This window comes from Variovorax sp. UC122_21, assembly GCF_044056785.1.
Taxonomy (GTDB): Bacteria; Pseudomonadota; Gammaproteobacteria; order Burkholderiales; family Burkholderiaceae_C; genus Variovorax.
In genome coordinates, this window is the sequence record NZ_CP172004.1 from 3481480 (window position 1) to 3593352 (window position 111873).

Below are 111873 nucleotides of genomic sequence, written 5' to 3' on the forward strand. Positions count from 1 at the left end.
CGCGGGCTTGCCGAGCCAGCTTGCTTCGGCGCCGCTTTCAGCCTCTTCGGTTGCCCCGGGCTTTTGCAGCACCCTGTCGAGGATGCGTTTCTCGATGGCCGCGAAGGCCGGGTCGCCCTGCGAGCGCGGACGCGCGAGGGCGATGTTCTCGTCGAGCGCGATGCGCCCGTCTTCGATCAGGATCACGCGGTCGGCCAGCGCCACCGCTTCCTGCACGTCGTGCGTGACCAGCAGCGCGGTGAAGCGGTGGCGCTGCCACAGGTTCTCGATCAGCCGGTGCATCTCGATGCGCGTGAGCGCGTCGAGCGCGCCCAGCGGCTCGTCGAGCAGCAACAGCCGCGGGTGGTGCACCAGCGCGCGCGCCAGGGCCACGCGCTGGCGCTGGCCGCCCGACAGGCGCGCCGGCCATTCGTTCTCGCGGTCGGCCAGGCCGACGTGCGCCAGCACCTCCTTGCCGCGCGCCCTGGCGTCCTTCGCGAGGCCCAGCGTCACGTTGTCGAGCACGCGGCGCCAGGGCAGCAGGCGCGCCTCCTGGAACATGATCCGGGTGTCGTCGTGCAGGCCGCTGACCGGCTTGCCGTCGGTGTAGAGCGCGCCGGACGAGGCCTCCTCGAGGCCGGCGATCAGGCGCAGCAGCGTGCTCTTGCCGCAGCCGCTGCGGCCCACGATGGCGATGAACTGGCCCGGCTCGATCGCGAGCTGCGTGTTGCGCAGCACCTCGCGTTCGCCGTAGCGCTTGTGCAGGCCGCGCACTTCCAGGCGCACGCCACCGGGGATCGCCAGCGGCGCGTCGTTCTGCGGTCGGTCGAGGACGGCACTCATCTCAGGCTCCAGGCTTGAACAGCGCCACGTCGAGCGCATTGATTTTCTTGGGCAGCAGCTTCTCGGCCAGGAAGGCGTCGGCGATGCGCTGCTGCTCGCCGAGCACCTCGGGCACCACCGGCCGCACCGCGTAGCTGCGGCGGCCGTTGGCCTGTTCGATGGTGGCGGCGTCGAGGCCCCACACCGGCGACAGCAGCGCGGCCGCCTCCCTGGGGTTCTGCTTGACCCACTTGCCGGTCTTCTCGAGCTCGGCATAGACCACGCGCAACACGTCGGGCCGCGCCTTCGCGAACTTGGTGCTCGCGAGGTAGTAGCGCTGGTAGGACGCGATGCCCGCGCCGTCGGCCAGCACGCGCACCTTCGACTGGCGCTGCGCGGCGGCGAGGAACGGGTCCCACACCACCCAGGCGTCGATCGCACCCTTCTCGAAGGCGGCACGGCCGTCGGCCGGCGTCAGGTAGGCGGGCTCGATGTCCTTGAACGAGAGGCCGGCCTTGTCGAGCGCGGCGATCAGCAGGTAGTGCGCGCCGGCCGCCTTGGCGAAGCCGATCTTCTTGCCCTTGAGGTCGGCCACGGTCCTGAGCGGCGAGTCCTCGCGCACCAGGATCGCCTGCGCCGCGGGCGACGGCGCTTCCTGCGCGATGAAGGTCAGCTCGGCTCCGGCAGCCTGCGCGAACACCGGCACGGTGTCGGCCACGTCGGCGCTGATGTCGAGGTTGTCGAGGTTCAGCGCCTCGAGCAGCGGCAGGCCGCTGGTGAACTCGTGCCAGCTCAGGGTGGCATTGAGCGGCGCGAGCTGCTTCTCGAGCACGCCCTGCGCCTTGAGCACGGCGATCAGCGTCGAAGACTTCTGGTAGCCCAGGCGCACGGTGGCGGGTCGCGCGGCCGTGCCTTGCGCGAAGGCGGCGGGCGTGCCCGCCAGGCCGAGCACGCCGGCTGCGCCGAGCGTCGCGATCGCCTGGCGGCGGGAGATGGTCGTGTGCGTCATTGCCCTGCCCTCACTTCGTCGTCTTCTTCTGGTAGCCCGGATGCCAGCGCAGCCACCATTGCTCGAGGCCGCGCGCGAACAGGTCGGCCAGCTTGCCGAGCAGCGCGTACAGCAGGATGCCCACCAGCACGATGTCGGTCTGCAGGAACTCGCGTGCGTTCATCGTCAGGTAGCCGATGCCGGCCTGGGCCGAGATGGTCTCGGCCACGATCAGGATCACCCACATCAGGCCCAGCGAGAAGCGCAGGCCGACCAGGATCGAGGACAGCGCGCCCGGCAGGATCACCGCGCGATAGAGCTGCCAGCGCGTGAGGCCGTAGGTGCGGCCCATCTCGATCAGCTGCGGATCGACGTTGCGGATGCCGTGGAAGGTGTTGAGGTAGATCGGGAAGAACACCGACACCGAGATCAGGAACAGCTTGGCCGACTCGTCGATGCCGAACCACAGGATGACCAGCGGGATCAGCGCCAGCGCGGGGATGTTGCGCACCATCTGGATGGTGGAGTCGAGCAGCGTCTCGAAGAACTTCACCGAGCCCGTGAGCAGGCCCAGCGCCAGCCCGGCGCCGCCGCCGATGGCCAGCCCCGCGAGCGCGCGGCCCGCGCTGACCTTCACGTGCGTCCACAGCTCGCCCGATACCGTGAGGTTCCATGCGGCCTTCACCACGTCGACCGGCGCCGGCAACACGCGCGTGCTGAGCCAGCCCAGCGACGACGCGATCTGCCACACCACGATCAGCCCCACGGGCACCAGCCACGGCACCAGCCGCCTGGCCACATTGAGGCCGAAGCCTCGCAGCGCGGAGCCCGCGCCCTCGGCCGGCGCGACCGCCGGCAGTTCCTGAACCTGTTCCGTCATGGCGTGTCCTTCAGCTTTGCGAGACGAGGCGCGAAGGCGCGTCGAGGTTGGCGACGACCTCGCCGAAGGGCCCGCTCAGCGAGCCACCGGCCAGCCGGTCCTTGGCCTTGCGCGAGAGCAGCGGGAACACCAGCTCGGCGAAGCGGTAGGCCTCCTCGAGGTGCGGGTAGCCCGAGAGGATGAAGCGGTCGAGCCCGAGCGCGGCGTATTCCTCGATGCGCGCGGCCACGGTCTTTGCGTCGCCGACCAGCGCCGTGCCGGCACCGCCGCGCACCAGTCCCACGCCGGCCCAGAGGTTGGGCGCGATCTCGAGTTCGGCGCGCGTGCGCTTGGCACCGCCCGCATGCAGCGCGGCCATGCGGCGCTGGCCTTCGGAGTCCATGCGCGCGAAGACGGCCTGGGCGCGGATCACGGTCTCGTCGTCGACGCGGCTGATCAGGTCCTCGGCGGCCTTCCAGGCGGCCTCCTCGGTCTCGCGCACGATCACGTGCAGGCGGATGCCGAACTGCACCTGGCGCCCCCGGCGCTCGGCGCGCGCGCGCACGTCGGCGAGCTTCTTCGCCACCTCGGCCGGCGGTTCGCCCCAGGTGAGGTAGGCATCGACCTGCTCGGCCGCGAGGTCGTGGGCCGCGGCCGACGAGCCGCCGAACCACACCGGCGGATGCGGTTTCTGTACCGGCGGATAGAGCAGCTTGGCGCCCTTCACGCTCAGGTGCTTGCCCTCGTAGTCGAAGGCCTGGCCGTCGTGGCTGCGCGCGAGGATCTCGCGCCAGATGCGGATGAACTCGGCCGACTGTTCGTAGCGCGCGGCATGGTCGAGGTAGACGCCGTCGCCCTCGAGCTCGGACTGGTCGCCGCCGGTCACGAGGTTCACCAGCAGGCGTCCGTTCGAGAGCCGGTCGAAGGTCGCGGCCATGCGCGCGGCCAGGCTGGGCTGGTGCAGGCCGGGTCGCACCGCGACCAGGAACTTGAGCTTCTTCGTCGCGCCGATCAGGCTCGAGGCGATCACCCACGGGTCCTCGCACGAGCGGCCGGTCGGGATCAACACGCCCTCGTAGCCGAGGTGGTCGGCCGCGCCCGCGATCTGCTGCAGGTAGTCGAGGTCGACCGGGCGCGCGCCTTCGCTGGTGCCGAGGTAGCGGCTGTCGCCGTGCGTGGGCAGGAACCAGAAGATCTGCATCACGCGATTCCCGTGGCGGCTTCGAGCACGTTGATCTTCTTCGGAATCAGCTTGAGGTCGAAGAAGGTGTCGGCGATCTTCTGCTGCTCGCCGAGGATGGCCTTGGTGATCGGCGTGGTGCCGTAGGCGGTGCGCGCCACCGTGAGGTCGGCCACCGGCTTGGGCAGGCCCCACAGCGCGGCCAGTTCGGTCGCGAGCTCGCCGCGGTTGGCCGAGCCCCAGGCGTCGACCTTGTTGAGTTCCTCGATCGCGATCGCCACCACGTCGGCGTTCTTCGCCGCGTAGTCGAGCGACGAGAAGTAGTAGGCGCGGTTGCCCACCACGCCGGTGGCGTCGGCCAGCACGCGCGCATCGAGCGTCTTCTCGGCCGCGGCCAGGAACGGGTCCCAGATCACCCAGGCGTCGATGGAGCCCTTCTCGAAGGCCGCGCGCGCATCGGCCGGCGGCAGGTAGACCAGGTTCAGGTCGGCATACGAGAGGCCATGCTTCTCGAACAGCTTGACGATGAAGTAGTGGACGTTCGAGCCCTTGTTGAGCGCGATCTTCTTGCCCTTGAGTTCGGCCACCGTCTTGATGGCCGAGCCCTTGGGCACCAGCACGCCTTCCGACTGCGGACGCGGCACCGTGGCGCCCACGTAGGCCAGCGGCGCGCCGGCGGCCTGCGCGAAGATCGGCGGCGCCTCGCCCACGTCGCCGAAGTCGATCGAGCCGACGTTCAGCGCCTCGAGCTGCACCGGGCCGGCCGTGAACTCGGTCCACTCGAGGCTCACGCCCAGCGGCGCGAGGCGCTTCTCGAGCGTGCCGCGGCCCTTGAGGATGTTGAGCAGGCCCTTCTGGTTGCCGATGCGGAACTGGCGCGCGGGCGCCTGCGCCAGCGCACCGAGGGCGGAAGGCAGCGCGATGGCGGCGGCGGCGCCCTGCAGCAGGCGGCGGCGCGGGAGGGAGATGGTGGTCATGGCGGGTGTGGCTTGCGAAAGATGAAGGGGACCGGTGCTCAGGGCTGGGCCGCGACGACGGCGTCGCTGACCTTGATCGGCTTCGGAATCAGCTTGAGCGCGTAGAAGGTGTCGGCGATGCGCTGCTGGTCGGCGGCGACCTCGGGCGTGATCGGCTTCACGTTGAACTCGTAGCGGCGCAGCGCGAGCTCGACCACGTCGACCGGCAGGCCCTGCAGCGGCGCGATCAGCTCGGCCGCCTGGCGCAGGTTCTTCTTGAGCCAGATGCCCTGGGCCACCGAGTCCTCGAACAGGGCCTCGATCACCTTCGGGTTGTTCTTCACGAAGCCGCGCTCGCCCAGGTAGTACTGGTAGTTGCTGACCACGCCCGGCGTGCCGTCGGCGAGCACGCGCGCGCCGGTGGCCTTCTCGGCCGCGGCCTGGAACGGATCCCAGATCACCCAGGCGTCGACGTTCTTGCTCTCGAAGGCGGCGCGGCCATCGGCCGGTGCCAGATACACCGGCTGGATGTCGCTGAACTTCAGGCCGTTCTTCTCGAGCTGCTTCACGAGCAGGTAGTGCACGTTGCTGCCCTTGTTGAGCGCGACCTTCCTGCCCTTGAGGTCGGCCACCGACTGGATCGGCGAATCCTTGGTGACCAGGATCGCCTCGGCGCGCGGCGCGGCCGGGTCGTAGCCGAAGTAGACGAACTTGGCGCCCGCGGCCTGCGCGAAGATCGGCGGCGCCTCGCCCACGTAGCCGACGTCGACAGCGCCGACGTTCAGGCCCTCGAGCAGCTGCGGGCCGGCCGGGAACTCGACCCACTTCACGCCCACGCCCAGCGGCGCGAGGCGCTTCTCGAGCGAGCCCTGCGCCTTCTGCAGCACGAAGAGACTTGCCGATTTCTGGTAGCCGATGCGCAGCTCCTTGGCGGCGCCGGCCTTGCCCTGCGCATGCGCGGAGGTGGCGGACAGGAAGCTCACGATCAATGCGATCGCGGCGACCACGACGATGCTGACGGCGAGGTCGCGCAATGCGCGCCAGAGCGAGCGCGGTGGCACGTCGAGCACGGAATCTTCGGTGGCAACGGGGTTCATGCGGGGTGGTCCTTGGACTGAATCGAAACGGGAGGCGAAGCCATCCCCCGCGCGGCGCGAATCGCCGCGTTCGGAAGGGTCGGGAATGGGATGAAGCGGTGGTGGCGGCCGGGTCGTGCGCCGGCCGGCTTCAGACGCTACATCGCACGCGCGAGAACGGCACCGGCTCGAAGCCGTGTGTCGCCGGCAGCTTCAGCCCCTCGGTGGCCAGCACCTCGACGGCCTCGTTGAGCCGCTCCGCCAGGTCGTTGTGCACTTGGTAGGCGTTTTCGGGCGTCAGCGCGATCTGCGAATCGCTCGCGTAGACGCCCGGCAGGATGTGGCGCGCCGCGAGCGACTGCAGCACGGGCCGCAGTGCGTAGTCGAGCGCGAGCATGTGGTGCGGGCTGCCGCCGGTGGCCAGCGGCAGCACCGTCTTGCCCTTGAGCGCGTTCTGCGCCAGCAGGTCGAGGAAGACCTTGAGCACGCCGCTGTAGGCGGCCTTGTAGACCGGCGTGGCCACCACGATGGCGCGGGCCCGCGTCACCTGGGCGATGGCCTGCACGATGGCCGGGATGGTTCCAGTCCGCCAGCAGCAGCGCCTGCGCCGGCAGGTCGCGGATCGCGAGCCGTTCGATCTGCGCATGGCGCCGCGCCAGGCGCTCGGCCACCGCGTCGAGCAACGCGGTGGAGCGCGAAGGCGCCGAGGGGCTGCCGGCAATCAGGAGAACGGACACGGAGGGCTTTCGGGTGGCGGTATCGGAAGGGTCGAAGCGAACCGGTCCCCGGCACCCGTCGAGACGGGCGCCATCGGGGCCGGTGGCCGCGGGGCGAATGCCGCGCTTACTTCTGCTTGGCGGTGTAGATCTGGTCGAACGAGGCGCCGTCGGCGAAGTGGTCCTTGTCGGCCTTGCTCCAGCCGCCGAAGGCCTGGTCGATGGTCACCAGCGTCAGCTTGGGGAACTGCTTCTCGTACTTGGCCTTCGCCTTGTCCGAGGTCGGGCGGTAGAAGTTGCGGCCGGCGATGTCCTGGCCTTCGTCGGAATACAGGTACTTCAGGTATTCCTCGGCCACGGCGCGCGTGCCCTTCTTGTCGACCACCTTGTCGACCACCGCCACGGTGGGCTCGGCCAGGATGGAGATCGACGGCACCACGATCTCGAACTTCTCGGGGCCGAATTCCTTCAGCGCCAGGAAGGCTTCGTTCTCCCAGGCCAGCAGCACGTCGCCCACGCCGCGCTGCACGAAGGTGATGGTCGAGCCGCGCGCGCCGGTGTCGAGCACGGGCACGTTCTTGAACAGGTTGCCCACGTATTCCTTGGCCTTGGCATCGCCGCCGTACTTGCGCTTGGCGAATTCCCAGGCCGCGAGGTAGTTCCAGCGCGCGCCGCCCGAGGTCTTGGGGTTGGGGGTGATCACCTGCACGCCGGGCTTGACCAGGTCGTCCCAGTCCTTCAGGCCCTTGGGATTGCCCTTCTTCACCAGGAACACGATGGTCGAGGTGTAGGGCGCCGAGTTGTGCGGCAGGCGCTTCTGCCAGTCGGCCTTGAGCAGGCCGCCATGGGTCACCAGCGCGTCGACGTCGCCGCCGAGGGCCAGCGTGGCCACGTCGGCGTCGATGCCGTCGATGATCGAGCGGGCCTGCTTGCCCGAGCCGCCGTGCGACTGCTTGATCGTCACGTCCTGGCCGGTCTTGCCCTTCCAGTACTTGGCGAAGGCCTGGTTGTAGTCCACGTACAGCTCGCGCGTGGGGTCGTAGGAGACGTTCAGCAGCGTCACCGGACCGGCGGCGCTGCCCTGGGCGAACGCCGGCAGCGCCGACAGGGCCATGGCGCCGGCCACGCCGGCACCGAGGGAAAGCTTGATAAAGTCGCGGCGGAGGCTCATGGTGTCGTTCTCGAATGGCATATCAATGAAGCTGCGTATTCTCAATACGACATATAGGAACTGGAACGACCAAGTTTTCAGTTCTAAATAGCTAAATCAACTAAGAGCAGCTTTTCGCGCTCCCCCACCCAAAGGCAATCGACATGGCACGCATGATTCAGTGCATCAAGCTCGGCAAGGAAGCCGAAGGGCTCGACTTCCCGCCCTACCCCGGCGAACTCGGCAAGCGCATCTGGGAGAGCGTCAGCAAGGAAGCCTGGGCCGCCTGGCTCAAGCAGCAGACCATGCTGGTGAACGAGAACCGCCTGAACCTCGCCGACCAGCGCGCCCGCCAGTACCTGGCACGCCAGATGGAGAAGCACTTCTTCGGCGAGGGCGCCGACGTCGCCCAGGGCTACGTCCCGCCGTCGGCCTGAGGCCGCGCAACTACCCGCAGTGACGGCCGAACCGGTCGCCTGGCGCACGGACGGCACACCGCACAGCGAGCGCTTCGGCGACATCTATCACACGGAGGCCGGCGCGCTCGCGCAGTCGCGCCACGTCTTCCTCGGCGGCTGCGGCCTGCCGGCCGCCTGGGCCGGCCAGCCGCGGTGGCGGATTCTCGAAACCGGCTTCGGGCTGGGTCTCAACTTCCTCGCGACCTGGGCCGCGTGGCGCGCCGATCCGGCACGCCCGCGGCTGCTTCACTTCGTCTCGATCGAGGCTTGGCCGGTGGCGGCCGAAAGCCTGCTGCGCGCCGCCGGCGCCTATGAGGAACTCGCGCCGCTCGCGCGCGAGCTGGCCGCGCGCTGGCACGGCCTGCTGCCGGGCTTCCATCGGCTGGCCTTCGACGACGGCCGGGTGCTGCTGACGCTCTGCGTGGGCGAGGTGCAGCCCATGCTGCGCGCCCAGCGCTTCGAGGCCGACAGCCTGTATCTCGACGGCTTCAGCCCGCAGTGCAATCCCGAGATGTGGTCGCCCGAGACGCTGAAGGCGCTCTCGCGCTTCGCGCGCCAGGACACCCTGCTCGGCACCTGGACCTATGCGCGCGCCGTGCGCGACGCGCTGGCGCAGAACGGCTTCCAGCTCGAACGCCGTCCCGGCCTGCCGCCCAAGCGCGACTGCCTGGGCGCGCGCTTCGCGCCGGCCTGGACCGTGCGCCGGCGCGAGCCGCTGCCCGAGACCGTCGCCGCGCCCGGCCGCTGCGCCGTGATCGGCGCCGGCCTCGCGGGCGCGGCCGTGGCGGCCAGCCTCGCGCGGCGTGGCTGGCAGGTCGAGGTGCTCGACGCCGCCGCGCGCCCGGCCGAAGGCGCCTCGGGCCTGCCCGTGGGGCTGCTCGCGCCGCATGTGTCGCCCGACGACGCCCTGCTCTCGCGGCTCACGCGTGCCGGCATCCGCGCGACCTGGAACGAACTGGCGCAGCGCCTGGAAGAACGCCGCGACTGGCGCGGCACCGGCACGCTGGAACGCCGGCCCGATGGCGATGTGCGCGTGCCCGCGGGCTGGCATGCCGACGGGCCCAACGAATCCTGGCCCGCGAGCGCCGAGCAGCTCGCGGCCGCGAGCCTGCCCTCCGACGCGCCCGCGCTCTGGCATGCGCGCGCCGCCTGGGTGCGCCCGCGTGCACTGGTCGAGGCCTGGCTGCGCGAGCCCGGCATCGCGTTCCGCGGTGGCTGCCGCGTCGAGCGGCTGGAGCGCGATCCGGCCACCGGTGGCTGGCGGCTGCTGGCCGAAGACGGTGCCGTGCTGGCCGAGGCCGACCGCGTGGTGGTCGCGATGGGCCATGGCTCGGGCCTGTTGGCGCCGCGCCTGCCGCTGCAGCCGGTGCGCGGCCAGGTGGCCTGGGGCCGCAGCGATGCGGCGGCGCTGCCCGCCGCGCCGGTGAATGGCGACGGCCACCTGATCGCCGGCGTGCCCGAGCCCGAGGGCGGCGCGCCGCTGTGGCTGGCCGGCGCCACCTTCGACCGCGACAGCCACGACCTCGCGCCGCGCGGCAGCGACGCCGAAGCCGTGCGCGAACGCGCCACCCGGCTGCATCCGGCCAGCGCCGAATCGATCGACCAGGCCTTCGCACGCGGCGAGGCCCAGGCCTGGGTTGGCGTGCGCTGCGCCTCGGGCGACCGCCGGCCGCTGGTCGGGCCGCTGGGCGATGCGCTGGAAGACAAGGGCCTGTGGGCCTGCACGGCGCTAGGCTCGCGCGGGCTCAGCTTCGCCGCGCTGTGCGCTGAGCTGTTGGCCGCGCAGTGGCATGGCGAGCCGCTGCCGCTGCCGGCGGCGCTGGCGAAGGCGCTCGATACGCGGCGTGCCGCGCGGGACTGATAAAGCACGAACAGCCAGACGCAGAGGACGCGAAGGTTCCGCGAAAGGCGCGAAAAAGAAAACCGAGATTTTTTCTGGATTCCTTTTGCGTCCTTCGCGGAACCTTCGCGTCCTCTGCGTCCGGAAGTCCGCTCCCGCTATACGGCGTCGAGTGCCGGCAGCAGATGGTCGATGCGCCCATCGCCGTAGCTGCGCACCACCTCCGAGATCACCACCCGGTAGCCGTCGAGCCAGTTCGCCTGCGCCGCCTTGGCCTGCAGATGCGAGGGATGCGTCATCAGCGCCTGCAGCGCCTCGAGCGAGCGCCAGTAGTAGACGTTCGACACCAGCCCGTTGGCACTGTTCTCCCAGCTCTCCTCGCCCAGGTAGCCGGGCAGCGCGCGGGCGGCTTCGGCGATCGCCTGGTCGAGCCGGTGGAAGGCGTCGTCGAACTGGCGGGTGGCGAAGATGAAAGTCGATGCGTACATGGTCCTCCATGGGCGAACGGTGCGGCCACGAAGGCCAAGGGGGCGCGGATTATGCGGCAGTCCTGCCGGCCCCGTCGCCACGGACATGTCCGGCGACACACGAACGCACGAGAATGCCCCATGCCCAGCACCCAGTACGACATCCGCCACACCACGATCTACCGCTACAACGAGCCGGTCAGCTTCGGGCTGCACCGCGTGATGTTCCGCCCGCGCGACAGCCACGACCTGCGCGTGCTGGCCACCGACCTGCAGGTGAGCCCGTCGGCCCACACGCGGCTGATCCAGGACCCGCATTCCAACTCGGTGGCGCTGGTGCAGCCGATGGGCGAGGCCACCGAGCTGCGCATCGTCTGCTCGTTCACCATCGAGACCGTGCCCGCGGCCGCGCAGGACCAGCTCGCGATCGACCCGGCCGCGGAGTTCCTGCCTTTCGCCTATTCGCTGCAGGACCGGCTCGACCTCGAGCACTACCTGCGCCCGCATCACGACGACCCCGACGGCACGCTGATCCGCTGGGCCCACCAGTTCCTGCACACCGACAAGCCCAACAGCACGCGCGAGGTGCTCACGCGCATGAACGCCCACATCGGCCAGAGCCTCGAGTACCTGGCGCGCGACGAGGAAGGCACGCAGACGCCGCTGGAGACGCTGGCGCTGGGCAGCGGCAGTTGCCGCGACTACGCGCTGCTGATGATGGAGGCGGTGCGCCGCCTGGGCATCGCCACGCGCTTCGTCTCGGGCTACATCTACGACGCCGCGCTCGACAGCACGGTGCAGGCCAAGGGCGAGGCCATGACCGGCGCCGGCACCACCCACGCCTGGCTGCAGGCCTACCTGCCGGGCGCGGGCTGGGTCGCGTTCGATCCGACCAACAACCTCATGGGCAGCGGCCAGTTGATCCGCGTCGGCGTGACGCGCGACCCGGCCCAGGGCGCGCCGATCTCGGGCAGCTGGTACGGCCCGGCCGAGGCCTACGAAGGCCTCGAGGCCACGGTGACGGTCACGCGCCGGCGCAACTGAGCGCGCCGCGCGCGGCGCTGCTGTCGCGCAGGCGATAGCGGCTACGGGAAAGCCCCCACCGATTGCAGGGGCGGCGCCTCTACGCTGCCCCGCCGGCCCGAAAGAAAAGCACGGTCGTGCCAGCCTCATGGGCACCTCTGGCACCTCCCGACGACGGCGGCCGGCATTCCTCGCCCCCAGAAAACGGAGACAACGAACCATGCATTCCGCGCGCCTCAAGCTCATCGTCATCGCCGCCAGCATCGCCGCCGCTTCCTGCGGCGGCGGAGGCGGCGGTGGCGCCGTCTTCCCGATCGTGCCGCCCGCGCCCGCCCCCGCGCCGCCGGCACCGCCCCCGCCGCCGCCCGCCCCCCCCGCGCCCGAGGAACGCCGCGCGCAGGACGACCGCAATTCCTTCGCGCCGGCCGATGCCGCGGCCACCACCTTCGCGGCCCTGGCCGCCGCCGGTGGCGACGCGATCGACAACGCCACCACCAGCCGCTGGGCCGGCGTGCTCGGCGGCGCCGCCTACCGCGTCGAGGTGCCGTCCAACTGGAACGGCAAGCTCGTGATGTACGCGCACGGCTATGCCGGCGAAGGCAACGTGCTCGCGGTCAGCAACCCCTCGATCCGCCGCTACCTGATCCAGAACGGCTATGCCTGGGCCGCCTCGAGCTACAGCAAGAACTTCTACGACGTGCGCGTGGGCGTGGAGGACACCAACGCGCTGGCGCTGGAGTTCAACAAGATCGCCAAGGCCAACGGCCGCGAGCTCGCCGCGCCCTCGAAGATCTACATCACCGGCCACTCGATGGGCGGCCACATCACGGCCGCGGCGATCGAGGACGAGGCCTATGCCACGGCCAACCACAAGGTGCGCTACAACGGCGCGGTGCCGATGTGCGGCGTGGTCGGCGACACCGAGCTGTTCGACTACTTCGCGGGCGCGCAGGTCACGGCGCAGGCGCTGGCGGGGCTGCCTAAGTACCCGACGGTGAACTGGTCGGACATCTCCGCGCAGGTGACCGGCACGCTCTACACCAGCTTCCCGAGCACGCCCACGGCCACCGGCCTGAAGTTCGCCTCGGTGGTCGAGAACCTCACGGGCGGCAAGCGTCCGATGTTCGACCTCGGCTTCACCGCGGGCGGCTCCTTCGCCGCGGTGTGGGGCGTGTTCGGCAGCGACGGCACGGTCAACGGCATCCTCAACAAGAACACCCTCGACACCAACCGCTTCACCTACACCATCGAGGGCGACACCGCGGGTTCGACCGCGCTCAATGCCTCGGTCATCAAGCTCACCGCCGCGGCCGATGCCAACCGGCTGCGCCGCGACGGCCTGCGCTGGATTCCCAAGGCCAACGGCGAGTTCAAGATCCCGGTGGTGAGCCTGCACACGCTCGGCGATCTCTACGTGCCCTTCAGCATGGAACAGATCTACAACAAACGCGTCGCGGCCAAGGGCAACGCCAGCTGGCTGGTGCAACGCGCGGTGCGCGGCATCTCGCACTGCGACTTCACGCTGGCCGAGCAGGTCGAGGCCTTCGACGCGATGATCAAGTGGGAGCGCGACGGCGTGAAGCCCGCGGGCGACGACGTGGTGACCGCGGCGACGGTGGCCGATCCCAAGTACGGCTGCACCTTCACGCGACCGCTCGGCGCGGTGGATGAAAGCGGCACCAGCCAGCTGACGCGGCCCGGCGCGGCCGCCGCGCGTCCCTGCTGACGTGCATCGAACGGGAACCGCCTGCGCGGCGGTTCCCGCCCGCGTTCAGCGCTTCTGCGCGCTGTAGGCCTTCACCACCGGAACCGCGGTCGCGGCGCTGTCGACGAACAGCCCGTCGATCCCGGCATCGAGGAAAGCGGTGATCTCCGCCGCCGTGTCGCCGTGCACGGTGCCGTCGGTCTTCGGCTCCTTCTTGAGGCTGTCGGGCAGGAACGCGTTCTCGGGCCGGATCGTGTAGATGTGGACGAACAGCTTTTTGTCGTGCGCATCCTTCACCAGCGTGGTGGGCGTGCCCAGCTTGCCGGCCACCACCGGGATCACGCGCGACTTGTCGGGGCCGATGCCCTGCGCATAGGTCGCGATCTCGGCCAGGCCCTCGGGCTTCACGAGGTCGGCATAGGTGCGCTTGTCGCCGAGCGCCACCAGGTCGTAGGGCGCGCCCGAGCCGCCGATCAGCTGGACGATCTTCACCGTGCTGCGCAGGCGCACGTCCTTGAGGTTGCCGGTCTCGAAGGACTGCACGAACACCGGCGCGTCGGCCTTGTTCAGGCCGTGCTTCTGCAGCGTGTCGAGCAGCTTGTTCTCGAGCGGCAGGCCGATCGAGCGGAAGTAGGTCGGATGCTTGGTCTCGGGATAGATGCCGATGGTGCGGCCCTTGGCCTGCGACTGCGCCTTCGCGAGCTCGATCACCTCGTCGAGCGTGGGCACCTGGAACAGGTCGTTGAACGACACATTGGCCGGGCGCTGCGCCGGAATGCGCTCGCGCGCGCGCAGCTCCTTGAGCTCGGCCAGCGTGAAGTCCTCGGTGAACCAGCCGATGACCGGGCGGCCGTCGATGGTCTTGGTGGTCTTGCGGCTCGCGAACTTCGGCACGTCCATCACGTTGGTGGTGGCTTCGAGCACCTTGCCGCTGGCGTCGACGATGGCGATCGCGTTCTCGTGGCGCGCCACCAGTTCGCCGTCCTTGGTCGGCACGAGGTCGGGCTCGATGAAGTCGGCGCCGTCGTCGATGGCCTGCTGGTACGAGGCCAGCGTGTGTTCGGGCCGCTGGGCCGGTTCGCCGCGGTGCCCGATCACGAGCGCGGCGGGCACGGGGGCCGGCGCCGGCGGCGGCGGTGCCGGCGGCGCGGGGGCCGGTGCGGGCGGCAGGATCGGGAAGACGGCAGAGCCGCCGCCTCCGCCGCAAGCGCTCATGAGCGCGCAGGCGCTGGCCGCCAGGGCGATCCTGGCCAGGGAAAATGACTGCATGGGAGACCCTCTCTCTCGCTGTGTGGCTGGTACGGATTCGTCGCCACCCGCCGCGCGTTGTTATGGGTTCTTGGCGGGCGTCGGATCATTGCGAGGCCATGTGTCTGCGCCGTGACATGCACGGCCCCCGCGCCTCGCTCAGGAGCGCGCGGCCAGCTTCGCCTCCAGCACCGCGATCAGCGCCCTCGCCTCGTCGCCCTCGGGGATGTCGCGCCCGCTGTCGCGCCACTGCACCGCGCTCTTGAAGCCCTCGGCCTCGGCCTGGCGGCGGAACCACATGCCCTCGGGGTTGTGGCGCGTGATGCCGTCGAACACGGTGGCGAACATCTGGCTCTGCTCGAGGCCCATCGAGTGCCAGACCTGGTTGACCACCAGCTTGTGCATCATCAGGTGCGAGCGCGGCACGCCCGCGATGCGCAGCGCGAGCTTGAGCGTGGCGGCGTCGAGTTCCTCGGCCGGCACCGCGAAGTTGGCGAGGCCCCAGTCGGCCGCCTGCGCGCCGTCGATGGTGTCGCCGGTGAACATGAGCTGCTTGGCGCGCAGCGCGCCGAGCCGGTAGGTCCACATGGCCGTGGTCGGGCAACCCCACACGCGCGTGGGCATATAGCCGATTCGCGCGTCGTCGGCCATGGCCAGCAGGTCGCAGCACAGCGCGATGTCGCTGCCGCCGGCCACGGCGTAGCCGTGCACCTTGGCGATGGTCGGCTTGGTGCAGCGCCACAGCGCCATGAAGTCGTCGGTGTTGCGCTTCATCGCGGCGTAGTCGAGCATCGGGTCCCAGGGCGTCTTCTCCTGCCGGCACGGATGCTCGCCCTGCCCCTCGCGCCCGTGGCCCTCGGCATAGTCGCCGAGGTCGTAGCCGGCACAGAAGGCGCGGCCCGCGCCCTCGACCACGATCACGTGCACCTCGTCCTCGGCCTGCGCCCACTCCACCGCGTGGCGGATGTCGGTGGGCGTGGTCTCCGCGATGGCGTTGAGCTTCTCGGGGCGGTTGAGCACGAGGCGCGCGATGCGCGGATGCTGCGGATCCTGGTCGATGACGACGGTGCGGAAGTCGGGCATGGGCGGTGTCTCCTGGGTGGATCGTCGGTCGCAGGTCGACGTGCCTGCGTCCCCGCATCCGCTTGTAGCATCGGCCGCCGCGCGCGCAACCGGCGCTTGCACCGATGCGTCCGGTGCTCAGCCGCCCGAGAGCCGGAAACGGAACACCGCGCCGCGCCCCGCCTGCGGCACCAGCCGGATGTCGCTGCCATGCAGTTGCAGGATGCGCTGCACGAACACCAGCCCCAGCCCGCCGCCGCCCGAGCCGTCGCTGCGCACGCTGCCGGTGAAGGCCGGGCGTTTGAACAGGCCGGGCTGCAACTCGCGCGGAATGCCGGGCCCGGTGTCGCTGACCTGCACTGTCACGCCCGTGCCCTCGTCCCCGGTGGCCGCGCGCAGCTGCACCACGATCTCGCCGCCGGCCGGCGTGTGGCGGATCGCGTTGTCGAGCAGGTTGGTCAGCACGCGCTCGATCATCCCGAGGTCGGCCGACACCACCGGCAGGCCCGGCGCGATGTCGGGGCGCAGCTTCTGCTGCCGCGACTCGGCCGCGAGCTCGAACTTCTGGAACACGTCCTGCACCAGGTCGGCCAGCGCGAAGCTCTCCTTCTCGGGCTTGACCACGCCGTACTCGAGCCGCGCCAGCTCGAACAGCTCCTGCGCGAGCCGCCCCACCTTGCGGCTCTGGTCGAGCGCGATGTCGAGGTAGCGGCGGCGCTCCTCTTCGTCGAGCGTGCCGGCCTTCAGCCGCAGGGTCTCGAGGTAGCCGTGCAGCGAGGTCAGCGGCGTGCGCAGGTCGTGCGAGACGTTGGCGAACAGCTCGCGCCGCTGCTGGTCCTGCAGGGTGAGCTCGCGCCACTGCTCGGCGATGCGTCGCGTCATCTGCGCGAAGGCCTGCGCCAGCAAGGCGATCTCGCCGCCGCCGCGCGCGATGCGCTCCAGCGTCGGCGCCTGGCCCTCGATCGCATCGATGCCCTCCGTCTCGAAGCGGCGCACCGCGGCCGTGAGCTCGCGCAGCGGTCGCGTGATGAGCCAGAACGCGGCCGTGCCCGCGACCAGCCCGAGCAGCGCCACCAGCCCCATCGACCACAGCGTGGTGCGCAGCGCGTTGTCGGCCGCCACGTGGGCGGCGAGCGCATCGTGGTCCTCGCCCTGCAGCACCACGTAGACATAGCCGGCGTCGCGGCCGTCCATGCGCAGCGGCGCGGCGCTGAAGACCTTGGCGGTCTGCAGGTTGCGCGGATCGTCGCCGAGGATCGGCATCGGCGCGCCGGCCAGCAGGCGCCGCACGGGCGCGAGGTCGACGCGGTCGCGCTTGAGGTGTCCCTCGGGCGCGGCCTGGGCCTCGATGCGGCCATCGAGCGCGAGCAGGTAGACCTCGACGCTGGGGTTGACGGCCATCAGCTGGTCGAACAGCCGCTTGACCGCGGCCGGGTCGAGCCCGCCCGGGCGCATCAGCTCGGCGTTCTCGGCGATGTGCGCGGCCAGTCCGCCCGACAGGCGCTGGACCACCTCCTGCTCGTGGCGCCCGTTCGCGCGCACCTGCAGCCAGGCCGAGGCACCGCAGCACACCAGCAGCAGCAGCGCGAACACCAGCGACAGGCGGCGCGAGAGCGTGGCCCAGCCCATCATGCGGCGCCCTCGTCCTTGCCATCGGCCGTGGCCGAGAGCTTGTAGCCGCGGCCCCATACGGTGAGGATGCGCCGCGGCGCGGCCGGGTCGGCCTCGACCTTGGTGCGCAGCCGGTTGATGTGGGTGTTGACGGTGTGCTCGTAGCCGTCATGCTGGTAGCCCCAGACCTGGTTGAGCAGGTCGAGCCGCGAGAACACCTTGCCCGGGTGGCGCGCGAAAAAATACAACAGGTCGAACTCGCGCGGCGTGAGCTCGATGGGCTTGCCGTCCACGCGCACCTCGCGCGCCAGCGGCTCGATCTCGAGGTTGCCGAGCGCGAGGCTGCCCGACTCCAGCCGCGCATTGCGCGCCAGCGCATCGGTGCGGCGGATCAGCGCCTTCACGCGCGCCACCAGCTCGAGCACCGAGAAGGGCTTGGCCAGATAGTCGTCGGCGCCGAGCTCGAGGCCGAGGATGCGGTGCACCTCGCTCGAGCGCGCGCTGATGATGATGATCGGGGTGTAGCGCGCCATGGCGCGTGCGCGGCGGCAGATCTCGAGCCCGTCGATGCCGGGCAGCATCAGGTCGAGCACCAGCGCGTCCCACTGGCCGCGCTCCAGTTCGCGCAGGCCCGCATGCCCATCGGCCGCATGCACCACCGCATAGCCTTCGTCGCGCAGATGCATGCGCAACAGTTCGGCGATATGGGCGTCGTCTTCGACCAGCAGCACGCGCTTGGGGGTGTCCATGGCGCCGATTGTCCCGCGATACGGATTCCCGAGTTATCACGATTCTTTGAACTTTGCGTGATGAATCGGCCAGGGGGGTGGGCTCGAGAATCCGCTCCATGAACAGCACCGCCCTCGCCGCCCCGGACACCCGTCCCATCCATCCGCTGTGGATGCGCATCACGCACTGGCTCAACGCGCTGGCGGTGCTGATGCTGGTGACGAGCGGCTGGCGCATCTACAACGCGGCGCCCTTCTTTCCCTTCACCTTTCCGTCCGGGGCAACGCTCGGCGGCTGGCTCGGCGGGGCGCTGCAGTGGCACTTCGCGGCGATGTGGCTGCTGGTGTTCAACGGCTTCGTCTACCTGGCGCTCAACATCGCGAGCGGGCGACTTGCCACCAAGTTCTTTCCGGTCACACCGGGCGGTGTGTGGCACGACGCGCTGTCGGCGCTCAAGGGCCGGCTCTCGCATGCAGATCCGCGCCGCTACAACAACGTGCAACGGCTGGCCTATCTGTTCGTGATGCTCGACATCGTCTTGATCGTGCTGTCGGGGCTGGTGCTCTGGAAGTCGGTGCAGTTCGCTGTGCTGCGTGATCTGTTGGGTGGCTACGAGTTCGCACGGCGCATTCACTTCTTCGGGATGGCTTCCTTGGTTGCCTTCGTCGTGCTTCACCTGGTGATGGTGGCGCTGGTTCCTCGCACCTTGCTTGCGATGGTTTGGGGTCGTTCTTTTCGGGGTCTGAAATGAACGCCCTGGCTCTTCATCGGGGGCGTTCGGGGTGGGCTCACGCCGACGGGGTACTCCCCTCCGCGAATGTCCCCCGCCCTTCGGGCTCCTCCTTTATTTCGCTGCGGGGAGTACCCCGCCGACGTGAGCCAGACGCGCAGCAGTTGATCGGCCGGCACCACCGCTGCGTCCACGTGCACAGGGCAGCGGGTGCTTCCCGCAGCGAAATCAAGGAGGAGCCGAAGGCGGGGGACATTCGCGGAGGGAAGTACCCGCTGTCCTGTGCACGCGCCCCGACCTCAAACAACCAAAACCAGACATGAGAATCTTCAAAGCCCCAAGAATGACCGCCGTCGATAGCGAGACCGTGGTCCAGGAAGCGCGAGCACTGATCGCGAAGAAGGTTGAGCACCCCGCACGCCGCGCCTTCCTTCAACGCTCACTGACCCTGGGTGGCCTGTCGCTGCTCACAGGCTGCAGCATCAGCGACGACAGCCACGTCGAAGCCGCGCTCTCGAAGATCTCGCGCATCAACGACCGGGTGCAGGGCCTGATCTTCAGCCCCACGCAGCTCGCCGAGACCTATCCCGCCTCGATGATCACGCGGCCGTTTCCGTTCAATGCCTACTACGGCGAGGACGAGATCCGCGAGGTCGACGAAGCGGGCTACCGGCTCGAGGTGACCGGCCTGGTCGCCGACAAGCGCCGCTGGACCCTGCCCGAGCTGCGCGCCATGCCCCAGCACGAGCAGATCACGCGCCACATCTGCGTGGAAGGCTGGAGCGCCATCGGCCGCTGGGGCGGCGTGCGCTTCGCGGATTTTCTGCGCCACGTCGGTGCCGACACCACCGCGCGCTATGTCGGCTTCAAGTGCGCCGACGACTACTACACCAGCATCGACATGGCGACCGCGCTGCATCCGCAGACCCTGCTGGCGCTGACCTACGACGGCGAGGTGCTGCCGCCGAAGTATGGCTTTCCGATGAAGCTGCGCATGCCGACCAAGCTTGGCTACAAGAACCCCAAGCATATCCAGGCGATGTTCGTCAGCAATACCTATTCAGGTGGCTACTGGGAAGACCAGGGCTACAACTGGTTCGGAGGGAGCTGAGTCGTCGCCCGCGACGATTCGACTGCCGATGAAAGCGCGAGGCCGTGTTCCTCGACGAACCGCGCCTCTCTTGAAAAGTGAAACCTCAACCCGAAAGACTTCCCAATGAACAAGCTCAGCGCAACCCTGCTCGCCACCTGCCTCGCCTTTGCCGGCGCCTCCGCCTTCGCAGCCGACGAGATGGCCAAGGATGGCATGGCCAAGGACGCGATGTCCAAGGACGCCATGAAGAAGGATTCGATGGCGAAGGACTCCATGTCGAAAGACGGCATGAAGAAGGACTCGATGGCCAAAGACTCCATGTCCAAGGACGCGATGAAGAAGGATGCCATGGGCAAGGACGCGATGAAGAAGTAAGAAAAGGCACCCGAACCCGACGCGGCATTGACGGCCGCCGGAATCGGCGGCAATGTCGCCTCCGGCGGTCGCTCCCGCGTGGCCACCTCCCCTCAAGGATCCTCCATGAAATCCCTCGCATTCACCGCCGCCACCCTCGCCGCCGCGGCCCTGGTCTGGCATGCCGTGCCCTCCTCGGCCGAGCCCGCGCGCCGCGTGCCCGCCCCCACCGCCGACCTCGTCGCGCCACCCGCCGCCAAGACTGAAACCGCCGTCTTCGCGGGCGGCTGCTTCTGGGGCGTGCAGGGCGTGTTCCAGCGCGTGCAGGGCGTGAGCAACGCCGTCTCGGGTTATGCGGGCGGCGATGCGAAGACCGCCAAGTACGACGAGGTCGGCTCGGGCCGCACCGGCCATGCCGAATCGGTGCGCATCACCTACGACCCCAAGCAGATCAGCTATGGCAAGCTGCTGCAGATCTATTTCTCGGTCGCGCACGACCCGACCGAACTCAACCGCCAGGGACCCGACACCGGCACCCAGTACCGCTCCACCGTCTTCGCCGAGAACGCCGAGCAGGCGCGCATCGCGAAGGCCTACATCGCCCAGTTGAACCAGGCCAGGACCTTCGGCAAGCCGCTCGCCACCACCATCGAAACGGGCAAGCCCTTCTACGCCGCCGAGGACTACCACCAGGACTTCCTCACGAAGCACCCGGACCACGGCTACATCGTCGTCAACGACTGGCCGAAGATCGACGACCTGAAGAAGCTCTTTCCCGAGAGCTATCGGGCGGCGCCCGCGCTGGTGAGCGCGGCGAAGGGCGTTTGATGCGCCCGTGAGCGTGCTGCTTCGCATCGCCTTCGTCCTCGCCGGCGCCTTGCTGCTCGGAATGGCCGCCAACGAAGCGTTGCGCGCGGTCGGGCACTGGTACGAGATGAACCGCGCCCAGAGCGAAAGCGACTTGTCGCAGGCCTTCGTCATCGCGCTCGCGGTGCAGGCGGTCTGCGTGCTCGTGGGCGGGTGGTTCGGCAACCTGCCGTTCAGGCACTGGCAGCGCTGGCGTACGGCAAGCCGGCACTGAGCGCCAAGGCTGGCGGAGCATCCTCTCTTCAGCGAATCAATCGCGGACCGGCCCTGCCATCGTCTTCGCCTCCGCCTCGCGCCCCATCTTCCGCAACAGTTGCGCGTACTGCTTGCGCACCACCTCCACGCGCCACCGGTCCGGCCCTTTCGACACCAGCGGCAACGCCTGCCGATAGAGCGCCTCGGCCTCGGCATTGCGCCCCACTTCAGCCAGCCCGTAGGCCGCGTTGTAGAGCACCACGCCGCGCGTCGACCCGACCGCCGGTGTCTGCTCGATCGTGTCGAGCACGGCCAATGCACGGCGGCTCAGGCGCTCGGCCTGCGGGAAATCGGGCACGGCCTGGTAGGCGACGCTGAGGTTGTCGAGGTCGATCGCGTTCAGCACCTTCGGCACGCTCGTCTCGCGCGCGGAGATCGCCTCGGCTTCGGACAGCAGCGCGATCGCTTCGGCCGCGCGGCCGCGCTCGCGCAGGAAGTTGCCGCGGTGCACCAGCGCATTGCGCAGCAGCGTCGGGTTGCCCGCGTGATAGGCGCGCGCGGCACGCAGCGCGCGGCCGTAGTTGTCGTCGGCCACGTCATGCCGGCCGGCCGCGGCGGCCACGTCGCCGAGCGCCAGGTAGGCGGTCGGCAGGCGCGGGTCGGCGGGGTTCTGGCGCTCGAGTGCCGGCACGCCGTCCACGAGACGCGGACCGGCCTGTGCCCACAGCCCGGCCTGGTGATGCCAGAGGCCGGAACTGACCTGGTCGACTGAACTCGCGCAGCCCGCCAGCAACGTCGCCGCGAGCAGCAGGCCGCCCGCCAGCGCGCGCCTCACAGCAGCCTCAGCCGCTGCGCCTGCTCTTCGAGTTCGGCGCGGAAGTCAGGATGCGCGATCGCGATCAGTTCGCGCGCGCGCTGCTTGGCCGACTTGCCGCGCAATTGCGCCACGCCATGCTCGGTCACCACGTAGTCGATGTCGTTCTTGCTCGTGCTCACGTGCGTGCCGGGCGACAGCGAGGGCACGATGCGCGAGATGGTGTCGCCCTTGGCGGTCGAGGGCAGCACGATGAAGGCCTTGCCGCCGCGCGAGCGGTTGGCCGCGCGCACGAAGTCCGATTGCCCGCCCGTGCCCGAGTACGGCGCATGGCCCAGGCTCTCGGAACCGCACTGGCCCAGCAAATCGATCTGCATGGTGGCGTTGATCGCGACCAGGTTGTCGTTGAGGCCCGCGAGCGCCGGGTCGTTGGTGAAGTTCACCGGATGCATCTCGAGCGCCGGGTTGCGGTCCATGAAGCGGTAGAGCTTGCTCGAACCGAGCGCGAAGGTCGCGATCGACTTGCCTGGCAGATGGTTCTTGCGCCGGTTGGTCACGGCGCCGCTCTCCACCAGCGTGAGGATGCCGTCGCCGATCATCTCGGTGTGAATGCCGAGGTCGCGCTTGGCCGTGAGCTGCATCACCACCGCGTCGGGAATGCCGCCATAGCCGATCTGCAAGGTCGAGCCGTCATCGATGCGCTCGGCCACGTACTTTCCGATGGCCTGCTGCACCGGGCCGATCTTCGGCAGCCCCACCTCGAGCACCGGCGCCTCGCTCTCGACCAGCGCCGCCACCTGCGACACGTGCACATGGCAGGCGCCATGCGCGAAGGGCACGTTCGGGTTGACCTCGAGCACCACCGCGCGTGCCTTGGCCACGGCGGCCATCGTGTAGTCCGCGCCCAGGCTCAGCGCGAAGTAGCCGTGCGCGTCCATCGGCGAGGCCATGCTGAAGACCACGTCGGCCGGAATCTGACCGCGCTCGATCTGCGCGGGGATCTCCGAGAAGTAGTTGGGCAGGAAATCGATCCAGCCCTCCTGCCCGCCCGCGCGCGTGGCGCCGCCGAAGAACAGCGCGACATGGCGCACGTGCGCCACCGTCTCGGGATCGATGTAGGCGTACTTGCGCATCGCGAGGATCTGCGCAACCTTGACGTCGCGGAAATCGCGCCGCTGTTCCGACAGTGCCTCGAGCAACGCGGGCGGCTCGCCCACGCCGGTGGGCACGATGATCATGTCGCCGTTGCGCACCTGGCGCACGGCATCGGCGGCGCTCGCGCGCTTGCGCCGGTACTGGTCCTGGAAGTCCATGAAGCGTCTCGTCTCCTCTTTGGGTTGCGAACAGGGGTCGTGCCTACAGCGGCGCGTCGTTGCGCGCATCGTAGGTGCCGCGCCGCGCGGCCCGGTTGCAGCGCGTGCGGAACACCAAGGCCTTCTGCGCCTCGGCCACGCGGGCCGGGTCGCCCTTCCAGAGATCGAGCGCGGGCTGCTGCACCGCGCGCGAGAACGAGAAGCTCAGCGCCCACGGCAGCCGCGCGCCGAAGCGGGCATTCATCGCATTGAGTCGCGCCGACGCGAGCTGCGCCGACTGCCCGCCCGAGAGGAAGGCCACGCCCGGCACCGCGGCGGGCACGCTGCGCAGCAGGCAATGCACCGTGGCGTCGGCCACCGCGGCTACGTCGTCCTGCACGGCCGCGTTCTGCGCCGGCAGCACCATGTTCGGCTTGAGCAGCATGCCCTCGAGCAGCACGCCCTGCGCGCGCAGCTCGGCGAAGGTGCGATGCAGCACTTCTTGCGTGACCTCGGCGCAGCGCGCGAGCGAATGGTCGCCGTCCATCAGCACCTCGGGCTCGACGATCGGCACCAGCCCGGCCTCCTGGCACAGCGCCGCATAGCGCGCGAGCGCATGGGCGTTGACGCGGATGCAGGCGCTGCTGGGCAGGCCCGCGCCGATCGCGATCACGCCGCGCCACTTGGCGAAGCGCGCGCCCAGACCCGCGTACTCGGCCAGCCGTTCGCGCAGGCCGTCGAGGCCCTCGGTCACCGTTTCGCCCGGATGGCCCGCGAGCGGCTTGGCGCCGGTGTCGACCTTGATGCCCGGCACGATGCCCGCGGCGGCCAGGGCCTGCGCGAAGGGCACGCCAGCGTTGGTGGTCTGGCGCAGCGTCTCGTCGAACAGGATCGCGCCGCCGATGCTGTCGGACAGCCCCGGCGCCGTGACGATCAGTTCGCGCCAGTCGCGCCGCGCCGCCTCGGTCTGTGGGATGCCGAGCGCGGCGAAGCGCTTGTTGCAGGTGGCGTTGCTCTCGTCCATCGCGAGCAGGCCCTTGTCGGCGGCCAGCAGCGCGGCGGCCGTGTCGGTCAATGTCTTGGCGGTCATGTCGGGACACCTTTCGGGGGCCATCCTACGCCCGCGAGGCTTGGCCCTAGATGACGTTGCGCTCCAAGAGCGGCGCGTTGCGCAAGATGCGCTCGAAGCCCACCGCCGACAGGTCGAGGCTGCGGTAGCCGCCGAAGCGGATCAGTTCGGCCACGCCGCGCCCCGCCGCCGGGCACTGCTGCAGGCCATGGCCCGAGAAGCCGTTGGCGAAGTAGAGGTTGTCGCAGTCGGGTGCAGGCCGAGGATGGCGTTGTGGTCGAACAGGTTCATCTCGTAGTAGCCGGCCCAGGCGCCGGTCATGCGGATGGCCTCGAAGGCCGGCACGCGTTCGGCCAGCGTGGGCCAGATGAAGCTGTCGAAGGCCTCGTACTCGACCTCGAGCGGCGCGTCGTCGGGGTCCTGGTCCTCGGGCGGCGCGAAGCCGCAGATGAACTGGCGGCCCTCGGGCGCAGCCAGATGCCCGAGGTGTCGATCACCAGCGGGCAGCCGGGCAATGCCTCGGGGCACGAGAAGCTGAACACGCTGCGGCGCCGGCCGCGCACCGGCAGGTCGATGCCGGCCCAGCGCGCCACGGTCGCGGCCCAGGCGCCCGCGGCATTGACGACCACGTCGGCCGGCAGGGCCTGGCCGTCGGCGAGCACGACGCCGCGCACGAGGCGCCCTTCGCATTGCAGCCCGGTCGCCTGCGCCTGCACATATCGCACGCCCTGCGACACGGCCTTCCTGCGGAAGGCCTGCAGCAGGCTGTAGCCGTCGTACCAGCCCTCGCCCGACAGGCCCAGCGATCCCAGCGCGACGCCCTCGGTGTCGAGCCACGGAAAGCGCGCCTTCAACGCCTCGGGCTCGAGCAGCGCCACATCGACCGCATGGGCCTTCTGCAGCGCATGGTTCTCGCGCAGCACGCCCTCGCCCGCCGCCGAGGCCAGGTAGAGGTAGCCGGGCTCGACCAGGCCGATGTCGGGTGCGTCGTCGCCCACGCGCAGCGTCCGGCCCAGGCCGCGGAAGAAGTCGATGCCGTAGCGCGACATCTCGATGTTGATGGCGGTCGAGAACTGCTGGCGGATCGAACTGGCCGACAGCGCCGACGAAGCCTGGCTGTACGAGAAGTCGCGCTCGACCACCGTGACCTCGAAGGGCTCCTGCGCCGGATCGCGGGTCAGGAAATAGGCGATGGCGGAGCCGATGGCCCCGCCGCCGATGATCACCACACGCCGCATGGAATGCCTTTCGCTTCGCTCGTCATCGTCACTGCCCCGCGTCATGCGCCAGCCGCGGCGCGCGCCCTCAGCGTACCCACAAACACGCGACCGCGGCGCAGCAGCGCGGCCGGCACTTCGGCCATGTCGTCGCGGCAGGGCCAACGCCGATTAGAGTGGCGCTGGCGGGCGCAAAGCGGGCCGCGCCAGAATCGGCCCACCAGGACAAGCAGGCGAGATGAGAAAAGACATACCCAACCTCGGCGCGCTGCAGGCCTTCGAGGCCTCGGCACGGCTGGGCAGCTTCACGCGCGCCGCGAGCGAACTGGCGCTCACGCAGAGCGCGGTCGGCCGCCAGGTGGCGATGCTCGAGCAGCGGCTCGGCGTGGCGCTGTTCTCGCGCGTGCGGCGCCGGCTCACCCTGACCGACGTGGGCCGCGAGTACGCGGCGCGCATCCGCCGCCACCTCGACCAGATCCGGCGCGACACGCTGGAGATCGCCGCCGGCCACGACATGGGCTTCGTGCTCGAGGTGGCGGTGGTGCCCACCTTCGCGACCCAGTGGCTGATTCCGCGCCTGCCCGATTTCAGCCGGCTGCATCCCAACATCACGGTCAACCTGTCGGCGCGCTCGCAGCCCTTCTCGTTCCAGGAGAACGCCTACGACGCCGCGATCTACTTCGGCGACCAGTTCTGGCCCGACACGCGCGGCGGGCGCATCTTCTCCGAGGGCGAGATGGTGCCGGTGTGCAGCCCGGCCTTCCGCGATGCCAACGGCCCCTGGGACGAGACCGCGTTCGCGCGCTGCCGCCACGTGCACCTGAGCACGCGCGCCCATGCCTGGCGCGACTGGTATGCGCAGCAGGGCTGGGACTACACGGTGCATGCCTCGCGCGGGCCGCGCTACGAGCTCTTCACCATGGTGACGGCCGCCACCGCGGCCGGCATGGGCGTGGGCCTGGCGCCGCGCCTGTTGATCCAGCACGAGTTGCGCACCGGCGAGCTCGTGATCCCGATCGACCGCAGCCTCGACGTGAGCCAGGGCTACTACTTCGCCTATCCCGAGGGCCGGCCGGCCTCGGGGGCGCTCGAGCATTTCGAGCGCTGGGTGCTGAGCCTGACGCCGGAAGCAGCGAAGGATCGAGCGGCCTGTCTTTTTCTTGCTCCCTCCCCCCTCTGGGGGAGGGCCGGGGTGGGGGCACCGACCCGTCGACACCGTGAAGCGATGGATGCGCCCGGTGCCCCCATCCCGACCTTCCCCCAAAGGGGGAAGGAGTCAATACCGCGTCAGACCGGCGCCGGGTTGCGCTCCGAGAAACCGCGCTGGTGCCAGTACGGATAGGCCAGCGTCGTCGTGCTCGCCACGTCGAGCTCGGCCACCTGCTCCTTCGTGAGGTTCCAGCCCACCGCGCCGAGGTTCTGGCGCAGTTGCTGCTCGTCGCGCGCGCCGATCACCACGCTCGACACGGTCGGGCGCTGCAGCAGCCAGTTCAGCGCCACCTGCGGCACCGTCTTGCCGGTCTCGCCGGCGATCTTCTCGAGCGCATCGACGACGCGGTAGAGCAGCTCGTCGGGCACCGGCGGGCCCATGTCGGCCGTCACGTGCAGGCGGCTGTTGGCGGCAGCGGCTGGCCACGGCGGATCTTGCCGGTGAGCCGGCCCCAGCCCAGCGGGCTCCACACCACCGCGCCCACGCCCTGGTCCTGCGCCAGCGGCATCAGCTCCCATTCGTAGTCGCGGCCCACCAGCGAGTAGTAGGCCTGGTGCGCCACGTAGCGCGGATAGCCATAGCGCTCGGCCACGCCCAGCGACTTCATCAGGTGCCAGCCCGAGAAGTTGGAGGCGCCCACGTAGCGCAGCTTGCCCGCGCGCACGAGGTCGTCGAGCGTCGAGAGCGTTTCTTCCACCGGCGTGGCGGCATCGAAGCCTTGCAGCTGGAACAGGTCGATGTAGTCGGTGCCCAGGCGCTTAAGCGCGGCATCGACCGCGGCGACCAGGTGGTAACGCGAGGAACCGACCTCGTTGGCGCCCTCGCCGCTGCGGAAGGTGGCCTTGGTCGAGATCAGCAGCTTGTCGCGCGGCCGGCCCTTGATCGCCTCACCGAGCACCGACTCGGCCGCGCCGCCCGAGTAGATGTCGGCGCTGTCGAACATGTTGACGCCCGCATCGAGGCAGATGTCGATCAGCTTGCGGGCCTCGGCCACATCGGTGCTGCCCCAGGCCTGGAAGAACTCGCCCTTGCCTCCGAAGGTGCCGGTGCCGAAGCTCAGGACGGGGACCTTGAGGCCCGATCGGCCCAGATGACGGTATTCCAAGATGCTGCTCCTTCGGCCCGCGGGCCAGGTGGTGCGGGCCGACGGCCCGCGGATGGCAGCCATTGTTGGCCGCGGGACTGAACCCCGGCCGGCAGTCGGGCTTCTAGGGCAGCAGCTTGGAGATCGCGTCTTCGAAGGCCAGCACGTCCGAACCCACGTGCGTGGAGTTGAACACCGTCTGCGTCAGCTTGAAGTCCTTGTAGTTGCGGGCCGCGAGCCGGTCGTACATCTCCTTGACCACCGGCCCGTTGCAGTTGGCGTCGCAGCGCGCCAGCACCATGGTCGCGGGCAGCGACTTGCCGGCCAGCGCGGTGAACATCTTCTGCTCGAGGTCGTAGTTGACGTCCTTCTGCTGCCAGAAGGCGGCTTCGGTGGACAGGAAGTACGAGAACACCAGCTGGTCGGGCGCCTCGAGGAACATCGCGGTCGCGGCCAGGTTGCCGCTGGTCGACAGGCCAGAGAGCATGCGGCGCTTCGGGTCCATGCGGTACTTCGATTCGAGGTAGGGAACCAGCTCCTTCACGAGGAAGGCGTGGTAGCCGTTGGCGCCCGGGAAGTTGTAGTCCTCCTGCCGCCGCGCGCTGCCACCGATGCCCACCAGGATGGCCTTGGTGCCACGCCGTTGCAGGATGTTCTTGAGGTTCACGAAGCGCGTGTCGGGCAGGCCGTTGGTGGCATCGCCGTCGAGCGCATAGATGGTGGCGAATGAATCGGTGCCGGCGTCGTAGCTGGCCGGGATGTAGATGTCGATGCGGTAGTCCACGCCATAGGCCTTGGCGCTGACGGTCTCGCTGACCACGCGGCCGGTGGAGGATGGCGGCGGCGGCGCGGGCTGCTCGGGTGCCGGAGCCGGCGGCAGGATCGGGAGGCCGCCGCCTCCACCGCCACCGCCGCCCCCACCGCAGGCCGCCATCGCCGCGACGAGCACGCAACCGCACACGGCCGCGAGTGCGCGGCGCCATTTTCTTGTCTCATGTGGTTCCTCTTCTTCGACCCCGGCACACGTCGTGCCGGGCGGGGATGCTGCGCCGGGGGCCGGGCAGCGTCAACCTCGCCGGTCGGATCGGCCAGGCTCTGGCGCCATGTCCACACGCCTCGCGCCGGCACGATGGCGCCTATGGCCGCATGCCGAGCGACAACGACGATGCGGTCAGGGCGCGATCTCCTTCAGGGCCTCGTCCACCGACACCGTCAGCCCCACCTTCACCCGGCTCATGGCCACCAGCGTCTTGAAGCGCTTCACGTTGTTGTTCTCGAAGAACAGCTCGCGCGTGAGCCGCGTGTAGTCGGCCATGCTGCGCACCGCGAAGATCAGCACGAAGTCGCACTCGCCCGCCACGTAGTAGCACTGCTGCACCTGCGGGCAGGCCTGGAAGCTGCGCTTCATCGCATCGAGCAGATCGACGCGCTCGCTCTCCACCTCGACCTCGACGATCACCGTGAGCTCGCATCCCACCGCGTCGGGATTGACGATCGCCGCATGGCGCTCGATCACGCCCTCGTCGGCCATGCGCTTCAGGCGCCGGTTGACCGCCGCGGCCGACAGGTGCACCTGCTGGCCCAGCTCGCCCTGCGGCAGGCGCGCGTCCTGCTGCACCAGCGCCAGCAGCTTGAGGTCGTAGGCATCGAGGGGCGTGGGCATGGGCGGGATCGGCAGGCGCGGCGGGTGGAATGGAATTGCGCCAAAGGCCCCTTCAATGCGCGCGAATTCAGGGGTCGGCGACATAGCATTGTTGCCCATGACCACCGCCATCCCTGCCCCCGACCCGATCGCCGGCGCGCCGCTCGATGCCGAACTCTCGGGCTGGCGCCGCTACCTGCACACCATTCCCGAGACCGGCTTCGCCGAGCACCGCACCTCGGCCTTCGTCGCGCGCACGCTGCGCGCACTGGGCCTCGAGGTGCACGAGGGCATCGGCGGCACCGGGCTGGTGGCGAACCTGCGCGTGGGCGAAGGCCGCGGCGCGATCGGCATCCGCGCCGAGATGGATGCGCTCGACATCGCCGAATCGGCGCCGGGCCGCGCCCATGCCTCGGCCACGCCCGGCAAGATGCACGCCTGCGGCCACGACGGCCACATGTCGATCGTGCTCGGCGCGGCGCGGCTGCTGCGCGAACGCCAGGACTTCGACGGCACCGTGCGCTTCATCTTCCAGCCCGCCGAGGAACACGGCCGCGGCGCCAAGGCGATGATGGCCGACGGCCTGTTCGAGCGCTTCCCCGTCGACGAGATCTACGGCCTGCACAACATGCCCGGCATCGCGGCCGGCACCATCGCCACCTGCGCCGGCGGCATCATGGCCAGCGAAGACAACTTCGCGATCCATGTGCGCGGCCGCGGCACCCATGCGGCACGGCCGCACATGGGCATCGACCCGATCGTGATCGGCGCCGAGATCGTGCTCGCGCTGCAGACCATCGTCTCGCGCAGCCTCGACCCGGGCGCGCAGGCCGTGGTCTCGTGCACCGAGTTCATCACCGACGGCATCCGCAACGCGATCCCCTCGAACGTCGTCATCAAGGGCGACACGCGCAGCTACGACCCCGCCGTGCAGGCCACGCTGGAGCGGCGCATGCGCGAGATCAGCGAGGGCATCTGCCGGCTGCACGGCGCCGAATGCGCGTTCTCGTACACGCACGAATTCGAGCCCACGGTGAACTGGCCCGAATGCGTGCCGCATGCGGTGGCCGCCGCGACCGCGGTGCTCGGCGCCGCTCGCGTGGACGCGAACACCGTGCCGATGATGGCCTCGGAGGACTTCGGCGCCTTCCTGCGCGTGGTGCCCGGCGCCTTCGTGTTCCTCGGCAACGGTGCCGACGGCCAGCCCGGCGGCACGCCGCTGCACAACGCCGGCTACGACTTCAACGACGAGGTGCTCGAGATCGGCGCGCGCTACTTCGCCGAACTGGTGCGCATGCGGCTGCCGCGCTGATCCCCTTCCCTTCCTTCGAAAGCTCGACATGCTGGTCCGCAATGCCCGCGCCGTGCGCGCGCCCTACCCCGAGGCGCTGCGCCGCATCCTCAGCATCGACGAAGCACGCGCCACGCGCGCGTGGCTCTCGCGCTGGTCGCTGCTCGCGCCGGAACCCACGCCGCTGCGCCGCCTGAGCGACCTGGCGCAGGCCTGCGGCATCGCCGAGGTGTTCCTCAAGGACGAATCGCTGCGCTCGCCGCTCGGCAGCTTCAAGGCGCTCGGCGCGCCGGCCGCGCTGGTGCGGCTGGTGCTGCGGCGCCATCCCGACTGGAACGCCGACGCGGTGCTGCGCGGCGAACACGCGGACGCCTTGAAGGACCTCGTCGTCATCAGCGCCACCGACGGCAACCACGGCCGCGCACTCGCCGCGGCAGCGCGCAGCGTGGGCGTGCGCTGCGTGATCGTGCTGCATCGGCACGTGAGCGCCGAGCGCGAAAGCGCGATTGCCGACTTCGGTGCGGAGATCGTGCGCATCGAGGGCAACTACGACGCCTCGGTCGCGCATGCCGCGCAGCTCGCCGAACGGCATGGCTGGCAGGTCGTGTCCGATACCGCGTACCCCGGCTACGAGGATGTGCCGCGCGACGTGATGCAGGGCTACGGCACGATGGTCGACGAGGCGCTCGAGCAGCTCGCGGCCGAGTCCGACGGTGCCTGTCCCTTCACCCACGTGATGCTGCAAGGCGGCGTCGGCGGCCTCGCGGCCGGCGTGGCGAGCTACCTCTGGGAACGCTTCGGCGAACGCCGTCCGGTGCTCGTCGTCGCCGAACCGCGCCAGGCCGACTGCCTCACGCGCAGCGCCATCGAAGGCCGGCCGGCCGTGGCCACCGGCAGCGTCGACTCGGTGATGGCCGGCCTCGCCTGCGGCGAGACCTCGACCCTGGCCTGGCGCTTCCTCGAGCCCGCGGTCGATGTCTTCCTCACGCTGGAGGATGAAGAGGCGGTGGCTGCGATGCGGCGGCTGGCCGAGGGATCGGCGCGCGACGTGCCGGTGGTGAGCGGGGAATCGGGCGCCGCGGGCGCGGCCGCGTTGCTGCAGCTTGCGCTCTCCGAGACGGCGAAGGCGCAGGCCGCGCTCGATGCTTCGTCGAAGGTGCTCCTGATCAGCACCGAGGGAGCGACCGCGCCTTCGGTCTATGCACGACTGCTGGGCCGCTCCGCGGATGAGGTACTGGCAGCGCAACGCGAATGGCTGAGCCTGGAGGCTCGGCGGTAGGCGGTCGCTCCGCGCACAGTTCTTACCGGCCGTGGAACTCTTCGCGGCACCCGAAGCTGGACTACTGCGGCACCAGCTCCACGCGCCGGTTCTTCGCGCGGCCGTCCTCGGCCGCATTGCTGGCGACCGGCGCCAGATCGGCCACGCCATACGCGGCGAGCCGGTTGGCCGCGATCGCGTACTGGCTGGCCAGGGCCGCGTTGACCGCTTCCGCGCGCCGCTTCGACAGCGCGATGTTGCTGTCCAGCGTGCCCTGGTTGTCCGTGTGGCCGACCACGCGCAGCTTGAGCGCGGGCTCGGCCTTGAGCAGCTTGGCGATCTCGTCCAGCGCGGGCTTGGAATCGGGCTTGATGTCGGCCTTGGCGGTGTCGAACAGGATGCCGTAGAGCGCCACGCGCCCGGTGGCGGCGATGGCCTTCGACATGTCGCCCGCGCTCACGGTCACCATGTTCTGTTTCATCGCCCCGACCTCGATGATGTCGACCGCCGCGTAGGCGCCCTTGACCGCCTTGTAGTCCTTGCTGTCCTTGGCCCATTGCACGGCCTCGACGACCACGTAGAGATCGCCTTGCGGCCGCGGAATCTTGAAGCTCGCCAGGCGCGCCGTCGCGACCTCGGCGGCCGAGAAGGTGTAGGTGCTGCGGCTGGTCTTGATCTCGTTCCAGCTGTAGGGGCAGAGGAAGCAGGAGCGGCTCTTGAAGTTCTCGTCGCGCCCCGAGTCGTAGAGCGTGACGCCGCCGGCCGCCTGCACCTCATTCTGGTAGTTGCGGATCAGCTCCGCCGTCGACGTGTCGCCGGCCGATTCGTACCACAGGCGGGTCAACGCGCCCTCGACCGGCACGGAACTGGTCCAGCTGCGCTTTCTCGAAGTCGTGTCGTAGCCCTTGTAGGTCCCCGTCGGCACCAGGTATTCGTCGAAGCGCTTGAAGTCGTAGCCGACGATGGTCGAGCCCGCGAAGCGCTTGAGCAGCGGGTTGTCCTTGGCGCCGGGCAGGTCCTGCGCGGACGCGAGCATCGAGAGGAACAACAGCCCGGCGAATGCCGGCGCGGCCAGCAGCCGAAGGAAGGCAAGGACAGAACGCGGACGCATCGATGACTCCGGAAATTGACGGCGCAATTGTCAGGAATTCCGATGATTTGGCTGCACGGCCGTTTGGCCTATGAAGAAGGTCTGTGGCGGTGGATGCAAGCTCGTTGTCCTGAATTCCCATGCGGCGACGCCTGCGCTACCCCCTCAGTCGATCTCCACCCTCGCCTCCTTCACCAACCTCGCATACTTCGCTGTGTCGCTGCGAATCCGCGCCGCCATCTGCGCCGGCGTATCCCCCACCGGTTCCGCACCGATCTCCTCCATGCGCTTCCTGAACTCCGGCGACTGGATGATCTTCACCATCTCGACGTTGAGCCGCTCCACGATCTCCTTCGGCGTGCCCGCCGGCGCGAGGATGCCGAACCAGGTGCCCTGGTCGAAATCCTTCAGGCCCGACTCGGCCAGGGTCGGCACATCGGGCAGGCTGCTCGAGCGTTTGGCGGTGGTCACGGCCAGCGCGCGCAGCTTGCCGGCGCGGATGTGCTGCAGCACGGGCGTCAGCGTGTCGAAGGACATGTCGACCTGGCCGCCGAGCAGGTCGGTGGTGAGCGGCGCGCTGCCCTTGTAGGGCACGTGCAGCAGTTCGATGCCCGACAGGGCCGAGAGCTGGGTGCCGATCAGGTGCTGCACGGTGCCGTTGCCGTTCGACCCATACGAAAGCTTGGCCGGCGCGGCCTTGGCCTGGGCGATCAGTGCCTGCGCATCGCGCGCGGGCGACTTGGCGTTGACGACCATCACGTTGGGCACCAGCGCCACGGTGGTGATCGGCGCGAAGCTCTTCTCGAAGTCGTAGGGCAGCTTGCGATAGACGCTGGTGGCGATGGTGTGGTGCACGGCGCCCATCAGCAGGGTGTAGCCGTCGGGCCGCGCCTTGGCCACGTAGTCGGCGCCGAGCGTGGCACCGGCGCCGGGGCGGCTCTCGACGACCACGGGCTGGCCCAGGCTCTGCGAGAGCTTGTCGCTCAATGAGCGCGCCAGCACGTCGGAGCTGCCGCCGGGCGGAAAGGGAACGACGAGGTTGATGGGCTTGGCCGGCCAGGCCTGCGCGGCCGCGGTCGTGGCGGCCAGGCCGAGGGTGAAGGCGGCGGCGAGCGCGGTCAGTGCCGCGCGGCGGCGGACGATGGGCTGGGTCACGGGTTGTCTCCTTTGTTGTCGTGGCAATGGCCGGCCGTGCGCGCACGCCCTCTCCGGCCCCGGGGGCGGAAAAACTCAGGCGGCCTGGCGCTCGGGCAACGGGGCCAGCAGCGCGCAGACGGCGCGGGTCACGTCGGCGGTGGTGGCGCTGCCGCCGAGGTCGCGCGTGTGCAGCGAGGTGTCGGCCGTGACCTGTTCGATGGCGCGCATCAGGCGCGCGGCGGCCTCGGGCTCGCCGAGGTGCTCGAGCATCATCACCACCGACCAGAAGGTGCCGACCGGGTTGGCCAGGCCCTGGCCCATGATGTCGAAGGCCGAGCCGTGGATGGGCTCGAACATCGAGGGGAAGCGGCGCTCGGGATCGATGTTGCCGGTGGGTGCGATGCCGAGGCTGCCCGCGAGCGCGGCGGCCAGGTCGCTGAGGATGTCGGCATGCAGGTTGGTCGCGACGATGGTGTCGAGCGAGGCCGGCCGGTTGACCATGCGCGCGGTGGCGGCGTCGACCAGTTCCTTGTCCCAGCGCACGTCGGGGAACTCCCTGGCCACCTGCACGGCGATCTCGTCCCACATCACCATCGCATGGCGCTGCGCATTGCTCTTGGTGATCACGGTGAGCTGGCGGCGCGGCCGCGAACGGGCCAGCGAGAAGGCGAAGCGCATGATGCGCTCGACGCCGGCACGGGTCATCATCGAGACGTCGGTGGCAGCCTCGATCGCATGGCCCTGGTGCACGCGGCCGCCGACGCCGGCGTATTCGCCCTCGGAGTTCTCGCGCACGATGACCCAGTCGAGATCGCCGGGGCCACAGCGCTTGAGCGGGCCGTCGATGCCGGGCAGGATGCGCGTGGGCCGCACGTTGGCGTACTGGTCGAAGCCCTGGCAGATCTTCAGGCGCAGGCCCCACAGGGTGACGTGATCGGGAATGTGCGGATCGCCGGCCGAGCCGAACAAAATCGCGTCCTTGCCGCGCAGCGCGTCGAGGCCGTCGGCCGGCATCATCTCGCCGTGGGCGCGGAAGTAGTCGCCGCCCCAGCCGAAGTCCTCGAACTCGAAGGCGAAGCGCTCGCCGCCGGCGGCCAGTGCCTCGAGCACCTCGCGCCCGGCCGGCACCACCTCCTTGCCGATGCCGTCGCCGGGAATGGTTGCGATCCTGTAGGTCTTCATGGTGTAGCTGCGTCGCTGCGGTGTTGGAATGGCTTCGACTGTAGGAACTCGACGCGCGATCGGATCGCCCCTAAAGTCAATCCATCGTCAACTTCAAGTCAACAGTCAGAACCGCGATGGCCCACGAGATCCAACCCGCCGACCTCGGCTTCTTCTCGGCGCTGGCGCGCGCCGGCAGCCTCAGCGCGGCGGCGCGCGAACTCGGCATCACGACGGCCGCCGTGAGCAAGCATCTCGCGCAAATGGAGGCGCGGCTCGGCGTGAGCCTGGTCAACCGCACCACGCGGCGCATGGGCCTCACGCCCGAAGGCGAGCTCTACCTCGCGCAGGCGCGGCGCATCCTGGCCGACATCGAGAGCCTGGGCGAGCAGCTCGGCGTGTCGAAGGCGGTGCCGCAGGGCCTCTTGCGCGTCAACGCCACGCTGGGCTTCGGGCGCAGCCACGTGGCGCCGCTGATCTCGAAGTTCGTGCGCCGGCATCCCGAGGTCGAAGTCCAGCTGCAGCTGTCGGTGAACCCGCCGCCGCTGACCGAGGATTCGTTCGACGTCTGCGTGCGCTTCGGCGCGCCGCCCGAGTCACGCGTGATCGCACGGCGCATCGCGGCCAACCGGCGGCTGCTGTGCGCGGCGCCGGCCTACCTCGCGAAGCACGGCACGCCCAAGGTGCCGAACGACCTCACGCGCCACAACTGCCTCGGCATCCGCCAGGGCGAGGAGGCCTACGGCCTGTGGCGGCTGTCGAGCGGGCGCGGCGCGAGCGCGAGCACGCAGGCCGTGAAGACGCGCGGCACGCTGACCACCAACGACGGCGAGATCGCGGTCAACTGGGCGCTCGAAGGCCACGGCATCCTGATGCGCGCCGAATGGGACATCGCGCGCTACCTGCGCAGCGGCCGGCTGGTGCAGGTGCTGCGCCCCTTCCATACGCCCGATGCCGACATCTACGCGGTGTATCCGCAGCGCCACCAGCTCGCGGCGCGCGTGCGGGCCTTCGTCGACTTCCTCGCGCAATCGCTCGAGCAACAGGCCTCGGCGGCCTCGAAGACCGCGTTCTGACACAACCCTAGGGAAATCCCCAAGGCCGCGCTCGCGGCCGTGCCCGCGCGCGCCCTCGTCCAGAGGGAAAAGCACCCGCGCGGCGCCCTCCCTCACCCGCCCCGATCTCCCCACGGCACTGGCCCGCAACTTGCAAACTCGGCCAAAAATGACAGAAAATTTTCTTAACTGACTTATATTTGTAAATCAGTTTTCAAATTTGCACCGTTCCGGCGCCCTTCCGAACCCATGAGCACCAACGTCGACCCTCCAGGCACCACCGTGGCCCAGCGCATCGCGCAGGCCCTGCCGCGGCTGTCCCGCTCGCACCGGCAGGTGGCCGACTATGTGCTCGAGCATCCGCTGCAGGTGGCCACGCTGCCGATCGACGAGCTGGCCACGGCCGCCGGCGTGTCGGTGGCCACGGCCAACCGCTTCGCGCGCGCGCTCGACTTCGACGGCTACCCGGCCTTCCGGGCCGAGCTGGTGCGCGGCTTCGAGCCGCTGGTGGCGCCGGTCGAGCGGCTGCGCGGCAACCTCGAGCGGCCGACCACGGTGTCGGAGGTGTTCGCCGCGGCGCTCGAGGAGAGCCGCCGCAACATCGACGCCACGCGCCAGTCGCTCGACTACGCGGCCTGCGAGGCGGCGGTGGAGCGCATCGGCAAGGCGCGCTCGATCTACATCGGCGGCTTCGGCGCCAGCGCCTGGCTCGCGGGCCTGCTGCAGCACGGGCTCGACAGCAGCTGCAGCGACGTGCGCCTGCTCTCGGGCGTGAGCGGCGTGACCCATGCCGCGCGCACGCTGATGCATGCGGGGCCGCAGGACGTGTTCATCGGCGTGACCTTCCCGCGCTACCTCACCGACACCATCGCGCTGGCGCAGATCGCGCGCGGCCAGGGTTGCGCGGTGCTCGCGCTGACCGATCGGCCGAGCTCGCCGCTGGCGCCGCTGGCCGACGTGGCGCTCTATTGCCAGACCGAGACCAGCTACCGCCCCAACTGCGAGACCAGCGTGCTCGCGCTGATCGAGGCGCTGACCAGCGCCGTGGCGCTGCGCGCGCCGGGCGCGGTGCAGTCGGCGGGCCGCATCCTGCAGGCGGTGCGGCCGTGGCTGCACGGGGGCAACGGACCTCGCACGAACGGCACGAATGGCGCGAACGGCGCGACCCAGCAGGCCACGCCGCCCGCGGACAGCACCCCGAAGAAGAAGACATCCCGATGAACAGCCCCACCCAGAACGACAACGCCCCCACCCCGCGCGTGCCCGTGATCGCCATCCATGGCGGCGCCGGCACCATCAGCGCGGGCACCACCACGCCCGAACAGGCCGCGGCCTATCACGAGGCGCTGCGCCACATCGTGGCCACCGCGCAGGCCGCGCTGCTGCAGGGCGCATCCGCGCTCGACGCCACCTGCCTCGCGGTCGAACTGCTCGAGGACTGCCCGCTGTTCAACGCCGGCCACGGCGCGGTCTTCACGCACGAAGAAACCCACGAGCTCGATGCCGCCGTGATGGACGGCGCCACGCTCGCCGCCGGCGCGGTCGCGGGCGTGTGCCATGTGCGCCGCCCGGTGCGCCTGGCGCGCGCGGTGCTCGAGGACGGCGCGCACGTGCTGCTCGCGGGCGCCGGGGCCGAGGCCTTCGCGCGCGAACGCGGGCTCGAGATGGTCGAGCCCTTTACTTCTCGACCGAGGCGCGGCGCCAGCAGCTGCACCGCGTGCGCGACACCGGCCGCGTGGTGGTCGATCACGAGGGCGCGGCCATGACCCATGCCCCGCTCGACGAGGACCGCAAGTTCGGCACCGTCGGCGCGGTCGCGCTCGACATGCACGGCCACCTGGCCGCCGCCACCTCCACCGGCGGCATGACCAACAAGCGCGTTGGCCGCATCGGCGATTCGCCGCTGATCGGCGCCGGCACCTACGCCGACGACGCCACCGCCGCGGTCTCGTGCACCGGCAGCGGCGAGATGTTCATCCGCATCGCCGCCGCGCACGACCTCTGCGCGCGCATGGCCTACGCCGGCGCCACGCTCGAAGCCGCCGCCCGCACGGTGGTGATGGAGTCGCTCTCGGCCATCGGGGGCACCGGCGGCCTGATCGCCGTCGATCGCCACGGCAACCTCGCGCTGCCCTTCAACACCGAGGGGCATGTACCGCGCCCATGCGCGCGGCCGCGAGACCCCGAAGACGGCGATCTTCGCCTGACGCCACCGCTTCCTTTCCCGACCGCCATGTCCGCTGCGACCTCCCTCCCCTCTCTGCCCAACCTGCCCGAAGGCCGCGTGCTCGCGGTCGACGACCTCAGCGTGCGCTTCACCACCTCGGAGCGCACGGTCGATGCGGTCAAGAAGTTGTCCTTCCACGTCGACCATGGCGAGACGCTCGCGGTGGTGGGCGAATCGGGCTCGGGCAAGTCCGTGACCTCGCTCGCGCTGATGCGCCTGGTGGAGCACGGCGGCGGCCGCATCCTCGACGGCCGCATGGCGTTTCGCCGCCGCAACGGCGAGGTGCTCGACCTCGCGCAGGCGCGCGACCACACGATGCGCGGCATCCGCGGCGCCGACATCGCGATGATCTTCCAGGAGCCGATGACCTCGCTGAACCCGGTGTTCACCGCGGGCGACCAGATCGCCGAGGCCATCCGCATCCACCAGGGCAAGAGCAACGCGGCCGCGCGCGCCGAGGCGCTGCGCATGCTCGAGCTGGTGCGCATCCCCGAGGCGCGCAACGTGCTCGACCGCTTCCCGCACCAGCTCTCGGGCGGCATGCGCCAGCGCGTGATGATCGCGATGGCGCTGTCGTGCAAGCCGCAGCTCCTGATCGCCGACGAACCGACCACCGCGCTCGACGTGACGATCCAGGCCCAGATCCTCCAGCTGATCCGCGAGCTGCAGCAGGAGATGCGCATGGGCGTGCTGTTCATCACCCACGACATGGGCGTGGTGGCCGAGATCGCCGACCGCGTGCTCGTGATGTACCGCGGCGACAAGGTCGAGGCGGGCCCGTCGGACACCGTGTTCGGCGCGCCGCAGCATCCCTACACCCGCGCGCTGCTGTCGGCCGTGCCCAAGCTCGGCGCCATGCAGGGCACCGAGCTGCCGGCCAAGTTCGAGCTGCTGCGCACCGAGACCGGCGCGCAGGCCGAGCCCGGCACCCACACCGAGCCGCACGACACGGTGCGCGCCGAGGCCGGCCCGATCCTGCGCGTGCGCGAGCTGGTCACGCGCTTCGACGTGCGCAGCGGCGTCTTCGGCCGCGTGAAGCGGCGCGTGCATGCGGTCGAGAAGATCAGCTTCGACCTCTACCCCGGCGAGACGCTGGCGCTGGTCGGCGAGTCGGGCTGCGGCAAGTCGACCACCGGCCGCTCGCTGCTGCGCCTGGTCGAGAGCCAGAGCGGCGCGATCGAGTTCGGCGGCCAGAACATCCGCGAGCTGCCCACGCGCGAGCTGCAGGCCCTGCGCCGCAACATCCAGTTCATCTTCCAGGACCCCTTCGCCTCGCTCGATCCGCGCGTGACGGTGGGCTTCTCGATCATGGAGCCGCTGCTGATCCACGGCATCGCCAAGGGCGCCGAGGCGCAGCAGCGCGTCGACTGGCTGCTGCAGAAGGTGGGCCTGCCGCCCGAGGCGGCGCAGCGCTATCCGCACGAGTTCTCGGGCGGCCAGCGCCAGCGCGTCGCGATCGCGCGCGCCCTGGCGCTGAACCCCAAGGTGGTGGTGGCCGACGAATCGGTGTCGGCGCTCGACGTCTCGATCCAGGCCCAGATCGTCAACCTGATGCTCGACCTGCAGCGCGAGCTCGGCGTGGCCTTCCTTTTCATCTCGCACGACATGGCGGTGGTGGAGCGCATCAGCCACCGCGTGGCCGTGATGTACCTCGGGCAGATCGTGGAGATCGGCCCGCGCCGCGCGGTGTTCGAGGCGCCGCAGCATGCCTACACGCGCAAGCTGATGGCGGCCGTGCCGGTGGCCGATCCCTCGCGCCGCCACAAGCAGCGCGCGCTGCTCGAGGGCGAGATCCCGAGCCCGATCCGCGCCGTGGGCGACGAGCCCGAGGTGCCGCCGCTGGTGCAGGTGGCGCCGGGCCATTTCGTGGCGCGGCATGCCATCGGCGGCGCTTTCTGACGCCTTCGAGTTTCTTTTTCGTTTTTCCGTCGCAGGGCCCCCTGCTTTTTTGTTCCTCCCTCTCTTTCACGAATCGACTGGAGTTCTTCCCATGAAGCCATCCTCTTCCTCCCTGCGATGGGCCTGTGCGCTGCTGGGCCTGGCCGCGCTCGCCGCCTCGGGCTCGGCCCTGGCCGCCAAAGACGTGGTGCTCGCCATCGGCTACCAGCCCGAGACGCTGGACCCGTACAACACCAACACGACGATCACCACGGCCGTGACCAAGACCTTCTACGAAGGCCTGTTCCAGTTCGACAAGGACCTGAAGGTGCAGAACGTGCTGGCCGAGGGCTACGAGGTCTCGAAGGACGGCCTGGTCTACACCATCAAGCTGCGCAGCGGCGTCAAGTTCCACGACGGCACCGACTTCAACGCCGAGGCCGTGAAGTTCACGCTCGAGCGCGTGCTGAACCAGGACAACAAGCTGCTGCGCTACAACCAGTTCAACCGCGTGGGCAAGGTCGAGGCGCTGAACCCGACCACCGTGCGCATCACGCTCAAGGAACCCTTCGGCCCCTTCATCAACTCGCTGGCCCATGCCTCGGCCGCGATGATCTCGCCGACCGCGCTCAAGAAGTGGGGCAACAAGGACATCGCCTTCCACCCCGTGGGCACCGGCCCCTTCGAGTTCGTCGAATGGAAGCAGACCGAGGCGGTCAAGGCCAAGAAGTTCGACGGCTACTGGAAGAAGGGCTTCCCGAAGGTCGACACCGTGCAATGGAAGCCGGTGCTCGAGAACAACACGCGCGCCGCGATGATGCAGACCGGCGAGGCCGACTTCGCGTTCCCGATCCCCTACGAGCAGGCCGAGCTGCTGAAGAAGAGCGACAAGCTCGAGGTCGTGGCGTCGCCCTCGATCATCACGCGCTTCCTGGCCTTCAACATGCTGCAGAAGCCCTACGACAATCAGAAGGTGCGCGAGGCCATCGGCTACGCCATCAACAAGGAAGCGCTGGCCAAGGTGGCCTTCGGCGGCTATGCGATCCCCGCGCAGGGCGTGATGCCCCAGGGCGTGAAGTACGCCGAGAAGATGGCGCCCGTGCCCTACGACGTGAAGAAGGCCAAGGAACTGCTGGCCGAGGCCGGCTACCCGAACGGCTTCGAGTCGGTGCTGTGGAGCGCCTACAACAACACGACCAGCCAGAAGACCATCCAGTTCGTGCAGCAGCAGCTCGCGCAGGTCGGCATCAAGCTGCAGGTGCAGGCGCTCTGAAGTGGGCCAGCGCACCGAGCAGGTCGATGCCTGGCCCGATCCCAAGACCGCCAAGGTGCGCCTGTACTACACCGGCTGGTCCTCGTCCACCGGCGAGGCCGACTGGGGCCTGCGCCCGCTGTTCGCCTCCGAGTCGTGGGCGCCGAAGCTCAACAACATGTCGTTCTACAAGAGCGAGGTGGTCGACAACGCGCTGGCCAAGGCGCTGGTGTCGGTCGACGAAACCGAGAAGGCCGCGCTCTACAAGACCGCGCAGGAACAGATCCGCAAGGACCTGCCGCGCCTGCCGCTGGTGACGGAGCAGAACCTGTCGGCGCATTCGAAGCGGCTGACGGGCGTGTTCGTGATGCCCGACGCCAACATCAACATCGACGCGATGTCGGTGGCGAACTGATCGCGGGTCTCTCCGTTTCCTGACTGACCGCGCGATGGCCGGCGGCACCCCGCCGCCGGCCGTTCGCGGCCCCTGCTACCCATGCTGAACTACTTCCTCAAACGACTGTTGGGCCTGATCCCCACGCTGCTCATCGTGGCGGTGCTGGTGTTCCTGTTCGTCCACATGCTGCCCGGCGACCCGGCGCGCCTTGCCGCCGGCCAGGAGGCCGACGAGCAGACCGTGGCCATGGTCCGCGCGGAGCTCGGCCTCGACAAGCCGCTGCCGCAGCAGTTCGCGAACTTCTTCACCCACATGCTGCAGGGCGACTTCGGCACCTCGATCCGCACGCGGCGGCCGGTGTCGATGGAGATCGCCGAGCGCTTCTTCCCGACGGTGATGCTGACCGTCACCAGCATGGTGTGGGCGGTGATCTTCGGCATGGGCATCGGCATCGTGTCGGCCGTGTACCGCAACCAATGGCCCGACCGCATCGGCATGACGCTGGCGGTGTCGGGCATCTCCTTTCCCGCATTTGCATTGGGCATGCTGCTGATGCAGATCTTCTCGGTGCAGCTCGGCTGGCTGCCGACCGTGGGCGCGGCCACCTGGAAGCACTACATCCTGCCCTCGATCACGCTGGGCGCGGCCGTGGCGGCCGTGATGGCGCGCTTCACGCGTGCCTCGTTCGTCGAGGTGATCCAGGAGGACTTCGTGCGCACCGCGCGCGCCAAGGGCGTGCGCGAGCGCAGCGTGATCATCAAGCACTGCCTGCGCAATGCGCTGATCCCGGTGGTCACGATGATGGGCCTGCAGTTCGGCTTCCTGCTCGGCGGCTCGATCCTGGTCGAGGCGGTGTTCAACTGGCCCGGCCTCGGCCGCCTGCTGGTCGACGCGGTGCAGATGCGCGACTACCCGGTGATCCAGACGCTGGTGCTGCTGTTCTCGCTCGAGTTCATCCTGATCAATCTCGTGGTCGATGTGCTGTACGGCTTCATCAACCCGACCATCCGCTACAAGTGAGGCCGCCGCCATGACCCAAGCCACCGGCGTGCCTGCCGAATCCACCCTTCCCGCCGCCGCGCCGGTCACGACGCTCCAGACCGCGGGAAAGGTCCGCACTCCCTGGGGCGAATGCTGGCGCCGCTTCAAGAAGCAGCCCGTGGGCATCGTCGCCGCCCTGTTCGTGCTGCTGCTGGTGTTCGTCGCCGTGTTCGCGCCGTGGATCGTGCCCTTCGATCCCGAGAACTACTTCGACTACGACATGCTCAACAGCGGGCCCTCGGCCACGCACTGGTTCGGCGTCGACCCGCTGGGCCGCGACATCTTCAGCCGCATCCTCGCGGGCGCGCGCATCTCGCTGATGGCGGGCTTCCTGTCGGTGCTGGTCGGCGGCTTCGTCGGCACCGCCTTCGGCCTGCTCGCGGGCTACTACGAAGGCTGGTGGGACCGCATCGTGATGCGCATCTCGGACGTGCTGTTCGCCTTCCCCGGCATCCTGCTGGCGCTGGGCGTGGTCGCGATCCTCGGCAGCAGCATGACCAACGTGGTGGTGGCGGTGTCGGTGTTCAGCGTGCCGGCCTTCGCGCGGCTGGTGCGCGGCAACACGCTGGTGCTCAAGCAGCAGACCTACATCGAGGCCGAGCGCAGCATCGGCGCCTCGGACTGGACCATCGTCGTGCGCCACATCCTGCCGGGCACCATCTCCTCGATCGTGGTGTATTTCTCCATGCGCGTGGGCACCTCGATCATCACCGCGGCCAGCCTGTCCTTCCTCGGCATGGGCGCGCAGCCGCCCACGCCCGAATGGGGCGCGATGCTCAGCGAGGCGCGCGCCGACATGGTGACCTCGCCGCACGTGGCGCTGTTCCCCAGCCTCGCGATCTTCTTCACCGTGCTGGCCTTCAACCTGCTGGGCGACGCCCTGCGCGACGCGCTCGATCCGAAGATCGACCGGCAATGAGCGCGAGCGCCCTGCCCCGCATCGGTGGCCTGCGCCCGGGCCCGCGCGACGCGATCAGCGACGTCGCGGGCGTGACCGTGGGCCACCGCACGCTCGCCGAAGGCCCGGTGCAGACCGGCGTGACCGTGATCCGCCCGCATACCGGCGACCCGTTCCGCGACAAGGTGCCGGCGGCCGCCGTGGTGCTCAACGGCTTCGGCAAGAGCATCGGGCTCGTGCAGCTCGAAGAGCTCGGCGTGCTCGAGACACCGATCGCGCTGACCAACACCTTCTCGGTCGGCACCGTGGCCGCCGCGCAGATCCGCGACTGCATCGCGCACAACCCCGAGACCGGGCGCTCGCTGCCGACCGTGAATCCGCTGGTGTTCGAGCGCAACGACGGCTTTCTCAACGACATCCAGCGGCTGGCCGTAAGCGAGGCCGACTACCAGCGCGCGCTGGCCGATGCCGGCGCGGATTTCGCGCAGGGTTCGGTGGGCGCGGGGCGCGGCATGTCGAGCTTCCAGCTCAAGGGCGGCATCGGCAGTGCCTCGCGGCTCGTGCCGGTGGGCGAGGCTTCGCACACGGTGGGCACGCTGGTGCTCGCGAACTATGGGCGGCAGCCCGAGCTGCGGCTGGCGGGGCATGCGGTGGGCGCCCGTCTTGCCACGCTCTTGGCCGAACCGGCCATGGCGCAGGAGCCCGAGAAGGGCTCGATCATCGTCGTGGTCGCGACCGACGCGCCGCTCGATGCGCGCCAACTGCGCCGGCTGGCACTGCGCGCCGGGGCCGGGCTGGCGCGCACCGGCTCGGTCTTCGGGCACGGCAGCGGGGACATCGTGCTGGCCTTCTCGACCGCCTACACCGTGCCCGACCGGGCCGAGCGCGCGATGCCGGCCGTGGCGATGCTGCACGAGACGCAGCTCGACGGTTTGTTCCAGGCGGCGGCCGATGGGACCGAGCAGGCGATCCTGCATGCGCTGTGGCGGGCCGAGTCGGTGACCGGGCGCGACGGCAACCGCCGTGCCGCGTTGGGCGAGCTGTTGTCCCCTTCTCTCTTTTCTTGATTTTTCTCTTTTGCCGGGTGCCCTCATGAAAGTGCTGATCTCCACCGATATCGAAGGCGTGGCGGGTGTCTATCACCCCGAGCAGGCGCGGCAAGGCAATCCCGAATATGAGCGAGCGCGGCTGCTGATGGCGCAGGAAGCCAATGCGGCGATCGCGGGGGCCTTCGATGCGGGGGCCAACGAAGTGCTGGTGAACGACTCGCACGGGGGGTTTCGCAACATGCCGCCCGATGTGCTCGATCCGCGGGCTCGCGTGGTGCAGGGGAAGCCGCGCTATCTGAGCATGGTGGCGGGGGTGGAGGAAGACGGGGTCGAAGCGGTCTGCATGGTGGGCTACCACTCGCGGGCGCAAGGGCGCGGGATTCTGGCGCACACGATCAACAGCTTTGCGTTTGCGGGTGTCTCTCTTGGGGGGCAGGAGCTGGGTGAGGCTGGGCTTTATGGGGCGCTGGCGGGGGAATATGGGGTGCCGGTGGTGATGGGCAGTGGGGACGATGTGTTCATTGCCGAGAACCGTGGCTTGTTTCCTCAGGCTGTGTTCGTGGAGACGAAGAGGGCTACGGGAAATACCAGTGGGGTTTCGTTGTCGCCTGAGAAGTCGCGTGAGGCGATTCGGCGGGGGTTCGAGTCGCGCTGTCTTCGCGGGTCAAGGTTGCTCCGCTGGTGTTCGAAGGGCCGCAGACTGTGACGCTGAGGGCGCAGACTGCGGCGCTGGCGGATCTGTTTTGCCAGTGGCCGGGGTTTGAGCGGGTCGATGGGGTGACTCTTCGGTTTGTGGCTGCAGATGTCGAGAGTGCGGTTCGGATGTTGAACTGCTGTTCTGCGATGTCTTCGATGTTGCGGTGAGATCTGAGCGTTCTTTTTTTTGCTTAGGCCGTAGGCCGGGTCTCGCCCCGGCGGGCGACTCACTTTTCTTGTCTCGCCAAGAAAAGTAAGCAAAAGAAGGCGACCCCACTGTCTGTGTCCCTCCGCTTCGCTGCGGGCAACCTGCGGTGCTCGGGGAAAGCGGGGGTCCGCAGAACTCGCTGCACTTCGTTCCGCTCAGACAGCTGCGGCCCTTATCCCGCTTTCCCTGCGCTCCTCGGCACAGCCAGAGGGGGGTGGATCGGGCCTTTGCTTCGCTCGGCCTGGCATAACCCTCGGGCCATCGCTGCGCTCGGCCGCGGGTACCTAACAGGCCATCGCTTCGCTCGGCATTGGTATTGCCCCTCTCCCTCTGGGAGAGGGCTGGGGTGAGGGCTCCGGGCGATGGATACCGTCAGACCCTTGATGAGGCCCGGTGCCCTCACCCTAACCCTCTCCCAGAGGGAGAGGGGACAAGACAAACACAAGGCCGAGCGAAGCGATGGCCCGCGCGACATTGCGAGGCCGAGCGAAGCGATGGCCCGACCAGCATTGCAAGGCCGAGCGAAGCAAAGGCCCGACCAGCATTGCAAGGCCGAGCGAAGCAACGGCCCGACCCACCCCCTCTGGCTGCGCCGAGGAGCGCAGCGTTTCGCGGATAAGGGCTCGCAGCTGTCTGAGCGGAACGCAGTGGAGCGAGTTCTGCGAGACCCCGCGAAACGCGAGCACCGCAGGTTGCCCGTAGCGAAGCGGAGGGTCGCAGACAGTGGGGTCGCCTTTTCTTTGGTTACTTTCTTTTGGCGAATGTATGGACCGGAGACATGGGTGACACATGTGCGAGGACATGGTGGACACATTCTGCATGGTGGTTCAGGCCTCGCGCAGGTCGATCTCGCGCAGCTTGTGGTGCACGAAGTAGACGTCATAGCAGCCCTGTCTGCCGGGCTGCTCGCGCAGCGCGATCTCGTGGTCCTTGAGTGCTGCAGACACCTTGAAGCGCTTGCTCTTGAAGCGCACCTCCCCCAGCCAGCCGACCTTCACCACCGTGTCGTTCGGGCCGTACTCGAGCGGCGGCAGCGTTCTCGGATAGGCCCTCTCGCTAGCGCGATACCGGCTCGCCGGGGTGTTCATGCCCAGCGCCTGGTGCGGGCGCTCATGGTTGTAGACATGCCTCCAGCGATCGAACTGCTGCTGCGCCTGCGCCAGATCCTGGAAGCTGCGCCCGGCCAGCAACTCCGCCTTCAGGCTGCGATGGAAGCGCTCGTCCTTGCCATTGGTCTGCGGGTGATAGGGGCTGCTGAAGCTCACCCGCACGCCCAGGCGGATCAGCCACAGCGCGAGTTCGCTGAGTTGGCCCGGCTCGCGCGGACTGCCCCAGGGCGCGCCGTTGTCCGCATTGATTCGCACCGGCAAGCCGTAGCGGGAGAAGACATCCTGCAGTTGCTCCTTCACGCTGGCCGTTTGCTGACGGGCACAGGCGCGCAGGGCCAGGTTGTAGCGGGAATGGTCGTCCAGCAGCGTCAGCGGGTGGCAGCGCCCTGCTGCGGTGGACACGTAGCCCTTGAAGTCGATCTGCCAAAGGCTGTTGGGCGCCTCGTGCTCGAAGCGCTGCCAAGCGGTGGCCGCACTGCTGGCCTGGGCGCTGATGAGGCCGTGGCGCTTGAGGATGGAGTTGACGGTGCTCGGAGCCACGCAACCCTGTCCGAGGTCACTCAGTCGCCGTGCGAGCTTGCGTGCGCCCCAGGCGGGGTGCTGCTGGCGCAGCGAGACGATGGATTGTTGAAGCTCGGGCGAGGTCTCGCCAGGACTGTGGTGCGGGCGTCGACTGGCATCGCCCAGGCCGGCGGCACCCAACGTGGCGCTGCGTGCGAGCCATTTGTAGCCGGTCTGCGGGCTGATGCCGAAGCGCCGACACAGCTCGCGCCGGTTGGCACCTTCCTGGCGTGCCAGGGCAACGAACTCTTCTCTCAGGCTCATGGTGTCTCGGGTGCTCCAGGGCATGGTCGTCTTCCGATCGGGCGATATACCCAATGGTGTCCACCATGTCCTCGCACACCTGTCCACCATGTGCCCGGTCCATACAGGCGAAGCAAAAGAAAGTGACTCGCCCGCCGGGGCGAAATCCCGGCCCCTGCCTCTGCAAGAGCAGAACGCCCCCAAAGAACCCCGCCCCCTGAAACCAACTCCCCACATTCCTAAAATCCACCCTGCACCCCGCACCCGCCCTTATCCAGAATAAGCATCCAACCGCCCGCAAACCCGCATGAACACTGGCGAATAAGCTTATCCGCATAAGGCGCGAACTAAAAAATAGTTTGGTTCCATAAGGCTCGCTTTCAGAATCCAGGCTTCTTGCAGGCGCGCTGGACGCACCGCACTTCAAGACAAGACTCACGCACGATGTACCAATACACAGACTTCGACCGCCAGTTCGTTCATCAACGAGCCGCCCAATTCCGCGACCAGCTCGAGCGCTGGCAAAAGGGCCGTCTCCACGAAGACGAGTTCCGTCCCCTGCGCCTGCAGAACGGCTGGTACGTGCAGCGCTACGCCCCGATGCTGCGCGTGGCCGTGCCCTACGGCGAACTCTCGAGCCGCCAGCTGCGCGTGCTCGCGAAGATCGCCCGCGAGTACGACGAGCCCGAGGCCGAGGTCTACAAGAAGGCCATCGAGACCCAGGGCCAGCTCGGCAGCCAGAAGCTGCCCACCCACTACGCCCACTTCTCGACCCGCCAGAACGTCCAGTACAACTGGATCCCGCTCGCCAAGTCGGCCGACGTGATGGACCTGCTGGCCTCGGTCGACATGCACGGCATCCAGACCAGCGGCAACTGCATCCGCAACATCACCAGCGACGAACGCGCGGGCATCGCGATCGACGAGGTGGCCGATCCGCGCCCCTACGCCGAAATCATGCGCCAGTGGAGCACGCTGCATCCCGAGTTCGCGTTCCTGCCGCGCAAGTTCAAGATCGCGATCACGGGCGCCGACGAGGACCGCGCGGCCACGGGCTGGCATGACGTGGGCCTGAAGCTGGTGAAGAACGACGCCGGCGAGATCGGCTTCCGCGTGCAGGTCGGCGGCGGCATGGGCCGCACGCCGATCGTGGGCACGGTGCTGCGCGAGTTCCTGCCGTGGCAGCAGATCATGAACTACCTCGAGGCCGTGATCCGGGTCTACAACCGCTACGGCCGCCGCGACAACATCTACAAGGCGCGCATCAAGATCCTGGTGAAGGCCGAGGGCCAGCGCTACATCGACGACGTCGATGCCGAGTACAAGCAGATCCTCGAGCACGACGGCGCGCCGCACACCATCACGCAGGAAGAGTTCGACCGCGTGGCCGCCTCCTTCGTGCCGCCGGAACTGGCCACCCGCGTGCTGCAGAGCGCCGAGAAGACCGACGCCGAGCTGCGCGCCCATGCCGCCGAGGACGTGCAGTTCGCGCGCTGGCTCGCGCGCAACGTGGCGCCGCACAAGAACCCGGCCCTGCGCGCGGTCACGCTGTCGTTCAAGCGCCTGAAGCAGGCGCCCGGCGATGCCTCGGCCGACCAGCTCGACACGCTCGCGCAACTGGCCGACCGCTTCTCGGCCGGCGAAGCCCGCGTGACGCACGACCAGAACGTGGTGCTGCCCTGGGTACATGCCGAAGACCTGCATGCGCTGTGGCTGGCCGCCCGCGCGGCCGGCTTCGCGAGCGCCAACGTGCACCTCTTGACCGACATGATCGCCTGCCCCGGCGGCGACTTCTGCGCGCTGGCCAATGCGCGCTCGATCCCGATCGCCGAGGCGATCACCGAGCGCTACCAGGACCTCGACGAGCTCGACGACATCGGCGAGATCGACCTGCACATCAGCGGCTGCATCAACTCCTGCGGCCACCACCACAGCGGCCACATCGGCATCCTGGGCGTCGACAAGGACGGCAAGGAGTGGTACCAGGTCACGCTCGGCGGCTCCGACGGCTCGGCCCTCAGCGGCGCGCCACAGGCCGGCAAGGTGGTCGGCCCCTCGTTCTCGGCGGCCGAAGTGCCGGGCGTGATCGAGGCCGTGCTCACGACCTACCGCGACACGCGCGAGAACGGCGAGAACTTCATCGACACGCTGCGCCGCGTGGGACCCGACCCGTTCAAGGCCGCGGCCAACGGTGCGCGATTCAAGGTGGAGGAAGCAGCATGAACAAGACGCTCAACATCCTTGCGGCCGAGGAACACGTCGACGACGGCGACCCGAAAGTGCTGCAGCTGGCGAACGACGCCGATCCGCTCGCGATCGAGGTCTGCCTGTCGGACATCGAACGCATCGACCTGCACTTCCCGAAGTTCACCGACGGCCGCGCCTACAGCCAGGCCTTCCTGCTGCGCCGCCGCCTGGGCTTCAAGGGCGACATCCGCGCCACCGGCGACGTGCTGATCGACCAGCTGGTGCAGATGGAACGCACCGGCTTCTCGAGCGCCGTGCTCAAGGAAGGCGTGGACGCCTCCGACGCGCAGCGCCAGTTCGACCGCTTCTCCGCCTTCTACCAGGGCGACGCGGTGCAGACCGCGCCGCACTTCGCGGCCGGCAATTGAGTTCCCACAGCAACGCCTGATTCATCCATGAGCATCGACCTCGCACGCATCAACACCGAACTCGGCCGCAACGCCGAAGGCCTGGTGGACTGGGCCATCGGCCTGGGCCAGAACGCGATCGTCACCACCAATTTCCGGCCCTTCGAGGCTGTGATCCTGCACATGGTGACGCGCGCCAAGCGCGACGTGCCGGTGATCTGGATGGACAACGGCTACAACACCGAGGCCACCTACCGCTTCGCCGACGAGGTGACGAAGCAGCTGGGCCTGGACCTGCACATCTACCTGCCGCGCCGCTCGCGCGCGCACCGTGAGGCGGTCGACGGCCCGACGCCGGCGCTCGACGATCCGCGCCATGCCGCCTTCACCGAGGAAGTGAAGCTCGAGCCCTTCGCGCGTGCCCTGCGCGAGACGGCGCCCAAGGTCTGGTTCACCGCGCTGCGCGCCACCGACACGGCCGTGCGCGCGCAGATGGAGCCGGTCAGCATCAACTCCGACGGCCTGATCAAGGTCGCGCCGCTCCTGCACTGGTCGTCCAAGGATCTCTACACCTACTGCGAGGCGCACGGCCTGCCGAACAACTTCGACTACGTGGACCCGACCAAGGGCGAGGACAACCGCGAATGCGGCCTGCACCTCTCGCATTGAACGCCCGCTCCACCGACTCCGAATCTCCAGCGCCCCACCCGATGAACGCCCGTACCGAATCCGATCTGCTGCTGCCGCCCGCGCACCTGTCCAACACGCACCTCGATGCGCTGGAAGAAGAAACCATCTTCATCCTGCGCGAAGTGGCCGCGGCCTTCGAGCGCCCCGCGCTGCTGTTCTCGGGCGGCAAGGACTCGCTGGTGCTGCTGAAGTGCGCCGAGAAGGCCTTCGGCATCGGCCGCCTGCCCTATCCGCTCTTGATGATCGACACCGGCCACAACTTCCCCGAAGTGACCGACTACCGCGACCAGCGCGCCAAGGAACTGGGTGCCGAGCTGATCGTGCGCAGCGTCGAGGACTCGATGAAGCGCGGCACGGTGCGCCTCGCGCACCCGGGCGAATCGCGCAACGCACACCAGTCGGTGACGCTGCTCGAGGCGATCGAGGAATTCCGCTTCGACGCGCTGATCGGCGGCGCGCGCCGCGACGAGGAGAAGGCCCGCGCCAAGGAGCGCATCTTCTCGCACCGCGACAGCTTCGGCCAATGGCAGCCCAAGGACCAGCGCCCCGAGCTCTGGACCCTGTTCAACACCCGCCTGGCGCCGGGCGAGCACTTCCGCGTGTTCCCGATCTCGAACTGGACCGAACTCGACGTCTGGCAGTACATCGAGCGCGAGCACGTCGGCCTGCCCTCGATCTACTACACGCACAAGCGCGAGGTGGTGGAGCGCCGCGGCCTGCTGGTGCCGGTGACCGAACTGACCCCGCCGCGCGACGGCGAAACCGTGCAGGTGCGCGACGTGCGCTTCCGCACCGTGGGCGACATCACGACCACCTGCCCGGTCGAGAGCCTCGCGGCCGATGCGGGCGACGTGGTGCTCGAGACGCTGTCGGTCGATGTCAGCGAACGCGGCGCCACCCGGATGGACGACATGACCTCCGAAGCTTCGATGGAAAAACGCAAGAAAGACGGTTACTCTGACCCACCCCCGTCCCTCGCTCACTTCGTGTAGCTCGACTCCCCCCTCAAGGGGGCGACACCAGCGGCCCGGCAAAGCCGGTTCCGCGGTGTCTCCCGAAAGAAACCCATGACCGCCACCACGCTTCAACCCGAAATCACAGCCGACACCGGCACCGCGCTGCGCTTCATCACCTGCGGCTCGGTCGACGACGGCAAGAGCACGCTGATCGGCCGCCTGCTGGTCGACAGCAAGACCGTGCTGCAGGACCAGCTCGCTGGCGTGCAGCGCGGCGGCGAAACCGATCTCGCGCTGCTGACCGACGGCCTGTCGGCCGAGCGCGAGCAAGGCATCACGATCGACGTGGCCTACCGCTACTTCTCGACCGCCAAACGCAAGTTCATCATCGGCGACGCGCCGGGCCACGAGCAGTACACGCGCAACATGGTGACGGCCGCCTCGGCCGCCGACGCCGCCGTGGTGCTGGTCGATGCCACCAAGCTGGCCTGGGCCGCCGAGGTGGAGGACGGCACGGTCGTCAAGCGCGAGCTGCTGCCGCAGACGCGCCGCCACACGCTGCTGACGCACCTGCTGCGCGTGCAGTCGATCGTGTTCGCGGTCAACAAGCTCGACGCCATCGCCGATGCCGGCCTGGCCTTCGAACGCATCTCGGCCGCGCTCAACGCCTTCGCCGAAGCCGCGGGCGTGCAGGTGGCCGCGATCGTGCCGATCTCGGCGCTCAAGGGCTGGAACGTGGCCACGCGCCATGCCGACTGGGTCGGCTACGAGGGTCCGAGCCTGCTCGAGCTGCTCGAACAGCTGCCGGTGACGGCGCAGGACGAATCGGTGCCCTTCGCCTTCCCGGTGCAGTGGGTCGAGAAGTTCTCGTCCTCGGCCGACACCTCGCAGGGCCGCCGCGTGTTCTGGGGCCGCGTGGCCTCGGGCCATGTCGAGCCGGGCCAGCGCGTGACCGTGCTGCCGAGCAACCAGACGGCCACCGTGGCCCAGGTGCTGAGCCACGCGCGCCAGCCGAAGACCGTGCATGCGGGCCACAGCGCCGGCATCGTGCTCGACCGCGAGGTCGACGTGTCGCGCGGCGACTGGCTGCTGGCGCCCGAGGCCTTCGAGCCGGTGCGCGAGATCACCGCCACAGTGGCCTGGCTCGACGACGAGCCGCTGGTCGCGGGCCGCGTCTACTGGGCGCTTCAGGGGCACCGCTGGGTCAAGGCCAAGGTCGCGCGCATCGTCGACCGGATCAACATCACGACGCTCGAATCCGAGCCCGCAACCCAGCTCGAGGCCAATGCCATCGGCGACGTGGTGCTGGCGCTGCAGCAGCCGCTGGCGGTGCTGCCGTTCACGCGCTCGCGCACGCTGGGCTCGCTGGTGCTGGTCGATACGGCCTCGCATCGCACCTCCGCGGCCGTGCTCGTGCAGCCGAGCGCCGCAAAGGCCTAAAATCAAGGGTTTTTCCCGACCACAGAACGCATACAACGCCAAATGACCCACGTCGTCTCCGAAGCCTGCATCCGTTGCAAATACACCGACTGCGTGGACGTTTGCCCCGTCGACTGCTTCCGCGAAGGTCCCAACATGCTGGTGATCGACCCGGACGAATGCATCGATTGCGCGGTCTGCATCCCCGAGTGCCCGGCCAACGCGATCTTCGCCGAGGAAGACCTGCCGGCCGACCAGATCGCCTTCATCAAGCTCAATGCCGAGCTGGCCCAGGCCGACGGCTGGAAGAGCATCACCAAGCGCAAGCCCGCCCTGCCCGACGCCGACGAGTGGAAGGACAAGGCCGGCAAGATCTCGGAGCTGGTGCGCTGAGCCAGTCCCCCGCCCCCATCGAGACCGACGCCCTGATCATCGGCGCCGGCCCGGTGGGGCTGTTCCAGGCCTTCCAGCTCGGCCTGCTCGAGATCTCCTGCCACATCGTCGATGCGCTGCCCGCCGCGGGCGGCCAGTGCGTGGCGCTGTACGGCCACAAGCCGATCTATGACATTCCCGGCACCCCGGTGACCAGCGGGCGCGAGCTCGCGCAGTCGCTGTTGGCGCAGGTGGCGCCGTTCGAGCCGGTCTTCCATTTCGGCGAGCAGGTCGCCACGCTCGAGCGCCAGGCCGACCAGCGGCTGCTGCTGGGCACCTCGGCCGGCCACCGCTTCCTCGCGAAGACGGTGTTCATCGCGGCCGGCGTCGGCGCCTTCGTGCCCAAGCGCATCGCGCTGGAAGACATCGGCCGCTTCGAGGGCCAATCGCTGTTCTATCACCCCGATTCGCTCGACCGCTTCGCGGGGCAAGCCGTGGTGGTCAACGGCGGTGACGACACGGCGCTCGAAACCGCGATCGCGCTGACGGCCATCGCCAGGCAGGTCACGCTGGTGCACCGGCGCGACGGCTTCCAGGCCGACGAGGCCACGGTGGCCGCGATGCGCGCGCTGGTGGCCGAGGGCCGGCTGGGCTTCCAGGTCGGCCAGCCCAGCGGCTTCGACGGCCACGTGCTGCGCATCGCCACGCCCGATGCCAGCACGGTCGAGCTGCCGCTCGACGCGCTGGTCGCCTGCCTCGGCATCTCGCCGCGCCTCGGGCCGATCGCCGACTGGGGCTTCGAGCTCGAGCGCAAGCAGGTGCCGGTCGACACCGAGAAGTACCAGACGCGCGAAGCCGGCGTGTTCGCGGTCGGCGACATCAACACCTACCCGGGCAAGAAGAAGCTGATCGTCTGCGGCTTCCATGAGGCCACGCTGGCCGCCTGGGGCGCCGCGGCCCTGGTGTTCCCGGGCAAGGCGATCCCGCTGCAGTACACGACCACCAGCACCCGGCTGCACGAGCTGCTGGGCGTGGCCGGCAAGGCCTGAGCCGCGTTCAGCCCAGCGCGGGCAACAACGCGCGGTACTCGGCGATGAAGCCGCCGATAGCCCCCACGTAGCGCTCGATGTCGGCGTCGCCGAGCGGCAGCGACAGCACCACGAAACCGCGCGGCGAGGTGTAGATGCCCGCGTTCAGCAGGTGGAAGAACAGCAGCTGGCGCAGCCGCCCGTCGACCGCCGCGAGATCGGCCACGCGCCGCACCTCGCCCTGCAGGAAATGCGCGTTCATCAGCGAGCCCACGCCCGTGAACTGCAGCGCCACGCCCTCCTTCGCGCCCAGCGCGTTGAGCCGCGCGCGCAGCGCCTCGCCGCGCTCGGCCAGCGCGCCGGCCGCCTCGGGCGTGAACAGCTGCGTGAGGCCCGCCTGGCCGGCCGCCATGGTCATCACGTTGTTGTTGAAGGTGCCCGAGTGCGCGAGCGCGCCGGTGCGCGGGTCGAACTGCGCCATCACGTCGGCGCGACCGCCGAAGGCGCCGAAGGACATGCCGCCGCCGATGTACTTGCCCAGCGTCGTGAGGTCGGCGCGGATGCCCAGCTGGTTGGCCAGGCCGCGCGGGCCCAGGCGCGAGGTCATGACCTCGTCGAAGATCAGCAGCGCGCCGGCCGCCGTGGCCGCCTCGCGCAGCGCCTGCAGGAAATCGGCCTGCCCCGGGATGCAGCCGGCCGCGCCCTGCATCGGCTCGACCAGCACGGCCGCGATCTGCGAGGCCTGCTCGGCGATGCGGGCGCGCGCCGTCTCGGCGTCGTTGTAGGGCAGCACGAGGAAGTCGAAGGGCACGGTGGTGGGCAAGGGCTGGTCGCCGAAGCCCAGCACGCCGCCGTGGTAGCCGCCCGAGAACACCACGATGCGGCGCCGCCCCGTGAAGTGCAGCGCGGCCGTGAGCGCCATCAGGTTGGCCTCGGTGCCCGAGTTGGTGAAGCGCAGCTGCTCGACCTGCGGGAAGCGCTCGCGGATGGTCCGCGCCAGCCGGCCCTCGAGCAGGTTGTGGCCCGTGAGGTTGACGCCGCCCTGCATCGCCTCGATCACGGCCTCGCGGATCTCGGGCGCCGAGTGACCGTAGACCCCGGCCGTGTACTCGGCGATGAAGTCGACATAGCGGTGGCCGTCGGCGTCCCACAGCGCAGCCCCCTCGCCGCGCGCGATGGTCAGCGGGAACGGCGCGTAGAACAGCACCGAGCGCGTGTTGCCGCCGGGCATGGACTCGGCATTCGGCCTCGAACTGGCGCCGGCTGGCGGGGTTGGCCTCGATAAAGCGGCGGTGCGCCTCGGCCAGGGCGTGGTCGATGGGGGCAAGGGTCATGGCGGCTCCTGGAAAGGGTGGGACGGCTGGAATTGGCGCTCGGCTCAGCATTAATTGTTCTATGCTCAATTTTCCGATGTTTATACAATCAATTCACCGACTGAACAATGGCACCCACCCGATGACCACCGCGCGCAAGAAAGCCGCCCCCCCGCCCCGCACCGCCGGCCGCCCCGCGGGCGGCGCCGCGCTGACCAGGGGCCGGATCGCCGAGGTCGCGCTGGCGCTGATCGACGAGGCCGGCCTCGGCGCCTTCAGCCTGCGCGAAGTGGCGGCGCGGCTCGGCGTCTATCCGGCCACGGTGCACTGGCACGTGAGCTCGCGCGAGGCGCTGCTGGCCGAGGTCGCGGCCGCGGTCATGGCCGACGTGGCGCCGCCCGCCGATGCCACTCAGCCGGACTGGCAGGCCTGGATCGCCGAGCTGTTCCGCCGCTGCCGCGCGGCCGTGCGGCGCCATCCCAACGTCGCGCAGCTGCTGGGCGCGCAGCTGGTGTCCAACGGCAGCCTGCCGACCGCGCTGGTCGAGGGCGTGCTCACGGCGCTGACCGAGGCCGGCTTCGAGGGCGAGCCGCTGCGCGAGGCCTACAACTGCACGATCGCGGCGATGCTGGGCTTCCTCACGATGGAGTTCTCGCCGCTGCCCTCGGACAACACGCAGACCTGGGCCGAGGAGCTGCGCGAACGCGTCCACACCATCCGCCCGCTCGACCACCCGGTGCTCTCGCGCAACCTGCCGCTGCTGGCCAACCGCGCCTTCATCGTGCGCTGGGACAACGGCAGCACCGTGCCGCTCGACAGCAGCTTCGAGCGCCATGTCCAGATGACCATCGACGGCCTCGAGGCCTTCGCGCGGCGCGTCAGGCCGACGTAGGCACGGGCATCGGCACCGCATCGGCCTCGCGCCCGATGCGCAGCAGCGCGTCCTTGAGCCACAGCACGCCGGCGTCGGAATTCGAGCGCCGGTTCCAGCACACGACCGAGCGGTAGCCCTGCAGCTCGAAGGGCAGCGGATGCACCGCGAGCAGCGCGTCGAAGCGCGCGGCCACGCGCAGCGGCATCACCGCCACGTGGTCGGTCTGCGCCAGCAGGTCGACGATCTGGCCGAAGCTGGTCATGGCCACGCTCATGCTGCGCTGGCGGCCCTGGCGCGCGAGCACCTGGTCGATCAGGTCGTCGAGCGCCGAGCTGCCGTAGCCCAGGAACACATGCGGCGCGGCGCAGAAGTCGTCGAGCGAGGCGGCCTCGCCCAGGGTCGGATGGCCGCGGCGCACCGCGACCACGTAGCGGTCCTCGTAGAGCAGCGCCGATTCGCAGTCGCTCGGCGGCTGCAGCCGCGGCAGCACGGCGACGTCGAAGTCGCCCTTGCGCAGCCGCTCGGTCAGCGTGAGGAAGGAACTGGTCTCCCAGTACAGCCGCACGCGCGAGCCGCAGGCCACGAGCTCGTTGGCCAGCCGCGGCAGCAGCAGGTGGCTCGCGTAGTCGCCGCCCGAGATGCGGAAGATGCGCTGCGAATGCTCGGGCTGGAAGCGGTCGTCGGGCTCGAGCATGGCCGACAGGTCGGCCAGCACGCGCTCGACCTGGCCCGCGAGCGCGGTGGCGCGCGCGGTCGGCTGCACGCCGTGCGCGGTGCGCGTGAACAGCGGGTCGTCGAAGGTCTCGCGCAGCCGGTTGAGCGAGGCGCTCACCGCGGGCTGGCTCAGGAACAGGCGCGTTGCCGCGCGCGACACGCTGCGCTCGCGCATCAGCGCATCGAAGGTCCGCAGCATGCCGACATCGAGGCTGCGGATATCACGTCGGGCCATATCTCATATCCAAAGCTTCGAATTGCCCGGGGCACGGGCGGTACTTATCGTCGGGCCCACAAGTACAGCACGACCTGGAGACACGATGAATCCGTTGCGACCCCAGCCGACGCGCCGACGCGCGCTCGGCCTTCTCGGCGCCGTCATGGCCGGCGCCGCCGGCCCGGCCTTCGCGCAGGCGAGCCCACCCAGCTTTCCCACCCGCGTGGTGCGCATCATCCCCTTCGGCTCGGGCGGCGGGCCGATGGACTCGATCGCGCGCATCTACGCCGACAAGCTCAAGGCGCGCTGGAACCAGCCGGTGATCGTCGAACCCCGGCCCGGCGCGAGCGGCACCATCGCGGCCGACGCGGTCGCCAAGGCGGCACCCGACGGCTACACGGTGCTGCTGACGCTGCCGCTCACGCACATCAACAACGTGGTGCTGCAGCCGCGCCTGCCCTACGACCCGGTGAGGGACTTCGAGCCGCTGTCGCAGCTCGCGACCGGCGGGCCGATGCTGATCGCGCGCGCCTCGGCGCCGTTCTCGAACGTGCGCGAGTTCGTCGCCTACGCCAAGGCGCACCGCGGCATCAGCTACGGCACCTGGGGCAACGGCTCGAACGCTCACCTGTTCGGCGAGCTGCTCGCGCGCCAGGCCGGCATCGACCTGATCCACGTGCCCTACAAGGCCGAGGCGGCCGCGCACAACGACCTGTTCGGCGAGGCGCTGGGCGTGGCCTGGGCCAACCCGGCCACCGCGCGCGGGCTGGCGCAGGCCGGCCGCATCAAGGTGCTGGGCATCACGGGCCGGCGCCGCGTGCGCTCGATGCCCGAGGTGCCGACCTTCGCCGAGCAGGGCTTCGCGGGCTTCGACCTCGACAGCTGGATCGGCGTCTACGCGCCCGCGAAAACGCCGCAGCCCATGATCGACGAATGGGTCGCCGCGCTGCAGGCGGTCACGCGCCAGCCCGACGTGCAGGAGCGGCTGGCCGGCTTCGGCTTCGAGCCGCTGGGCAGCACGCCGGCCGAGTTCCGCGCCGGCCAGAAAGCCGATTTCCCCCGTGTCGCGGACCTGATCAAGGCCGCAGGAGTCACCCCCGAATGAGCACCGTCCTTCCCTCCTCCTCTTCCTCTTCTCCAGCCGCTGCCGAATGGCAGCCGGTCGCGTTCGACACCGGCACCGCCTACGGCCGCAAGCCGCCGAGCCACAAGGCCGAGCTGACCGAGGTCGGCGCCGGCACGCCAATCGGCGAGCTGCTGCGGCGCTACTGGCATCCGATCGGGCTGGCCGCCGATGCCACCGACACGCCGCGCCAGGTGCGCGTGCTCGGCGAGGACCTGATCCTGTTCCGCGACAAGAGCGGCCGGCCCGGCCTGGTGCACTGGCGCTGCGCCCACCGCGGCGCCTCGCTCTACTACGGCCGCGTGGAGGAAGGCGGCATCCGCTGCTGCTACCACGGCTGGATGTTCGACGTGCAGGGCCACTGCGTCGACCAGCCCTGCGAGCCCGACGGCGGCGCGCGCACCCGCGGCCGCGTGCGCCAGCCCTGGTACCCGGTCGAGGAGCGCTACGGCCTGGTCTGGGCCTACCTCGGCCCGGCCGAGAAGAAGCCGGTGCTGCCGCGCTACGACTGCCTGGAGGTGCTCGACGAGGGCGAGACGCTCGAGGCCGACGACAACAGCATCGGCGGCGGCGGGCCGCGGATCGTTCCCTGCAACTGGCTGCAGCACTACGAGAACGTGGCCGACCCCTTCCACGTGCCGGTGCTGCACGGCAGCTTCAGCGGCACCCAGTTCGTGGCGCTGATGGGCCAGATGCCCGAGGTGAACTTCGAGAGCACCGAGACCGGCGTGATGATCACCTCGATCCGCCGCCTCGAGGACGGCCGCGTGTTCCGCCGCGTGGCCGGGCCGGTGCTGCCGACCCTGCGCGTGGTGCCGAACCCGCGCGTGGCGGCCTATGGCCGGGTCGAGTCGATCGGCTGGGTGCTGCCGATCGACGACCACAGCTTCCGCATCTACACCGTGGGCCGGGTGAAGGAGCCCGGCGATCTCGCGCGGGTGCGCTCGCGCCTCAACGGCAAGCTGTGGGAAGAACTCAGCGAGGAGGAGCACCGCCGCTTTCCCGGCGACTACGAGGCCCAGGTGAGCCAGGGCGCGATCACCGCGCATTCGGAGGAGCACTTGGCGAGTTCCGACCGCGGCATCGTGATGCTGCGCCGGCTGCTGCAGCGCCAGCTCGACGCGCTGCGCGAAGGCCGCGACCCGGCCGGCGTGAGCTTCGACGCCGACGCGCCGCCGGTGCGCTTCGAGGCCGGCAACTTCCTGCAGGGCGAATGAGCGCGGCCGTCGAACGCATCGCGGTGCGCGTCGCGCGCAAGACGATCGAGGCCGAAGGCATCGCGGGCTTCCGGCTCGAGGCCGCCGACGGCGGCGCGCTGCCGCCCTTCGAGGCCGGCGCGCACATCGAAGTGCTGCTGCCCGGTGGCCTGGTGCGGCCCTACTCGCTGTGCAACCCGCCCGCGCAGGCGCCCGGCCACTACGAGATCGGCGTGCTGCGCGAGGCGGCATCGCGCGGCGGCTCACGCGCGCTGCACGAGGCGGTGACCGAGGGCACGCTGCTGCAGGTCGGCGCACCGCGCAATCTGTTCGCGCTCGACGAAGCGGCTGGCCACAGCCTGCTGCTGGCCGGCGGCATCGGCATCACGCCGCTGCTCGCGATGGCGCACCGGCTCGCAGCGCTGGGCCGCGACTTCGCGCTGCACTGCTGCAGCCGCAGCGCGCCACGTGCGGCGTATCGTGCGCGGCTGCGGGCGGAGACCTTCGCCGACCGGGTCTTCTTCCACGACGACGATGGCCCGCCCGCGCAACGCATCGACCTGGCCGCCACCATCGGCGCGCCGGTGCCAGGGCGCCATCTCTACGTCTGCGGGCCGAACGGCTTCATCGAAGCGGTGCGCGCCACCGCCTGCGCGCTCGGCTGGCCCGAGGAGCGCGTGCATTTCGAATGCTTCACGGGCGCGCCGCCGCCCGTCGAGCAGGCCGGAAGCTTCGAGGTGCAGCTGCGCAGCAGCGGCCGCGTGGTGCGCGTGCCGGCCGCGCTCAGCGTGGTGGACGCGCTCGCGGCCGAGGGCATCGAGATCCCGGTGTCCTGCGCCCAGGGCGTCTGCGGCACCTGCCTCACGCGCGTGCTCGAGGGCGAGATCGCGCACCACGACCTCTTCCTCACGCCCGCCGAGCAGGCCGCCAACGACCAGTTCCTGCCCTGCTGCTCGCGCGCGCGTTCGCCGCGGCTGGTGCTCGATCTCTAGGGCGCTTCTTTCTCCTCGAGCAGTTCGTGCAGCACCATGCGCGTCTGCCGGCCGCGCAGCGTCACCTGCTCCTCGATGCGGCGCGTGGGCAGCCGCCCCGCGAGCCCCTCGTGCGTGGTGTCGGACATCAGCGTGCGCGTGCCCAGGTCCTTGTTGCTGCCCTCGATACGGCTCGCGGCGTTGATCACGTCGCCGAGCGCGGTGTAGGAGAGCCGGTCGCTGGACCCGAGCACGCCGGCGATCACCACGCCGGTGTGCATGCCGATGCGCGTGTGGAAGGGCTGCAGCCCCTCGGCCTGCCAGCGGCGGTTGAGCTCGGCCATCTCGGCATGCAGCTCGAGCGCGGCCAGGCAGGCGCGGTACTCGGCATCGGGCAGCTCGAGCGGCGCGCCCCACAGCACCATGATGCCGTCGCCCATGTACTTGTCGACCACGCCGCCATGGCGCGCGAACACGCGCTGCGCGAGGTTGAAGTACTCGGTGAGCTGGCGCACCAGCAGGTCGGCCGGCAGCGATTCGGCGATGCTGGTGAAGCCCTCGACGTCGGTGAACATGGCGGTGATGCGGCGCGGCGAACCGCCGGGTGCCAGCGCATGGCCCTCGGCGACGAGCTGGCGGATCAGGTGCACCGGCACGAACTTGCTGAAGGCCCGCAGGCTGCGCGCGGAGTCGTCGAGCGCCTGGTTCAGGTGCTGGATCTCGAGCACGCGGCTTTGCTGCTGCGGCAGATCGTCGAGCTCGAGCCGGCCGATGCGGCGCGCGGTGTGCGACAGCTTCTCGATCGGCGCGGTCACCAGCTTCGACAGCCGCAGCGAGACGAAGAGCGCGAACACCAGGAAGGCCAGGGTCAGCAGCAGGCCCCAGCGCACCAGGCGCTCCACGCCGGCGAGCAGCACCGATTCGGGCTCCCAGCTGATCAGTTCCCAGCCCGTGGGGCCGATGCGCGAGGACTCGACCCGGTAGCGCTCGCCCGCGTGGGTGACGACGAAATTCTCGTCCTCCACGTTCTCCGAGATGCCGTGCGCCAGCATGTACGCATGCACCGCGCCGAGCACGCCGCCCTCGGGCAGGCGCAGTTCGCGCACGGGATCGGGATGGTCGCTGCGCGCGAGCACGTGGTGGTCGTCGCTCAACAGCACGCTCTCGCCGGGGCCGCGGCTGCCGAACTGGCGCACCAGCGTCGACAGGTGGCCCAGCGACAGGTGGCCGACCACCACCAGCGACTGCGGCGTGTGCCCCTCGTCGTCGAGCCGCTCGGCCGGCTGGGCGTAGCTCACGCCGAGTTCCTCGCCGTCGTCGAAACGGAACGGCGGCGTCCACACCGGCGCCTTCCGCGCCAGCGCCTCGCGGAACCAGGCGCGCTCGGTGGCGTCGTGGTCGCTGCGGAAGGACTCGATGCGCGTGGTCGCGAAGCGCTGGCGCGGATCGCCGCCCTCGACGTCGAACGGACGTTTGTATTCCCAGGTCTCGGTGCTGAAGGCCGGATCGCGCACCACCTGGCGGATCGCCGACACCGGGTAGCGCTCGGCCATCAGCAGGTGGCCGTCGTCGCTGGCCACGCCGAGGCTGTCGAGCTCGGTCGCTTCCTCGAGCAGGGTCCACAGCAGCTCGGCGCTGCGCTCGCCGTCCTCGCCCAGCGGATGCAGGCTCGGCGACTCGCCGACGGCGTGCACCACCGCCTGGGTCTTGGCCAGGAAGGCCAGCACGTTGTCCTCGATGCGGTCGTGGTGGACCTTGTGCGCCGACTCCCCGATGCGCGACACCAGCCGCTGCGCCCCCCAGTAGCCCAGCGCCACCAGCAGCAGCGACTGCACCAGCGCGACGGCGCAGATGATGGTGCCGACATCGACCCGGAAGCGCCGCATGCGGCTGGCGGCCGGGGGTGGCCGGCCGGCTTCCGTGGGGGCCGCGGATGGAGCAGCGTCTGCCATGTGATTCCCTTCCTGCGCGCTCGTGCGCGCCCGCGTTCGTTGTGGCGCGGATTGTCCCGGACTTCGCGGAATGCCCCCGGTACGCCGCGACAGGCCTAAAATGGCGGCTCGCTAGGGGGTGTTGGGTCGGCTTGCCGACCCGGCTGAGAAAGTCCCTTTGAACCTGATTGAGGTAATCCTCGCGCAGGGAAGCTGGTCCGGCGGCCTGTCACGTTCTCTCGCGTGCCGGCCGTGCCGCTGGAGCCTCGCCCACCTGCCAAACCTTTTGCCCGGAGCAAAACGGATGGCACACGACGACACATCGAACCCTCTCGCCAACGAGGCGCTGACGCCGCTGCCGGCGTCGCAGCGCGTCTTCGGCTGGCACGACCATGCCTCGCTCTGGTTCAGCCTGGGCGTGGGCCTGCTGGTGATGCAGATCGGCGCCTACCTGGTGCCGGCCGTGGGCACGCGCGACGCGGCGATCGCGATCGCGCTGGGCTCGTGCCTCGGCGCCGCGCTGCTGGCCTGGACCGCGCGCCTGGGCTGCGAGAGCGGCCTGGCCAGCGCGGGCCTGATGCATGCCACCTACGGCAGCGCCTTCGCGCGGCTGCCGGTGTTGCTCAACATCGTGCAGCTGGTGGGCTGGACCACCTTCGAGCTGGTGATCATGCGCGAGGGCACGCAGGCCATCGGCCAGTCGGTGGCCGGGCCATGGCTGGGCAGTGCCTGGGGCGGCGTGGCGACCACGCTGCTGTGGGGCGCGGTGCTGCTGGCGCTGCTCGCGGGCTCGATGGTGAAGCTGGTGCGGCGCTTCGTGAGCCGCTTCGGGCTGCCGCTGGTGGTGCTGTCGCTGCTGTGGCTCAGCTGGCAATTCGCAACGCAGTTGCATGCCAAGGGCTTCGATCCCTTCTGGTCGCGCCCGGGCGACGGCAGCATGGGCATGTTCGGCGCCCTCGACCTCGTGATCGCGATGCCGGTGTCGTGGCTGCCGCTGGTGGCCGACTATGCGCGCCACGGCAAGCGCAGCGCGGGCGGGCTCGGCAGCGCCTTCAGCGGCACCTGGATCGGCTATGCGCTGGCCAACATCTGGTGCTATGCGCTGGGCGTGATGGTGGTCAGCGTGGCCGAGCCCGGCACCAGCTTGGTCACGGCGCTGCTGCTGGCGCAGGGCGGGCTGGTGGCGCTGGGCCTGATCCTGATCGACGAGCTCGACAACGCCTATGGCGACGTCTACTCGGGCTCGGTCTCCACCCACAGCCTGCTGCCGCGCTGGAGCGTGAAGCGCTGGGGCCTGCTGCTGGCCGTGCTGTGCATCGCGCTCGCGCTGGTGCTGCCGATGCACACGCTCGAGCCCTTCCTGCTGCTGCTGAGCTCGGTGTTCGTGCCGCTCTACGGCGTGATCCTCGGGCGGCTGGGCGGCGGCCGCGCGGTGGCGCCGGCCGGCGCGCGTCCCAAGGTCGACCTGGCGGCGGCGCTGATCTGGATCGCGGGCATCGCGGCCTACCACGCGCTCGCGAAATGGGCGCCGCAGTTCGGCTCGGCGCTGCCGACGCTGGCGCTGACCTTCGTGCTGGCCTGGCTCAGCCGGCCGAAGCCTGCAGCGGCAGGCGCTGCGTCGGCACTGGCGCAAAGCCGTGGTTGAGCGGGCCATGACCGGCACCGACCTGCACGTCGACAGCGGCCGCCATCGCGCCGAGGATGTAGGCGCGCGCGCGCTCCACCGCCTCGGGCAGCGCAGCGCCCAGTGCCAGGTGCGCGGCGATGGCCGACGACAGCGTGCAGCCGGTGCCGTGCAGGTTGCGGCTCTCGATGCGGCGCGAGGCCAGGCGCGTGCGTTCGCCACTGGATTGCAACAGCACGTCGACCACCTCGCTGCCCGGCAGGTGGCCGCCCTTGAGCAGCACGGCGCGCGCGCCGAGCGCCAGCAGCTCGTCGGCCGCGCCGTCGAGCGAGCCGATGCCGTCGATCGCATGGCCGATCAGCAGGGCCGCCTCGTCGAGGTTGGGTGTGACCACCGCGGCGCGCGGGAACAGCTCGCGCACCAGCACCTGCACCGTCTCGGCCGCGATCAGGCGATCGCCGCTGGTGGCGACCATCACGGGGTCGAGCACCACGTTCGGCAGACGGTAGTGGTCGATGGCCCAGGCCACGACCTCGACCACCTCGGGCGCATGCAGCATGCCGAGCTTGACCGCGTCGACGCCGATGTCCTCGACCACGGCCTGGATCTGCGCCTTGAGGAAGGCCGGCGGCACGCCGTGGATGCCCGTGACGCCGAGCGTGTTCTGCGCGGTGAGCGCGGTGATGGCCGTCATGCCGTAGCAGCCGAGGGCCGCGAAGGTCTTGAGATCGGCCTGGATGCCGGCGCCGCCGCCGCTGTCGGAGCCGGCGATCGAGAGCACGCGCGCATAGCGCTGGGTGGGTCCTTGGGTCATGCCGAAAATTATCGACGCGATTCGAAGGCCCGAGGAGCATCGCGATGAACCTGCCCTTCCGATCGGCGGCGATCCTCGGCGCGGGCCTCATGGGCCGGCTGATGGCCGTGACGCTCGCGCGGGCCGGCTGCCGCGTCGACCTTTACGAAGCCGGCAGCGCCGAGGCCGAAGGCGCGGCCGCGCGCGTGGCCGCGGCCATGCTCGCGCCGCTCGCCGAGTCGGCGGTGGCACCGGTGCCACTGGGTGCGCATGGGCCACCACGCGCTGTCGCGCTGGCCCGAGCTGCTCGCACCGCTGGCGCGGCCGGTGTTCTTCCAGCGCGAAGGCACGCTGGTGCTGTGGCACCGGCAGGATGCGAACGAGGCCGCGCGGCTCGCGCGCGTGCTGGCCCACACCGGCACGCAGGTGCCCGAGTTGGCGCCGATGCGCACGCTCGATGGCGCGGGCATCGAGGTGCTCGAACCCTCGCTGGGCCGGCGCTTCGCCAGCGGCCTGTTCCTGCCCGGCGAAGGCCAGCTCGACAACCGCGCGCTGCTGGCCGCGTTGCTCGCGACCTTGCAGGCCGACGACAAGGTCACGCTGCACTGGCAGTCGCCGCGCGCGCCCGAGGACTTCGCTCCCGATTCGCCGGGCCAGCCCGATTGGCTGATCGACTGCCGCGGCCTCGGTGCCCGGCCGCAGTGGAACGCGCTGCGCGGCGTGCGTGGCGAGGTGATCCGCGTGCATGCGCCCGACGTGACGCTGGCGCGGCCCACGCGGCTCGTGCATCCGCGTTATCCGCTCTACATCGCGCCCAAGCCCGAGGGCCTGTTCGTGATCGGCGCGACCGAGATCGAATCGGACGACATGTCGCCCGCGAGCGTGCGCTCCACGCTCGAGCTGCTGAGTGCCGCCTACGCGGTGCACAGCGGCTTCGCCGAGGCGCGCATCGTCGAGATCGCGACGCAGTGCCGCCCCACCCTGCCCGACAACCTGCCCGCGCTGCGCCAGCCGCGGCCGCGCGTGCTGCAGATCAACGGCCTGTACCGCCACGGTTTCATGATCGCGCCCGCGCTGCTCGACGCCGCGATGGAGTGGCTCGCGCAGGGCCGCTCGCCGCTCGCGCAAGGCTTCGGCCTGGAGACCCCATGACGACGATGAACATCCTGATCAACGACAAGCCCTTCGCGCTGCCCGAGCACGCCACGCTGACCGACGCCCTCGCCGCGCTGAATGCCACGCCGCCTTTCGCGGTGGCCGTGAACCGCGAGTTCGTGCCGCGCTCGGCCTATGCCGCGCGCGCGCTGCGGCCCGACGACCGCGTCGAAGTGATCCGCCCCGTGACGGGCGGCTGAACGCATTGATGGAGACAAGACCGATGACCACGACCCCGAACGACCCGCTGGTGCTCTACGGCGAGACCTTCCACAGCCGCCTGCTGCTGGGCACCGCGCGCTACCCCTCGCCCGACCTGCTCGAGGCCGCCGTGAAGCGCGCGAAGCCCGCGATGCTCACGGCCTCGCTGCGGCGCCAGACCGCCAACCAGGGCTCGGGCAACAGCGAGCTCGGCAACGGCTTCTGGGAGCTGCTGCGCCGGCTCGAGGTGCCGGTGCTGCCCAACACCGCGGGCTGCCACAGCGTGCAGGAAGTGGTCGCCACCGCGCAGATGGCGCGCGAGCTGTTCGACACGCCGTGGATCAAGCTCGAGCTGATCGGCGACGACTACACGCTGCAGCCAGACACGCTGAACCTGGTCGATGCCGCCTCGCAGCTGATCCGCGACGGCTTCAAGGTGCTGCCCTACTGCACCGAGGACCTGGTGCTGTGCCAGCGGCTGGTCGACATCGGCTGCCAGGCCGTGATGCCGTGGGCCGCGCCGATCGGCACCGGCCGCGGGCCGGTCAACCCCTATGCGCTGCAGGTGCTGCGCGACCGGCTCGAGGTGCCGATGCTGGTCGACGCCGGACTGGGCCTGCCCTCGCATGCCTGCCAGGTGATGGAGTGGGGCTTCGACGGCGTGCTGCTGAACACCGCCGTCGCTCTCGCGCAGGACCCGGTCGCGATGGCCGGTGCCTTCGCCGACGCGGTGCAGGCCGGCCGGGCCGCGCGCCGCGCCGGTGCCATGGCCGCGCAGGATGCGGCGCAGGCCAGCACGCCGGTGCTGGGCACGCCGTTCTGGCATCACGCGGGATGAGCGGCACCATGAACCACGAACAGCAACCGGACCGCGCGCGCGTCGCGCAAGAGATCGTCGCGGCGCATGGCCTGCGCTTCGGCGCCGCCACCTCGGCCCCCGCGGCCGCCATCGCCTACAGCGCCGACGACGCCATCTACCGCGGCGCGCGGCAGGCCTGCGGCGCGCTCGGCTTCATCGACATCGACGCCGAATGCATCGCGCGCGCCTGGCGCGCGCAGAGCGAGCGCCTCGGCGGCTTCGATGCGCAGCGCTGGCCCGATGCGCCCGCCGATTTCGGCCTGCGCGAATTTCCGCCGGCGGCGCGCGACAACGCCTTCGCGCCCTGCCCCGAGCAGCTCGGCCTCTATGCGGTGCTGCCCGATGCGGCCTGGGGTCGGCCGCATGGCGCGCGCGGGCGTGCCGACGGTGCAGCTGCGCTTCAAGTCCGAGGACGCACAGGCCGTGGCGCGCGAAGTGCGCGCGGCCGTCGAGGCCGTGCAAGGCACCGGTGCGCTGCTGTTCATCAACGACCACTGGCGCCTGGCGATCGAGGCGCGTGCCTACGGCGTGCACCTGGGCCAGGAAGACCTCGATGCGCTCGCGCCCGAGGAACTGCAACAGATCCACGCCGCCGGCCTGCGCCTGGGCGTCAGCACGCACGGCTATGCCGAGATGGTGCGCGCCGATGCGGTGAGCCCGAGCTACATCGCGATGGGCGCGGTCTACCCGACCACGCTCAAGAAGATGGCGACCGCGCCACAAGGCGTGGCGCGGCTCGCGGCCTATGCGCGATTGCTGCGCGGCTATCCGCAGGTGGGCATCGGCGGCATCGACGCGCTGCGCCTGCCCGAGGTGCTCGCCACCGGCGTCGGCTCCGTCGCCGTGGTGCGCGCGCTGGTCGCCGCCGAGGACCCCGAAGGCACGGCCGCGCAATGGATGGCGGCCATCGACGCCCACCGCACCGCATCGGCTGCGAAGCCCTGAAACCCGACCGAATGACGCATCTCTCTCCTCTTCTTTCGCGCACCCCCATCGCCTGCGCGATGGCCGCCCTGCTCGCAGCCCACGGCGCCTTCGCCCAGGCACAGGACACCACCGCGCTGCCCGCGGTGACCGTGAACCCGGCCGCCCTCGCGCCGCCGGCCGAGATCAGCGGCTTCGGCGACGTGCCGCTGCGCGAGCTGCCGCTGTCGGCCACCGTGATCGACAGCAACCAGCTGCGCGCGAGCGGTGCGCGGCGCCTCGCGGACCTCACGCAGTTCGATGCCTCGGTGACCGATGCCTACAACTCGGCCGGCTACTGGGACTACCTCACGGTGCGCGGCTTCGTGCTCGACAACCGCTTCAACTATCGGCGCGAGGGCCTGCCGATCAGCGCCGAGACCTCGATCCCGCTCGACAACAAGGAGCGCGTCGAGATCCTGCGCGGCACCAGCGGCATCCAGGCCGGTACCAGCGCGCCGGGCGGGCTCGTCAACTACGTGGTCAAGCGGCCGACCGAACACGATCTGCGCACCGTGCGCATCGAGACCACGAGCCGCGGCAGCCTGCTCGGCGCGGTCGACCTCGGCGGGCGCTTCGGCGCGCAGCGCGAGTTCGGCTACCGGATCAACGTCGCGGCCGAGAATCTCAAGCCGCTGGTGCACGACCTCGACGGCCACCGCAACCTGTTCTCGCTCGCGGCCGACTGGCGCATCACGCGCGACTCGGTGCTCGAGTTCGAGATCGAGAAGAGCCGCAAGACGCAGCCGAGCCAGAACGGCTACAGCCTGCTGGGTGCCCGGTTGCCGGCGCCGGTCGATCCTCGCATCAACCTCAACAACCAGCCGTGGTCGCAGCCCTCGGAATTCGATGCGCTGACCGGCACCTTACGCTTCAGCCAGGCCATCAACGCCGACTGGCGCTGGAGCGCGCAGATCGGCCGGCAGCGGCTGCGCACCGACGACCGCCTGGCCTACGCCTTCGGCTGCGGCGCCGAGGGCAACTACGACCGCTACTGCAGCGACGGCACCTTCGACGTCTACGACTTCCGCAGCGAGAACGAGCGCCGCACGCAGACCGCGGGCAGCCTCAACCTCAAGGGCAACGTGATGACCGGCAGCGTGCGGCACGAGCTCGGCATCGGCCTCTTGCAAAGCCGCGTGCGCAACCGCTTCCAGAACCAGGCCTACAACTACGCGGGCACCGGCAACATCTGGGCGACCTCGTTCGTGCCGCCGGCGCCCGACGCCGCCACGCCGCAGACCAACCGCGACGAGCGCTCGACCGAGCTCACCCTGCAGGACGCGATCCGCTGGAACGAGCGCTTCACCACCTGGGTCGGCGTGCGCCACACGCGGCTCGACCGCAGCAGCATAGGCAACGACGGCTCCGACCCGACCGGCTACAAGCAGGAGGTGACCACGCCCTGGGTGGCCGTGAGCTACGTGCTGCGGCCCGAGCTGCTGGCCTATGCGAGCTGGGGCAAGGGCGTGGAATCGCAAGTGGTGCCGAACCGGCCCGATCTCTACAGGAATGCCGGGCAGGCGCTCGCGGCGCTCGCTTCGCGGCAATGGGAACTGGGCCTCAAGGGCGGCAACGAGGCCTTCAATTGGCAGCTCGCGTGGTTCGACATCTCGCGGCCGCTGACCAACCTCGATGCCTGCGGCGAATCGTGCACGGTGCGCAACGACGGCCGCGCCGTGCATCGCGGGCTCGAGGCCGGCGCGCAATGGAACCAGGGACCCTGGCGGCTCGGCGGCAGCGTGTCGGTCATCGACGCGAAGCGCCGCGGCAGCACGGCCGATCCCGCGCTCAACGGGCAGTCGCCGACCAACGTGCCCAAGCAGGTGCTGCGCGCGCAGGTCGCCTACCGCGTGCCCGCGGTGGCGGGCCTCGAGATCGCGGGACAGCTGTCGTACGAAGGCCGGCGCAACGTGCTGCCCGATGGCTCGATCCGCCTGCCGTCGTGGACGCGTCTCGATGCGGTGCTGCGCTACGACACCAGGCTCAACGGCGTGAACACCAGTTGGTCGCTGGCCGTCGACAACGTCTTCGATCGCCGCTACTGGAAGGAATCGCCCTATCAGTTCAGCCACGTCTACCTGTTCCCGGGCGCACCGCGCACGCTGCGGCTCGGCGTGAGCATCGCGCTCTGAACTTTTTTAGCGAAAAGTTGCGTCGGTTTGCCAGACCCTCAAAAACGACGCTATAATCTGAGGCTTGTTCCTCGATAGCTCAGTCGGTAGAGCGCCGGACTGTTAATCCGTAGGTCCCTGGTTCGAGCCCAGGTCGAGGAGCCAAAACAAGCCGCAAGGCTACTGGATGCCCCGCTACTCACAAGGTAGCGGGGCATTTTCCTTTGTGCACGTCGTTCTTCTTCGAAGACGAACGAAAAAAAGCCCGGCAGCCGCCGGGCTCGCGCTTCTCGCGAAGCCGCGTCAGAACTGACGCGTATCGCAGAGTCGGCCCTTGCAGTCCGAGGTCGTGAAGTAACGTTCGCCCTCGCCGTGGACCTCCGCCAGGCTGGCACCCTTCTTTCCTTCCTCGTTGGCACGCACCACCAGCTTCGCGAAGTCGAAGGAATCGTCGCTGGCCTTTTCGTAGAACGAAAACTTCGCGGACTGCGTCGCATCCTTTTCGTAGATGAACTTCCTTCCGTCCGAGAAGGTGGGGCTGTCGAGCAAACGGAACCCCTTGGCACCTTGCGCGTTGAGCTGGGCCAGGAAGGCAGCTGTGCTGTCTCCACCCGTGGCTTTGTCGAGGAAGGCGTAGGCGTAGGCGGCGTTGCTCCTGTCGTCCTTCTCGAAGATCCGGATCCTGGTCCCACCCCATCGCGCCTCCAGCGCATGCGGGTAGTAGCCGTTCACGCCCTTGGCGTTGAGCTCGGTGAGGAACGCATCCGCGGTGGGCGTGGCGCTCCACTCGGTCACGATGTAGCTGTAGGTCGTGTCCGCGGCGTTGTCCTTGAAATAGAGGCCCACGTCGCCGAACAACGGCCTGTAGCCGCGCAATCCCTGCGTCCTCAGCTGCTCCCTCAGCGCCGCGACGCTGTCCGCGGCGACCACCTGCTCATAGCTGTAGGTCGTCTTCGAATCCTTCACATAGAGGGAAGCGCTCCCCTCATCGCCGTATTCGCCGAAGGCGACAAAGCGATAGCCCCGCTCGCCCTGCGAATTGAACTGGCGCACCATTTCGTTCATGTTCTCTTCGGAATTGGGCAATTTCAGCGTTTCGTACATCACCACCCGCACGCTGGATTCCGGCTCGGGCGCAGGCGCGGGCGCGGGCCCGGGCGGAGGAGGAGGAGGAGGAGGTGCGGGAGGCGTCGGGGGCGGCTGCATCAGCGGAAACACCGGCAAGCCGCCACCACCACCGCCTCCTCCGCCGCAGGCCGCCAGGGCCAGGCACGCAGCAGCCACACCCGTCACGGCGATCGATTTCAATCTCATTGGAAGACTCCCTTTTGAATGACTTGGCAAGAAACTTCAGGGATCCTGCAAAAGCAGCCTAAAGCCATTGAACAGGCCAGCGGCAGCCACTCGGGATTCGAAGTGCCGCAAATATCTTAGTCATTTTTCTTATTATTAATTTGCTAATTATTTGGCATTGATTTTCAATAAACCATAAAGCTAAAAGAAATAAATTACCAAATAACGGGCAAAAAAAAGCCCGGCATCGGACCGGGCTCAAGCCTTCTTGCAGTCAAGCATCAAAGGGACGGGCAACCCGTCAAGGAGAATGGAAAGTGGCGCGCGACGCGCCTGCCATGGGATGGAGTTTACTGTATATTTGTACAGTCTTCTCTACCCAGGAGTACTGCCATGCCCCGCATCGAACAACCGGTGGTCGTGCCCAACTACGCGCTGACCGACGCCCTCTCGTGGATCTCGAAATTCGCCCATGCCTGGAAGGCGATCGAGCCCGCGCCCGCCACGCTCAGCATCGACGGCTTCATCATCTGGGGACCGGTGCTCTACGAGAAGCACAGCGCCGAAGATCCGGTGCAACTCGCGGCGCGCCTGTTCGGCAGCTCGGGACCCTACTTCAGGTACCTGTACCCGGGTGCGGCGGCCGCGGCCAACCAGGGGTGAGGACTTGGGCGACACGGGAATGTCGGAGAATCGTGCGATGAACTGGCATGCACCGTCCCTCCTGGCCCTCCTGTCGATCCCCTGCGCGCTGGCCATCGCCGGCTGCTCGACGCCCCCGAACGAAGTGATGCAGTTCCGCGAAGGCGTCCTGCGCGCCACCACCTACACGCAGGCGCAGCTCTATTGCGACAACAAGAACCAGACCCCGCGCTGGCTCGGCAAGGCACCGGCCGAGAGCGGCGTGCTGTTCCGCTGCGATTGATGCGATGAGGCAAGCCGCGCGCTGAGCCGCGGCCTTGCAAAGACAGGCATCGTCGGGCTCGCACCGATCCCGCGACACTCGATCCACTCCGGCCGGCAAGCATTGCGCTTGCCGGCCTTTTCATTTCCGACGGTCCGATCAGTGCGCCGTGAGGCCGCCACCGCCGGTCGCGTCGCGACGGGTCTTCGCGTTGTCGATGGTCGCGCTGACCGAGCTGGTGTTGATGGCCAGCGCCACGAGCACGGAGCCGACGAAGGCCGGGTCGGTCGAGCCGCTGAAATCCGAAGCGCCCGCGATGGCCAGGGCCTGCTGCACCTGCTGGCGGGTGAGTTCGGCTGCCGCTTCTCCAACGACGTTCTTCTTGGTGGTTGCCATCTGAAAACTCCTGATTCTGGAAGTGAGGAAAAAAACAAAACAACGCCAGCCGACTGCAGGTCGCGTGAGATTCATCACGCGCCACAACCCTCCGCCAACGATGAAATGTTAACTGGAGGTCAAAAATACGACGAAGGTTTTCACTCGAAGAAGGCCTCGAGAACACCATCGCCGTGCTCATCTTTTCCAAAGATTTAGCGATGGATAATCGCGCCTCGCTCCGCCAGCCGGCGCATCGCGCAAGCCCTCGGGCCTTGCCGTTCGTGCCTCGCTGCAGGCGGCGCGTTTCGAAGATGGGCCACCTTCCAAGAGCCCCCGTTCGAGCCGAGGTCGAGGAGCCGTTTTCCATCCCAGGCCCTGCCGGAATCCGCACCGCGGAGGACGCGCATGCGCACATGACTTTCGACACTGGCGTGCCGGGTGACCGGTCCGTATCGTCGCGCGGTCGCTTGCGACGCGGTATCGAATCGGGAGCTCGTATTGGCCACGCGGTCCCACCTTCGGCTGTTCGATAGGGGCGCCTGCCGCGCAGGCGCCGTGTTGTTTCACTTGATAGATCGGGACATGGCTTTTTCCAAACTTTCTCTCGCAAGCGCACTGGCCGGCCTGCTGGCCCTCTCGGGTTGCCAGACCATGGACATGCAGATGGGCAGCCAATCGGCCAAGACCGTGGCCACGGGCAGCGCGGCCGGCGCCGCCACCTCGGGCGAAAGCAGCGCGCTCGAGCGCTGCGACTCGCCGCTGGGCACCGTCTCGCTGATCGAGAACGTGAATGCCGGCTGGTACACCGTGCTGACCGGCGAATACAAGCTGCCGCCCACCGCCAACCTGCTGCGCCTGCTGGTGCAGCAATCGAACTGCTTCGTGGTGGTCGAGCGCGGCGCGGCCGGCATGAATGCGATGACGCGCGAGCGCGCGCTGCAGCAGTCGGGCGAGATGCGCGGCGGCAGCAACTTCGGTCGCGGCCAGATGGTCGCGTCCGACTACGGCCTGTCGCCCGAGATCGTGTTCAGCAACAACGACGCGGGCGGCCTCGGCGGCGCCATCGGCGGGCTGGTCGGCGGTGGCCGCGGCCGTGCCATCGCGAGCCTGGGCGCGAACCTGCAGACCAAGGAAGCCTCGGCGCTGCTGACGCTGATCGACAACCGTTCGGGCGTGCAGGTCGCGGCCGCGGAAGGCAGCGCCTCGAAGACCGACTTCGCGGGCTTCGCCGACCTCGCCGGCGGCCGCGCGGCCGGCGGCGTCGGCGGCTACACGCGCACGCCGCAGGGCAAGGTGATCGCGGCGGCCTTCATGGACGCCTTCAACCAGATGGTCCGTTCGCTGCGCAACTACAAGGCGCAAACGGTGCGCGGCCAGGGCCTCGGCGGCGGTGGCCGTCTCGGCGTGGACGGCGGCGCCGCGCCGTCGCAGACCTACGTGCCGGCCGAGCAGCCGACGCGCCGCCGCAAGTAAGCGCGGCGAGCAACGAACCGCGTCGCGCGAGCCCCGCCGCCGCAAGGCCGCGGGGCTTTTTATCGCCCGTCTTTTCAGAGATGCCGCGTCTCGGCCGGCGGGTTGAACCAGTTGTTGTTGCGCCCGTCCATGTACATCACGGGCGCGGCCACCAGTTCGTCGGGCGTGGCGTCGTCGAGGCAGCTGACGTTGATGCTGACGTACTTGCCGCCGACCTCGGCCACGTCGCCGCGGCCGAAGGGCCGCACGCCGCAATGGCGGCAGAACAGGTGGTGCGTGCTGTACGAGCCGAACTGGTAGCTCGACAGCTCGTCCTCGCCACTGACCATGCGGAAGGCCTCGGGCCGCACGATCGCTCCCCAGTTGCGCGCCTTGGCGCAGATCGAGCAGTTGCAGCGGCCGGTGCCGGCCGCGAGATCGATGTCGGCCTGGAAGCGGACCTTGCCGCAGTGGCAGCTGCCGTTGTAGGTCTTGAGCATGGGCTTTTCTCCTGGGGGTCTGGGGTGTTGGAAGGCCCGAAGACTAAGGTCCATTGCGGACAGATTCTGTCCTCGATCGCAGGCATCATCGCGTGCATGCTCTCCGCCTCCGCCCGCCTCATCCGCCTGTTGTCGCTGTTCCAGGCGCAGCGCGCCTGGACCGGCGCCGAGCTCGCGCGCCGCCTCGAGATCACCGAGCGCACCCTGCGCCGCGACGTCGACCGATTGCGCAGCCTCGGCTACACGGTCGACTCGACCTCGGGCGTGGCCGGCGGCTACCGGCTCGGCGCGGGTAACAGCCTGCCGCCGCTGCTGCTCGAGGACGAGGAAGCGATCGCGGTGGCGGTCGGCCTGGGCGTGGGCCCGGCCGCCAGCGACGGCGGCAACGACATCGAGAACGCCTCGATGCGCGCGCTCGCCAAGCTCGAGCAACTGATGCCGCCGCGGCTGCGCCGCCGGCTCGACAAGCTGCGCGCGACGGTGGTGCCGGTGCTGCAGAAGCGCTCGGACATCCGGCTCAAGGCGGTGTCGCTGTTCGCCGAGGCCTGCGCCGACCGCGCGCTGCTGCGCTTCGGCTACCGCGACCACCACGAGGTCGTCAGCAGCCGCCGCGTGGAGCCGCACCGCGTGGTGCAGACCGGCCAGCGCTGGTACCTGCTGGCCTGGGACACGGACCGCGAGGACTGGCGCACCTTCCGGCTCGACCGCATCGTCGATCCCGAGCCCACCGGCGCGCACTTCACACCGCGGCGGCTGCCGCACGGCGACATCGCGGCCTACATGCAGCACGCGCTGCAGATCTCGCCCTACCTGCACCATGCGCGCGTGCTGGTGCATGCGCCCGTGGCCGCGCTCGACGGGCAACTGTCGTGGGTCGGCGGCGTGCCCGAGGCGGTCGCGCCCGACCGCACGCGCATCCAGACCGCGGCCAACTCGCTCGATGCGCTCGCGGTCTGGCTCGGCTGCCTGGGGCACGACTTCGAGGTCGAGTCGCCGCCCGAGCTCGGCGCCCACCTGCAGCGCGTGGCGTCGCGGCTGGCGCGCATGTCGGGTCGCTGAGCGCGCGGTCCGTCCCTCCCACGTATATAGGATGGGCACGGCGCGTGCCGGCCCCTACGCTGCGGACTCCACCCACCCGAGGACCGCAGCCCCGCGCCATGGCCATCGACACCGCAGCCGCCCCCCTTCTCTCGACCACGCAGGTCGCGCTGGTCGAGGACGACACCGGCATGCGCGAACGCCTGGCCCGCGTGGTCGATGCCGATCCCTCGCTGACCCTGGCCCATTGCGCCTCGACCGCGACCGAGCTGCTCGCCTGGCTCGAGGACAACCCGGTCGACGTGCTGCTGGTCGACCTGGGCCTGCCCGACCTGCCGGGCCTGCAGGTCATCGACCGCTGCCGCAGCATGCAGCCGGCCTGCGCGGTGATGGTGCTGTCGATCTTCGGCGACGAGGCCAACATGCTGCGCGCCTTCGAAGCCGGCGCCAGCGGCTACCTGCTCAAGGACGGCACCGAGAGCGAGCTCGCGGCCCACATCCGCCACCTGCGCGCGGGCGGCTCGCCGATGTCGCCGGTGATCGCGCGGCAACTGCTGCGACGCTGGCAGGCGCGCAGCGATGCGCCCCTGCCTGCCGGCGCCAGCGCGCTGGTCGGGCTGGCCCAGGGCACGATCGGCTCGGCCATGGCATCCTCGGCGCTCCCGCGCACGCCGCCCGTGCGGTTGTCGCCGCGCGAATCCGAGGTGCTGGACCTCGTTTCCCGTGGTTTCACCTATGCCGAGGTCGGCGCGCAGATGGGAGTCTCGGCTTCGACCGTTCAAACCCATATCCGCAATATCTACGGCAAGCTGGATGTCCACAACAAGTCCGAAGCCGTGTTCGAGGCGCGCAACCTGGGCTGGCTGCCCTGAGCGGCCTTCCGCCGCCACTGCCTCTTCTTCCGATCTGCGCTTCCTGTTCGCCCTGGTCGCCGCGCTGCTGCTGATCGCCGGCCCGGCCGACGCCAGCGGCACCGCCTCCCCCTACACCGTCACCAGCGCCGAAGCCCGCCTCGAGCCCGACGGCCTGCCCGCCGAGGAGCGTCGGGTGGAGCTGCCGTTCCGCTGGGACCATGCCTTCCCGGGTCGTGGCGGCAAGGCCACCTACCGCATCGCCCTGCCCGCGGCGACGGCGCCCGTGAGCGAGCCGGCCGCGCTGCTGTTCGCGGGCGTGGGCAACCAGGTCGCGATCGAGTTCAACGGCACGCCGCTCGCGGGCTTCGGCACGCTGGGCGATCCGTCCTACGACACCAAGGGCACGCCGTTCGTGCCGGTGGCCGTGTCGCTGCAGCGCACCGGCGCCGCGCAGGAGCTGGTGATCCGCACCACCATGCAACGCCAGCGCGGCGCGGCGCTGGCCACGCTGCAGTACGGTACCGAGCGCGAACTGCTGCCGCGCTACCGGGCCTACCAGCGCTGGCGCCACACCTCGGTGATCGTCAATGCGGCCATCCTCGCGCTGATGGGCTGCCTGTCGGGCGCGCTCTGGCTGCGCCAGCGCCATGCGCTCTATGGCTGCTTCGCGCTCGCCGCGCTGTCGGGCCTGCCGCACAACATCGATCGGGTGCGGCCCGACATGAACCTGCCCTGGCCGCTCTGGGGCGTGGTGATCGCGGTCTGCTATGCGCTGCACATCGGGCTCATCACGCGCTTCGTGCTGCTGGTGCTGCAGCGCGGCTCGGCGGGGCTGGTGCGCGCGCTCTATGCGGCGATGGGCATCGCCGTCGCGAGCGCCATCGCCTCCTTCGTGCTGGCCTGGCCGGCGCTGTGGACCGCCGGCCTGGTGCTGCTGAACCTCACGGGCGTGGCCTGCCTGCCGGTGGTGGCGCGCAGCGCCTGGGTCGAGCGCCGCACGATCGCCATGGTGCTGCTGCTGGCGGGCGTGCTCGCCATCCTCGCGGGCATGCACGACCTGCTGCTGGTGCGCATGGGCTTGTTCGGCGGCTCCGACATCTCGCAGACGCCGCGTGCCATGTTCTTCTTCGTGCTGATCCTCGCGGGCCTGGTGGTCGACCGCTACAGCCGCACCGTGGCCGACTACGGCGCGCTCAACGCCACCCTGGCCGAACGCGTGGCCGAGCGCGAGGGACAGCTGCGCGTGGCCTTCGACGCGCTGCGGCTGCAGCAGCAGGAACAGGCCGTGCTGCTCGAGCGGCAGCGCATCATGCGCGAGATCCACGACGGCGTCGGCTCGCAGCTCGTGGGCCTGCTCAACGTCGTGACCCAGCCCGCGCCCGACCGCGCGGTGGTCGAGGAGCATGTGAAGCTCGCGCTCGACGAGATGCGCATGGCGGTCGACTCGCTGCAGCCCACGCACGACGACCTCGCCACCGTGCTCGCCACCCTGCGCTACCGGCTGCAGCCGCGGCTGGACGCGGCCGGCATCGCGCTGGTGTGGGACGTGGGCGTGATCCCGCCGGTGGCGCCGTTCTCGGCCCAGGCCGCGCTGCAACTGCAGCGCATCCTGCTCGAGGCCTTTACCAACGTGCTCAAGCATGCGCGCGCCACGCGCATCGTGCTGCATGCGCGCTGGCAGGCCGAGGCGCAGCCGCCGCGCGTGCACATCGTGCTGACGGACGACGGCGTCGGTCTGCGGCCCGCGGGCACCGCGCCGAAGACGACGGGACATGGCATCGCGAACATGCGGGCACGCGCACTGAGCATCGGCGCGCGGCTGGAGATCGCGGCGGTCGAGCAGGAGGAGAACGCCGCCGGCGGCACGCGCATCACGCTCGAGTGGCCGGGCGCGATCGACTGCCCGCAGCACTGAACGCGGGCGCCGGGCTCAGCGCAAGGCGAAGGTCAGCGCCACGGCGCCGAGCGCCAGCAGCGCCAGGCCCGCGATGAACACCACCTCGCCCCAGGCCTCGAGCCGCGCGCCCGAGCGCCGCATGCGCATCGAGATGAACGACAGCAACGCGCTGGCCAGGAAGACCAGCGCGTCGACCGCGAGCAGCCGATCGATCACCAGCCGCAGATCGTCGCGCGGACCGAGGTGCCCGATGGACATCACGGTCATGCACACGCCGATCATGGTGGCGGAGGTCGGCAGGATGTGGGCCGACAGCCCGTTGGCGGCGCTGTCGGCAGGATCGAGGTGCTCGGCCCGCGGGGCCGAAGACCGTCGGTGCGGCGGCTTCATCGGTCGTCGCGCGTCGGGGTCCGGCCCGGGGCGGTCAGCCGATGCGCACCGGCACGAAGATCTTGTCGTCGCCGCGCTGGATCAGCAGCGCCACCGACTTGTCGGCCTTCGCGACCACCTCGCGCACCTGCTCCACCGTCTTGGCGGGCGTGCCGTTGATCGCCAGCAGCACGTCGCCGGCCTGCACGCCGGCCATCGCCGACGGACCGGCCGCATCCTCGATCAGGAGGCCGGTCTCCACCGCGGCCTCGCGCTTCTCGTCGGGCTGCAGCGGACGCAGCGCCAGGCCCAGCTTGCCCTGGCCGGTGGCCTTGTCGGCCTTCGCGACCTGGGCCGGCTTGTCGCTGGCATCGCCGAGCTTCGCCGTCAGCTCCTGGCGCTCGCCCTGGCGCCACACCTCGAGCGTGACCTTGGTGCCGGGGGCCTGCTGGCCGATCACCGCGGGCAGGTCGCCCGAGGACACGATGGGCTGGTCGCCGACCTTGCGGATCACGTCACCGGCCTTCAGGCCCGCCTTGTCGCCGGGGCCGCCCTTCTCGATGTTCGAGACCAGCGCGCCCTCGGGCTTGTCGAGCTTGAAGGAATCGGCGAAGGCCTGGTTCACCTCCTGCACCGCCACGCCGAGGCGGCCGTGCACCGCCTTGCCGGTGGCGACGATCTGGTCCTTGACCTGCACCGCCACGTCGATCGGGATCGAGAACGACACGCCCTGGTAGCCGCCGCTGCGGCTGTAGATCTGCGAGTTGATGCCGACCACCTCGCCGCGCGTGTTGAGCAGCGGGCCGCCCGAGTTGCCGGGGTTCACCGCCACGTCGGTCTGGATGAAGGGCACGTAGCTGTCGTCGGGCAGCGTGCGGCCCTTGGCGCTGACCACGCCGGCCGTCACGGTGTTTTCGAAGCCGAAGGGCGAGCCGATGGCCAGCACCCATTCGCCGACCTTCAGGTCCTTGGTGTTGCCCAGCGCGAGCACCGGCAGGTTCTTGGCGTCGATCTTGAGCACCGCGATGTCGGTCTTGGCATCGGCGCCCAGCACCTTGGCGCGGTACTCGCGGCGGTCGGTGAGCTTGACGGTGACCTCCTTCGCGTCCTTCACCACGTGGGCGTTGGTCAGGATGATGCCGTTGGCGTCGACGATGAAGCCCGAGCCCTGGGCGCGCACCGGCACGTCGCGCTGCTGCTGCTGGCCGCGCGGGTTGATCTGGCCCTGGAAGCGACGGAAGAACTGGAACATCGGATCGTCGGGATCGATGCCCTGGATCTGCGCGGCCTCCTCGTCGTCCGAGGCCTTCATGGTGCCGGTGACGCTGATGTTGACCACGGCCGCGCCGTCGCGCGCGGTGATGGTCGAGAAGTCGGGCAGCGTGACCATGGCGGCCGGCGCGGTCGCGGTGGCGTTGGTGGGCGTGCCCACGGCGCGCGCGCTGGTGTAGGCGCCGGCGCCGACGGCGCCGATCACGCCCGCGGTGGCCAGGGCCAGGACCAAGGCACGGGGCGAAGTCAGTCGGGTGTTCATGGATCGGTTCCTTTCATTGCGTCGTGACGCTGATGCGATGGAAGGAATGTCGTTGCGCTCGCTTAAGCGCCGCTTAAATGCGGGATCGAAGAGCCGGACGCAGAGGACGCGAAGATGGCGCGAAGGACGCAAGAGAACAGCCAAACTTTTTTTGAGTTCCGTTCGCGCTCTTCGCGAAACCTTCGCGTCCTCTGCGTCCGGCTGTTCTCTTCAGGTCTTCGTCGGAAAGCGCACCACCACCCGCAGCCCGCCCAGGCTCGGCGAGGCAGCGAGCGCCACGCTTGCGCCATGCAGCTCGGCGATCGACCTGACGATCGAGAGGCCAAGCCCGCTGCCCGGCGCCTGCGGCTCGCCCGAGCGGTAGAAGCGGTCGAGCACGCGCTCGCGCTCGGCGGGCGGCAGGCCCGGGCCGCTGTCGTCGACGCTGAGCTCGACCGCCTCGCCCTGGCCCTCGCCCTGCCGCACGATCGCGATGTCGACGCGGCCATCCTCGGGCGTGTACTTCACGGCGTTCTCGAGCAGGTTGCGCAGCAGCATGCGCAGCGCCTCGGGCTGGCCCTTCACCGCGGCGCCCTCGTCGGCCCGCGCGATGCCGATGTCGATGCGCCGCGCCTGCGCCGCGGCCACCGCGTCCGACACCGCCAGCCGCGCCACCTCCGCGAGCACCACCGGCTCGGGCGGCGCGCCGGCAGCCATGCTGGCCTCGTGGCGCGCGAGCGCGAGCATCTGCTCGACCAGCCGCGTCGCGCGGTCGATGCCCGCCACCAGCCGGCCGATGGCGAGCTCGCGCGCGCCGTCGTCGGTGGCGCGCTGCAGGCCCTGCACCTGCAGCTTGAGCGCGGCCAGCGGCGAGCGCAATTCGTGCGCCGCGTCGGCCACGAAGTGCTTCTGCGCCTCGAAGGCCTGCCGCACGCGGTCGAACAGCAGGTTGAGCTCATGCACCAGCGGGCGCACCTCGTCGGGCAGCTTCTCCTCGCTCACGGGCGAGAGATCGTCGGCCTGGCGCGAAGCCACCTGGGTGCGCACGCGCGCCACCGGCGCGAGCGAGCGGCTCACCACCCACCACACGACCAGCATCAAGAGCGGCGCCATCAGCGCCACCGGCGCGACGGTGCGCAGCGCCAGGGTGCCGGCCATGTGCTGGCGCGCCGCCATGTCCTGCGCCACCTGGATCACCAGAGCGCGCGTCTGCATCGAGAACACGCGGTAGGTGGTGCCGCGCGCGCGCACGTCGGCGAAGCCCAGCACCGCGAGCTGCGGCAGCGCGGCCTGGTCGGCCGATTCGAAGATGCGCACGCCGTCCGCGGTCCAGACCTGCACCACGAAATCGAAGTTCTGCTCGGCCCCGCCGAGGCCGCCCACCGCCGCGCTCGGCGGCAGGCCCGCGCGCAGCGACAGCGCCATCTGCTGCATGTGGTAGTCGAAGATCTCGTCAGCCTCCTTGAGCACCGTGCGGTAGGCCACCAGGGCCTGCGCGCCGGCCGCCAGCACGATGGCCGCGAGCAGGAACCACAGCAGGCGCGCGCGCAGCGAGCCGGTCATGCGCGCGGCCAGGCCCATCATGCCGCTCACGCCTTCGGCACCATGTAGCCGACGCCGCGCACGTTGCGGATCAGCTCCGCGCCGAGCTTCTTGCGCAGGCCGTGCACGTAGACCTCGACCGCGTTGCTGCTGATCTCGTCCTTCCAGCTGTAGAGCTTCTCCTCGAGCTGCGCGCGCGAGAGCACCATGCCGGGCCGCGCCAGCAGCGGCTCGAGCACCGCCCATTCGCGCGCCGACAGCACCACCGGCTGGCCGGCCACGCTGACCTCGCGGGTGGCGGGATTGATGCTCACGCCCATGTGTTCGTAGACCGGCTCGGCGCGTCCGGCCGCGCGGCGCAGCAGCGCACGGATGCGCGCCAGCAGCTCGTCGAGGTCGTAGGGCTTGAGCACGTAGTCGTCGGCGCCGGCGTCCAGGCCCTCGATGCGCTGCTGGATCGAATCGCGCGCGGTGGCGATCAGCACCGGCATGCGCTGCTTGCGCGCGCGCGCAGGTTGCGCAGCACTTCGAGGCCGTCGCGGCGCGGCACGCCGAGGTCGAGCAGGACCAGGTCGTAGTCCTGGGTGCGCAGGGCCGACTCGGCGCTGTCGCCGTCCTTGACCCAGTCGACCGCGTACTGCTCGGCACGCAGCAGGTCGAGCACGGCTTCGCCGATCATCACGTCGTCTTCGAGGAGCAGCAGTCGCATGGCGGGTTCCTGGAGTTCTGGTTTCGAGGTTCGAGGCGGCCGGATCGGGCGAAGTTCAAAGCAGCGCGCGCACCTCGCGCGCGGCCTCGAACAGCAGCGGCAGCATGTCGCGCCGCACCGCCTCCTCCTGGTAGCGTGCGCCCGACAGCACCACGTTGAGCGCGGCCACCGTGTGGCCCTGCATGTCGCGCAGCGGCACGGCCAGCGCCTGCACGCCGAGCTCGTGCTCCTCGCTCGCGAAGCAGTGGTCTTCCTTCGCGCGCGCGCGTCACCAGCTGGCGCAGCGCGCGCGCCTGGGTGGTGGTCTGCGGCGTGAGGCGCGCGAGATGGCGGCCCGTGAGCCAGCGCGTGAACTCGACCGGCGGCAGCGCGGCCAGCAGCACGCGGCCGGTGGAGGTGGCATGGGCCGGCAGCCGCGCGCCCAGGTGCAGGCCGTAGGCCAGCACGCGCGTGGGCGTGCCGTAGCTGCCGCTGCGCGCCACGATCACCACCTCCTCGCCGTCGAGCACCACGGCCGAGAAGGATTCGCCGGTCTGCGCCGCGAGCCGGTTCAGCGTCGGCTGCAACGCACGCGGCAGGCGCGACGAGGCCAGGTAGCTGCCCGAGAAGCGCAGCACCTTGGGCGCCATCCAGAAATAGCTGCCGTCGGTCTCGAGGTAGCCGAGGTGCGCCAGGGTCAGCAGGTGCCGGCGCGCCGCGGCGCGCGTGAGGCCGGCGCGCTCGGCCGCCAGGGTGGCGTTGAGGCGCTGGCGCTCGGTGTCGAAGCTTTCGAGCACCGCCATTCCCTTGGCGATGCCCTCGATGAAGTCGGCTCTGGCGATGGTCATGAGTGGGGCGAAGCGGGAAGTTGCGCGATCATCGCGCAGCCATTCGCATGATCGCACACAGCCGCATCGGCCGGCGTGCCACGGCGGCGCGCGCGCCCTACGCTTCGCGCAACTTCTCGGAGACATCGACATGCGCACCCAGGTAGCGATCATCGGCGCCGGCCCGGCCGGCCTTCTGCTCGGCCAGCTTCTGTTCAAGGCCGGCATCGACAACGTCATCGTCGAACGCCAGAGCGGCGACTACGTGCTCGGGCGCATCCGCGCGGGCGTGCTCGAGCAGGTCACGATGGACCTGCTGCAACGTGCCGGCGTCGACGCCCGCGCCAAGGCCGAGGGCCTGCCGCACGGGGGCATCGAACTGCTGTTCAAGGGCGCGCGCCACCGCATCGACATGCACGGGCTCACGGGCGGCAAGCAGGTCACGGTGTACGGCCAGACCGAGGTGACGCGCGACCTGATGGAAGCGCGCGCGGCCGAGGGCCTGACCACCATTTACAGCGCCGCCAACGTGAGCCTGCACGACTTCGACTCGCGCTCGCCGCGCGTGCGCTACGAGAAGGACGGCCAGACGCACGAGATCGAATGCGACTTCATCGCCGGCTGCGACGGCTACCACGGCGTGAGCCGCGCGAGCGTGCCGGCCGACGCGATCCAGACCTACGAGAAGGTCTACCCCTTCGGCTGGCTCGGCGTGCTGGCCGACGTGCCGCCGGTGTCGCACGAGCTGATCTACGCCAACACCGAACGCGGCTTCGCGCTGTGCAGCATGCGCAGCGCCACGCGCAGCCGCTACTACGTGCAGGTGCCGACCGAGGAACGGGTGGAGAACTGGAGCGACGAGGCCTTCTGGAACGAGCTGCGCGCGCGGCTCGATCCGGAAGCGCGCGAGCGGCTGGTGACCGGCCCCTCGCTCGAGAAGAGCATCGCGCCGCTGCGCAGCTTCGTGGCCGAGCCGATGCGCTTCGGTTCGCTGTTCCTGGCCGGCGATGCGGCGCATATCGTGCCGCCGACCGGTGCCAAGGGGCTGAACCTCGCGACGGCCGACGTGGGCTACCTGTCGCGCGCGTTCGAGATCTTCTACCGCGAGCGCTCGGCCTCGGCGCTCGACCGCTATTCCGACCTGTGCCTGCGCCGGGTCTGGAAGGCCGAGCGCTTCTCGTGGTGGTTCACCTCGCTGATGCACCGCTTCCCCGAGACCGGCGCCTTCGGCCAGAAGATCCAGGAGGCCGAACTCGACTACCTCGTGCATTCGCACGCGGCCTCGACCTCGCTGGCCGAGAACTACGTCGGGCTGCCGCTCGAGGACTTCTGAGCCTCGGCCTCGAGCGTCTTCTTTATCGCGGCCGCGCCCTCGTCCATCATGCCGGCGATGTAGGGCGCGAGCTCGTCGGGCAGCACGTCGGTGATCCAGACGAAGCGCGAGCGCCCTTCGCACGCGTCGAACACCTGCGCCGACGCATGGTGATGCCGCATGCGGCTGCCGGTGACGGTGTAGGCGATGCGGCGCAGCGATTCGTCGATCGACACCGGCAGCTCGCGCGCCACGCTGCCGTTGGAGAAGTCGAGGATGCGCGCGCCCTCCTCGTCGATGCGGCAGGCGGTGAGGAAGCCCGGCGCGAGCCGCTGGTGCACGGCGCGGAAGTCGCGCAGCGCGTCCCATACTTGCGCCGCGCTCGCGGCGAGTTCGAATTCCCGGTGGATGGTGGCCATGGCGGGCTCCTTCGCGCTCAGGGATGGCGACCCGCGCGGGCCGGGGCTGTCAGTTCGATGGCGTGGTGCATGGCGACGGCTTCCTGGTCGATGAATGGATCAGGCGCTCATCGTCGAGCAAGGCCGCGAGGCGGTCTTGGAGAATCTTGCGGTCGCCGCGCGCGGCCCGGCGGAAGTCGCCCGGCGAGACGCCGGCGGCGCGCCGGAAGGTGCGCACGAAATTGCTGAGGTCGGCAAAGCCCACGTCGAGCGCGATCTCGGTCACGGGCCGGTCGCCGTCGGCGAGCAGGCGCGCCGCGTGGCGCAGGCGCGAGCGAACGAGGTACTGGTGCGGCGTCACGCCCAGCACCTGGGAGAACAGGCGCAGGAAATGGAAGGCGCTGAGCCCGGCCTCGGCCGCGGCCTGTTCGAGGCCGATGTCCTCGTGCGAACCCTCGGCGATCCACATCGCGGCATCGACGGCGCGGCGCCGGTCGCGCGCGGAGGCGGCGTCGGGCCGCGGCGCCTCGCGCCCCTCTACCAGATCGACGAAGCGATAGGCGAAGCGCATGCCGACCTCGTCGACGCCGAGGTCGCTGCGGCCCTCGACCGCGGCCTGCGCGAGCTCGCCGAGCACCATCAGCCCGGGCAGCGGCGGCAGGCCGCCGGCCTGCCAGGTACCGCGCCCGCCGCCGATCAGCTCGACGAAGCCCGGCGAGAGGTGGAAGGCCAGGCACTCGTCGCCGCAGAGGTGGTGGTCGTGGGTACAGACGTATTCGTCGCCCGGCGCGCCGACGAGCACCGAGCCGGCCACAAGTTCGTAGGCATGGCCGCGCGTGCGATAGCCGAAGCTGCCCTTGCGCACGTACGAGACCGAGTGGCCCTCGTGCATCTCGGCGAAGGGCGGGGCACCGGGCCCCGCGTCGCAGCGGTAGCTCGAGACCCGGATCGGCTCGGTCTGCAGTTCGGTGACCACGATCATGGTGGTTCTCCCGCAGTACCGGCCGCGCGGCGGGTCCTCAGTCGATCGTCTGCATCGCCTGCCACACGCGCGAGGGGCTCAGCGGCATGTGCAGGCGCGGCGCGCGGGCGGCATGGCCGTTGCGCGCGAAGGCGTCGGCCACGGCGTTGACGATGGCCGGCGTGGCGCCGATGGTGCCCAGCTCGCCCACGCCCTTGACGCCCAGCGGGTTGTTCTTGCAGGGCGTCGACTCGTCCATCTCCATGTGGAACATGGTGCTGACGATGTCGGCGCGCGGCGCCGCGTAGTCCATCAGGCTGCCGGTGACGGGCTGGCCGGTCTCGTGGTCGTACACCACCTGCTCGTAGAGCGCCTGGCCGATGCCCTGCACCGCGCCGCCCTCGAGCTGGCCGCGCACGATCATCGGGTTGACCACGCGGCCCACGTCGTTGACCGAGCTGTAGGCCACCACGCTGATCTCGCCGGTGGGCGGATCGATCTCGATCTCGCAGATGTGGCAGCCGTTGGGCCAGGTCGGGCCGGCCACGGTGCTGGTGGAGTCGACGAAGATCTCGCGCTCGGGCTGCTTGCCCGCGAGCGTGAACAGGTCGAGCTCGAGGTCGGTGCCGATCACGGCGAACGCGCCGCGGCTGTAGGTCACGTCGTCGATCGCGACCTCGAATTCCTGGGCCGCGAGTTCGCGTGCCTTGTCGATGGTGCGTTCGGCGCCGATGCGCACCGCCGAGCCGCCGGTGAACAGCGAACGCGAACCCGCGCTGCCGAAGCCGTCGCCGCGGTCGGTGTCGCCGAGCACCACGCGCACCTTCTCGATCGGCACGCCGAAGGCGTCGACCGCGAGCTGCGCCAGCGAGGTGGCGATGCCCTGCCCCATGGCGTTGACGGCCGAGAACACCTCGATCACGCCGTCGGCCTGCACCGAGACGGTGACGCGCTCCTCGAACACGTTGCCGCCGGTCCATTCGAGGAAGGTGGCGATGCCCAGGCCGCGGTGGCGGCCGTTGCGCGCCGATTCGGCGGCGCGGCCCTCGAAGCCGTTCCAGTCGGCCAGGCCCAGCGCCTGGTCCATCACCGACTCGAACTTGCCGGTGTCGTAGGTCTGCGCCATCGGGTTCTTGTACGGCATCTGCTCGGGGCGGATGAAGTTGCGCCGGCGCAGCTGGATGCGGTCGATGCCGGTCTGGCGCGCGGCCTCGTCCATCAGCCGCTCGATGGTGAAGATCGCCTCGGGCCGGCCGGCGCCGCGGTAGGCGCCGGTGGGCGCGGTGTTGGTGAGCACCGCCTTGAAATGGAAGTCGATGGTCTGGATGTCGTAGACGCTGGTCTGCACCCAGGGGCCGATCAGCAGCTGGATCGCGACGCCGGTGCCGGTGGCGTACGCGCCGACGTTGGCCAGCGTCTTGATGCGCAGCGCGAGGATGCGGCCGTCGGCGTCGAGCGCGAGCTCGGCCTTCGCCTCGATGTCGCGGCCGTGGGCGCTCGAGAGGAATTCCTCGCTGCGGTCGGCCACCCACTTCACGGGGCGCTTCACCTGCAGCGCCGCGAAGGCCACCGCGATGTCCTCGGGATAGGCGCCGGTCTTCATGCCGAAGCCGCCGCCGACGTCGCCGACCACCACGCGGACCTTGTCCTTGGCCAGGCCGATGGCGGCGCAGATCGAGTCGCGCACGCCCGAGGGCATCTGGGTGCTCATGCGGATCGTGAGGCGGCCGGTGTCGGCGTCGGGCGCGGCGAGCACCGAGCGCGGCTCGATGGTCAGCGCCACCACGCGCTGGTTGACCACGTCGAGCGCCACCACATGGGCGGCCTTGGCGAAAGCGGCCGTGGCGGCCTCGCTGCTGCCGTGGCGCATCTCGGCCGCGATGTTGCCGCCGGCCTCGTCGCACAGCTGCGGCGCGCCGTCGGCGGTGGCGGCCGCGAGGTCGACCACCATCGGCAGCTCCTCGTACTCGACCATCACGGCTTCGGCCGCGTCGCGCGCCTGCTGCACGGTGTCGGCCACCACCACGGCGACGGCCTCGCCGACGAAGCGCACGCGTTCGTGCGCGATCGCACGGCGCGCGGGGCTGGCGCTGTCGCTGCCGTCGGCGCGCTTGAAACCGGCGGCGCCGGGCATCGGCTTGACGCCGGCCGCGGCCAGGTCGGCACCGGTGATCACGGCGAGCACGCCGGGCAGCGCGAGCGCCGCCGAGGTGTCGATGGCGGCGATGCGCGCGTGGGGGTACGGGGAGCGCAGGAAGACCAGGTGGGACTGGCTCGGCAGGGACACATCGTCCGTGTAGCGGCCGGCACCTGAGAGAAGACTCTGGTCTTCGAGCCGGCGCACGGCCTGGCCGCTGCCGAAACGCATGGGGTTGGGGTCTGTGGTCAACGTGGTCCTCTTGTACCGGGCCCGCGCACAACGCTGGCGCGCGGGGCCGTCATGGGGTGCTTCTTCGAAGGAAGCTCCGCACTATATGTGAGCTGGAGCAAACGTGTGCGCCTTTGGACGAGTGCATTGGGAGGGCACCAGAAAAGGGCGTGCTCGAGCGACCCGTGGCGCGACCGGCGTCGGGTTTTCGCCCTCGATACGAAGATGCGCCCCGCAAGCCGTGTATACCTACGGCCATGCGACAACTGCCCTGGCTCGAACCCGGCGATGCCCTGCCCGACCCCTCGACGGCGTGGGGGATCGCCGACCCCGTGCCCGGGCTGCTGGCTGCCGGCGGCTCGCTCGACGTCGATACTCTCTTGCGCGCCTATGGCCGCTGCGTCTTCCCCTGGTTCAGCGAGGACCAGCCGATCCTGTGGTGGAGCCCCGATCCGCGCATGGTGCTGCAGGTGGAAGATTTCCGGCTCCATCGCTCGCTGCGCAAGACGCTGGCGCGTTTCGCGCAGGCGCCGGGCTGCGAGATCCGCATCGACCACGACTTCGCCGCCGTCATCCGGGCCTGCTCCGGCTCGGCCCGACCGGGCCAGTCGGGCACCTGGATCGTGCCCGACATGGTCGCCGCCTATACCGACTTGCACCGGGCCGGCCATGCCCACAGCGTCGAGACCTGGATCGACGGCGAGCTGGCCGGCGGCCTCTACTGCGTGGCGATCGGCGGCGCCGTGTTCGGCGAGTCGATGTTCACGCGCCGCCCCGACGCCTCGAAGACCGCGCTGGCCGCGCTGGTGTGCCTGTGCCGGCGCTTCGGCGTGCGAATGATCGACTGCCAGCAGAACACGGCCCACCTCGCGAGCCTGGGCGCGCAGGAAATGCCGCGCGAACGCTTCGTCGAACACGTGGCCCGGGCCCGGGAAGCGCCGGGGCCCACGTGGCGTTTCGAGCCCGTATACTGGTCCGAACTCCTGTCTGCGCGACCTTCTCACCCGACGTGACGCACCTCAAGGATCTCCCGCTCCACACGCTGCAGTTCTACGCGACCGCGCCCTATCCCTGCAGCTACCTGCCGGACCGCCAGGCCCGCTCGCAGGTGGCCACCCCCAGCCACCTGATCCACAACGACGCGTACTCGGACCTGGTGCTCAGCGGCTTCCGGCGCAGCGGCATGTTCACCTACCGCCCCTACTGCGACGGCTGCCGCGCCTGCGTGCCGCTGCGGGTGCTGGCCAATGCCTTCAAGGCCTCGCGCAGCCAGCGCCGCGCGGTCAAGCAACATGCCGACCTGCAGGCCCGCGTGCTCAAGCTGTGCTTCGTGCCCGAGCACTACCAGCTCTACCTGCGCTACCAGAACGGCCGCCACGCCGGCGGCGGCATGGACCACGACAGCATCGACCAGTACACCCAGTTCCTGCTGCAGAGCCGCGTGAACTCGCGGCTGGTCGAGTTCCGCGAGACCCTGCCCGACGGCAGCGCGGGCGCGCTCAAGATGGTGTCGATCCTCGACGTGCTCAACGACGGCATCTCGGCCGTCTACACCTTCTACGAGCCCGAGGACGGCATGGCCTACGGCACCTACAGCGTGCTCTGGCAGATCGAGCAGGCGCGCAAGCTCGGCCTGCCCCACGTCTACCTGGGCTACTGGATCGAGCACAGCCCGAAGATGAACTACAAGGCGCGCTTCGCACCCCACGAATTGCTGATCGATGGCCGGTGGCAGCGCGCCAGCGATTTCACAAGATAAAATGGCGCCCGGTCTTCACCGCACAGCGCCATGAGAAAAAACCATTCCGACATTCCGGCCACCCCCGTCATCCAGGTCATCGAACGCATGTTCGCGCTGATCGACGTGCTGGCCTCGCGCGAAGAAGCGATTTCCCTCAAGGAAATCAGCGAAAAGACGGGGCTTCATCCCTCCACCACCCACCGCATCCTCAACGACCTCGCGGTCGGCCGGTTCGTCGACCGCCCCGAGGCCGGCAGCTACCGGCTCGGCATGCGCCTGCTGGAGCTCGGCAACCTGGTCAAGGGCCGGCTCAACGTGCGCGACGCCGCGCTGGGCCCGATGCGCGAGCTGCACAAGCTCACGCAGCAGCCGGTCAACCTCAGCATGCGCCAGGGCGACGAGATCGTGTACATCGAGCGCTCCTACAGCGAGCGTTCGGGCATGCAGGTGGTGCGCGCCATCGGCGGCCGCGCCGCGCTGCACCTCACTTCCACCGGCAAGCTGTTCCTGGCCGCGGACGATCCGCAGCGCGTGCGCAGCTACGCCACGCGCACCGGGCTCGCGGGCCACACGCGCAACAGCATCACGCAGCTGCCGGCGCTCGAGCGCGAGCTGTCGAAGGCGCGCCAGTACGGCATCGCACGCGACAACGAGGAGTTGGAGCTGGGCGTGCGCTGCATGGCCGCGGGCATCTACGACGACCAGGCCAAGCTGGTCGCGGGGCTGTCGATCTCGGCGCCGGCCGACCGGCTCGACGAAGGCTGGCTGCCCAAGCTGCAGGCGACCGCGAACGAGATCTCGGAGGCGCTGGGCTTCAAGCAGGGCGTGGCGCCCGCTGCCGGGGCCGTGGCCGCCGCGCCGGTGTCGCCGGCAGGCGGAGCCTCCACCCCCGCACCCTGAGGCGCCTGGGCACCTTCCTGGGTCCCCCAAAAACCCCAGCACCATGAAAAAAGCCGGCGACCGCCGGCTTTCGTCTTTGGGGCGGGCCCAATCAGCCCGCGACCTGGTACGCAACGTTGCGCGAAGCGGCCGGTGAACCCGGCACGGCGTGCGTGGCCTCGACCCAGCGGCGCACGCGTTCGGCATCGGCGATGCGGCTGAACTTGCCGGCCGAATCGAGGAACACCATGATCAGCTTGCGGCCCGCGACCCGGGCCTGCATCACCAGGCACTGGCCGGCTTCGGAGATGTAGCCGGTCTTCTGCACGCCGATGTCCCAGTCCGGGCTCCTCACGAGGCGGTTGGTGGTGTTGAACTGCAAGGTGCGGCGGCCGACCTCGACCTGGTACTCGGGCGAGGTGGACAGCGAACGCACGGTGGCGTCGGCGTAGGCGGCATTCACCAGCAGCGCCAGGTCCTGCGCGCTCGACTGGTTGCGGCTCGACAGGCCGGTGGGCTCGACGTAGCGCGTGTCCTTCATGCCGAGCATGCGCGCCTTGGCGTTCATGATGCTCACGAAGGTGCTGAGGCCACCGGGATAGGTGCGGCCCAGCGCGTGGGCGGCTCGGTTCTCGCTCGACATCAGCGCCAGGTGCAGCAGTTCGCCGCGCGTGAGCGTGGTGCCGACCGTCAGGCGCGAGCTGCTGCGCTTCTCGGTGTCGACGTCGTCCTGGGTGATGGTGATGAGCTCTTCGTTCGGCAGCTTGGCCTCGCTGATCAGCAGGCCGGTCATGAGCTTGGTGAGCGAGGCGATCGGCAGCACGGCGTGGTCGTTCTTGCTGAACAGCACCTCGTGCGTGTCCTGGTCGACCACCAGCGCGACGCTCGACTTGAGTTCGAGCGCGTCGTCTGTGGTGTGCAGGCCGGCCATCTGGCCGAAGGACTGGCGCGGCGGCGCCTCGACACGGACCACCGAGCGGCGCTGCACGGCCACAACGGTCTTGCCGTTTTTCTTCTGCAGGGTGGCCACCACGTTGCGGCCACCACGGACCACCTTGTCGGCTTTGTCTTCGCGGCCGCCACGCTTGGCGACCTTCGACGACGCGGCATTGCGCTTCACCTCGACCGGCGCGGCGCCGCGGGCTTTCTTCGAGACGGCCGCCGTCTTGGCGGGGGCGGCCTTCTCTTTTTTGGCGGCCTGGGCGCCGGACAACAAAAAGCCGTCGCGCAGAACGCGACGGCGAGAGTGCGAAGGCTTGAAACGCGGTGGAGACGGGCTTCGGGCATGTACAAAATCTCCAGCGGCAGGAATAAGAACCGCAGTGTATCGAAATCAAAAAAGGCACGCAATATCAGCTACTTGCATCCTTTTCTTCATTCGAATACCAAGGATCGCCCGAAAACCTAACCTTGTGCCGCCACTCTCTCAGCTTGGCTCTGTAACTTGTTGAGCGCACTCAAATAAGCCTTTGCCGACGCCACAACGATGTCGGGATCCGCCCCAACGCCGTTGACCACCCGTCCCGCGTTTTGTAACCGGACTGTAACTTCTCCCTGGCTTTCCGTCGAGCCACTGATGGCATTGACCGAGTAAAGCACCATCTCGGCGCCGCTCTTGACGTGCGACTCGATGGCCTTGAGGGAAGCATCGACCGGGCCATTGCCATCCGACTCGCCCGTGACTTCCTTGCCATGGACGGTGAAGACGACCTTCGCCTGGGGGCGTTCGCCGGTTTCGCTGTGCTGAGCGAGAGAAACGAAAGCAAACTGTTCGCCAACGTTCGCACCCTCCTCCGCGCTGACAAGCGCGAGGATGTCCTCGTCGAAAATTTCGGACTTGCGGTCGGCCAGCTCCTTGAAGCGCAGGAAGGCGGCATTGATCTCGCCCTCGCTCTCCATGGTCACGCCGAGTTCCTGCAGCCGCTGCTTGAAGGCGTTGCGCCCGCTGAGCTTGCCCAGCACGATCTTGTTGGCGCTCCAGCCCACGTCCTCGGCACGCATGATCTCGTAGGTGTCGCGCGCCTTCAGCACGCCGTCCTGGTGGATGCCCGAGGCGTGGGCGAAGGCATTGGCACCCACCACCGCCTTGTTGGGCTGCACCACGAAGCCGGTGGTCTGGCTGACCATGCGGCTCGCGGCCACGATGTGCTGGGTGTCGATGTTCAGCGAGAGCCCGAAGTAATCCTTGCGGGTCTTCACGGCCATCACCACCTCTTCGAGCGAGCAGTTGCCCGCGCGCTCGCCGAGGCCGTTGATGGTGCACTCGACCTGGCGCGCGCCGCCGATCTTCACGCCCGCCAGCGAGTTCGCCACCGCCATGCCGAGGTCGTTGTGGCAATGCACCGACCAGATCGCCTTGTCGCTGTTGGGAATGCGCTCGCGCAGCGTCTTGATGAAGTTGCCGTAGAGCTCGGGGATCGCGTAGCCCACGGTGTCGGGCACGTTGATCGTGGTCGCGCCCTCGGCGATCACGGTCTCGAGCACGCGGCACAGGAAGTCGGGATCGCTGCGGTAGCCGTCCTCGGGGCTGAACTCCACGTCGGCCACCTGGTTGCGCGCGAAGCGCACCGCGAGCCGGGCCTGTTCATGCACCTCGTCGGGCGACATGCGCAGCTTCTTCTCCATGTGCAGCGGCGAGGTCGCGATGAAGGTGTGGATGCGGCCACGCGCTGCGCCCTTGAGCGCCTCGGCGGCGCGCGCGATGTCGCGGTCGTTGGCGCGCGAGAGGCCGCACACCGTCGAATCCTTGATCGCGTTGGCGATCGCCTTGACCGCCTCGAAGTCGCCGTTCGAGCTGGCCGGGAAGCCGGCCTCGATGACGTCGACCCGCAGCCGCTCGAGCTGCTTGGCGATGCGCAACTTCTCGTCGCGCGTCATCGAGGCGCCGGGCGACTGTTCGCCGTCGCGCAAGGTGGTGTCGAAAATTATGAGTTGGTCGGTCATCGTGGTTCTCCTTCGTTTCTGGCCACCTGGCGCATCGGGCGGGATGGGGTTCAGACGGTCGCGGTCTCCGATTGTGCGCTGTGCGCGCCATTGCCCCTGGCGCGCTCCACGCCCGAGACGATCGCCTTCAGCGACGCGGCGATGGTGTCCTCGTCGATGCCCACGCCGAACAGGGTGCGCGACTCGTCCACGCGCAGCTCCAGGTAGGCCACGGCCTTGGCATCGGCACCGGCGCCGATCGCATGCTGGTGGTAGTCGATGACGCGCACCGCATGGCCCGTCGCGGCGCTCAGCGCGTGCGTGAAGGCATCGATGGGACCGTTGCCGCGGCCCTCGATGGCCACGGTCTCGCCGTTCCAGGCCAGGTCGCCGCGCAGAAGCACCGAGGCGTTGGCGCCGTCCTTGCCTTCCTCCTGCAAGACGCGGTGCTGGAGCGCCTGCACCGACTCGATGCCGTACTCGCGCACGAAGAGCTGCCAGAGGTCCGCGGCCGTGAGTTCCTTGCCCGCGACGTCCATCACGCGCTGCACCGTCTGGCTGAATTCCATCTGCAGGCGGCGCGGCATCTCGATGCCGTACTCGCTCTCGAGCAGGTAGGCGATGCCGCCCTTGCCCGACTGGCTGTTGACGCGGATCACGGCCTCGTAGCTGCGGCCCACGTCCTTCGGGTCGATCGGGAGGTAGGGCATGTCCCAGATGTCGCCGTCCTTGCGCGCCGAGAAGGCCTTCTTGATCGCGTCCTGGTGCGAGCCCGAGAACGAGGTGTAGACCAGGTCGCCCACGTACGGGTGGCGCGGATGCACAGGGATCTGGTTGCAGTGCTCGACCGTGGCCCGGATCTCGTCGATGTTCGAGAAGTCCAGTTCGGGCGAGACGCCCTGCGTGTAGAGGTTGAGCGCCACGTTGACGAGGTCGAGGTTGCCGGTGCGCTCGCCGTTGCCGAACAGGCAGCCTTCGATGCGGTCGGCACCGGCCATCAACGCGAACTCGCCGGCGGCGGTGCCGGTGCCGCGGTCGTTGTGCGGGTGCACCGACAGCACGATCGCGTCGCGACGCTCGAGGTTGCGGTGCATCCACTCGATCATGTCGGCAAAGATGTTCGGCGTGGAGTGCTCGACCGTCGACGGCAGGTTGACGATGCACTTGCGCTCGGGCGTCGGCGCCCAGACCGCGGTGACCGCGTCGACCACGCGCTTGGAGAACGCGAGGTCGGTGCCCGAGAACATCTCGGGCGAGTACTGGAAGGTCCAGCGCGTGTTCGGCTGCTTCGCGGCCATCTCGTTGAACATGCGCGCATGCGTGGCGGCGAGTTCGACGATGCCGTCCTCGTCCATGCCGAGCACCACGCGACGCATCACGGGCGCCACGGCGTTGTACAGATGGACGATGGCGCGCGGAGCGCCTTGCAAGGCTTCGAAGGTGCGGGCGATCAGGTGGTCGCGCGCCTGCGTCAGCACCTGGATCGTCACGTCGTCGGGAATGCGGTCTTCCTCGATGAGCTTGCGCACGAAGTCGAACTCGACCTGCGACGCGGAGGGGAAGCCGACCTCGATCTCCTTGAAGCCGATGGCCACGAGGGTCTCGAACATGCGCATCTTGCGCGTGATGTCCATCGGCTCGACCAGGGCCTGGTTGCCGTCACGCAGATCGGTCGACAGCCAGATCGGCGCCTTGGTCAGCACGGCATCGGGCCAGGTGCGGTCCTTGAGACCGATGGGCGCGAAGGCACGGTATTTGGCTTGAGGTTGCTTCAACATGTCGATTTCTCTGCTGTGATGGTTGGTGATCAACCAGCAACCCCAAAAACAAAACGGCCCGTTGCTGGTGCGAACGGGCCGTGGTGATGGATTTGCGCGTGCGCTACCGTCTCCGCCCGTGAGGGAGAGCTAGTAGGGACAGCAGCGAAATCATCTTCGTCATGAGGGTTGCGAATTTAGCACAGGCATCGAGTCTTTGTGAAGACTGTGTCCCGATGCCTGTCTCAGTTGTGCAAACCGCGCTCGTCGGGTTCCTCGGTCGAGGTGCTGATCACGCTGGTCTGCTGACCCTTGGCCTTGCGCCATGCATAGACCACGTAGCCGCTCAGGCCGTAGACCACGAAAAGGCCGAACAGCACCGTCGGCGGATGGATGTTGATGACCGCGATGCCGAGCGCGATCAGCACGATCACGGCGAAGGGCACGCTCTTCTTCATCTGCACGTCCTTGAAGCTGTAGAACGGCGCGTTGGTCACCATCGTGAGGCCCGCATAGAGCGTGAACGCGAAGGTGATCCAGGTGATCTGGGTCCACGAGAGGTACAGCACCTCGCCGCCGCGCTTGCCCCACTCGGTCATGAGCCAGATGAAGCCGGCCACCAGCGCCGCAGCCGCGGGCGACGGCAGGCCCTGGAACCAGCGCTTGTCGACCACGCCGGTGTTGACGTTGAAGCGCGCGAGCCGCAGCGCCGCGCAGGCGCAGTAGACGAAGGCCGCGATCCAGCCCCAGCGGCCCAGGCCCTTGAGCGACCACTCGTAGGCGATCAGCGCGGGCGCGGCGCCGAACGAGACCATGTCGGACAGCGAGTCCATCTGCTCGCCGAACGCGCTCTGCGTATTGGTCATGCGCGCCACGCGGCCGTCGAGGCTGTCGAGCACCATGGCCGCGAAGACGCCCAGCGCGGCGAGGTCGAAGCGCGCGTTCATCGCCATCACGACCGAATAGAAGCCGCCGAACAGCGCGGCCAGGGTGAAGAGGTTCGGCAGGACGTAGATGCCCTTTCGCCGCTTGCGCGGCTGGACCTCGTCGGGGACGGTGTCGTCATGCATTGGATTGGTCTCCGTCCCTCATGGGCATTGTCGGTTCAGCTATCTCTTCGATAGCAATTCGGTCACTGGATCGCATCCCAGGGAGTGTAGTTCAGGGGCACGCCCGGCCCTCCAAGCAAAAGGGCCACCGCGAGGGTGGCCCTTGGGAATCGGGCGCCGGAGCGCCCTGCTCGCCGGAAGATCAGTTGCGGGTCTGGTCGACCAGCTTGTTCTTCTTGATCCAGGGCATCATCGCGCGCAGCTTTTCGCCGACGACTTCGATCTGATGCTCCGCATTGAGGCGACGGCGGCTGATCAGCGCGGGCTGGCCGGCGGCGGCTTCGAGCACAAAGCTCTTGGCGTATTCGCCGGTCTGGATGTCGCGCAGCACTTGCTTCATGACCTTCTTGGTCTCGTCGGTCACGATGCGCGGGCCGGTGACGTACTCGCCGTATTCGGCGTTGTTCGAGATCGAGTAGTTCATGTTGGCGATGCCGCCTTCATAGATCAGGTCGACGATCAGCTTGAGTTCGTGCAGGCATTCGAAGTACGCCATTTCGGGCGCGTAGCCGGCTTCCACCAGCGTTTCGAAACCGGCCTTGATCAGTTCGACCGTGCCGCCGCACAGAACCGCTTGTTCGCCGAACAGGTCGGTCTCGGTTTCTTCGCGGAAGTTGGTCTCGATGATGCCGGCCTTGCCGCCGCCGTTGGCGGTGGCGTAGCTCAGCGCGAGGTCACGCGCCTTGCCGGTCTTGTCCTGGTGCACGGCCACGAGGTGGGGCACGCCGCCGCCTTGGGTGTAGGTGCTGCGCACGGTGTGGCCCGGGGCCTTGGGAGCGACCATCCACACGTCGAGGTCGGCGCGCGGCTGCACGAAGCCGTAGTGCACGTTGAAGCCGTGCGCGAAGACCAGCGAAGCGCCTTCCTTGATGTTGGGCGCGACGTCGTTCTTGTAGACGTTGGCGATCTGCTCGTCGGGCAGCAGGATCATGACGACATCGGCGGACTTCACGGCATCGGCCACTTCGGCGACCTGCAGGCCGGCCTTGCCGACCTTGTCCCACGAGGCACCGCCCTTGCGCAGGCCGACCACGACCTTCACGCCGCTGTCGTTCAGGTTCTGCGCGTGCGCGTGGCCTTGCGAGCCGTAGCCGATGATGGCCACCGTCTTGCCCTTGATCAGGCTCAGGTCCGCGTCCTTGTCGTAATAAACCTTCATGATGTTCTCCAGATAGATATGCGAGTTGCAGTGTGTTGTGCCGTTCGTCCTGAGCCTGTCGAAGGGCTCAATGCAGTCCCCGCTCGCGCGGAGGCTTCGACAAGCTCGGCCCGAACGGACGGCGACCGAGCTCCGTTTTCATCGGGTCAGACCCGCAGGATGCGTTCGCCGCGGCCGATGCCGCTGGCGCCGGTGCGCACGGTCTCGAGGATGGCGCTGCGATCGATCGCCTCGAGGAAGGCGTCGTTCTTGCCATGGTCGCCGGTGAGCTCGATGGTGTAGCTCTTGTCGGTGACGTCGATGATGCGGCCGCGGAAGATCTCGGCCATGCGCATCATCTCCTCGCGCTCCTTGCCCACCGCGCGCACCTTCACCATCATGAGCTCGCGCTCGGTGTAGGCACCTTCGGTCAGGTCGACCACCTTGACCACCTCGATCAAGCGGTTCAAGTGCTTGGTGATCTGCTCGATCACGTCGTCCGAACCGGCGGTGACGATGGTCATGCGCGACAGGCTCGCATCCTCGGTGGGCGCGACGGTCAGCGATTCGATGTTGTAGCCACGGGCCGAGAACAGGCCCACCACGCGGGAAAGAGCGCCAGGCTCGTTTTCCAGCAGAACGGCAATGATGTGTTTCATGTGTGCGTGACTCCTCTTTTCGCCAGCGCGGAAGCTTTCGCTTTCGCCGCCCTCCCCCGCGCACGGTAATGCGCGGGCTCGGCGGGCAATAGATTCGTCAGTGAAAGGTTGAGAAACGAACGGTCGAAAACGGGCCGCGGATCAGAGATCCTCGGAGCCCAGCAGCATCTCGGTGATGCCCATTCCGGCCTTGACCATCGGGAACACGTTCTCGGTGGGGTCGGTGCGGAAATCCATGAACACGGTGCGGTCCTTGAGCTTGCGGGCCTCGCGCAGCGCGGGCTCCACGTCCTGGGGACGCTCGATCAGCATGCCGACGTGGCCATAGGCCTCGGCGAGCTTCACGAAGTTGGGCAGCGCATCCATGTAGCTGTGGCTGTAGCGGCCGGAGTACTCGATCTCCTGCCACTGGCGCACCATGCCGAGGTAGCGGTTGTTCAGCGAGCAGATCTTGATCGGCGTGTTGTACTGCAGGCAGGTCGACAGTTCCTGGATGCACATCTGTACCGAGCCTTCGCCCGTGATGGTGAAGACTTCCGAGTCCGGCTTCGCGAGCTTGATCCCCATGGCGTAGGGAATGCCCACGCCCATGGTGCCCAGGCCGCCGGAGTTGATCCAGCGGCGCGGCTCGTCGAAGCGGTAGTACTGCGCGGCCCACATCTGGTGCTGGCCGACGTCGGACGTGATGTAGGTGTCCGCGTCCTTGGTCATGTTCCACAGCGTCTCGACGACGAACTGCGGCTTGATCACGTCCTTGTTGCCCCGGTCGTACTTGAGGCAGTCGCGATCGCGCCAGCCCTCGATGGTCTTCCACCAGTTGGCGAGCGCGCCGGCGTCGGGCTTGGTCGTGCTCTCGCGGATCATCGAGATCAGCTCGGTGAGCACGTCCTTGACGTCGCCCACGATCGGGATGTCGACCTTCACGCGCTTGGAGATGCTCGACGGGTCGATGTCGACGTGGATGATCTTGCGTTCGTTCTGCGCGAAGTGCTTCGGGTTGCCGATCACGCGGTCGTCGAAGCGCGCGCCCACGGCCAGCAGCACGTCGCAGTTCTGCATCGCGTTGTTGGCCTCGATGGTGCCGTGCATGCCCAGCATGCCGAGGAACTTGCGGTCGCTCGCCGGATAGGCGCCCAGGCCCATCAGCGTGTTGGTGACCGGGTAGCCGAGCATGTCGACCAGCGTGCGCAGTTCGTTGGTGGCATTGCCCAGCAGCACGCCGCCACCGGTGTAGATGTAGGGGCGCTTGGCGTTGAGCAGCAGCTGCAGCGCCTTGCGGATCTGGCCGCCGTGGCCCTTGCGCACCGGGTTGTAAGAGCGCATCTCGACCTTCTCGGGATAGCCGGCGTAGGCCACCTTCTTGAACGAGACGTCCTTGGGCACGTCCACGACCACGGGGCCCGGACGGCCGCTGCGTGCGATGTGGAAGGCCTTCTTCATCGTCATCGCGAGATCCTTCGGATCCTTGACGAGGAAGTTGTGCTTGACGATCGGGCGCGTGATGCCGACCGTGTCGCATTCCTGGAAGGCATCCAGGCCGATCGCCGCCGTGGGGACCTGGCCCGAGATGATCACCATCGGGATCGAGTCCATGTAGGCCGTGGCGATGCCCGTGACCGCGTTCGTCAGGCCCGGGCCCGAGGTGACCAGCGCCACGCCCACCTCGCCGGTGGCGCGCGCATAGCCGTCGGCGGCGTGGACCGCCGCCTGCTCGTGGCGCACCAGCACGTGCTGGATGGTGTCCTGCTTGTAGAACGCGTCGTAGATGTAGAGAACCGCGCCGCCGGGGTAGCCCCAGACGTACTGGACGCCTTCGGCCTGCAGTGCCTTGACCAGCACTTCGGCGCCCATGAGTTCTTGCGTGTGATTGCCGGCGCCGGAGGACGCGGCTGCTGCGGAAGCGAGTTCCGCCTTCGAGATTTCCATGATCAACCTTTGGAGTTTTTTCGGGAACGAAAAACCTTGGGTGCCCCTTGCCAACCCTTGTGGGGCCGCGCCAGGACTTGAGGCCAAAGCCATGGGCGGACTGATTGTTCCGCCGGACCGTGACCCGTTTGCCTTTTGACTTGCGACCGCGATTATGACACCGACGCGGCCTTCCGCCGAGCCCGTATCGCCCCGCAACACGATTCGTCGAGAGCGGCGGGCATAATTCGCGGCCAACAACGAGGCATTCCCGCCCGACATCCATTCCCACGCGGCGCCCGGCGCCCCTCTCACGCTTGGCCACCGAACAAGAACTCTCCGATTTCCTGAAAAGCGTCGAACGCCGCGCTTTCAAGCGGTCGGTCTATCACGTGCGAGACGAGGAAGCGGCGCTCGACATCGTGCAGGACAGCATGATGAAGCTGGCCCAGCACTACGGCGACAAGCCCGCCGCCGAGCTGCCGATGCTGTTCCAGCGCATCCTTTCGAACTGCACGCTCGACTGGTTCCGCCGCCAGAAGACCCGCCGCGCCCTGTTCTCGAACCTCAGCGATTTCGAGTCCACCGACGACGACGGCGATTTCGACCTGCTCGAGAACTTCGCCTCGCCGACCGACTCCAGAGAAACCGAGAGCGCCGAGGACACCACGCGCCGGGCACAGGTCCTGCATGAGATCGAAGAACAGATCGCGGCATTGCCGGGCCGTCAACGCGAGGCTTTCCTGATGCGTTACTGGGAAGAAATGGACGTCGCAGAGACGGCCGCCGCCATGGGCTGCTCCGAGGGCAGCGTCAAAACCCATTGTTCGCGCGCCGTCCACGCTCTGAGCAAGGCGCTCAAAGCCAAGGGAATTTCGCTATGAATACTAAGGTTCCTCTCTCCTCCGTCGCCGAAGACGAGTTCGGCCAACGCGTGGCCGCGCGCCTGTCCGCCGGCAACCAGGCGTTGCCGCACGACATCGGCGAACGCCTGCGCGTAGCGCGCGCCCAAGCCGTGGCCCAGCGCAAACAGGCACCGCAGCTGCGCGTCGCGCCCGCCGTGGTGCAGTCGGGCAACACCGCCGCACTGGGTGGCGGCTGGGGCTGGTGGACGCGCATCGGCACCGTGGTGCCGCTCGTGGCCCTGGTGGCCGGCCTGGTCACCATCAGCGTGATGCAGGACGAGGACCGCGCCAGCGAGCTGGCCGAGGTCGATTCCGCGCTGCTCACCGGCGATCTGCCGCCGGCCGCCTATACCGACCCGGGCTTCGCGCAGTTCCTCAAGTCCGACGGCGCTTCCGACTGACGAGGGCGTTGGCCGCCCTCCCAGTCCCGCGCCCGGCTTCGCCGCTCCCGTCCGCCGCCAGATTTTCCCGCCCGTCCGAAGCCTCTCTCCGACCGATCATCCGAATGCCACGCCGCACCCTGCTCCCCGCGATTTCGCCCCGCTCCTCGCGCTCGTGGTCGCAAGGCGCGGTGGTTCGCCTCGGCGGGGTCGGCATCGTGGCCATGGCGGCACTGGGACTGACGATCGCGGCCGCGCAGACCACGCCCGTGCGCTCGGAAACCGTTCGCGCGGACACGCCCAAGGCCGCGCCGACCGGCACCATGGCCGCGTCCGCCGCCGCCAAGCCGCCCGTGCTCACCAAGCCGCTGTGGGCCGAGCTCACCGCCGAGCAGCAGCAGGCCCTGCAACCGCTGGCACCGCACTGGAACGCGCTCAACGTCGGCCAGAAGCGCAAGTGGCTCGCGCTGTCGCGCAATTACGCTTCGCTGCCGGCCGAGGACCAGATCACGCTGCGCAGCCGCATGATCGAATGGGCCGCGCTCAGCAACCAGCAGCGCGTCCAGGCGCGCCTGAACTTCGCCGAGGTCAAGCGCGTGCCGGCCGACGAGCGCAAGGCCAAGTGGGAGCAATACCAGGCCCTGAGCGAAGAGGAAAAGCGCAAGCTCGCCGAGCGCGCGCCGGCCAAGCCCAAGGGCGCCGCGATCCCGGTGCGCCCCGTGTCGTCCCAGAAACTGGTGGCCGTTCCGGCGGTTACGTCGCCGGGGCTGCACACGCCCCGCATCCAGCTCGCGCCGCCGATGGCACCCGCGGCGCCGGCCATCGTCCCGGCGGCCGCCCTCGCCGCGAACCCTCCGACGGCAGCCACCGGCACCGCAACGGCCACGACCGCACCGGCGTCGTCGTCGACCGCGGCCCCCGCCGGCTACACGCCCCAGCCGGTGCCGGCCGAAGCCCAGGTGCCGTCTCCGTACTCTTCATCGCCCGGTCCATCGACTTCGGTATCCTCCACACCGTCTTCCACTTCTGCGGGGCGCACGCTCGAGCCACCCTCGGCCGCCCCCTGACCCAAGGTCTCGATGGTTTCCAGCCCTTCCGAAATTTCGGAGTCGGATTCGCCTGTCCCACCCGCATCTGACGCTTCCCTTTCGATTGCAGAGGGCCCGGTCCCGGGACTCTGGCGCCGCATGGCCTGCTGGCTCTACGAAGGCATGCTGCTTTTCGCCGTGGTGTTCGTTTCGGGCTGGCTCTTCAGCACGCTGGGCCAGATGCGCGATGCCATGGATGAGCGGCGCCACCTGTTCCAGGCCTTCCTCTTCGTGGTGTTCGGCGTCTACTTCGTCTGGTTCTGGGCCAAGGGCCAGACGCTGGCGATGAAGACCTGGAACATCCGCATCGTCGACGTGAACGGCCACCCGGTCAGCCAGCGCCGCGCGCTCGCGCGCTACCTGCTGAGCTGGATCTGGTTCCTGCCGCCGCTCGCCGCCGTCGCGCCCTTCAAGCTGTCGGGCCCGGAAGTCACGGTGCTCGTCTTCGGCTGGGTGGCCATCTGGGCCCTGCTGGCACGCTTCCATCCGCAACGCCAGTTCTGGCATGACGCCTGGGCCGGCACCCGGCTCGTCACCTCCAAGCCCATGAGCCGCCGATGAGCGCCCTGCCCGAACTTCCCGACCCCGCCGTCAACCCGCAGAAGGCCCGCAAGGGTTTCGAGCGCGTCTGGCACGCCACGCTGATCTCGCTGCACGGCTTGCGCGCCGGCTGGAGCGAGCCGGCCTTCCGGCAGGAAGCCATCCTGTCGATGGTGATGATCCCCGCCGCCTTCTGGCTCGGCCGCAGTTGGGTCGAGGTCGCTCTGCTCGCGGGCAGCGCGGTGCTGGTGATGATCGTCGAGCTGCTCAACACGGCGGTGGAAGCCGCCATCGACCGCATCGGCCCCGAATGGCACGACCTCTCCAAGCGCGCCAAGGACATGGGCAGCGCCGCGGTGCTGCTGTCGCTGTCGCTGTGCACCTGCATCTGGGCGGCAGCCCTGTGGACGCGCTTCGTGTCATGAGCGGGCCCGCCGCGCGAGGCATGATCGGGGGATGACCCCTGAATTTTCGATCTGCGTGTATTGCGGCTCGCGCCCCGGCGAGCGTCCCGAGTTCACCGAAGCCGCCACGGCGGTAGGCCGCTGGATCGGCCAGCAGCGTGGCCAGCTGGTCTACGGCGGTGGCCGCACCGGCCTGATGGGCACGGTGGCCGAGGCCACGCGCGCCGCGGGCGGCCGCGTGGTCGGCATCATCCCCAAGGCACTGGTCGACAAGGAACTGGCCAACCCGCTGTGCGACGAGCTGCACGTGGTCGACACCATGCACGAACGCAAGGCGATGATGGGCGAACGCGCCGACGCCTTCCTGGCCATGGCCGGCGGCATCGGCACCTTCGAGGAGTTGTTCGAGATCTGGACCTGGCGCCAGCTCGGCTACCACGACAAGCCGGTCGGCATCCTCAACAGCGTGGGCTACTACGACAAGCTGCTGGAATTCCTCGCGCAGAGCGTGCGCGACGGCCTGATGGGCGACTGGCAGATGAGCCTGGTGCGCACCGGCACCGAGGCCGAACCGCTGCTCGCGGCGCTGCGGGCCGAGGTGCCGCGCCATCCGCGCGACGACCGACTGGCCGAGAACCTCTGAGCCCGCGGTGAAAGAACGGCCGGCGAGCGCCGGCCCCAGCGGCTCAGCTCAGACCGCGTTCTCGTTCTCTTCGCCGGTGCGGATGCGCACGATGCGCTCGACGGCCGTCACGAAGATCTTGCCGTCGCCGATCTTGCCGGTGCGCGCCGAGTTCACGATGGCCTCGATGCAGCGCTCGACGTCGCCCTCGTTGACGACCACTTCGACCTTCATCTTCGGCAGGAAGTCGACCACGTACTCGGCGCCGCGGTACAGCTCGGTATGGCCCTTCTGGCGGCCGAAGCCCTTAACCTCGGTCACGGTGAGTCCGGTGACGCCCACTTCGGCCAGGGCCTCGCGTACGTCCTCGAGCTTGAAGGGTTTGACGATGGCGGTGATCTGCTTCATGGTTTGCGTGCTCCGGCGGTTTCGTTGAATTTGCTGGTGATAGGGTAACGCCAATCCTTGCCAAAACTGCGGTGCGTCACCCGGATGCCTACCGGCGCCTGGCGCCGCTTGTATTCGTTGATCTTGATGAGCCGTGCCACCCGCTCGACCACCGCGCGGTCGTAGCCCGCGGCGATGATCTCGTCGATGCCCTCGTCGTCCTGCATGTAGCGTGCCAGGATCGCATCGAGGATGTCGTAGGGCGGCAGGCTGTCCTGGTCGGTCTGGTCGGGCCGCAGCTCGGCGCTCGGGGGCCGCGTGATGATGCGCTCGGGGATCGGCTCGGCGCCGGTGCCGTAGGGATCGTGGGCATTGCGCCAGCGCGCGAGCGCGAACACTGTCGTCTTCAGCAGGTCCTTGATGACCGCGAAGCCGCCCGCCATGTCGCCGTAGAGCGTGCAGTAGCCGGTAGCCATCTCGCTCTTGTTGCCCGTAGTGAGAACGATCGAGCCGAACTTGTTCGACAACCCCATCAGCAGCGTGCCGCGGATGCGGGCCTGGATGTTCTCCTCGGCCGTGTCCTCGGGCCGGCCCGCGAACTCGGTGGCCAGCGCCGCCTTGAACGACTCGAAGGTGTGCCGGATCGAGATCTCGTCGTAGCGCACGCCCAGGCGACCCGCCATGTCGCGCGCGTCGATCCAGCTGATGTCGGCCGTGTAGGGCGAGGGCATCATCACCGCGCGCACCTTGTCCTTGCCGAGCGCGTCGACCGCGATCGCGAGCACCAGCGCCGAATCGATGCCGCCCGACAGCCCGAGGATCGCACCCGGAAAACCGTTCTTGCCGACGTAGTCGCGCACGCCGAGCACCAGCGCATCCCAGAGCTGGGCCTCGGCGTCGCGCGGCGCGGCGATGGGCTCGGGCAGGAAGCGCACGCCCTGCGACGGTGCACGCTCGAGCTCGGCCAGCACCAGCTTCTCCTCGAAGCCCGGCGCCTGCACGGCGAGCGCGCCATCGGCCTGCAGCGCGAACGAGGCGCCGTCGAACACCACCTCGTCCTGCCCGCCCACGAGGTGGGCATAGACCAGCGGCAGCCCCACGGCGCGCGCGCGTTCGGCCATGCGCGCCACGCGCTCGCCCTCCTTGCCCACGTGGTAGGGCGAAGCATTGATGACGGCCAGCACCTCGGCGCCGGCGGCGCGCGCCAGCTCGGCCGGCGCGTCGAACCAGGCATCCTCGCAGATCAGCAACCCGACCGACACGCCGCCGGCCTCGAACACGCAGGTGCCCTGCCCCGGCGCGAAGTAGCGGCGCTCGTCGAACACCTGGTAGTTCGGCAGCTCGCGCTTGGCGTAGGTCTGAAGGATGCGGCCTTCCTTGAGCACGCTGGCCGCGTTGTGGCGCAGCTGCACCGACACGGAGCGCCCGCGCAGGCTGCCGCCGCTCGGATGCCCCACCACCACGACCATGTCTTTGAGGTCGGCCAGAGCGGCGGCGATGCCTTTCACGGCATCATCGCAAGCTTCGGTGAAGGCGGGCCGCAGGAACAGGTCCTCGGCCGCATAGCCGGCGATCGAGAGTTCGGGCGTCAGCAGAAGGCGAGCGCCCCGGGCATGGGCCTCGCGCGCGGCCGCCACGATTTTTCGGGCATTGCCGGGGAGATCGCCCACCACGAAATTGAGTTGCGCGATGGCGAGCTTGAGCGTCATACGGAAGGAAGAAACAGGCTTGAACGATTATGTCATTCGGGTTGTCGCGTCGCCGTCGGACGTGAGCCCGCAGGCCTGGAACGCGCTGCTCGCCGCGCAGGCCGAACCCTCGCCCTTCATGCGCCACGAGTACCTGGCAGCGCTGCACGAGAGCGGCAGCGCCACGCCCGAGAGCGGCTGGACGGCCCAGTTCTTCACCCTCTGGCGCGGCGACACGCTCGAGGCCGCCTGCCCGGTCTACGTCAAGGACCACTCCTACGGCGAGTACGTGTTCGACTGGGCGTGGGCCAACGCCTACCAGCAGCATGGCCTGGCCTACTACCCGAAGGCGACGGTCGCGGTGCCGTTCACGCCCGTGCCCGGCGCGCGCCTGCTCGCGCGCGATGCGGCCGGCCGCGCGCTGCTGGCCCAGGCGCTGGTGGCCTGGTGCAAGGAGAGCGAGCTGTCGTCGCTGCACCTGCTGTTCGGTGCCGCGGCCGACATCGAGGCCTGCACCGAGGCCGGGCTGATGTTGCGGCACACGGTGCAGTTCCATTGGCAGAACCCGGCGCCCGGCTACGCGGACTTCGAGGCCTTCCTCGCGAGCCTCTCGCACGACAAGCGCAAGAAGATCCGCCAGGAGCGCCGCAAGGTCGCCGATGCCGGCGTGCGCTTCCGCTGGTCGCGCGGGACCGACATCTCGCGCGCCGACTGGGACTTCTTCTACCGCTGCTACGCGCGCACCTACCGCGAGCACGGCAACCCGCCCTACCTCACGCGCGACTTCTTCCATCGCATGGCCGACACGCTGCCCGAAGCCTGGCTGCTGTTCATCGCCGAGCGCGAGGGCAAGCCGATCGCCGCCAGCCTGATCGCGCTGGCCACCGACGACGCCACCGGCAGCCCGCTCGTGGCCTACGGCCGCTACTGGGGCGCGGTCGAACGCGTCGACTGCCTGCACTTCGAGGCCTGCTACTACCAGCCGCTGGCCTGGTGCATCGCGCACGGCGTGCATCGCTTCGAGGGCGGCGCGCAGGGCGAGCACAAGATGGCGCGCGCCCTGATGCCCGTGAAGACCACCAGCGCCCACTGGCTCGCGCATCCCGCGTTCGCCGACGCGGTCGAGCGCTTCCTCGAGCGCGAGGGCGAAGGCATCGAGAACTACATGGACCACCTGGGCGAGCGCAGCCCGTTCAAGGCGGCCTGAGCGCGACGGCGGGTACGCGTCAGGCCACGGCCAAACTCGGCTGCTATAACCCCGGCAGATCGCCAACAACAAGGGGAAAAGTCATGCCATTCGTCGGCCTGGGTCTGCACATCCTGATCGCGCTGTTCTTCGCGGTGCACGCGATGCGCCACGGCAAGCAGATGTACTGGCTCCTGATCCTGTTCAGCTTTCCGCTGCTGGGCAGCATCGTCTACTTCGTGGTCGAGTACCTGCCCGCCTCGCGCATGCAGCGCACCGCGGGCAAGGTCGCGAGCGCGGCCATCGGCTTCATCGATCCCGAGCGCGAATACCGCGCGGCCGAGCAGGCCTACGACCTCGCGCCCACGGCGCAGAACAAGCTGCGCCTCGCCAAGGCCGCGCTCGACCGCGGCCAGGCCGGCGAGGCCGTCGGGCACTACCGCGATGCACTCAAGGGCCCGCTGGCCTCCGATCCCGAGCTGCAGTTCGGCCTCGCGAGCGCGCTGCTGGCCGCGGGCGGTCCCGGCGCGGGCAGCGAAGCGATGCAGGCGCTGCAAAGCCTGCGCTCGACCCGCGACGACTACCGCAAGGACGAGGTCGCGCTGCTGGTGGCCCGCGCCCTGGCCGCCGAGGGCCGCAACGACGAAGCGCGCCAGGCCTTCGAATCGACCCTGAGCCTCTACAACACCGTCGAGGCGCGTGCGCGCTACGTGGCCTGGCTCGCGCAGCAGGGCGACAGCGCCGCCGCGCAGCGCCAGTGGGACGAACTCCAGCAGGCCGCGCGCCACTGGAACTCGCACGCCCGCTCGGTCAACCGCGAATGGATGCGGCTGGCCGGCGACGCGGCCCGCGGCTGAAGCTCAGCCCGAGGCTGCGACCAAGGGCATAGCCGGCCCTGCCGTTCGGCAGATCAACATCGGCGGGCGCGGGAACGAGCATGTGGGCATCGCGCAGGCCCGTCACGCAGGAGCGCACCGCATGCCCGCATCGATCCGCAACCTTATCTCCCGGGCGCTGGCCCTGGGCCTCGCGGCCCTCGCCTGCGTGCCGGCCCATGCCGCCAGCTTCGACTGCGCCAAGGCCTCGAACCCCACCGAGAAGACCATCTGCGCCACGCCCGCGCTCTCGCTGCAGGACGAGAGCATGGCCGACCTCTATCGCAAGCGGCTTGCGACAGCCGATGCCGGCCAGTGGGCCACCTACCTGAAGCGCGACCAATGCGCGCCGGTCGCCGTTCGAGCAGGAGTGACTGCCCGCGCGACCCGCGCGCCCCGCCCGATCACTTCTTGTAGGCGGCGATACCGTCGAGGATTTCCTTGCGGGCGGCGTCGATGCCTTCCCAGCCCAGCACCTTGACCCACTTGCCGGCCTCGAGGTCCTTGTAGTGCTCGAAGAAGTGGCTGATGGCCTTCAGGCGCATCGGGTTCACGTCGTCCACCGATTTCCAGTGGCTGTAGATCGGCAGCACCTTGTCGGTCGGCACGGCCAGCACCTTGCCGTCCACGCCGGCTTCGTCTTCCATCATCAGGATGCCCAGCGGGCGGCAGGGCACGACCACGCCCGGCAGCAGCGGGTACGGCGCGATCACCAGCACGTCGACCGGGTCGCCGTCGCCCGACAGCGTCTGCGGCACGTAGCCGTAGTTGGCCGGGTAGTACATGGCCGTGGTCATGAAGCGGTCGACGAAGATCGCGCCCGATTCCTTGTCGACCTCGTACTTGATCGGGTCGGCATTCATCGGGATTTCGATCACGACGTTGAAGGCATCGGGGACGTTCTTGCCGGGGGAGACTTTGTCGAAGGACATGACGTTTTTCGAGTAGTTGAAAAGTATGAGGGGGATGCGGACAAACCCGAAGTTTACTTTCCGAGTCACGGACCCGTCGCACGCGATTTCGTTTTTGCCTGTAAATTGCAGCCGTTGGCCAATCGGCTCCGCACCCCGGCTCCCCGGGATGCAGCGAGCTTCGAGGAAGCAACGCGGCGGAAATCTCGACTCCCGCGCGTTGCACGCAACGGATCCTCGCGCTTTCCGTCTCCACGTCACAACGAACGAATGGAGAAGCAACGCATGAATGGCAACACCCCCCTCATCCTCGCCATCGTCTGCGGCCTCGTGGCCGTGGCCTACGGCATCTGGGCCCGAAGTTGGATCCTCGCCAAGGACGCGGGCAACGCGCGCATGCAGGAGATCGCGGCGGCGATCCAGCAGGGCGCGGCGGCCTACCTGGCCAAGCAGTACCGCACCATCGCCATCGTGGGCGTGGTGCTCGCGATCCTGATCGCACTGTTCCTCGACCTCACGACCGCGGTCGGCTTCGTGGTCGGCGCGGTGCTCTCGGGCGCCTGCGGCTTCATCGGCATGAACGTCTCGGTGCGCGCCAACGTGCGTACCGCGCAGGCCGCCACCCAAGGCATCGGCCCGGCGCTCGACGTGGCTTTCCGCGGCGGCGCCATCACCGGCATGCTGGTGGTCGGGCTGGGCCTGCTGGGGGTCTCGATCTTCTACTGGTTCCTGGCCTCCAAGGGCCTGCCTAGCGGTAACCATGCGCTGGCGGCGCTGCTCAATCCGCTGATCGGCTTCGCCTTCGGCTCCTCGCTGATCTCGATCTTCGCGCGGCTGGGCGGCGGCATCTTCACCAAGGGCGCCGACGTCGGCGCCGACCTGGTGGGCAAGGTCGAGGCCGGCATCCCCGAGGACGATCCGCGCAACCCCGCGGTGATCGCCGACAACGTGGGCGACAACGTCGGCGACTGCGCCGGCATGGCGGCCGACCTGTTCGAGACCTACGCGGTGACGCTGATCGCCACCATGGTGCTCGGCGCGCTGATGGTCACGGCGGCGCCGGTCAACGCGGTGCTCTATCCGCTGGCGCTGGGCGGCGTGTCGATCATCGCGTCGATCATCGGCTGCTTCTTCGTCAAGGCCTCGCCGGGCATGACCAACGTGATGCCGGCGCTCTACAAGGGCCTGGCGGTGGCGGGCATCCTGTCGCTGATCGCGTTCTGGTTCGTCACCAGCTGGCTCATTCCCGACAACGCGATCGCGGCCAGCGGCAGCCAGCTCGAGCTGTTCGGCGCCTGCTTCGTGGGCCTGGCGCTGACGGCGGCGCTGGTGTGGATCACCGAGTACTACACGGGCACGCAGTACAAGCCGGTGCAGCACATCGCGCAG

Annotated in this window: 94 protein-coding genes, 1 tRNA gene, 13 pseudogenes and 1 riboswitch (2 of these 109 cut by a window edge); of the genes and pseudogenes, 59 read left to right on the forward strand and 49 right to left on the reverse strand. The window is 69.2% G+C overall.

The genetic code is table 11. The features are described from left to right. From ACHMXE_RS28825 to ACHMXE_RS28860, 8 genes and pseudogenes are all read right to left on the reverse strand, one after another. Positions 1–822 carry the 5' portion of an ATP-binding cassette domain-containing protein gene (locus ACHMXE_RS28825; protein ID WP_395347612.1) on the reverse strand. The gene continues 24 nt to the left of window position 1, outside the view, so 822 of the gene's 846 nt are visible here — the first part of the coding sequence; it begins with the start codon at positions 820–822; its stop codon lies off the left edge, out of view. 1 nt (position 823) lies between these two features. After that, on the reverse strand, positions 824–1810 hold the full coding sequence (locus tag ACHMXE_RS28830; RefSeq protein ID WP_395347613.1) for an aliphatic sulfonate ABC transporter substrate-binding protein: 987 nt from the start codon (positions 1808–1810) through the stop codon (positions 824–826). Between the two features lie 10 nt (positions 1811–1820). Beyond that, positions 1821–2669: an aliphatic sulfonate ABC transporter permease SsuC gene (gene ssuC, locus ACHMXE_RS28835; RefSeq protein ID WP_395347614.1), complete on the reverse strand. Its 849-nt coding sequence runs from the start codon at positions 2667–2669 to the stop codon at positions 1821–1823. 10 nt (positions 2670–2679) lie between these two features. Next, positions 2680–3849 carry an FMNH2-dependent alkanesulfonate monooxygenase gene (gene ssuD / locus ACHMXE_RS28840; protein ID WP_395347616.1) on the reverse strand — a complete coding sequence of 390 codons (1170 nt, stop codon included), beginning with the start codon at positions 3847–3849 and terminating at the stop codon, positions 2680–2682. Then, a complete protein-coding gene (locus ACHMXE_RS28845; protein ID WP_395347617.1) occupies positions 3849–4805 on the reverse strand; it encodes a sulfonate ABC transporter substrate-binding protein in 957 nt (318 codons plus the stop codon). The genes ssuD and ACHMXE_RS28845 overlap by 1 nt, the downstream gene beginning before the upstream one ends. A gap of 38 nt (positions 4806–4843) precedes the next feature. Further along, a complete protein-coding gene (locus ACHMXE_RS28850) occupies positions 4844–5881 on the reverse strand; it encodes a sulfonate ABC transporter substrate-binding protein (RefSeq protein WP_395347618.1) in 1038 nt (345 codons plus the stop codon). A gap of 130 nt (positions 5882–6011) precedes the next feature. Continuing rightward, positions 6012–6597: pseudogene (gene ssuE / locus ACHMXE_RS28855) on the reverse strand (NADPH-dependent FMN reductase). A 106-nt stretch (positions 6598–6703) separates the two neighbouring features. Beyond that, entirely contained in the window at positions 6704–7747 is a 1044-nt protein-coding gene (locus ACHMXE_RS28860) for a sulfate ABC transporter substrate-binding protein (protein WP_209544847.1), read from the reverse strand. 143 nt (positions 7748–7890) lie between these two features. Here ACHMXE_RS28860 and ACHMXE_RS28865 point away from each other — a divergent pair, with 143 nt between their 5' ends. Together ACHMXE_RS28865 and mnmC are read left to right on the forward strand one after the other, a co-directional pair. Continuing rightward, positions 7891–8163 carry an oxidative damage protection protein gene (locus ACHMXE_RS28865; RefSeq protein ID WP_093341520.1) on the forward strand — a complete coding sequence of 91 codons (273 nt, stop codon included), beginning with the start codon at positions 7891–7893 and terminating at the stop codon, positions 8161–8163. 19 nt (positions 8164–8182) lie between these two features. Next, on the forward strand, positions 8183–10045 hold the full coding sequence (gene mnmC / locus ACHMXE_RS28870) for an FAD-dependent 5-carboxymethylaminomethyl-2-thiouridine(34) oxidoreductase MnmC (RefSeq protein ID WP_395347620.1): 1863 nt from the start codon (positions 8183–8185) through the stop codon (positions 10043–10045). A gap of 137 nt (positions 10046–10182) precedes the next feature. Here mnmC and ACHMXE_RS28875 read toward each other — a convergent pair whose 3' ends face one another. Then, the gene (locus tag ACHMXE_RS28875; protein ID WP_395347621.1) at positions 10183–10512 is read right to left on the reverse strand and encodes an antibiotic biosynthesis monooxygenase family protein; all 330 of its coding nucleotides are present in this window, start codon (positions 10510–10512) and stop codon (positions 10183–10185) included. Between the two features lie 120 nt (positions 10513–10632). On the opposite strand from ACHMXE_RS28875, the gene ACHMXE_RS28880 reads away from it, so the two are divergent. Together ACHMXE_RS28880 and ACHMXE_RS28885 are read left to right on the forward strand one after the other, a co-directional pair. Then, on the forward strand, positions 10633–11535 hold the full coding sequence (locus ACHMXE_RS28880) for a transglutaminase family protein (protein ID WP_203205823.1): 903 nt from the start codon (positions 10633–10635) through the stop codon (positions 11533–11535). A gap of 199 nt (positions 11536–11734) precedes the next feature. Continuing rightward, positions 11735–13240, forward strand: coding sequence for an alpha/beta hydrolase family protein (locus tag ACHMXE_RS28885; RefSeq protein ID WP_395347622.1), 1506 nt, complete (start codon positions 11735–11737; stop codon positions 13238–13240). Positions 13241–13285: 45 nt separating this feature from the next. Here the strand turns inward: ACHMXE_RS28885 and ACHMXE_RS28890 are convergent, their stop codons facing one another. The 4 genes from ACHMXE_RS28890 to ACHMXE_RS28905 all read right to left on the reverse strand — a co-directional run bounded on the left by ACHMXE_RS28890 (position 13286) and on the right by ACHMXE_RS28905 (position 17889). Beyond that, positions 13286–14488 carry a glycerophosphodiester phosphodiesterase gene (locus ACHMXE_RS28890; protein ID WP_395347623.1) on the reverse strand — a complete coding sequence of 401 codons (1203 nt, stop codon included), beginning with the start codon at positions 14486–14488 and terminating at the stop codon, positions 13286–13288. A gap of 138 nt (positions 14489–14626) precedes the next feature. Then, a complete protein-coding gene (locus tag ACHMXE_RS28895; RefSeq protein ID WP_395347624.1) occupies positions 14627–15550 on the reverse strand; it encodes a crotonase/enoyl-CoA hydratase family protein in 924 nt (307 codons plus the stop codon). 117 nt (positions 15551–15667) lie between these two features. Beyond that, positions 15668–17161: an ATP-binding protein gene (locus ACHMXE_RS28900; protein WP_395347625.1), complete on the reverse strand. Its 1494-nt coding sequence runs from the start codon at positions 17159–17161 to the stop codon at positions 15668–15670. After that, positions 17158–17889 (reverse strand): response regulator transcription factor, encoded by a 732-nt coding sequence (locus tag ACHMXE_RS28905; protein WP_093341507.1) that lies wholly within the window; start codon positions 17887–17889, stop codon positions 17158–17160. Before ACHMXE_RS28905 ends, ACHMXE_RS28900 begins: the two co-directional genes overlap by 4 nt. Positions 17890–17987: 98 nt before the next feature. Between ACHMXE_RS28905 and ACHMXE_RS28910 the strand changes: the two genes are divergently transcribed. The 5 genes from ACHMXE_RS28910 (at position 17988) to ACHMXE_RS28930 (ending at position 21127) form a co-directional block, all read left to right on the forward strand. Then, positions 17988–18620 carry a cytochrome b/b6 domain-containing protein gene (locus tag ACHMXE_RS28910; RefSeq protein WP_395347626.1) on the forward strand — a complete coding sequence of 211 codons (633 nt, stop codon included), beginning with the start codon at positions 17988–17990 and terminating at the stop codon, positions 18618–18620. Positions 18621–18918: 298 nt separating this feature from the next. Further along, positions 18919–19710 (forward strand): molybdopterin-dependent oxidoreductase, encoded by a 792-nt coding sequence (locus ACHMXE_RS28915; RefSeq protein ID WP_395347627.1) that lies wholly within the window; start codon positions 18919–18921, stop codon positions 19708–19710. Positions 19711–19815: 105 nt separating this feature from the next. Next, the gene (locus ACHMXE_RS28920) at positions 19816–20067 is read left to right on the forward strand and encodes a pentapeptide MXKDX repeat protein (protein ID WP_209544837.1); all 252 of its coding nucleotides are present in this window, start codon (positions 19816–19818) and stop codon (positions 20065–20067) included. A gap of 105 nt (positions 20068–20172) precedes the next feature. Next, entirely contained in the window at positions 20173–20874 is a 702-nt protein-coding gene (gene msrA / locus ACHMXE_RS28925) for a peptide-methionine (S)-S-oxide reductase MsrA (protein WP_395347629.1), read from the forward strand. A gap of 7 nt (positions 20875–20881) precedes the next feature. Then, positions 20882–21127 (forward strand): hypothetical protein, encoded by a 246-nt coding sequence (locus ACHMXE_RS28930; protein ID WP_395347630.1) that lies wholly within the window; start codon positions 20882–20884, stop codon positions 21125–21127. Positions 21128–21163: 36 nt separating this feature from the next. On the opposite strand, the gene ACHMXE_RS28935 is transcribed toward ACHMXE_RS28930, so the two are convergent. From ACHMXE_RS28935 to ACHMXE_RS28950, 4 genes and pseudogenes are all read right to left on the reverse strand, one after another. Continuing rightward, a complete protein-coding gene (locus tag ACHMXE_RS28935) occupies positions 21164–21943 on the reverse strand; it encodes a tetratricopeptide repeat protein (RefSeq protein WP_395347631.1) in 780 nt (259 codons plus the stop codon). Further along, positions 21940–23235, reverse strand: a complete 1296-nt coding sequence (locus ACHMXE_RS28940) for an acetyl-CoA hydrolase/transferase family protein (RefSeq protein ID WP_395347633.1) — start codon at positions 23233–23235, stop codon at positions 21940–21942. Before ACHMXE_RS28940 ends, ACHMXE_RS28935 begins: the two co-directional genes overlap by 4 nt. Positions 23236–23278: 43 nt before the next feature. Further along, on the reverse strand, positions 23279–24304 hold the full coding sequence (locus ACHMXE_RS28945) for a class I fructose-bisphosphate aldolase (RefSeq protein WP_395347634.1): 1026 nt from the start codon (positions 24302–24304) through the stop codon (positions 23279–23281). A 46-nt stretch (positions 24305–24350) separates the two neighbouring features. Next, positions 24351–25521 (reverse strand): annotated as a pseudogene (locus tag ACHMXE_RS28950) (NAD(P)/FAD-dependent oxidoreductase). A gap of 217 nt (positions 25522–25738) precedes the next feature. On the opposite strand from ACHMXE_RS28950, the pseudogene ACHMXE_RS28955 reads away from it, so the two are divergent. Continuing rightward, a pseudogene (locus tag ACHMXE_RS28955) lies at positions 25739–26620 on the forward strand (LysR substrate-binding domain-containing protein); the annotation flags it as partial. A gap of 167 nt (positions 26621–26787) precedes the next feature. On the opposite strand, the pseudogene ACHMXE_RS28960 reads toward ACHMXE_RS28955, so the two are convergent. From ACHMXE_RS28960 to ACHMXE_RS28970, 3 genes and pseudogenes are all read right to left on the reverse strand, one after another. After that, positions 26788–27815, reverse strand: a pseudogene (locus tag ACHMXE_RS28960) (aldo/keto reductase). A 103-nt stretch (positions 27816–27918) separates the two neighbouring features. After that, positions 27919–28743 (reverse strand): alpha/beta hydrolase, encoded by an 825-nt coding sequence (locus ACHMXE_RS28965; protein ID WP_395347636.1) that lies wholly within the window; start codon positions 28741–28743, stop codon positions 27919–27921. Positions 28744–28965: 222 nt separating this feature from the next. Then, entirely contained in the window at positions 28966–29457 is a 492-nt protein-coding gene (locus ACHMXE_RS28970; RefSeq protein WP_395347637.1) for an Lrp/AsnC family transcriptional regulator, read from the reverse strand. Positions 29458–29554: 97 nt separating this feature from the next. Here ACHMXE_RS28970 and ACHMXE_RS28975 point away from each other — a divergent pair, with 97 nt between their 5' ends. Both ACHMXE_RS28975 and ACHMXE_RS28980 read left to right on the forward strand, forming a co-directional pair. After that, positions 29555–30748, forward strand: coding sequence for a M20 aminoacylase family protein (locus ACHMXE_RS28975; RefSeq protein ID WP_395347638.1), 1194 nt, complete (start codon positions 29555–29557; stop codon positions 30746–30748). Between the two features lie 28 nt (positions 30749–30776). Continuing rightward, positions 30777–32006: a diaminopropionate ammonia-lyase gene (locus ACHMXE_RS28980; RefSeq protein ID WP_395347639.1), complete on the forward strand. Its 1230-nt coding sequence runs from the start codon at positions 30777–30779 to the stop codon at positions 32004–32006. A 61-nt stretch (positions 32007–32067) separates the two neighbouring features. On the opposite strand, the gene ACHMXE_RS28985 is transcribed toward ACHMXE_RS28980, so the two are convergent. The 3 genes from ACHMXE_RS28985 to ACHMXE_RS28995 all read right to left on the reverse strand — a co-directional run bounded on the left by ACHMXE_RS28985 (position 32068) and on the right by ACHMXE_RS28995 (position 35394). Next, positions 32068–33096, reverse strand: a complete 1029-nt coding sequence (locus tag ACHMXE_RS28985; RefSeq protein ID WP_395347641.1) for an OmpA family protein — start codon at positions 33094–33096, stop codon at positions 32068–32070. 144 nt (positions 33097–33240) lie between these two features. Beyond that, a complete protein-coding gene (locus tag ACHMXE_RS28990; protein WP_395347642.1) occupies positions 33241–34230 on the reverse strand; it encodes a tripartite tricarboxylate transporter substrate binding protein in 990 nt (329 codons plus the stop codon). Positions 34231–34305: 75 nt separating this feature from the next. After that, positions 34306–35394, reverse strand: a complete 1089-nt coding sequence (locus ACHMXE_RS28995) for a tartrate dehydrogenase (RefSeq protein ID WP_395347643.1) — start codon at positions 35392–35394, stop codon at positions 34306–34308. A 116-nt stretch (positions 35395–35510) separates the two neighbouring features. On the opposite strand from ACHMXE_RS28995, the gene ACHMXE_RS29000 reads away from it, so the two are divergent. The 9 genes and pseudogenes from ACHMXE_RS29000 (at position 35511) to ACHMXE_RS29040 (ending at position 46034) form a co-directional block, all read left to right on the forward strand. Continuing rightward, a complete protein-coding gene (locus tag ACHMXE_RS29000; protein WP_395347644.1) occupies positions 35511–36449 on the forward strand; it encodes a LysR family transcriptional regulator in 939 nt (312 codons plus the stop codon). Positions 36450–36677: 228 nt separating this feature from the next. Then, positions 36678–37649, forward strand: coding sequence for a MurR/RpiR family transcriptional regulator (locus ACHMXE_RS29005; RefSeq protein ID WP_395347645.1), 972 nt, complete (start codon positions 36678–36680; stop codon positions 37647–37649). Further along, positions 37646–38635: pseudogene (locus ACHMXE_RS29010) on the forward strand (isoaspartyl peptidase/L-asparaginase family protein). Before ACHMXE_RS29005 ends, ACHMXE_RS29010 begins: the two are co-directional and overlap by 4 nt. Before the next feature lie 26 nt (positions 38636–38661). Next, entirely contained in the window at positions 38662–40554 is a 1893-nt protein-coding gene (locus ACHMXE_RS29015) for a dipeptide ABC transporter ATP-binding protein (protein WP_395347646.1), read from the forward strand. A 91-nt stretch (positions 40555–40645) separates the two neighbouring features. Continuing rightward, a pseudogene (gene gsiB / locus ACHMXE_RS29020) lies at positions 40646–42200 on the forward strand (glutathione ABC transporter substrate-binding protein GsiB). An 81-nt stretch (positions 42201–42281) separates the two neighbouring features. Next, positions 42282–43202 (forward strand): glutathione ABC transporter permease GsiC, encoded by a 921-nt coding sequence (gene gsiC, locus ACHMXE_RS29025; RefSeq protein ID WP_057591102.1) that lies wholly within the window; start codon positions 42282–42284, stop codon positions 43200–43202. A 10-nt stretch (positions 43203–43212) separates the two neighbouring features. Next, entirely contained in the window at positions 43213–44142 is a 930-nt protein-coding gene (gene gsiD, locus ACHMXE_RS29030) for a glutathione ABC transporter permease GsiD (protein ID WP_203205800.1), read from the forward strand. Beyond that, positions 44139–45188 (forward strand): P1 family peptidase, encoded by a 1050-nt coding sequence (locus ACHMXE_RS29035; RefSeq protein ID WP_395347648.1) that lies wholly within the window; start codon positions 44139–44141, stop codon positions 45186–45188. Before gsiD ends, ACHMXE_RS29035 begins: the two co-directional genes overlap by 4 nt. 25 nt (positions 45189–45213) lie before the next feature. Continuing rightward, positions 45214–46034 (forward strand): annotated as a pseudogene (locus ACHMXE_RS29040) (M55 family metallopeptidase). Between the two features lie 867 nt (positions 46035–46901). Here the strand turns inward: ACHMXE_RS29040 and ACHMXE_RS29045 are convergent. Then, complete coding sequence (locus ACHMXE_RS29045) at positions 46902–48032, reverse strand: IS481 family transposase (RefSeq protein ID WP_395346795.1); 1131 nt, start codon at positions 48030–48032, stop codon at positions 46902–46904. Positions 48033–48431: 399 nt separating this feature from the next. Here ACHMXE_RS29045 and ACHMXE_RS29050 point away from each other — a divergent pair, with 399 nt between their 5' ends. The 7 genes from ACHMXE_RS29050 to ACHMXE_RS29080 all read left to right on the forward strand — a co-directional run bounded on the left by ACHMXE_RS29050 (position 48432) and on the right by ACHMXE_RS29080 (position 55067). After that, the gene (locus ACHMXE_RS29050) at positions 48432–50210 is read left to right on the forward strand and encodes a nitrite/sulfite reductase (protein ID WP_395347649.1); all 1779 of its coding nucleotides are present in this window, start codon (positions 48432–48434) and stop codon (positions 50208–50210) included. After that, positions 50207–50602: a DUF934 domain-containing protein gene (locus tag ACHMXE_RS29055; RefSeq protein WP_057596678.1), complete on the forward strand. Its 396-nt coding sequence runs from the start codon at positions 50207–50209 to the stop codon at positions 50600–50602. The genes ACHMXE_RS29050 and ACHMXE_RS29055 overlap by 4 nt, the downstream gene beginning before the upstream one ends. Positions 50603–50629: 27 nt before the next feature. Further along, positions 50630–51250 (forward strand): phosphoadenosine phosphosulfate reductase family protein, encoded by a 621-nt coding sequence (locus tag ACHMXE_RS29060; RefSeq protein ID WP_395347650.1) that lies wholly within the window; start codon positions 50630–50632, stop codon positions 51248–51250. Positions 51251–51291: 41 nt separating this feature from the next. Beyond that, the gene (gene cysD / locus ACHMXE_RS29065; RefSeq protein WP_395347652.1) at positions 51292–52263 is read left to right on the forward strand and encodes a sulfate adenylyltransferase subunit CysD; all 972 of its coding nucleotides are present in this window, start codon (positions 51292–51294) and stop codon (positions 52261–52263) included. 75 nt (positions 52264–52338) lie between these two features. After that, positions 52339–53667: a sulfate adenylyltransferase subunit 1 gene (locus ACHMXE_RS29070; RefSeq protein WP_395347653.1), complete on the forward strand. Its 1329-nt coding sequence runs from the start codon at positions 52339–52341 to the stop codon at positions 53665–53667. Positions 53668–53709: 42 nt separating this feature from the next. Continuing rightward, a complete protein-coding gene (gene fdxA, locus ACHMXE_RS29075; RefSeq protein ID WP_203205793.1) occupies positions 53710–54039 on the forward strand; it encodes a ferredoxin FdxA in 330 nt (109 codons plus the stop codon). After that, positions 53997–55067: an NAD(P)/FAD-dependent oxidoreductase gene (locus ACHMXE_RS29080; RefSeq protein WP_395347654.1), complete on the forward strand. Its 1071-nt coding sequence runs from the start codon at positions 53997–53999 to the stop codon at positions 55065–55067. The genes fdxA and ACHMXE_RS29080 overlap by 43 nt, the downstream gene beginning before the upstream one ends. A gap of 7 nt (positions 55068–55074) precedes the next feature. Here ACHMXE_RS29080 and ACHMXE_RS29085 read toward each other — a convergent pair. Next, a pseudogene (locus ACHMXE_RS29085) lies at positions 55075–56380 on the reverse strand (aspartate aminotransferase family protein). Positions 56381–56501: 121 nt separating this feature from the next. Here ACHMXE_RS29085 and ACHMXE_RS29090 point away from each other — a divergent pair. Further along, positions 56502–57251 (forward strand): TetR/AcrR family transcriptional regulator, encoded by a 750-nt coding sequence (locus ACHMXE_RS29090; RefSeq protein ID WP_395347655.1) that lies wholly within the window; start codon positions 56502–56504, stop codon positions 57249–57251. On the opposite strand, the gene ACHMXE_RS29095 is transcribed toward ACHMXE_RS29090, so the two are convergent. Beyond that, a complete protein-coding gene (locus tag ACHMXE_RS29095) occupies positions 57238–58182 on the reverse strand; it encodes a LysR family transcriptional regulator (protein ID WP_208509285.1) in 945 nt (314 codons plus the stop codon). The genes ACHMXE_RS29090 and ACHMXE_RS29095 overlap by 14 nt on opposite strands. Positions 58183–58267: 85 nt before the next feature. Between ACHMXE_RS29095 and ACHMXE_RS29100 the strand changes: the two genes are divergently transcribed. Genes ACHMXE_RS29100 through ACHMXE_RS29110 form a run of 3 tightly spaced genes read left to right on the forward strand, consistent with a single transcriptional unit; the run spans position 58268 to position 61475 of the window. Continuing rightward, positions 58268–59269: a Bug family tripartite tricarboxylate transporter substrate binding protein gene (locus tag ACHMXE_RS29100; RefSeq protein ID WP_395347656.1), complete on the forward strand. Its 1002-nt coding sequence runs from the start codon at positions 58268–58270 to the stop codon at positions 59267–59269. Beyond that, positions 59266–60504, forward strand: coding sequence for a Rieske 2Fe-2S domain-containing protein (locus ACHMXE_RS29105; protein ID WP_395347657.1), 1239 nt, complete (start codon positions 59266–59268; stop codon positions 60502–60504). The genes ACHMXE_RS29100 and ACHMXE_RS29105 overlap by 4 nt, the downstream gene beginning before the upstream one ends. Next, positions 60501–61475 (forward strand): PDR/VanB family oxidoreductase, encoded by a 975-nt coding sequence (locus ACHMXE_RS29110; RefSeq protein WP_395347658.1) that lies wholly within the window; start codon positions 60501–60503, stop codon positions 61473–61475. The genes ACHMXE_RS29105 and ACHMXE_RS29110 overlap by 4 nt, the downstream gene beginning before the upstream one ends. Here the strand turns inward: ACHMXE_RS29110 and ACHMXE_RS29115 are convergent. Continuing rightward, positions 61472–63406, reverse strand: a complete 1935-nt coding sequence (locus ACHMXE_RS29115; RefSeq protein WP_395347659.1) for an adenylate/guanylate cyclase domain-containing protein — start codon at positions 63404–63406, stop codon at positions 61472–61474. The two genes, ACHMXE_RS29110 and ACHMXE_RS29115, sit on opposite strands and share 4 nt — an antisense overlap. Positions 63407–63510: 104 nt before the next feature. Further along, a riboswitch (TPP riboswitch) is annotated at positions 63511–63613 on the forward strand. A 76-nt stretch (positions 63614–63689) separates the two neighbouring features. Here ACHMXE_RS29115 and ACHMXE_RS29120 point away from each other — a divergent pair. After that, positions 63690–65030, forward strand: a complete 1341-nt coding sequence (locus ACHMXE_RS29120) for a purine-cytosine permease family protein (RefSeq protein WP_395347660.1) — start codon at positions 63690–63692, stop codon at positions 65028–65030. Here the strand turns inward: ACHMXE_RS29120 and thiD are convergent. Next, on the reverse strand, positions 64969–65823 hold the full coding sequence (gene thiD, locus ACHMXE_RS29125; protein ID WP_395347662.1) for a bifunctional hydroxymethylpyrimidine kinase/phosphomethylpyrimidine kinase: 855 nt from the start codon (positions 65821–65823) through the stop codon (positions 64969–64971). The genes ACHMXE_RS29120 and thiD overlap by 62 nt on opposite strands. Positions 65824–65867: 44 nt before the next feature. Here thiD and ACHMXE_RS29130 point away from each other — a divergent pair. The 6 genes and pseudogenes from ACHMXE_RS29130 to ACHMXE_RS29155 all read left to right on the forward strand — a co-directional run bounded on the left by ACHMXE_RS29130 (position 65868) and on the right by ACHMXE_RS29155 (position 71259). Beyond that, positions 65868–66954 (forward strand): annotated as a pseudogene (locus ACHMXE_RS29130) (FAD-dependent oxidoreductase). Positions 66955–66959: 5 nt separating this feature from the next. Beyond that, the gene (thiS, locus tag ACHMXE_RS29135) at positions 66960–67157 is read left to right on the forward strand and encodes a sulfur carrier protein ThiS (RefSeq protein WP_057596681.1); all 198 of its coding nucleotides are present in this window, start codon (positions 66960–66962) and stop codon (positions 67155–67157) included. Positions 67158–67180: 23 nt separating this feature from the next. Next, positions 67181–67996 (forward strand): thiazole synthase, encoded by an 816-nt coding sequence (locus tag ACHMXE_RS29140; RefSeq protein ID WP_209540604.1) that lies wholly within the window; start codon positions 67181–67183, stop codon positions 67994–67996. An 8-nt stretch (positions 67997–68004) separates the two neighbouring features. Further along, positions 68005–68962: pseudogene (gene thiE / locus ACHMXE_RS29145) on the forward strand (thiamine phosphate synthase). Positions 68963–69021: 59 nt separating this feature from the next. Continuing rightward, a complete protein-coding gene (locus ACHMXE_RS29150; protein WP_395347663.1) occupies positions 69022–71115 on the forward strand; it encodes a TonB-dependent siderophore receptor in 2094 nt (697 codons plus the stop codon). Positions 71116–71183: 68 nt separating this feature from the next. After that, a tRNA-Asn gene (locus tag ACHMXE_RS29155) sits at positions 71184–71259 on the forward strand. 138 nt (positions 71260–71397) lie between these two features. Here the strand turns inward: ACHMXE_RS29155 and ACHMXE_RS29160 are convergent. Beyond that, a complete protein-coding gene (locus tag ACHMXE_RS29160) occupies positions 71398–72408 on the reverse strand; it encodes a hypothetical protein (protein ID WP_395347664.1) in 1011 nt (336 codons plus the stop codon). A 372-nt stretch (positions 72409–72780) separates the two neighbouring features. Here ACHMXE_RS29160 and ACHMXE_RS29165 point away from each other — a divergent pair, with 372 nt between their 5' ends. Together ACHMXE_RS29165 and ACHMXE_RS29170 are read left to right on the forward strand one after the other, a co-directional pair. Then, positions 72781–73050 carry a hypothetical protein gene (locus tag ACHMXE_RS29165; RefSeq protein ID WP_093341440.1) on the forward strand — a complete coding sequence of 90 codons (270 nt, stop codon included), beginning with the start codon at positions 72781–72783 and terminating at the stop codon, positions 73048–73050. A gap of 37 nt (positions 73051–73087) precedes the next feature. Next, positions 73088–73312 (forward strand): hypothetical protein, encoded by a 225-nt coding sequence (locus tag ACHMXE_RS29170; protein WP_093341438.1) that lies wholly within the window; start codon positions 73088–73090, stop codon positions 73310–73312. Positions 73313–73450: 138 nt separating this feature from the next. Here the strand turns inward: ACHMXE_RS29170 and ACHMXE_RS29175 are convergent, their stop codons facing one another. Beyond that, the gene (locus tag ACHMXE_RS29175) at positions 73451–73687 is read right to left on the reverse strand and encodes a hypothetical protein (protein WP_093341437.1); all 237 of its coding nucleotides are present in this window, start codon (positions 73685–73687) and stop codon (positions 73451–73453) included. Between the two features lie 564 nt (positions 73688–74251). On the opposite strand from ACHMXE_RS29175, the gene ACHMXE_RS29180 reads away from it, so the two are divergent. Beyond that, positions 74252–75142 carry a CsgG/HfaB family protein gene (locus ACHMXE_RS29180; RefSeq protein ID WP_203205683.1) on the forward strand — a complete coding sequence of 297 codons (891 nt, stop codon included), beginning with the start codon at positions 74252–74254 and terminating at the stop codon, positions 75140–75142. Between the two features lie 74 nt (positions 75143–75216). Here ACHMXE_RS29180 and ACHMXE_RS29185 read toward each other — a convergent pair whose 3' ends face one another. Next, the gene (locus ACHMXE_RS29185; RefSeq protein ID WP_209540609.1) at positions 75217–75621 is read right to left on the reverse strand and encodes a GFA family protein; all 405 of its coding nucleotides are present in this window, start codon (positions 75619–75621) and stop codon (positions 75217–75219) included. Positions 75622–75717: 96 nt separating this feature from the next. On the opposite strand from ACHMXE_RS29185, the gene ACHMXE_RS29190 reads away from it, so the two are divergent. From ACHMXE_RS29190 to ACHMXE_RS29200, 3 genes are all read left to right on the forward strand, one after another. Continuing rightward, positions 75718–76680: a helix-turn-helix transcriptional regulator gene (locus ACHMXE_RS29190; protein WP_395347665.1), complete on the forward strand. Its 963-nt coding sequence runs from the start codon at positions 75718–75720 to the stop codon at positions 76678–76680. A 98-nt stretch (positions 76681–76778) separates the two neighbouring features. After that, positions 76779–77531 carry a response regulator transcription factor gene (locus ACHMXE_RS29195; protein WP_209540611.1) on the forward strand — a complete coding sequence of 251 codons (753 nt, stop codon included), beginning with the start codon at positions 76779–76781 and terminating at the stop codon, positions 77529–77531. Further along, positions 77473–79428, forward strand: a complete 1956-nt coding sequence (locus tag ACHMXE_RS29200) for a sensor histidine kinase (protein ID WP_395347666.1) — start codon at positions 77473–77475, stop codon at positions 79426–79428. The genes ACHMXE_RS29195 and ACHMXE_RS29200 overlap by 59 nt, the downstream gene beginning before the upstream one ends. A gap of 15 nt (positions 79429–79443) precedes the next feature. On the opposite strand, the gene ACHMXE_RS29205 is transcribed toward ACHMXE_RS29200, so the two are convergent. From ACHMXE_RS29205 to ACHMXE_RS29225, 5 genes and pseudogenes are all read right to left on the reverse strand, one after another. Next, positions 79444–79800: a hypothetical protein gene (locus tag ACHMXE_RS29205; protein ID WP_395347667.1), complete on the reverse strand. Its 357-nt coding sequence runs from the start codon at positions 79798–79800 to the stop codon at positions 79444–79446. A 34-nt stretch (positions 79801–79834) separates the two neighbouring features. Then, a complete protein-coding gene (locus ACHMXE_RS29210) occupies positions 79835–81313 on the reverse strand; it encodes a DegQ family serine endoprotease (RefSeq protein WP_395347668.1) in 1479 nt (492 codons plus the stop codon). Positions 81314–81523: 210 nt separating this feature from the next. Beyond that, complete coding sequence (locus ACHMXE_RS29215; RefSeq protein ID WP_395352851.1) at positions 81524–82876, reverse strand: ATP-binding protein; 1353 nt, start codon at positions 82874–82876, stop codon at positions 81524–81526. 5 nt (positions 82877–82881) lie between these two features. After that, positions 82882–83543 (reverse strand): annotated as a pseudogene (locus ACHMXE_RS29220) (response regulator). A 55-nt stretch (positions 83544–83598) separates the two neighbouring features. Next, positions 83599–84370: pseudogene (locus ACHMXE_RS29225) on the reverse strand (IclR family transcriptional regulator C-terminal domain-containing protein). Between the two features lie 130 nt (positions 84371–84500). On the opposite strand from ACHMXE_RS29225, the gene pobA reads away from it, so the two are divergent. Continuing rightward, on the forward strand, positions 84501–85682 hold the full coding sequence (gene pobA, locus ACHMXE_RS29230; protein ID WP_395347669.1) for a 4-hydroxybenzoate 3-monooxygenase: 1182 nt from the start codon (positions 84501–84503) through the stop codon (positions 85680–85682). Here the strand turns inward: pobA and ACHMXE_RS29235 are convergent. Genes ACHMXE_RS29235 through ACHMXE_RS29245 form a run of 3 tightly spaced genes read right to left on the reverse strand, consistent with a single transcriptional unit; the run spans position 85652 to position 89409 of the window. After that, positions 85652–86080: an SRPBCC family protein gene (locus tag ACHMXE_RS29235; RefSeq protein ID WP_395347670.1), complete on the reverse strand. Its 429-nt coding sequence runs from the start codon at positions 86078–86080 to the stop codon at positions 85652–85654. The genes pobA and ACHMXE_RS29235 overlap by 31 nt on opposite strands. A gap of 49 nt (positions 86081–86129) precedes the next feature. Continuing rightward, positions 86130–87041, reverse strand: a complete 912-nt coding sequence (locus ACHMXE_RS29240; RefSeq protein ID WP_395347671.1) for a helix-turn-helix transcriptional regulator — start codon at positions 87039–87041, stop codon at positions 86130–86132. Between the two features lie 37 nt (positions 87042–87078). Further along, positions 87079–89409: a xanthine dehydrogenase family protein molybdopterin-binding subunit gene (locus ACHMXE_RS29245; RefSeq protein WP_209540616.1), complete on the reverse strand. Its 2331-nt coding sequence runs from the start codon at positions 89407–89409 to the stop codon at positions 87079–87081. Between the two features lie 236 nt (positions 89410–89645). Between ACHMXE_RS29245 and aat the strand changes: the two genes are divergently transcribed. The 3 genes from aat to ACHMXE_RS29260 are packed head-to-tail and all read left to right on the forward strand — an operon-like array spanning position 89646 to position 92029. Further along, a complete protein-coding gene (gene aat, locus ACHMXE_RS29250; protein WP_395347672.1) occupies positions 89646–90401 on the forward strand; it encodes a leucyl/phenylalanyl-tRNA--protein transferase in 756 nt (251 codons plus the stop codon). Further along, on the forward strand, positions 90398–91147 hold the full coding sequence (locus tag ACHMXE_RS29255) for an arginyltransferase (protein ID WP_203205672.1): 750 nt from the start codon (positions 90398–90400) through the stop codon (positions 91145–91147). Before aat ends, ACHMXE_RS29255 begins: the two co-directional genes overlap by 4 nt. Before the next feature lie 30 nt (positions 91148–91177). Further along, positions 91178–92029, forward strand: coding sequence for an IclR family transcriptional regulator (locus ACHMXE_RS29260; protein ID WP_395347673.1), 852 nt, complete (start codon positions 91178–91180; stop codon positions 92027–92029). A 91-nt stretch (positions 92030–92120) separates the two neighbouring features. Here the strand turns inward: ACHMXE_RS29260 and ACHMXE_RS29265 are convergent, their stop codons facing one another. From ACHMXE_RS29265 to ACHMXE_RS29295, 7 genes are all read right to left on the reverse strand, one after another. After that, positions 92121–93221, reverse strand: a complete 1101-nt coding sequence (locus tag ACHMXE_RS29265; RefSeq protein WP_395347675.1) for a serine hydrolase — start codon at positions 93219–93221, stop codon at positions 92121–92123. Positions 93222–93412: 191 nt separating this feature from the next. Continuing rightward, positions 93413–94951: a 2-isopropylmalate synthase gene (locus ACHMXE_RS29270; protein ID WP_203205670.1), complete on the reverse strand. Its 1539-nt coding sequence runs from the start codon at positions 94949–94951 to the stop codon at positions 93413–93415. A 50-nt stretch (positions 94952–95001) separates the two neighbouring features. Further along, complete coding sequence (leuA, locus tag ACHMXE_RS29275; protein ID WP_296798309.1) at positions 95002–96708, reverse strand: 2-isopropylmalate synthase; 1707 nt, start codon at positions 96706–96708, stop codon at positions 95002–95004. 224 nt (positions 96709–96932) lie between these two features. Further along, on the reverse strand, positions 96933–97757 hold the full coding sequence (gene pssA / locus ACHMXE_RS29280; RefSeq protein WP_057592484.1) for a CDP-diacylglycerol--serine O-phosphatidyltransferase: 825 nt from the start codon (positions 97755–97757) through the stop codon (positions 96933–96935). A 181-nt stretch (positions 97758–97938) separates the two neighbouring features. Beyond that, positions 97939–98955 carry a ketol-acid reductoisomerase gene (gene ilvC, locus ACHMXE_RS29285; RefSeq protein ID WP_057592485.1) on the reverse strand — a complete coding sequence of 339 codons (1017 nt, stop codon included), beginning with the start codon at positions 98953–98955 and terminating at the stop codon, positions 97939–97941. Between the two features lie 146 nt (positions 98956–99101). Beyond that, on the reverse strand, positions 99102–99593 hold the full coding sequence (ilvN, locus tag ACHMXE_RS29290) for an acetolactate synthase small subunit (RefSeq protein ID WP_012747479.1): 492 nt from the start codon (positions 99591–99593) through the stop codon (positions 99102–99104). Between the two features lie 141 nt (positions 99594–99734). Then, entirely contained in the window at positions 99735–101519 is a 1785-nt protein-coding gene (locus tag ACHMXE_RS29295) for an acetolactate synthase 3 catalytic subunit (RefSeq protein WP_203205668.1), read from the reverse strand. 296 nt (positions 101520–101815) lie between these two features. Here ACHMXE_RS29295 and ACHMXE_RS29300 point away from each other — a divergent pair, with 296 nt between their 5' ends. The 6 genes from ACHMXE_RS29300 to ACHMXE_RS29325 all read left to right on the forward strand — a co-directional run bounded on the left by ACHMXE_RS29300 (position 101816) and on the right by ACHMXE_RS29325 (position 105458). Further along, positions 101816–102382 carry an RNA polymerase sigma factor gene (locus ACHMXE_RS29300; protein WP_203205667.1) on the forward strand — a complete coding sequence of 189 codons (567 nt, stop codon included), beginning with the start codon at positions 101816–101818 and terminating at the stop codon, positions 102380–102382. Then, positions 102379–102804, forward strand: a complete 426-nt coding sequence (locus ACHMXE_RS29305; protein WP_203205666.1) for a DUF3619 family protein — start codon at positions 102379–102381, stop codon at positions 102802–102804. The genes ACHMXE_RS29300 and ACHMXE_RS29305 overlap by 4 nt, the downstream gene beginning before the upstream one ends. A 104-nt stretch (positions 102805–102908) precedes the next feature. Beyond that, complete coding sequence (locus ACHMXE_RS29310) at positions 102909–103850, forward strand: DUF3106 domain-containing protein (RefSeq protein WP_395347677.1); 942 nt, start codon at positions 102909–102911, stop codon at positions 103848–103850. 12 nt (positions 103851–103862) lie between these two features. Next, complete coding sequence (locus ACHMXE_RS29315; RefSeq protein ID WP_203205664.1) at positions 103863–104432, forward strand: RDD family protein; 570 nt, start codon at positions 103863–103865, stop codon at positions 104430–104432. Beyond that, positions 104429–104836: a diacylglycerol kinase gene (locus ACHMXE_RS29320; RefSeq protein WP_203205663.1), complete on the forward strand. Its 408-nt coding sequence runs from the start codon at positions 104429–104431 to the stop codon at positions 104834–104836. The genes ACHMXE_RS29315 and ACHMXE_RS29320 overlap by 4 nt, the downstream gene beginning before the upstream one ends. A 31-nt stretch (positions 104837–104867) precedes the next feature. Next, positions 104868–105458: a TIGR00730 family Rossman fold protein gene (locus ACHMXE_RS29325; protein WP_395347679.1), complete on the forward strand. Its 591-nt coding sequence runs from the start codon at positions 104868–104870 to the stop codon at positions 105456–105458. A 48-nt stretch (positions 105459–105506) separates the two neighbouring features. Here ACHMXE_RS29325 and ACHMXE_RS29330 read toward each other — a convergent pair whose 3' ends face one another. Together ACHMXE_RS29330 and ACHMXE_RS29335 are read right to left on the reverse strand one after the other, a co-directional pair. Next, positions 105507–105845: a P-II family nitrogen regulator gene (locus ACHMXE_RS29330; protein WP_013540975.1), complete on the reverse strand. Its 339-nt coding sequence runs from the start codon at positions 105843–105845 to the stop codon at positions 105507–105509. Further along, positions 105842–107533 carry an NAD+ synthase gene (locus ACHMXE_RS29335; protein ID WP_203205662.1) on the reverse strand — a complete coding sequence of 564 codons (1692 nt, stop codon included), beginning with the start codon at positions 107531–107533 and terminating at the stop codon, positions 105842–105844. Before ACHMXE_RS29335 ends, ACHMXE_RS29330 begins: the two co-directional genes overlap by 4 nt. 19 nt (positions 107534–107552) lie before the next feature. On the opposite strand from ACHMXE_RS29335, the gene ACHMXE_RS29340 reads away from it, so the two are divergent. From ACHMXE_RS29340 to ACHMXE_RS29350, 3 genes are all read left to right on the forward strand, one after another. Next, positions 107553–108719, forward strand: a complete 1167-nt coding sequence (locus ACHMXE_RS29340; RefSeq protein ID WP_395347680.1) for a GNAT family N-acetyltransferase — start codon at positions 107553–107555, stop codon at positions 108717–108719. Positions 108720–108802: 83 nt separating this feature from the next. Then, on the forward strand, positions 108803–109555 hold the full coding sequence (locus ACHMXE_RS29345; protein ID WP_395347681.1) for a hypothetical protein: 753 nt from the start codon (positions 108803–108805) through the stop codon (positions 109553–109555). A 121-nt stretch (positions 109556–109676) separates the two neighbouring features. After that, the gene (locus tag ACHMXE_RS29350) at positions 109677–110054 is read left to right on the forward strand and encodes a lysozyme inhibitor LprI family protein (protein WP_395347682.1); all 378 of its coding nucleotides are present in this window, start codon (positions 109677–109679) and stop codon (positions 110052–110054) included. On the opposite strand, the gene ppa is transcribed toward ACHMXE_RS29350, so the two are convergent. Then, complete coding sequence (gene ppa / locus ACHMXE_RS29355) at positions 109978–110505, reverse strand: inorganic diphosphatase (protein WP_093341396.1); 528 nt, start codon at positions 110503–110505, stop codon at positions 109978–109980. The two genes, ACHMXE_RS29350 and ppa, sit on opposite strands and share 77 nt — an antisense overlap. A 264-nt stretch (positions 110506–110769) precedes the next feature. On the opposite strand from ppa, the pseudogene ACHMXE_RS29360 reads away from it, so the two are divergent. Next, positions 110770–111873: pseudogene (locus tag ACHMXE_RS29360) on the forward strand (sodium-translocating pyrophosphatase); it runs 1401 nt beyond the window's last position.

Excerpts from the sequence above, each read along its gene's own strand:
- ACHMXE_RS28830 (WP_395347613.1), bottom strand. The coding sequence starts at position 1,810 with ATGACGCACACGACCATCTCCCGCCGCCAGGCGATCGCGACGCTCGGC.
- ssuC (WP_395347614.1), bottom strand. The coding sequence starts at position 2,669 with ATGACGGAACAGGTTCAGGAACTGCCGGCGGTCGCGCCGGCCGAGGGC.
- ssuD (WP_395347616.1), bottom strand. The coding sequence starts at position 3,849 with ATGCAGATCTTCTGGTTCCTGCCCACGCACGGCGACAGCCGCTACCTC.
- ACHMXE_RS28845 (WP_395347617.1), bottom strand. The coding sequence starts at position 4,805 with ATGACCACCATCTCCCTCCCGCGCCGCCGCCTGCTGCAGGGCGCCGCC.
- ACHMXE_RS28850 (WP_395347618.1), bottom strand. The coding sequence starts at position 5,881 with ATGAACCCCGTTGCCACCGAAGATTCCGTGCTCGACGTGCCACCGCGC.
- ACHMXE_RS28860 (WP_209544847.1), bottom strand. The coding sequence starts at position 7,747 with ATGAGCCTCCGCCGCGACTTTATCAAGCTTTCCCTCGGTGCCGGCGTG.
- ACHMXE_RS28865 (WP_093341520.1), top strand. The coding sequence starts at position 7,891 with ATGGCACGCATGATTCAGTGCATCAAGCTCGGCAAGGAAGCCGAAGGG.
- ACHMXE_RS28875 (WP_395347621.1), bottom strand. The coding sequence starts at position 10,512 with ATGTACGCATCGACTTTCATCTTCGCCACCCGCCAGTTCGACGACGCC.
- ACHMXE_RS28880 (WP_203205823.1), top strand. The coding sequence starts at position 10,633 with ATGCCCAGCACCCAGTACGACATCCGCCACACCACGATCTACCGCTAC.
- ACHMXE_RS28885 (WP_395347622.1), top strand. The coding sequence starts at position 11,735 with ATGCATTCCGCGCGCCTCAAGCTCATCGTCATCGCCGCCAGCATCGCC.
- ACHMXE_RS28890 (WP_395347623.1), bottom strand. The coding sequence starts at position 14,488 with ATGCAGTCATTTTCCCTGGCCAGGATCGCCCTGGCGGCCAGCGCCTGC.
- ACHMXE_RS28895 (WP_395347624.1), bottom strand. The coding sequence starts at position 15,550 with ATGCCCGACTTCCGCACCGTCGTCATCGACCAGGATCCGCAGCATCCG.
- ACHMXE_RS28900 (WP_395347625.1), bottom strand. The coding sequence starts at position 17,161 with ATGATGGGCTGGGCCACGCTCTCGCGCCGCCTGTCGCTGGTGTTCGCG.
- ACHMXE_RS28905 (WP_093341507.1), bottom strand. The coding sequence starts at position 17,889 with ATGGACACCCCCAAGCGCGTGCTGCTGGTCGAAGACGACGCCCATATC.
- ACHMXE_RS28910 (WP_395347626.1), top strand. The coding sequence starts at position 17,988 with ATGAACAGCACCGCCCTCGCCGCCCCGGACACCCGTCCCATCCATCCG.
- ACHMXE_RS28915 (WP_395347627.1), top strand. The coding sequence starts at position 18,919 with ATGAGAATCTTCAAAGCCCCAAGAATGACCGCCGTCGATAGCGAGACC.
- ACHMXE_RS28920 (WP_209544837.1), top strand. The coding sequence starts at position 19,816 with ATGAACAAGCTCAGCGCAACCCTGCTCGCCACCTGCCTCGCCTTTGCC.
- msrA (WP_395347629.1), top strand. The coding sequence starts at position 20,173 with ATGAAATCCCTCGCATTCACCGCCGCCACCCTCGCCGCCGCGGCCCTG.
- ACHMXE_RS28940 (WP_395347633.1), bottom strand. The coding sequence starts at position 23,235 with ATGGACTTCCAGGACCAGTACCGGCGCAAGCGCGCGAGCGCCGCCGAT.
- ACHMXE_RS28945 (WP_395347634.1), bottom strand. The coding sequence starts at position 24,304 with ATGACCGCCAAGACATTGACCGACACGGCCGCCGCGCTGCTGGCCGCC.
- ACHMXE_RS28970 (WP_395347637.1), bottom strand. The coding sequence starts at position 29,457 with ATGCCCACGCCCCTCGATGCCTACGACCTCAAGCTGCTGGCGCTGGTG.
- ACHMXE_RS28975 (WP_395347638.1), top strand. The coding sequence starts at position 29,555 with ATGACCACCGCCATCCCTGCCCCCGACCCGATCGCCGGCGCGCCGCTC.
- ACHMXE_RS28980 (WP_395347639.1), top strand. The coding sequence starts at position 30,777 with ATGCTGGTCCGCAATGCCCGCGCCGTGCGCGCGCCCTACCCCGAGGCG.
- ACHMXE_RS28985 (WP_395347641.1), bottom strand. The coding sequence starts at position 33,096 with ATGCGTCCGCGTTCTGTCCTTGCCTTCCTTCGGCTGCTGGCCGCGCCG.
- ACHMXE_RS28995 (WP_395347643.1), bottom strand. The coding sequence starts at position 35,394 with ATGAAGACCTACAGGATCGCAACCATTCCCGGCGACGGCATCGGCAAG.
- ACHMXE_RS29000 (WP_395347644.1), top strand. The coding sequence starts at position 35,511 with ATGGCCCACGAGATCCAACCCGCCGACCTCGGCTTCTTCTCGGCGCTG.
- ACHMXE_RS29005 (WP_395347645.1), top strand. The coding sequence starts at position 36,678 with ATGAGCACCAACGTCGACCCTCCAGGCACCACCGTGGCCCAGCGCATC.
- ACHMXE_RS29015 (WP_395347646.1), top strand. The coding sequence starts at position 38,662 with ATGTCCGCTGCGACCTCCCTCCCCTCTCTGCCCAACCTGCCCGAAGGC.
- gsiC (WP_057591102.1), top strand. The coding sequence starts at position 42,282 with ATGCTGAACTACTTCCTCAAACGACTGTTGGGCCTGATCCCCACGCTG.
- gsiD (WP_203205800.1), top strand. The coding sequence starts at position 43,213 with ATGACCCAAGCCACCGGCGTGCCTGCCGAATCCACCCTTCCCGCCGCC.
- ACHMXE_RS29035 (WP_395347648.1), top strand. The coding sequence starts at position 44,139 with ATGAGCGCGAGCGCCCTGCCCCGCATCGGTGGCCTGCGCCCGGGCCCG.
- ACHMXE_RS29045 (WP_395346795.1), bottom strand. The coding sequence starts at position 48,032 with ATGCCCTGGAGCACCCGAGACACCATGAGCCTGAGAGAAGAGTTCGTT.
- ACHMXE_RS29050 (WP_395347649.1), top strand. The coding sequence starts at position 48,432 with ATGTACCAATACACAGACTTCGACCGCCAGTTCGTTCATCAACGAGCC.
- ACHMXE_RS29055 (WP_057596678.1), top strand. The coding sequence starts at position 50,207 with ATGAACAAGACGCTCAACATCCTTGCGGCCGAGGAACACGTCGACGAC.
- ACHMXE_RS29060 (WP_395347650.1), top strand. The coding sequence starts at position 50,630 with ATGAGCATCGACCTCGCACGCATCAACACCGAACTCGGCCGCAACGCC.
- cysD (WP_395347652.1), top strand. The coding sequence starts at position 51,292 with ATGAACGCCCGTACCGAATCCGATCTGCTGCTGCCGCCCGCGCACCTG.
- ACHMXE_RS29070 (WP_395347653.1), top strand. The coding sequence starts at position 52,339 with ATGACCGCCACCACGCTTCAACCCGAAATCACAGCCGACACCGGCACC.
- fdxA (WP_203205793.1), top strand. The coding sequence starts at position 53,710 with ATGACCCACGTCGTCTCCGAAGCCTGCATCCGTTGCAAATACACCGAC.
- ACHMXE_RS29090 (WP_395347655.1), top strand. The coding sequence starts at position 56,502 with ATGACCACCGCGCGCAAGAAAGCCGCCCCCCCGCCCCGCACCGCCGGC.
- ACHMXE_RS29095 (WP_208509285.1), bottom strand. The coding sequence starts at position 58,182 with ATGGCCCGACGTGATATCCGCAGCCTCGATGTCGGCATGCTGCGGACC.
- ACHMXE_RS29100 (WP_395347656.1), top strand. The coding sequence starts at position 58,268 with ATGAATCCGTTGCGACCCCAGCCGACGCGCCGACGCGCGCTCGGCCTT.
- ACHMXE_RS29105 (WP_395347657.1), top strand. The coding sequence starts at position 59,266 with ATGAGCACCGTCCTTCCCTCCTCCTCTTCCTCTTCTCCAGCCGCTGCC.
- ACHMXE_RS29110 (WP_395347658.1), top strand. The coding sequence starts at position 60,501 with ATGAGCGCGGCCGTCGAACGCATCGCGGTGCGCGTCGCGCGCAAGACG.
- ACHMXE_RS29115 (WP_395347659.1), bottom strand. The coding sequence starts at position 63,406 with ATGGCAGACGCTGCTCCATCCGCGGCCCCCACGGAAGCCGGCCGGCCA.
- ACHMXE_RS29120 (WP_395347660.1), top strand. The coding sequence starts at position 63,690 with ATGGCACACGACGACACATCGAACCCTCTCGCCAACGAGGCGCTGACG.
- thiD (WP_395347662.1), bottom strand. The coding sequence starts at position 65,823 with ATGACCCAAGGACCCACCCAGCGCTATGCGCGCGTGCTCTCGATCGCC.
- thiS (WP_057596681.1), top strand. The coding sequence starts at position 66,960 with ATGAACATCCTGATCAACGACAAGCCCTTCGCGCTGCCCGAGCACGCC.
- ACHMXE_RS29140 (WP_209540604.1), top strand. The coding sequence starts at position 67,181 with ATGACCACGACCCCGAACGACCCGCTGGTGCTCTACGGCGAGACCTTC.
- ACHMXE_RS29150 (WP_395347663.1), top strand. The coding sequence starts at position 69,022 with ATGGCCGCCCTGCTCGCAGCCCACGGCGCCTTCGCCCAGGCACAGGAC.
- ACHMXE_RS29160 (WP_395347664.1), bottom strand. The coding sequence starts at position 72,408 with ATGAGATTGAAATCGATCGCCGTGACGGGTGTGGCTGCTGCGTGCCTG.
- ACHMXE_RS29165 (WP_093341440.1), top strand. The coding sequence starts at position 72,781 with ATGCCCCGCATCGAACAACCGGTGGTCGTGCCCAACTACGCGCTGACC.
- ACHMXE_RS29170 (WP_093341438.1), top strand. The coding sequence starts at position 73,088 with ATGAACTGGCATGCACCGTCCCTCCTGGCCCTCCTGTCGATCCCCTGC.
- ACHMXE_RS29175 (WP_093341437.1), bottom strand. The coding sequence starts at position 73,687 with ATGGCAACCACCAAGAAGAACGTCGTTGGAGAAGCGGCAGCCGAACTC.
- ACHMXE_RS29180 (WP_203205683.1), top strand. The coding sequence starts at position 74,252 with ATGGCTTTTTCCAAACTTTCTCTCGCAAGCGCACTGGCCGGCCTGCTG.
- ACHMXE_RS29185 (WP_209540609.1), bottom strand. The coding sequence starts at position 75,621 with ATGCTCAAGACCTACAACGGCAGCTGCCACTGCGGCAAGGTCCGCTTC.
- ACHMXE_RS29190 (WP_395347665.1), top strand. The coding sequence starts at position 75,718 with ATGCTCTCCGCCTCCGCCCGCCTCATCCGCCTGTTGTCGCTGTTCCAG.
- ACHMXE_RS29195 (WP_209540611.1), top strand. The coding sequence starts at position 76,779 with ATGGCCATCGACACCGCAGCCGCCCCCCTTCTCTCGACCACGCAGGTC.
- ACHMXE_RS29200 (WP_395347666.1), top strand. The coding sequence starts at position 77,473 with ATGTCCACAACAAGTCCGAAGCCGTGTTCGAGGCGCGCAACCTGGGCT.
- ACHMXE_RS29205 (WP_395347667.1), bottom strand. The coding sequence starts at position 79,800 with ATGAAGCCGCCGCACCGACGGTCTTCGGCCCCGCGGGCCGAGCACCTC.
- ACHMXE_RS29210 (WP_395347668.1), bottom strand. The coding sequence starts at position 81,313 with ATGAACACCCGACTGACTTCGCCCCGTGCCTTGGTCCTGGCCCTGGCC.
- ACHMXE_RS29215 (WP_395352851.1), bottom strand. The coding sequence starts at position 82,876 with ATGATGGGCCTGGCCGCGCGCATGACCGGCTCGCTGCGCGCGCGCCTG.
- pobA (WP_395347669.1), top strand. The coding sequence starts at position 84,501 with ATGCGCACCCAGGTAGCGATCATCGGCGCCGGCCCGGCCGGCCTTCTG.
- ACHMXE_RS29235 (WP_395347670.1), bottom strand. The coding sequence starts at position 86,080 with ATGGCCACCATCCACCGGGAATTCGAACTCGCCGCGAGCGCGGCGCAA.
- ACHMXE_RS29240 (WP_395347671.1), bottom strand. The coding sequence starts at position 87,041 with ATGATCGTGGTCACCGAACTGCAGACCGAGCCGATCCGGGTCTCGAGC.
- aat (WP_395347672.1), top strand. The coding sequence starts at position 89,646 with ATGCGACAACTGCCCTGGCTCGAACCCGGCGATGCCCTGCCCGACCCC.
- ACHMXE_RS29260 (WP_395347673.1), top strand. The coding sequence starts at position 91,178 with ATGAGAAAAAACCATTCCGACATTCCGGCCACCCCCGTCATCCAGGTC.
- ACHMXE_RS29270 (WP_203205670.1), bottom strand. The coding sequence starts at position 94,951 with ATGACCGACCAACTCATAATTTTCGACACCACCTTGCGCGACGGCGAA.
- leuA (WP_296798309.1), bottom strand. The coding sequence starts at position 96,708 with ATGTTGAAGCAACCTCAAGCCAAATACCGTGCCTTCGCGCCCATCGGT.
- pssA (WP_057592484.1), bottom strand. The coding sequence starts at position 97,757 with ATGCATGACGACACCGTCCCCGACGAGGTCCAGCCGCGCAAGCGGCGA.
- ilvC (WP_057592485.1), bottom strand. The coding sequence starts at position 98,955 with ATGAAGGTTTATTACGACAAGGACGCGGACCTGAGCCTGATCAAGGGC.
- ilvN (WP_012747479.1), bottom strand. The coding sequence starts at position 99,593 with ATGAAACACATCATTGCCGTTCTGCTGGAAAACGAGCCTGGCGCTCTT.
- ACHMXE_RS29295 (WP_203205668.1), bottom strand. The coding sequence starts at position 101,519 with ATGGAAATCTCGAAGGCGGAACTCGCTTCCGCAGCAGCCGCGTCCTCC.
- ACHMXE_RS29305 (WP_203205666.1), top strand. The coding sequence starts at position 102,379 with ATGAATACTAAGGTTCCTCTCTCCTCCGTCGCCGAAGACGAGTTCGGC.
- ACHMXE_RS29310 (WP_395347677.1), top strand. The coding sequence starts at position 102,909 with ATGCCACGCCGCACCCTGCTCCCCGCGATTTCGCCCCGCTCCTCGCGC.
- ACHMXE_RS29315 (WP_203205664.1), top strand. The coding sequence starts at position 103,863 with ATGGTTTCCAGCCCTTCCGAAATTTCGGAGTCGGATTCGCCTGTCCCA.
- ACHMXE_RS29320 (WP_203205663.1), top strand. The coding sequence starts at position 104,429 with ATGAGCGCCCTGCCCGAACTTCCCGACCCCGCCGTCAACCCGCAGAAG.
- ACHMXE_RS29325 (WP_395347679.1), top strand. The coding sequence starts at position 104,868 with ATGACCCCTGAATTTTCGATCTGCGTGTATTGCGGCTCGCGCCCCGGC.
- ACHMXE_RS29330 (WP_013540975.1), bottom strand. The coding sequence starts at position 105,845 with ATGAAGCAGATCACCGCCATCGTCAAACCCTTCAAGCTCGAGGACGTA.
- ACHMXE_RS29335 (WP_203205662.1), bottom strand. The coding sequence starts at position 107,533 with ATGACGCTCAAGCTCGCCATCGCGCAACTCAATTTCGTGGTGGGCGAT.
- ACHMXE_RS29345 (WP_395347681.1), top strand. The coding sequence starts at position 108,803 with ATGCCATTCGTCGGCCTGGGTCTGCACATCCTGATCGCGCTGTTCTTC.
- ACHMXE_RS29350 (WP_395347682.1), top strand. The coding sequence starts at position 109,677 with ATGCCCGCATCGATCCGCAACCTTATCTCCCGGGCGCTGGCCCTGGGC.
- ppa (WP_093341396.1), bottom strand. The coding sequence starts at position 110,505 with ATGTCCTTCGACAAAGTCTCCCCCGGCAAGAACGTCCCCGATGCCTTC.